General features: G+C 43.1%; 119 protein-coding genes and 1 other RNA gene (2 of these 120 cut by a window edge). 50 read left to right on the plus strand and 70 right to left on the minus strand.

Translation table 11 applies throughout. The annotated features are described in order from the left end of the window. The 3 genes from trmA to VXQ11_RS03420 all read left to right on the plus strand — a co-directional run. On the plus strand, positions 1 to 991 hold the 3' portion of the coding sequence (gene trmA, locus VXQ11_RS03410; RefSeq protein WP_064102057.1) for a tRNA (uridine(54)-C5)-methyltransferase TrmA. It extends 92 nt beyond the left edge of the window; only the last 991 of its 1,083 coding nucleotides appear in the window; the start codon falls outside the window, past its left edge; it ends in the stop codon at positions 989 to 991. A 243-nt stretch (positions 992 to 1,234) separates the two neighbouring features. Next, complete coding sequence (locus VXQ11_RS03415; protein ID WP_034436106.1) at positions 1,235 to 1,459, plus strand: hypothetical protein; 225 nt, start codon at positions 1,235 to 1,237, stop codon at positions 1,457 to 1,459. Between the two features lie 391 nt (positions 1,460 to 1,850). Beyond that, the gene (locus VXQ11_RS03420; RefSeq protein WP_064096068.1) at positions 1,851 to 2,411 is read left to right on the plus strand and encodes a lecithin retinol acyltransferase family protein; all 561 of its coding nucleotides are present in this window, start codon (positions 1,851 to 1,853) and stop codon (positions 2,409 to 2,411) included. A gap of 79 nt (positions 2,412 to 2,490) precedes the next feature. Here VXQ11_RS03420 and VXQ11_RS03425 read toward each other — a convergent pair whose 3' ends face one another. Together VXQ11_RS03425 and VXQ11_RS03430 are read right to left on the minus strand one after the other, a co-directional pair. Continuing rightward, complete coding sequence (locus VXQ11_RS03425) at positions 2,491 to 3,402, minus strand: bestrophin family protein (protein WP_144723968.1); 912 nt, start codon at positions 3,400 to 3,402, stop codon at positions 2,491 to 2,493. A 69-nt stretch (positions 3,403 to 3,471) separates the two neighbouring features. Further along, the gene (locus VXQ11_RS03430; protein WP_064096066.1) at positions 3,472 to 5,199 is read right to left on the minus strand and encodes a glutamine--tRNA ligase/YqeY domain fusion protein; all 1,728 of its coding nucleotides are present in this window, start codon (positions 5,197 to 5,199) and stop codon (positions 3,472 to 3,474) included. A gap of 423 nt (positions 5,200 to 5,622) precedes the next feature. Here VXQ11_RS03430 and VXQ11_RS03435 point away from each other — a divergent pair, with 423 nt between their 5' ends. Together VXQ11_RS03435 and VXQ11_RS03440 are read left to right on the plus strand one after the other, a co-directional pair. Continuing rightward, entirely contained in the window at positions 5,623 to 6,132 is a 510-nt protein-coding gene (locus VXQ11_RS03435; RefSeq protein WP_064096065.1) for a peptidylprolyl isomerase, read from the plus strand. 135 nt (positions 6,133 to 6,267) lie between these two features. Further along, positions 6,268 to 6,987, plus strand: a complete 720-nt coding sequence (locus VXQ11_RS03440) for a UDP-2,3-diacylglucosamine diphosphatase (protein ID WP_416681086.1) — start codon at positions 6,268 to 6,270, stop codon at positions 6,985 to 6,987. A gap of 30 nt (positions 6,988 to 7,017) precedes the next feature. On the opposite strand, the gene VXQ11_RS03445 is transcribed toward VXQ11_RS03440, so the two are convergent. Both VXQ11_RS03445 and hpaI read right to left on the minus strand, forming a co-directional pair. Further along, positions 7,018 to 7,239: a transposase gene (locus tag VXQ11_RS03445; protein WP_171254949.1), complete on the minus strand. Its 222-nt coding sequence runs from the start codon at positions 7,237 to 7,239 to the stop codon at positions 7,018 to 7,020. A 673-nt stretch (positions 7,240 to 7,912) separates the two neighbouring features. Beyond that, entirely contained in the window at positions 7,913 to 8,707 is a 795-nt protein-coding gene (hpaI, locus tag VXQ11_RS03450; protein WP_416681085.1) for a 4-hydroxy-2-oxoheptanedioate aldolase, read from the minus strand. 243 nt (positions 8,708 to 8,950) lie between these two features. Between hpaI and nfsB the strand changes: the two genes are divergently transcribed. Then, a complete protein-coding gene (gene nfsB / locus VXQ11_RS03455; protein WP_416705423.1) occupies positions 8,951 to 9,604 on the plus strand; it encodes an oxygen-insensitive NAD(P)H nitroreductase in 654 nt (217 codons plus the stop codon). Between the two features lie 107 nt (positions 9,605 to 9,711). Next, positions 9,712 to 9,939 (plus strand): hypothetical protein, encoded by a 228-nt coding sequence (locus VXQ11_RS03460; RefSeq protein ID WP_081406359.1) that lies wholly within the window; start codon positions 9,712 to 9,714, stop codon positions 9,937 to 9,939. Here VXQ11_RS03460 and VXQ11_RS03465 read toward each other — a convergent pair. From VXQ11_RS03465 to VXQ11_RS03480, 4 genes are all read right to left on the minus strand, one after another. Further along, the gene (locus VXQ11_RS03465) at positions 9,902 to 10,756 is read right to left on the minus strand and encodes an EamA family transporter (RefSeq protein ID WP_416705424.1); all 855 of its coding nucleotides are present in this window, start codon (positions 10,754 to 10,756) and stop codon (positions 9,902 to 9,904) included. The genes VXQ11_RS03460 and VXQ11_RS03465 overlap by 38 nt on opposite strands. An 86-nt stretch (positions 10,757 to 10,842) precedes the next feature. After that, positions 10,843 to 11,880, minus strand: a complete 1,038-nt coding sequence (gene fba, locus VXQ11_RS03470) for a class II fructose-bisphosphate aldolase (RefSeq protein WP_064096059.1) — start codon at positions 11,878 to 11,880, stop codon at positions 10,843 to 10,845. A gap of 120 nt (positions 11,881 to 12,000) precedes the next feature. After that, on the minus strand, positions 12,001 to 12,279 hold the full coding sequence (locus tag VXQ11_RS03475) for a hypothetical protein (RefSeq protein ID WP_064102052.1): 279 nt from the start codon (positions 12,277 to 12,279) through the stop codon (positions 12,001 to 12,003). Positions 12,280 to 12,430: 151 nt separating this feature from the next. Then, positions 12,431 to 13,618: a phosphoglycerate kinase gene (locus VXQ11_RS03480; RefSeq protein WP_064102051.1), complete on the minus strand. Its 1,188-nt coding sequence runs from the start codon at positions 13,616 to 13,618 to the stop codon at positions 12,431 to 12,433. 139 nt (positions 13,619 to 13,757) lie between these two features. Between VXQ11_RS03480 and VXQ11_RS03485 the strand changes: the two genes are divergently transcribed. Genes VXQ11_RS03485 through VXQ11_RS03495 form a run of 3 tightly spaced genes read left to right on the plus strand, consistent with a single transcriptional unit; the run spans position 13,758 to position 15,933 of the window. Next, positions 13,758 to 14,141 (plus strand): DUF2237 family protein, encoded by a 384-nt coding sequence (locus VXQ11_RS03485; RefSeq protein ID WP_004279857.1) that lies wholly within the window; start codon positions 13,758 to 13,760, stop codon positions 14,139 to 14,141. Further along, a complete protein-coding gene (locus tag VXQ11_RS03490; RefSeq protein WP_416681081.1) occupies positions 14,141 to 14,734 on the plus strand; it encodes a Maf family protein in 594 nt (197 codons plus the stop codon). Before VXQ11_RS03485 ends, VXQ11_RS03490 begins: the two co-directional genes overlap by 1 nt. Before the next feature lie 29 nt (positions 14,735 to 14,763). Then, positions 14,764 to 15,933 (plus strand): JmjC domain-containing protein, encoded by a 1,170-nt coding sequence (locus VXQ11_RS03495; RefSeq protein WP_416705425.1) that lies wholly within the window; start codon positions 14,764 to 14,766, stop codon positions 15,931 to 15,933. A gap of 78 nt (positions 15,934 to 16,011) precedes the next feature. On the opposite strand, the gene VXQ11_RS03500 is transcribed toward VXQ11_RS03495, so the two are convergent. The 3 genes from VXQ11_RS03500 to VXQ11_RS03510 all read right to left on the minus strand — a co-directional run bounded on the left by VXQ11_RS03500 (position 16,012) and on the right by VXQ11_RS03510 (position 18,080). Continuing rightward, positions 16,012 to 16,791, minus strand: a complete 780-nt coding sequence (locus VXQ11_RS03500) for a glutathione S-transferase N-terminal domain-containing protein (protein ID WP_416705426.1) — start codon at positions 16,789 to 16,791, stop codon at positions 16,012 to 16,014. 101 nt (positions 16,792 to 16,892) lie between these two features. Continuing rightward, a complete protein-coding gene (rraA, locus tag VXQ11_RS03505) occupies positions 16,893 to 17,402 on the minus strand; it encodes a ribonuclease E activity regulator RraA (protein WP_416705427.1) in 510 nt (169 codons plus the stop codon). Positions 17,403 to 17,414: 12 nt separating this feature from the next. After that, positions 17,415 to 18,080 (minus strand): NAD(P)H-binding protein, encoded by a 666-nt coding sequence (locus VXQ11_RS03510; protein WP_064096052.1) that lies wholly within the window; start codon positions 18,078 to 18,080, stop codon positions 17,415 to 17,417. A gap of 214 nt (positions 18,081 to 18,294) precedes the next feature. Between VXQ11_RS03510 and rpsT the strand changes: the two genes are divergently transcribed. Continuing rightward, positions 18,295 to 18,564 carry a 30S ribosomal protein S20 gene (gene rpsT / locus VXQ11_RS03515; RefSeq protein ID WP_005096723.1) on the plus strand — a complete coding sequence of 90 codons (270 nt, stop codon included), beginning with the start codon at positions 18,295 to 18,297 and terminating at the stop codon, positions 18,562 to 18,564. A gap of 191 nt (positions 18,565 to 18,755) precedes the next feature. Here rpsT and VXQ11_RS03520 read toward each other — a convergent pair whose 3' ends face one another. The 7 genes from VXQ11_RS03520 to VXQ11_RS03550 all read right to left on the minus strand — a co-directional run bounded on the left by VXQ11_RS03520 (position 18,756) and on the right by VXQ11_RS03550 (position 23,495). Then, positions 18,756 to 18,881, minus strand: a complete 126-nt coding sequence (locus VXQ11_RS03520; RefSeq protein ID WP_257220449.1) for a hypothetical protein — start codon at positions 18,879 to 18,881, stop codon at positions 18,756 to 18,758. 237 nt (positions 18,882 to 19,118) lie between these two features. Next, positions 19,119 to 19,859 (minus strand): histidine phosphatase family protein, encoded by a 741-nt coding sequence (locus VXQ11_RS03525; RefSeq protein ID WP_064096051.1) that lies wholly within the window; start codon positions 19,857 to 19,859, stop codon positions 19,119 to 19,121. Positions 19,860 to 19,919: 60 nt separating this feature from the next. After that, a complete protein-coding gene (locus VXQ11_RS03530) occupies positions 19,920 to 20,771 on the minus strand; it encodes a 3'(2'),5'-bisphosphate nucleotidase CysQ family protein (RefSeq protein WP_416705428.1) in 852 nt (283 codons plus the stop codon). 334 nt (positions 20,772 to 21,105) lie between these two features. Continuing rightward, positions 21,106 to 21,345 (minus strand): hypothetical protein, encoded by a 240-nt coding sequence (locus VXQ11_RS03535; protein ID WP_064096049.1) that lies wholly within the window; start codon positions 21,343 to 21,345, stop codon positions 21,106 to 21,108. Positions 21,346 to 22,331: 986 nt separating this feature from the next. Then, positions 22,332 to 22,706 (minus strand): hypothetical protein, encoded by a 375-nt coding sequence (locus tag VXQ11_RS03540; protein WP_416705429.1) that lies wholly within the window; start codon positions 22,704 to 22,706, stop codon positions 22,332 to 22,334. Further along, entirely contained in the window at positions 22,706 to 23,248 is a 543-nt protein-coding gene (locus VXQ11_RS03545; RefSeq protein WP_416705430.1) for a glycoside hydrolase family protein, read from the minus strand. Before VXQ11_RS03545 ends, VXQ11_RS03540 begins: the two co-directional genes overlap by 1 nt. After that, the gene (locus tag VXQ11_RS03550; protein ID WP_416705432.1) at positions 23,232 to 23,495 is read right to left on the minus strand and encodes a holin; all 264 of its coding nucleotides are present in this window, start codon (positions 23,493 to 23,495) and stop codon (positions 23,232 to 23,234) included. The genes VXQ11_RS03545 and VXQ11_RS03550 overlap by 17 nt, the downstream gene beginning before the upstream one ends. Before the next feature lie 148 nt (positions 23,496 to 23,643). Here VXQ11_RS03550 and VXQ11_RS03555 point away from each other — a divergent pair, with 148 nt between their 5' ends. After that, the gene (locus tag VXQ11_RS03555) at positions 23,644 to 24,579 is read left to right on the plus strand and encodes an acyltransferase family protein (RefSeq protein ID WP_416705433.1); all 936 of its coding nucleotides are present in this window, start codon (positions 23,644 to 23,646) and stop codon (positions 24,577 to 24,579) included. A gap of 43 nt (positions 24,580 to 24,622) precedes the next feature. Here the strand turns inward: VXQ11_RS03555 and VXQ11_RS03560 are convergent, their stop codons facing one another. The 27 genes from VXQ11_RS03560 to VXQ11_RS03690 form a co-directional block, all read right to left on the minus strand. Continuing rightward, positions 24,623 to 26,764 carry a hypothetical protein gene (locus tag VXQ11_RS03560; protein ID WP_416705434.1) on the minus strand — a complete coding sequence of 714 codons (2,142 nt, stop codon included), beginning with the start codon at positions 26,762 to 26,764 and terminating at the stop codon, positions 24,623 to 24,625. 9 nt (positions 26,765 to 26,773) lie between these two features. Beyond that, positions 26,774 to 28,462, minus strand: coding sequence for a phage terminase large subunit (gene terL / locus VXQ11_RS03565; protein ID WP_416705435.1), 1,689 nt, complete (start codon positions 28,460 to 28,462; stop codon positions 26,774 to 26,776). After that, positions 28,462 to 28,770 carry a hypothetical protein gene (locus VXQ11_RS03570; RefSeq protein WP_416705436.1) on the minus strand — a complete coding sequence of 103 codons (309 nt, stop codon included), beginning with the start codon at positions 28,768 to 28,770 and terminating at the stop codon, positions 28,462 to 28,464. The genes terL and VXQ11_RS03570 overlap by 1 nt, the downstream gene beginning before the upstream one ends. Positions 28,771 to 28,835: 65 nt before the next feature. Next, the gene (locus tag VXQ11_RS03575; protein ID WP_416705437.1) at positions 28,836 to 31,361 is read right to left on the minus strand and encodes a hypothetical protein; all 2,526 of its coding nucleotides are present in this window, start codon (positions 31,359 to 31,361) and stop codon (positions 28,836 to 28,838) included. Between the two features lie 82 nt (positions 31,362 to 31,443). Continuing rightward, positions 31,444 to 31,848 (minus strand): hypothetical protein, encoded by a 405-nt coding sequence (locus VXQ11_RS03580; RefSeq protein ID WP_416705438.1) that lies wholly within the window; start codon positions 31,846 to 31,848, stop codon positions 31,444 to 31,446. A 61-nt stretch (positions 31,849 to 31,909) separates the two neighbouring features. After that, positions 31,910 to 34,735 carry a lytic transglycosylase domain-containing protein gene (locus VXQ11_RS03585; RefSeq protein WP_416705439.1) on the minus strand — a complete coding sequence of 942 codons (2,826 nt, stop codon included), beginning with the start codon at positions 34,733 to 34,735 and terminating at the stop codon, positions 31,910 to 31,912. Further along, positions 34,735 to 36,765 carry a methyl-coenzyme M reductase gene (locus VXQ11_RS03590; protein WP_416705440.1) on the minus strand — a complete coding sequence of 677 codons (2,031 nt, stop codon included), beginning with the start codon at positions 36,763 to 36,765 and terminating at the stop codon, positions 34,735 to 34,737. The genes VXQ11_RS03585 and VXQ11_RS03590 overlap by 1 nt, the downstream gene beginning before the upstream one ends. Beyond that, complete coding sequence (locus VXQ11_RS03595) at positions 36,765 to 37,163, minus strand: hypothetical protein (RefSeq protein ID WP_416705441.1); 399 nt, start codon at positions 37,161 to 37,163, stop codon at positions 36,765 to 36,767. The genes VXQ11_RS03590 and VXQ11_RS03595 overlap by 1 nt, the downstream gene beginning before the upstream one ends. 2 nt (positions 37,164 to 37,165) lie before the next feature. Continuing rightward, on the minus strand, positions 37,166 to 37,618 hold the full coding sequence (locus VXQ11_RS03600) for a GNAT family N-acetyltransferase (RefSeq protein WP_416705442.1): 453 nt from the start codon (positions 37,616 to 37,618) through the stop codon (positions 37,166 to 37,168). A gap of 2 nt (positions 37,619 to 37,620) precedes the next feature. Beyond that, positions 37,621 to 39,645: a carbohydrate-binding protein gene (locus VXQ11_RS03605; RefSeq protein ID WP_416705443.1), complete on the minus strand. Its 2,025-nt coding sequence runs from the start codon at positions 39,643 to 39,645 to the stop codon at positions 37,621 to 37,623. Continuing rightward, a complete protein-coding gene (locus VXQ11_RS03610) occupies positions 39,645 to 40,208 on the minus strand; it encodes a hypothetical protein (RefSeq protein ID WP_416705444.1) in 564 nt (187 codons plus the stop codon). Before VXQ11_RS03610 ends, VXQ11_RS03605 begins: the two co-directional genes overlap by 1 nt. Positions 40,209 to 40,273: 65 nt before the next feature. Beyond that, positions 40,274 to 40,744, minus strand: a complete 471-nt coding sequence (locus VXQ11_RS03615; RefSeq protein WP_416705445.1) for a crAss001_48 related protein — start codon at positions 40,742 to 40,744, stop codon at positions 40,274 to 40,276. Positions 40,745 to 40,917: 173 nt separating this feature from the next. After that, a complete protein-coding gene (locus VXQ11_RS03620; RefSeq protein ID WP_005266543.1) occupies positions 40,918 to 41,817 on the minus strand; it encodes a phage capsid protein in 900 nt (299 codons plus the stop codon). Positions 41,818 to 41,831: 14 nt separating this feature from the next. After that, positions 41,832 to 42,470, minus strand: a complete 639-nt coding sequence (locus VXQ11_RS03625; RefSeq protein ID WP_416705446.1) for a hypothetical protein — start codon at positions 42,468 to 42,470, stop codon at positions 41,832 to 41,834. Then, positions 42,463 to 42,933, minus strand: a complete 471-nt coding sequence (locus tag VXQ11_RS03630; protein ID WP_416705447.1) for a hypothetical protein — start codon at positions 42,931 to 42,933, stop codon at positions 42,463 to 42,465. Before VXQ11_RS03630 ends, VXQ11_RS03625 begins: the two co-directional genes overlap by 8 nt. 71 nt (positions 42,934 to 43,004) lie before the next feature. After that, a complete protein-coding gene (locus VXQ11_RS03635; RefSeq protein ID WP_416705448.1) occupies positions 43,005 to 44,675 on the minus strand; it encodes a portal protein in 1,671 nt (556 codons plus the stop codon). Positions 44,676 to 44,678: 3 nt separating this feature from the next. Beyond that, positions 44,679 to 44,891, minus strand: coding sequence for a hypothetical protein (locus VXQ11_RS03640; RefSeq protein ID WP_416705449.1), 213 nt, complete (start codon positions 44,889 to 44,891; stop codon positions 44,679 to 44,681). Between the two features lies 1 nt (position 44,892). Continuing rightward, positions 44,893 to 45,126: a hypothetical protein gene (locus VXQ11_RS03645; RefSeq protein WP_159515833.1), complete on the minus strand. Its 234-nt coding sequence runs from the start codon at positions 45,124 to 45,126 to the stop codon at positions 44,893 to 44,895. Positions 45,127 to 45,128: 2 nt separating this feature from the next. After that, entirely contained in the window at positions 45,129 to 45,479 is a 351-nt protein-coding gene (locus VXQ11_RS03650; RefSeq protein WP_416705450.1) for a hypothetical protein, read from the minus strand. Positions 45,480 to 45,561: 82 nt separating this feature from the next. Further along, positions 45,562 to 46,065: a hypothetical protein gene (locus VXQ11_RS03655; protein WP_416705451.1), complete on the minus strand. Its 504-nt coding sequence runs from the start codon at positions 46,063 to 46,065 to the stop codon at positions 45,562 to 45,564. Positions 46,066 to 46,343: 278 nt separating this feature from the next. Further along, positions 46,344 to 46,796: a hypothetical protein gene (locus tag VXQ11_RS03660; RefSeq protein ID WP_416705452.1), complete on the minus strand. Its 453-nt coding sequence runs from the start codon at positions 46,794 to 46,796 to the stop codon at positions 46,344 to 46,346. A gap of 19 nt (positions 46,797 to 46,815) precedes the next feature. After that, positions 46,816 to 47,328: a RusA family crossover junction endodeoxyribonuclease gene (locus tag VXQ11_RS03665; protein ID WP_416705453.1), complete on the minus strand. Its 513-nt coding sequence runs from the start codon at positions 47,326 to 47,328 to the stop codon at positions 46,816 to 46,818. Then, complete coding sequence (locus VXQ11_RS03670; RefSeq protein ID WP_416705454.1) at positions 47,325 to 48,164, minus strand: DNA adenine methylase; 840 nt, start codon at positions 48,162 to 48,164, stop codon at positions 47,325 to 47,327. Before VXQ11_RS03670 ends, VXQ11_RS03665 begins: the two co-directional genes overlap by 4 nt. Beyond that, positions 48,161 to 48,766 (minus strand): restriction endonuclease, encoded by a 606-nt coding sequence (locus VXQ11_RS03675; protein WP_416705455.1) that lies wholly within the window; start codon positions 48,764 to 48,766, stop codon positions 48,161 to 48,163. The genes VXQ11_RS03670 and VXQ11_RS03675 overlap by 4 nt, the downstream gene beginning before the upstream one ends. Beyond that, positions 48,763 to 49,656, minus strand: a complete 894-nt coding sequence (locus tag VXQ11_RS03680; RefSeq protein WP_416705456.1) for a hypothetical protein — start codon at positions 49,654 to 49,656, stop codon at positions 48,763 to 48,765. Before VXQ11_RS03680 ends, VXQ11_RS03675 begins: the two co-directional genes overlap by 4 nt. 50 nt (positions 49,657 to 49,706) lie before the next feature. Beyond that, positions 49,707 to 50,015, minus strand: a complete 309-nt coding sequence (locus tag VXQ11_RS03685) for a hypothetical protein (RefSeq protein ID WP_409665397.1) — start codon at positions 50,013 to 50,015, stop codon at positions 49,707 to 49,709. 11 nt (positions 50,016 to 50,026) lie between these two features. Beyond that, positions 50,027 to 50,275: a hypothetical protein gene (locus VXQ11_RS03690; protein ID WP_416705457.1), complete on the minus strand. Its 249-nt coding sequence runs from the start codon at positions 50,273 to 50,275 to the stop codon at positions 50,027 to 50,029. 116 nt (positions 50,276 to 50,391) lie between these two features. Here VXQ11_RS03690 and VXQ11_RS03695 point away from each other — a divergent pair, with 116 nt between their 5' ends. From VXQ11_RS03695 to VXQ11_RS03730, 8 genes are all read left to right on the plus strand, one after another. After that, on the plus strand, positions 50,392 to 51,144 hold the full coding sequence (locus tag VXQ11_RS03695; protein WP_416705458.1) for a S24 family peptidase: 753 nt from the start codon (positions 50,392 to 50,394) through the stop codon (positions 51,142 to 51,144). Next, positions 51,144 to 51,602 (plus strand): hypothetical protein, encoded by a 459-nt coding sequence (locus VXQ11_RS03700; RefSeq protein WP_416705459.1) that lies wholly within the window; start codon positions 51,144 to 51,146, stop codon positions 51,600 to 51,602. The genes VXQ11_RS03695 and VXQ11_RS03700 overlap by 1 nt, the downstream gene beginning before the upstream one ends. Before the next feature lie 210 nt (positions 51,603 to 51,812). Then, a complete protein-coding gene (locus tag VXQ11_RS03705; RefSeq protein ID WP_416705460.1) occupies positions 51,813 to 52,031 on the plus strand; it encodes a hypothetical protein in 219 nt (72 codons plus the stop codon). Between the two features lie 4 nt (positions 52,032 to 52,035). Next, a complete protein-coding gene (locus VXQ11_RS03710) occupies positions 52,036 to 52,854 on the plus strand; it encodes a PD-(D/E)XK nuclease family protein (protein WP_416705461.1) in 819 nt (272 codons plus the stop codon). 29 nt (positions 52,855 to 52,883) lie between these two features. Further along, positions 52,884 to 54,419, plus strand: coding sequence for a recombinase RecT (locus VXQ11_RS03715; protein WP_416705462.1), 1,536 nt, complete (start codon positions 52,884 to 52,886; stop codon positions 54,417 to 54,419). Between the two features lie 46 nt (positions 54,420 to 54,465). Further along, positions 54,466 to 54,690, plus strand: coding sequence for a hypothetical protein (locus VXQ11_RS03720; protein WP_416705463.1), 225 nt, complete (start codon positions 54,466 to 54,468; stop codon positions 54,688 to 54,690). Next, positions 54,690 to 55,109 carry a DUF551 domain-containing protein gene (locus VXQ11_RS03725; protein ID WP_416705464.1) on the plus strand — a complete coding sequence of 140 codons (420 nt, stop codon included), beginning with the start codon at positions 54,690 to 54,692 and terminating at the stop codon, positions 55,107 to 55,109. Before VXQ11_RS03720 ends, VXQ11_RS03725 begins: the two co-directional genes overlap by 1 nt. A 120-nt stretch (positions 55,110 to 55,229) precedes the next feature. After that, positions 55,230 to 55,451 carry a hypothetical protein gene (locus tag VXQ11_RS03730; RefSeq protein WP_005251506.1) on the plus strand — a complete coding sequence of 74 codons (222 nt, stop codon included), beginning with the start codon at positions 55,230 to 55,232 and terminating at the stop codon, positions 55,449 to 55,451. On the opposite strand, the gene VXQ11_RS03735 is transcribed toward VXQ11_RS03730, so the two are convergent. Next, positions 55,361 to 56,662 carry a tyrosine-type recombinase/integrase gene (locus VXQ11_RS03735; protein ID WP_416705465.1) on the minus strand — a complete coding sequence of 434 codons (1,302 nt, stop codon included), beginning with the start codon at positions 56,660 to 56,662 and terminating at the stop codon, positions 55,361 to 55,363. The genes VXQ11_RS03730 and VXQ11_RS03735 overlap by 91 nt on opposite strands. A 221-nt stretch (positions 56,663 to 56,883) precedes the next feature. Between VXQ11_RS03735 and VXQ11_RS03740 the strand changes: the two genes are divergently transcribed. From VXQ11_RS03740 to VXQ11_RS03755, 4 genes are all read left to right on the plus strand, one after another. Then, positions 56,884 to 57,558 (plus strand): HAD-IA family hydrolase, encoded by a 675-nt coding sequence (locus VXQ11_RS03740; RefSeq protein ID WP_416705466.1) that lies wholly within the window; start codon positions 56,884 to 56,886, stop codon positions 57,556 to 57,558. Continuing rightward, entirely contained in the window at positions 57,551 to 57,991 is a 441-nt protein-coding gene (locus tag VXQ11_RS03745) for an RNA-binding S4 domain-containing protein (protein ID WP_144723958.1), read from the plus strand. Before VXQ11_RS03740 ends, VXQ11_RS03745 begins: the two co-directional genes overlap by 8 nt. 145 nt (positions 57,992 to 58,136) lie before the next feature. After that, positions 58,137 to 59,180: a recombinase RecA gene (gene recA, locus VXQ11_RS03750; protein ID WP_416681074.1), complete on the plus strand. Its 1,044-nt coding sequence runs from the start codon at positions 58,137 to 58,139 to the stop codon at positions 59,178 to 59,180. 91 nt (positions 59,181 to 59,271) lie between these two features. After that, positions 59,272 to 59,889, plus strand: coding sequence for a regulatory protein RecX (locus tag VXQ11_RS03755; protein WP_416705467.1), 618 nt, complete (start codon positions 59,272 to 59,274; stop codon positions 59,887 to 59,889). 207 nt (positions 59,890 to 60,096) lie between these two features. Here the strand turns inward: VXQ11_RS03755 and ffs are convergent. Then, an RNA gene (ffs, locus tag VXQ11_RS03760) (signal recognition particle sRNA small type) lies at positions 60,097 to 60,193 on the minus strand. Positions 60,194 to 60,487: 294 nt separating this feature from the next. Between ffs and VXQ11_RS03765 the strand changes: the two genes are divergently transcribed. After that, entirely contained in the window at positions 60,488 to 61,285 is a 798-nt protein-coding gene (locus tag VXQ11_RS03765) for a YbgF trimerization domain-containing protein (RefSeq protein ID WP_064096009.1), read from the plus strand. A 59-nt stretch (positions 61,286 to 61,344) separates the two neighbouring features. Here VXQ11_RS03765 and lpxA read toward each other — a convergent pair whose 3' ends face one another. From lpxA to rimO, 12 genes are all read right to left on the minus strand, one after another. Beyond that, positions 61,345 to 62,133, minus strand: a complete 789-nt coding sequence (gene lpxA / locus VXQ11_RS03770) for an acyl-ACP--UDP-N-acetylglucosamine O-acyltransferase (protein ID WP_064096008.1) — start codon at positions 62,131 to 62,133, stop codon at positions 61,345 to 61,347. Beyond that, positions 62,130 to 62,615: a 3-hydroxyacyl-ACP dehydratase FabZ gene (gene fabZ, locus VXQ11_RS03775; protein WP_171254947.1), complete on the minus strand. Its 486-nt coding sequence runs from the start codon at positions 62,613 to 62,615 to the stop codon at positions 62,130 to 62,132. The genes lpxA and fabZ overlap by 4 nt, the downstream gene beginning before the upstream one ends. A gap of 5 nt (positions 62,616 to 62,620) precedes the next feature. Continuing rightward, positions 62,621 to 63,691 carry a UDP-3-O-(3-hydroxymyristoyl)glucosamine N-acyltransferase gene (gene lpxD / locus VXQ11_RS03780; RefSeq protein ID WP_416705468.1) on the minus strand — a complete coding sequence of 357 codons (1,071 nt, stop codon included), beginning with the start codon at positions 63,689 to 63,691 and terminating at the stop codon, positions 62,621 to 62,623. 3 nt (positions 63,692 to 63,694) lie between these two features. Beyond that, complete coding sequence (locus VXQ11_RS03785) at positions 63,695 to 64,192, minus strand: OmpH family outer membrane protein (protein WP_416705469.1); 498 nt, start codon at positions 64,190 to 64,192, stop codon at positions 63,695 to 63,697. Between the two features lie 82 nt (positions 64,193 to 64,274). Continuing rightward, positions 64,275 to 66,851 (minus strand): outer membrane protein assembly factor BamA, encoded by a 2,577-nt coding sequence (bamA, locus tag VXQ11_RS03790; protein WP_416705470.1) that lies wholly within the window; start codon positions 66,849 to 66,851, stop codon positions 64,275 to 64,277. A 39-nt stretch (positions 66,852 to 66,890) separates the two neighbouring features. Next, the gene (rseP, locus tag VXQ11_RS03795; protein WP_064096003.1) at positions 66,891 to 68,246 is read right to left on the minus strand and encodes an RIP metalloprotease RseP; all 1,356 of its coding nucleotides are present in this window, start codon (positions 68,244 to 68,246) and stop codon (positions 66,891 to 66,893) included. Between the two features lie 3 nt (positions 68,247 to 68,249). Continuing rightward, positions 68,250 to 69,446 carry a 1-deoxy-D-xylulose-5-phosphate reductoisomerase gene (gene ispC, locus VXQ11_RS03800; RefSeq protein WP_416705471.1) on the minus strand — a complete coding sequence of 399 codons (1,197 nt, stop codon included), beginning with the start codon at positions 69,444 to 69,446 and terminating at the stop codon, positions 68,250 to 68,252. After that, positions 69,447 to 70,271, minus strand: coding sequence for a phosphatidate cytidylyltransferase (locus tag VXQ11_RS03805; protein WP_064096001.1), 825 nt, complete (start codon positions 70,269 to 70,271; stop codon positions 69,447 to 69,449). Between the two features lie 3 nt (positions 70,272 to 70,274). Beyond that, the gene (uppS, locus tag VXQ11_RS03810; RefSeq protein WP_064096000.1) at positions 70,275 to 71,027 is read right to left on the minus strand and encodes a polyprenyl diphosphate synthase; all 753 of its coding nucleotides are present in this window, start codon (positions 71,025 to 71,027) and stop codon (positions 70,275 to 70,277) included. Between the two features lie 7 nt (positions 71,028 to 71,034). Then, the gene (frr, locus tag VXQ11_RS03815) at positions 71,035 to 71,589 is read right to left on the minus strand and encodes a ribosome recycling factor (RefSeq protein WP_064102041.1); all 555 of its coding nucleotides are present in this window, start codon (positions 71,587 to 71,589) and stop codon (positions 71,035 to 71,037) included. 80 nt (positions 71,590 to 71,669) lie between these two features. Beyond that, positions 71,670 to 72,398, minus strand: coding sequence for a UMP kinase (gene pyrH / locus VXQ11_RS03820; protein ID WP_004786170.1), 729 nt, complete (start codon positions 72,396 to 72,398; stop codon positions 71,670 to 71,672). A gap of 46 nt (positions 72,399 to 72,444) precedes the next feature. Further along, positions 72,445 to 73,788 (minus strand): 30S ribosomal protein S12 methylthiotransferase RimO, encoded by a 1,344-nt coding sequence (gene rimO / locus VXQ11_RS03825; RefSeq protein WP_064095998.1) that lies wholly within the window; start codon positions 73,786 to 73,788, stop codon positions 72,445 to 72,447. A 341-nt stretch (positions 73,789 to 74,129) separates the two neighbouring features. Between rimO and glnL the strand changes: the two genes are divergently transcribed. Both glnL and glnG read left to right on the plus strand, forming a co-directional pair. Next, the gene (gene glnL, locus VXQ11_RS03830; RefSeq protein WP_416705472.1) at positions 74,130 to 75,239 is read left to right on the plus strand and encodes a nitrogen regulation protein NR(II); all 1,110 of its coding nucleotides are present in this window, start codon (positions 74,130 to 74,132) and stop codon (positions 75,237 to 75,239) included. After that, on the plus strand, positions 75,226 to 76,707 hold the full coding sequence (gene glnG / locus VXQ11_RS03835; protein WP_064095996.1) for a nitrogen regulation protein NR(I): 1,482 nt from the start codon (positions 75,226 to 75,228) through the stop codon (positions 76,705 to 76,707). Before glnL ends, glnG begins: the two co-directional genes overlap by 14 nt. 48 nt (positions 76,708 to 76,755) lie before the next feature. Here glnG and VXQ11_RS03840 read toward each other — a convergent pair whose 3' ends face one another. From VXQ11_RS03840 to mnmG, 3 genes are all read right to left on the minus strand, one after another. Then, complete coding sequence (locus VXQ11_RS03840) at positions 76,756 to 77,082, minus strand: hypothetical protein (protein WP_064095995.1); 327 nt, start codon at positions 77,080 to 77,082, stop codon at positions 76,756 to 76,758. A gap of 140 nt (positions 77,083 to 77,222) precedes the next feature. Continuing rightward, positions 77,223 to 78,428: a 3-(3-hydroxy-phenyl)propionate transporter MhpT gene (mhpT, locus tag VXQ11_RS03845; RefSeq protein ID WP_416705473.1), complete on the minus strand. Its 1,206-nt coding sequence runs from the start codon at positions 78,426 to 78,428 to the stop codon at positions 77,223 to 77,225. 315 nt (positions 78,429 to 78,743) lie between these two features. Then, positions 78,744 to 80,624, minus strand: a complete 1,881-nt coding sequence (mnmG, locus tag VXQ11_RS03850; RefSeq protein ID WP_416705474.1) for a tRNA uridine-5-carboxymethylaminomethyl(34) synthesis enzyme MnmG — start codon at positions 80,622 to 80,624, stop codon at positions 78,744 to 78,746. A 253-nt stretch (positions 80,625 to 80,877) separates the two neighbouring features. Between mnmG and VXQ11_RS03855 the strand changes: the two genes are divergently transcribed. From VXQ11_RS03855 to VXQ11_RS03960, 22 genes are all read left to right on the plus strand, one after another. Beyond that, positions 80,878 to 81,333: a hypothetical protein gene (locus VXQ11_RS03855; protein WP_416705475.1), complete on the plus strand. Its 456-nt coding sequence runs from the start codon at positions 80,878 to 80,880 to the stop codon at positions 81,331 to 81,333. Between the two features lie 151 nt (positions 81,334 to 81,484). Continuing rightward, entirely contained in the window at positions 81,485 to 82,372 is an 888-nt protein-coding gene (locus tag VXQ11_RS03860; RefSeq protein ID WP_144723948.1) for a bile acid:sodium symporter family protein, read from the plus strand. Between the two features lie 84 nt (positions 82,373 to 82,456). Next, positions 82,457 to 83,344 carry a bile acid:sodium symporter family protein gene (locus VXQ11_RS03865; protein ID WP_144723947.1) on the plus strand — a complete coding sequence of 296 codons (888 nt, stop codon included), beginning with the start codon at positions 82,457 to 82,459 and terminating at the stop codon, positions 83,342 to 83,344. Between the two features lie 133 nt (positions 83,345 to 83,477). Next, entirely contained in the window at positions 83,478 to 84,383 is a 906-nt protein-coding gene (gene prmA / locus VXQ11_RS03870) for a 50S ribosomal protein L11 methyltransferase (protein ID WP_144723946.1), read from the plus strand. A gap of 15 nt (positions 84,384 to 84,398) precedes the next feature. Beyond that, positions 84,399 to 85,277, plus strand: a complete 879-nt coding sequence (locus VXQ11_RS03875; protein ID WP_416705476.1) for a DUF3426 domain-containing protein — start codon at positions 84,399 to 84,401, stop codon at positions 85,275 to 85,277. A 397-nt stretch (positions 85,278 to 85,674) separates the two neighbouring features. Beyond that, positions 85,675 to 85,944 carry a DNA-binding transcriptional regulator Fis gene (gene fis / locus VXQ11_RS03880; RefSeq protein ID WP_001086304.1) on the plus strand — a complete coding sequence of 90 codons (270 nt, stop codon included), beginning with the start codon at positions 85,675 to 85,677 and terminating at the stop codon, positions 85,942 to 85,944. Positions 85,945 to 86,038: 94 nt separating this feature from the next. After that, positions 86,039 to 87,613: a bifunctional phosphoribosylaminoimidazolecarboxamide formyltransferase/IMP cyclohydrolase gene (gene purH, locus VXQ11_RS03885; RefSeq protein WP_416705477.1), complete on the plus strand. Its 1,575-nt coding sequence runs from the start codon at positions 86,039 to 86,041 to the stop codon at positions 87,611 to 87,613. Positions 87,614 to 87,755: 142 nt separating this feature from the next. Further along, the gene (gene purD / locus VXQ11_RS03890) at positions 87,756 to 89,039 is read left to right on the plus strand and encodes a phosphoribosylamine--glycine ligase (protein WP_416705478.1); all 1,284 of its coding nucleotides are present in this window, start codon (positions 87,756 to 87,758) and stop codon (positions 89,037 to 89,039) included. A gap of 131 nt (positions 89,040 to 89,170) precedes the next feature. Beyond that, complete coding sequence (locus VXQ11_RS03895; RefSeq protein ID WP_171486356.1) at positions 89,171 to 89,962, plus strand: TIGR02391 family protein; 792 nt, start codon at positions 89,171 to 89,173, stop codon at positions 89,960 to 89,962. A 1-nt stretch (position 89,963) separates the two neighbouring features. Further along, on the plus strand, positions 89,964 to 90,521 hold the full coding sequence (locus tag VXQ11_RS03900; protein ID WP_144723942.1) for a GNAT family N-acetyltransferase: 558 nt from the start codon (positions 89,964 to 89,966) through the stop codon (positions 90,519 to 90,521). 580 nt (positions 90,522 to 91,101) lie between these two features. Next, a complete protein-coding gene (locus VXQ11_RS03905) occupies positions 91,102 to 91,977 on the plus strand; it encodes a MetQ/NlpA family ABC transporter substrate-binding protein (RefSeq protein ID WP_064095983.1) in 876 nt (291 codons plus the stop codon). A gap of 73 nt (positions 91,978 to 92,050) precedes the next feature. Next, on the plus strand, positions 92,051 to 93,076 hold the full coding sequence (locus tag VXQ11_RS03910; RefSeq protein ID WP_064095982.1) for a methionine ABC transporter ATP-binding protein: 1,026 nt from the start codon (positions 92,051 to 92,053) through the stop codon (positions 93,074 to 93,076). Next, complete coding sequence (locus tag VXQ11_RS03915; RefSeq protein ID WP_064095981.1) at positions 93,073 to 93,768, plus strand: methionine ABC transporter permease; 696 nt, start codon at positions 93,073 to 93,075, stop codon at positions 93,766 to 93,768. The genes VXQ11_RS03910 and VXQ11_RS03915 overlap by 4 nt, the downstream gene beginning before the upstream one ends. A gap of 346 nt (positions 93,769 to 94,114) precedes the next feature. Next, positions 94,115 to 97,687, plus strand: a complete 3,573-nt coding sequence (dnaE, locus tag VXQ11_RS03920; protein WP_416705479.1) for a DNA polymerase III subunit alpha — start codon at positions 94,115 to 94,117, stop codon at positions 97,685 to 97,687. Positions 97,688 to 97,724: 37 nt separating this feature from the next. Beyond that, complete coding sequence (locus tag VXQ11_RS03925) at positions 97,725 to 98,573, plus strand: RNA methyltransferase (RefSeq protein ID WP_064102026.1); 849 nt, start codon at positions 97,725 to 97,727, stop codon at positions 98,571 to 98,573. Beyond that, on the plus strand, positions 98,573 to 99,382 hold the full coding sequence (gene cysE, locus VXQ11_RS03930) for a serine O-acetyltransferase (protein WP_064102025.1): 810 nt from the start codon (positions 98,573 to 98,575) through the stop codon (positions 99,380 to 99,382). Before VXQ11_RS03925 ends, cysE begins: the two co-directional genes overlap by 1 nt. A gap of 120 nt (positions 99,383 to 99,502) precedes the next feature. Then, the gene (locus tag VXQ11_RS03935; RefSeq protein ID WP_416705480.1) at positions 99,503 to 100,459 is read left to right on the plus strand and encodes an ABUW_2363 family tetratricopeptide repeat lipoprotein; all 957 of its coding nucleotides are present in this window, start codon (positions 99,503 to 99,505) and stop codon (positions 100,457 to 100,459) included. 119 nt (positions 100,460 to 100,578) lie between these two features. Further along, positions 100,579 to 102,585 (plus strand): esterase/lipase family protein, encoded by a 2,007-nt coding sequence (locus tag VXQ11_RS03940; RefSeq protein ID WP_416705481.1) that lies wholly within the window; start codon positions 100,579 to 100,581, stop codon positions 102,583 to 102,585. A gap of 336 nt (positions 102,586 to 102,921) precedes the next feature. Continuing rightward, positions 102,922 to 105,555: a DNA mismatch repair protein MutS gene (gene mutS, locus VXQ11_RS03945; RefSeq protein ID WP_416705482.1), complete on the plus strand. Its 2,634-nt coding sequence runs from the start codon at positions 102,922 to 102,924 to the stop codon at positions 105,553 to 105,555. A 204-nt stretch (positions 105,556 to 105,759) separates the two neighbouring features. After that, positions 105,760 to 106,083 (plus strand): ferredoxin FdxA, encoded by a 324-nt coding sequence (gene fdxA, locus VXQ11_RS03950; RefSeq protein ID WP_000144889.1) that lies wholly within the window; start codon positions 105,760 to 105,762, stop codon positions 106,081 to 106,083. Positions 106,084 to 106,217: 134 nt separating this feature from the next. Beyond that, positions 106,218 to 106,928, plus strand: coding sequence for a D-Ala-D-Ala carboxypeptidase family metallohydrolase (locus tag VXQ11_RS03955; RefSeq protein ID WP_064095974.1), 711 nt, complete (start codon positions 106,218 to 106,220; stop codon positions 106,926 to 106,928). Positions 106,929 to 107,060: 132 nt separating this feature from the next. After that, positions 107,061 to 107,726 carry an O-methyltransferase gene (locus tag VXQ11_RS03960; RefSeq protein ID WP_064095973.1) on the plus strand — a complete coding sequence of 222 codons (666 nt, stop codon included), beginning with the start codon at positions 107,061 to 107,063 and terminating at the stop codon, positions 107,724 to 107,726. 168 nt (positions 107,727 to 107,894) lie between these two features. Here VXQ11_RS03960 and VXQ11_RS03965 read toward each other — a convergent pair whose 3' ends face one another. From VXQ11_RS03965 to VXQ11_RS04000, 8 genes are all read right to left on the minus strand, one after another. Next, entirely contained in the window at positions 107,895 to 108,737 is an 843-nt protein-coding gene (locus VXQ11_RS03965) for a universal stress protein (RefSeq protein WP_064095972.1), read from the minus strand. Positions 108,738 to 108,927: 190 nt separating this feature from the next. Continuing rightward, entirely contained in the window at positions 108,928 to 109,545 is a 618-nt protein-coding gene (locus VXQ11_RS03970) for an acyltransferase (protein WP_064095971.1), read from the minus strand. Then, positions 109,538 to 110,137, minus strand: a complete 600-nt coding sequence (locus VXQ11_RS03975; RefSeq protein WP_064095970.1) for an IMPACT family protein — start codon at positions 110,135 to 110,137, stop codon at positions 109,538 to 109,540. The genes VXQ11_RS03970 and VXQ11_RS03975 overlap by 8 nt, the downstream gene beginning before the upstream one ends. Before the next feature lie 268 nt (positions 110,138 to 110,405). Then, entirely contained in the window at positions 110,406 to 111,149 is a 744-nt protein-coding gene (gene lptB / locus VXQ11_RS03980) for an LPS export ABC transporter ATP-binding protein (RefSeq protein ID WP_064095969.1), read from the minus strand. Next, the gene (lptA, locus tag VXQ11_RS03985) at positions 111,149 to 111,715 is read right to left on the minus strand and encodes a lipopolysaccharide transport periplasmic protein LptA (RefSeq protein WP_064095968.1); all 567 of its coding nucleotides are present in this window, start codon (positions 111,713 to 111,715) and stop codon (positions 111,149 to 111,151) included. Before lptA ends, lptB begins: the two co-directional genes overlap by 1 nt. Continuing rightward, the gene (lptC, locus tag VXQ11_RS03990; RefSeq protein WP_064102018.1) at positions 111,699 to 112,247 is read right to left on the minus strand and encodes an LPS export ABC transporter periplasmic protein LptC; all 549 of its coding nucleotides are present in this window, start codon (positions 112,245 to 112,247) and stop codon (positions 111,699 to 111,701) included. The genes lptA and lptC overlap by 17 nt, the downstream gene beginning before the upstream one ends. Positions 112,248 to 112,280: 33 nt before the next feature. Beyond that, positions 112,281 to 112,820, minus strand: coding sequence for a KdsC family phosphatase (locus VXQ11_RS03995; protein WP_416705483.1), 540 nt, complete (start codon positions 112,818 to 112,820; stop codon positions 112,281 to 112,283). 3 nt (positions 112,821 to 112,823) lie between these two features. After that, the gene (locus VXQ11_RS04000) at positions 112,824 to 113,867 is read right to left on the minus strand and encodes a KpsF/GutQ family sugar-phosphate isomerase (protein WP_225215729.1); all 1,044 of its coding nucleotides are present in this window, start codon (positions 113,865 to 113,867) and stop codon (positions 112,824 to 112,826) included. A gap of 432 nt (positions 113,868 to 114,299) precedes the next feature. Between VXQ11_RS04000 and cysS the strand changes: the two genes are divergently transcribed. Next, positions 114,300 to 115,343, plus strand: the 5' portion of a protein-coding gene (cysS, locus tag VXQ11_RS04005; protein WP_416705484.1) for a cysteine--tRNA ligase. 378 nt of this gene lie beyond the right edge of the window; 1,044 of the gene's 1,422 nt are visible here — the first part of the coding sequence; it begins with the start codon at positions 114,300 to 114,302; its stop codon lies beyond the right edge, outside the window.

Raw genomic sequence — 115,343 nt, forward strand, 5'->3', positions numbered from 1 at the left:
CCAGTCTCCTGAAAAATATTTCCGCATGCGTGCTGAATTCCGGATCTGGCATACTGAAGATGATCTGTTTTATGCCATGTTTGAACGTGACGAGAACAACAATAAAAAAGTGATTCGGATTGATGAGTTTCCAATTGCAGACCGCAGTATTAATGACTTGATGCCGCAACTACTGGCAGCATTCAAGGCAGATGCCAATCTGGGTCATCGCCTGTTTGAAGTACATTTTCTGGCGACTTTAAGTGGTCAGGTTCTGGTATCCCTAATTTATCACCGTAAACTGGATGAAAGCTGGGAACCAGCAGCAAAAGCGCTGGCGGAAAAACTCAACATCAAACTGATTGGTCGCAGCCGTGGCCAGAAATTTGTCCTGACTGATGAATATGTGGTGGAAGAACTGTCTGTTTTTGATCGTCGCTATAAATATAAGCAGATCGAAAGCAGCTTCACCCAGCCCAATGCACAAGTTTGTCAAAAAATGCTGGAATGGGCATGTGATGCAGCGGAACAATCAGATAAAGATTTGCTGGAACTCTACTGTGGTAATGGCAACTTCACTCTGCCGCTTTCAACCAAGTTCCGCCGTGTATTGGCCACTGAATTAGCCAAATCTTCAGTTTATGCAGCTGAGTGGAATATTGAGCAGAACCAGATTGAAAATATTCAGGTTGCGCGTCTGTCTGCCGAAGAATTCACTCAAGCTTATAATGGCGAACGTGTTTTCCGCCGCTTGCAGGAAGCACAAATCGATATTTCGACTTATGATTTTGATACGGTATTTGTCGATCCACCGCGTGCTGGGATTGATACTGAAACACTGAAGTTGTTACAACGTTTCCAGCGTATTATTTACATTTCATGTAATCCAGATACTTTATATGACAATCTGAAACAATTGTCTCACACCCACAAAATCAGCAAATTCGCCATGTTCGACCAGTTTCCTTATACTCACCATGTAGAGACAGGTGTTTTACTGGAAAAAGTATAAAGAATTTGTTTCAATTTATTATATTGTTACAATAATGGAGCTTTTTGAAGCTCCATTTTTTGTATTAATAATCATAAACTTAATAATAAATATTGACTTGTACAGCAAGAAATATCGTTAGAAATGTTGGCTTCAATCGGAAATTTTCAAGTCTGACTGCTGCTTTTATCACATAGGTCCTATTGCTTTATTTATTTAATTGGCTATATTTCACTCTATGTTAGGTTGTTGTATGAAGGCTCTATGAGTTTTTGGCAAAAGTTGTTTTCTAATGAACAACACAATGAACACAAGAATCAAATCGCTTGTGTTGAAAATGATTGCTCTTGCAAGACAAATGAACAGCTTCTTGAAGCACTTTCTAAAGCCACTGATGAAGAAATCATCATCGGAATTAAAAAGGTTCTCGTATCTCGAGGCTATAGCCGCAAAGAGCTGAATGAACTTCAGCACTTGCCATTGCAATAATCGGCCAACGTTACAGCCGTAAAAAAAAGCACCTGTTTCATCAGGTGCTTTTTTTATTTGGAGAAGTGGGATTGTATAATTTAATCCCCTCTTCCTTTACTCAGGTTATAAGGCTAAAAATGACTTTAGAGTCTCTGTCATTAGGCAGAGAAATTCTGCATGATACCTTCGATTCCAAGTTTTGATTTTAGACAAGAGCTGATTTTCTTAGGCTATTTAGATCTTTTTATCACCTCTATATTTCTTCGATTCTAGCTTCTTTGAATTATTTAAAAAATGATGATCAAGTCTCCAATTTTATTCTGAAATGCAGACAAGACATCGATTAATTTTGTAAAACACAGTACACTTCCTATTAAACGACAATGCTTTTAAATGGCTTAATTCTGATATGCAGCGGACTAAACGGTTTCCCATAGGGGCACATCTTATGGTCAAACATTTCGGCTATACCCATCACGGGATTTATGCCGGACGTGGTCGTGTCATTCATTATTCCGGTTTTGCGCATTTATTCAAAAAACGCCCTATTGAAATCACCTCGATTGAAAATTTCAGTCAGGGTAAACCAATTCACATACAGCATTATGATTCGGCAAAATATAAAGGTCGTAAAGTGGTACGTCGCATGCGTTCCAGAATGCATGAAAATAACTATCATCTGATTATTAATAATTGCGAGCATTTGTGCACTTGGGCCATTACCGGCGTGGAAAGTAGTCCGCAAGTAATTTACATGATGAATCGCCTGACGACGATTGGCTATATCAGCTCAATGATGAGTTTTATGAACAGCATGTTCCTGACCCTGACCACCACCAGTTTCGCATTGGCACTGTACATCAAGAAGAAACTCAGAGATAAAGCCAAGCAGCGTTTGCAACAATATCGTGAATTGCAAGATCAGGCTAAAACCAAGGTGTCAGACCTGACTAATTTTAAACATCGTTAATTCAACACCTAGTCTACCGATAAATAATGAGCAGGAAAGGTTGAAGCCGTGTTTACATTTTGAAGATATAGATAGCAAATCAGGTTAAATAGCCTTTTCTGGCTTGAATCGCCTCAGGTAGTGCTTTACCTAAAGAGCTTAGGGTTTCCCGCTCTACCAGTCGTACAATTGAATCTAGCGGCAGATCGTTGTCCTGCAAGCCAAAGGGTTCTTCCAGCTCCGCACTGAGCTCATCCAGCCCGAGCAACATATAAGCAATCAATCCGACCAGAATCGGCGTCCACAGGCCTAAATTCGCCTGCAAACTGAAAGGCAAGATAAAGCAAAAAGAATAAACCGCACGATGCAACAACACCGAATAAGAAAATGGCAATGGGGTTGACAAAATCCGGTCACAACCGGCCTGAATATCTCCCAAGGCCACAGTATGCTGATTCAGGTTGTTATAAATAATATCGCTGATCTTGCCCTGCTGATACTGTTGTACCAGCTGTTTTTGCATCTGCTCCAGCACCCATTGTGAGGGATTGATTTGCATGGGCAATTGCTCGAATGATTCGGGTTCAAAGCTGGCAGTGGCCTGATAAGCCTGAATGCTGGACATTTGCTGTCTCAATCGGTCCCGTAATAGATGGGTAAACAGCATCATGCGGTACAATAAGATTTCACGGGTTTGATCGTCCAGAACATGGCTGTCACGGCATAAATGGCGCGTGGTTGCAATCAACGCACCCCACAGCTTGCGTCCTTCCCACCATCGATCATAGCAGGCCGTATTTCTAAAACTTAAAAAAATCGAGAGAATGACACCAAAAATCGTAAAGCCAATTGCCGGGACAGCAGGAAGGCTGACGAAATGCGCCTGACTCAAATACACCAGCAAGGCAGAAATAAAGACCACCAAAACCAATGCGGGCAGCACCTTGGGCAGAATCGTTCCCTGCCAGGCAAACAGTAAACCTAAACTATTATTCTTATCACGCACAATCATGGAATGTTCCCTGCTGTATTAAAAAAGCCCAACCAGAGTTGGGCTTTTTACATTTTGACTTAAACCAGCTTATTTGCCCGGTTTAAAGCTGTCCTTAAGATCAAGGATACGGTTAAATACCGGTTTTTCGCTGGAATGATCATATTGATCCGCCACAAAATAGCCTTCACGCTCAAACTGGAAACGATCTTCCGGCTGAGCTTGCGACAAAGCAGGCTCAATCACGGCTTGAACCACCTTCAATGATTCAGGGTTGAGGTTTTCCAGAAAGTCATCGCCCACTTCAGGATCAGACTCCGTAAACAGACGATCGTAAATACGCACTTCGGCAGGAATACCCTTAGTCGCAGATACCCAGTGAATCACGCCTTTCACCTTACGACCTTCAGGATTTTTACCTAAAGTTTCAGGATCAATCGAACATTTCAGCTCAACCACTTCACCATTTTCATCTTTAATGACTTCATCGCATTTGATGACATAGGCATGACGTAAACGGACTTCACCGCCTGGAATCAGACGTTTAAAGCCTTTTGGTGGCTCTTCTTCAAAGTCTTTACGGTCAATAAACAGCTCGGTCGTCAGTGGAATAACACGCTCACCCATATCGACATTCGGATGACGTGAATGGGTCAGGTCCATGTCAGCTGGCAAATTGGTTAAAGTCACTTTGAGTGGATTTAACACGGCCATACCACGCGCGGCGGTATTTTCCAGAGACTGGCGAATACAGTATTCCAGCATGGCTACATCGACGATACTGCCATCAACCTTCGATACACCGACGCGCTGACAGAAATCACGCAGACCTTCAGGGGTGAAACCACGACGACGCATACCGACTACAGTTGGCATACGTGGGTCATCCCACCCCTGAACAAAGCCACCTTCAACCAGTTTACGCAGTTTACGCTTTGAGGTGATGGTGTAATCCACGTTCAAACGGCTAGATTCGTACTGACGTGGCACTGACGGTGATTTAACTTTTGCTATCACCCAATCATAGAACGGACGATGATCTTGGAATTCCAAGGTGCACAGTGAATGCGTAACGCCTTCAATCGCATCAGATAATGGATGCGCATAGTCATACATTGGATAAATTTTCCATTTATCGCCAGTCTGATGATGTTCAGAATGCAAAATACGATACAGAATCGGATCACGCATATGTACGTTTGGTGACGTCATATCGATCTTGGCACGTAGAACCGCCTGACCTTCCGCGTATTCACCGCAACGCATTTTTTCAAAACGTTCTAGGTTTTCCGCAACAGTTGCATCACGTTGTGGCGAGTTTTTACCCGGCTCAACAAAGTTACCACGGTTTAAACGGATCTCTTCTGGACTTTGCAAATCAACATAGGCATCACCCTGCTCAATCAGCTGAACTGCCCAGGTATAAAGTTGATCAAAATAGCTTGATGCATAACGCGGCTCACCTTCCCACTGGAAGCCTAGCCATTTCACGTCATTGGCAATACCATCAACATATTCCTGTTCTTCGGCATCCGGATTGGTATCATCAAAACGCAGGTTACAAACACCTTTAAATTCTTCAGCAATTCCGAAGTTCAAGCAAATTGCTTTCACATGGCCAATATGTAAATAGCCATTCGGCTCAGGCGGAAAACGCGTCACTACCTGTTGAACGCGACCAGCAGCTAAATCATCGGTAATGACCTGACGTACAAAATCCAAGCCTGGTTGTTGCTCTTGCTGCTGCACTGAATCGACTGCACTGTTATTTTGGGTCGGGTTCTCGGGCAGAGATGTCACAACATCATTTGGCTTCATGATCAATCATTCACTTCTAAAGTTAAAAAGGGATTAACAAATATTTAATCGTACAATTTGTACGTATATTCATTAACAAAGTTCCTTAGTTTAACTATAGGTGATTAATCTCTCAACCGCTAACTCGGGTATTTGATTTCAATTCACTCATTTTAAAAAGTGAAAATACGGCAACCTGTCTATAACCAAACTATCCAGGCGTTAAAAGATTAGAAAATGTTTTAATCCATGCTTGTCAGAAATATTACGCCATGTCTGTCAGTATTTGAAATGCCTTGATAAATCAACGTATAAATAAGGTATTATTTTTATGCTTTTAACAAAGAAAATAATGTTTTTACTTGCCTTGTCGAACGCAGTTTGCTTATGCTTCACTCATTCAGAAAAAACCATGGCACTTGTCCATGATCAGGAGATTACACAATGAGTTTTCCTCAAGTCGAATTAAACACCAATAAAGGTCGTATTGTTCTAGAACTCAATACTGAAAAAGCACCTAAAACCGTAGCTAACTTTTTAGAATACGTACGTGACGGTTTTTATGACGGCGTAATTTTCCACCGTGTTATTGATGGTTTCATGATCCAGGGTGGCGGCATGGATGAAAACTTCAAGGAAAAAGCAACACGTGATGCAATCGAAAACGAAGCAGACAATGGCTTGACCAATGACGAAGGTACGATTGCAATGGCGCGTACTCAGGCTCCGCATTCTGCTTCTGCCCAGTTCTTCATTAACGTGAAAAACAACTCATTCCTGAACCACACTGGCAAAACTGCTCAAGGTTGGGGCTATGCCGTATTTGGTAAAGTTGTTGAAGGTATGGATGTTGTAAATGAAATCAAAAACGTGCGTACTGGTAACCGTGGCTATCACGCTGACGTTCCTCTAGAAAATGTCGTGATCGAATCTGCAAAAATCATTTCTGAATAAGTTTAAATCCTCCCTGAGTAGCACTGCTACGCAAGTCCTTTAATAAAGGAGGGAATCACCTTTTATCAAAATAAGGTTTTCCTCCCTTTTTCAAAGGGAGATCAGGAGGGGTTAAATTAAAGAAGGAAAAGATTCGTGACCTATCTGTTTATCTCAGATTTACATTTGTCACCTGATCACCCTCGACTTGTTCGGGGGTTTTTAGATTTATTAACTGAATATCAAGATCGAAACACCCACCTGTATATTCTGGGTGACTGGTTCAATGCTTGGATTGGCGATGACTATACCTCTCCATGGCTGGACGAGATTGTCATTGCATTAAAACAGTTTACTCAAGCAGGCAATCAGGTTTATTTTCTGGTAGGTAATCGGGACTTTGCCTTAGGTCAGGATTTTTTGGATCAATTTTCTGGACAACTTTTGCCAGAGATTGCCCATTTTAATATTGGCTCGACCCGATATCGCATTGAACATGGCGATGCTCTGTGTACCGACGATGTGTCCTATCAACGGTTTAGAAAAATAATTCGTCATCCTTGGGTTTTAGGCGTATTACGCAAAATGCCGCTCAGCTTTCGTGCCAGACTGGCCAGTGGCTTTCGTAAAAAAAGCCATGAAGCGCAGCAATTAAAAAGCTATGCCGTGATGGATGTGAATGCATCTGCCGTAGAAACTGCCTTCAAACAAGCTGATGTGCTGATTCACGGTCATACACATCGGGCTGCCATTCATCAAGCAGCTAATAAAAAGCGCATTGTACTGGGTGACTGGAAACAGGAATATGCTGAAATTCTGGAAATCCAGCCAGACCAAAATTTTGATATGCTGAAACTAAAAAAGTGGCGATATTAATCAGCCACTTTTTTTAAGATATAGATTAGCTTAACACAAACGATAAAGCTGGTTCACACCGGTATAAAAGCTTTTACCATCAAGATTAAAAAGGATTTCCTCACCAGTTTGCAGCTGGATCATTTTTCCAACTTCTACCCAGATAAAACCATCCAGAGTGCTCTGTTTACGCTTTAAAGGAACTAATTTAACGTTAATTTCACCACCATTTACGGCAGTGGCGACATGCCATTCATTTAATATATTCAAAATATTTACTCATAATATGAGCTTTTTGTGACAGTACAAAGAGATTAATAAAACCAAATTTGTATAATAATTCTGTAGTTACTAGATGTTATTCAAGCTTAAATGCTTGAACCAAAAGTGAATCACAATCAGCTAAAAATAATAAAAGCGAGAACTATACTCGCTCGAAGTTTTGCCACTATACCCTTTATTCCCGAGGAAAGCAAACATACATTGTCATTACAATAGAATGGGATTTTTAAGAACTTTTCTCATGCTTTGTTAATTATTAGGCTTTTAACTTTCATTATCTAAAATTCATTTTAACGTTATTTCATTTCCGTTGATAAACAAAACCTGTCTTTAAATACCTTAAAATCAATATTAGAGACATGAAACTCAGCCCGAGGTACAGCAAGTTCCACTCTCCTGTCTTTTGATAATTTAGGATCAAGAGAATAGCATTTAAGGCTGCAAACAGTACGTGAATCATAAAAAAAGCTTGTTGCGCTCGTCTAGTTCTTTGCTGACGTTTATTCTTTAAGGTGTTCTGCTGTTCTTGTAAAAACTGTTCCGCTTCCTGAAGATTCCTTGGGATTTTCTTCTTATAGCTGAATGAATAGCTCATCCTAAAAAATTTCTGATTAAAAGTAAACCAAAAATCTAAGCAAGCTATTCATTCAGAAGTTCTTATTGATTAATAGCCGCCAGTCGGGTGAATTACATTGATATCCTTTCTATATTTTCCTAGCAGATCACGTAAAGAATTTATCAAAACGCTGGTATCCACGCCCACAGCGACAAACTCAGTGCCAAGCTCCAGATATTTCTGAGTCACTTCATGCTGGGTCGACAAAATCCCTGCGGCCTTGCCGGCAGCACGAATACGTTGAATGGCATCTACTACTGCTTTTTGCACTTCAGGATGATTTGGATCACCTTGATAGCCCATGGTCGCAGACAAGTCGACAGCACCAATAAATACCCCATCAATCCCGTCAAGCTGAAGAATAGCATCCAGATTTTCCAGCCCTGTTACTGATTCAATCTGAATTAATAGACAGATTTCCTCATGAGCCCTTTGATAATAATCCGGAATACTGTTCCAGCGGGTAGCACGTGCCAGCGCAGCGCCTACACCACGAATCCCTTCAGGCGGATAACGAACTGCCTTTACCATAAGCTCGGCCTGTTCCACAGTTTCCACCATCGGAATCAACAGCGTTTGTGCTCCGATATCAAGGAGCTGCTTAATCAGTTGTACGCTGCCAATGGGCGGCCGTACTACGGCTTGCGAGGGATAAGCAGCAATACTTTGCAGTTGTGACAAGGTCGTTCTCAGATCACTGGGTGCATGCTCACCATCAATCAACAACCAGTCGTAGCCTGCATTGGCTGCAATCTCGGTACCATAGGCATCGGCCAGTCCAATCCATAAGCCGATTTGCTGCTGGGTTTTAAGTTTGTGTTTAAAATAATTGGTCACTTGCATCCGCTAACCTATTTGCATGTTGCTGCCGATGCCTCTTATTAAACGCTTCTTGCTTAAAAGTGCCAATAGACAAAAAATAGTTTTTAATCTGATTTAGCTCTAAGTTTGGCTGATACACAGTTCAAGATCATTTTAGAATTGGCTTTGCTAGATGCTGTTTTATTGTAATAATCTGGGGAATAGGAAAGTGTATATAGTTAAAATCCCTACCCGCTGCTTATTTGAAAAGATTGGAGTCCATTGATGGATTTACTCAAGATCGCGCAAAATCGCTACACCACTAAAGCCTATGATCCTAGCAAAAAAATCCCCCCAGCCCAGTTTGATCGCCTGTTAGAAATTTTGCGTCTTACCCCCTCTTCGATCAATATTCAGCCGTGGCATTTTTTTATTGCGGATCATGATGCTGCCAAAAAGCGCATTGCAAAAGCCTTGGTCGGCACTTATGCCTACAATGCACCCAAAGTTCTGGATTCTTCACATACCATTTTATTCTGCACCAAAGCAGATATTAATGAGCAACATTTAGACAACTTATTAAACCGTGATGATCTTAGCGGCCGTTTTAAAGATGAATCTGCCAAGGAAGGCCAGAAAAATACACGCGCAGGCTATATACATTACTATCGTAATGAAAAAGGAGATATTCAGCGCTGGGCGGAAAACCAGACCTTTATTGCACTAGGCCAGTTGCTTCTGGCTGCCGGAATTGAAGGTATCGATGCCACACCGATTGGCGGTTTTGATGAAGAGATTATCAGTGAAGAACTACAACTTGCAGAACAGGGTTTGACCCCTTCCGTATTGTTGACTTTAGGCTATCGCAGTGAAAATGACTTCAATGCCAAGCTACCTAAATCACGCCTACCTGCCGAAGATATTTTCACCAAACTGTAATTAAATTATGTTATAAAAGGGGCCAAGTGCCCCTTTGCATATCAATTCGGGCCTATTTTTTGCTTTATTCTCCAAATATCTAACTAGAATAACAATTAGAGGTATCCATGTCTGTTATAGCTTCCCGCTCCTTAAAATTCGAATGCAAACATTGCGATAAAATCTATTTACACCATTATGCGCATTCCCAGTATCGTTATCCGCATTGTCCCGACTGTAAACAGGCCGGCTTGCTGCTGGGACGGGCAGAAAAACAAGACCTGCTGCGTTATCCGCTTGAATTTGCCTCTTCCTATGTTAGACAGACATTGCATAAGCTAGGCAAATCACACTGATCACACCTAGGATTAATCCTATCGTGCTTGCAGGTTTGAGGCGCTCCTTAAAGATCAGCAACCCTGCAATTACACCAAAAATGACTACCAGAATATTCATGCCGGCAAACACGATTGCCGGTGTATCTTTAAGCAGCATATGTGCCTTGACATAAAAGGCGATGTTGGCGAAGTTCAGTACGCCCAGTAGCAGGCCTAAGCCGATGTCCTTGCCGGACCCCAGATGATGATATTTGAGTAGTAGATACAGCATCGATAGAATCATGGCGCATACAAACATCAGATTAAGCGCTACGGCAAATTGCAAACCCAGACTGGTCGTATATTTCAACAATACATCAATCAGTGCATAACCCATCCAGACCAAACCCAGATATAACATTCCCTGACTGCCCTGCCCGCTACTTTGGCGATGTGAAAGCAGAATGCACAGTACTGCACTGATCCCCAAGGCAATACCCAGTATTTTTAGCTGGTTGAACTGTTCCTGAAAAATAAAATAGGCTGCCGCCAGAGATAAAACCACCGAGAGACGCTGGGCAATTTCTGTTTTTAAAATTCCCGCTGTCTGTAAGGCCTGAGCCAGAAACAGGAATACGCTAGGAAGCAAAATACCCAAAGCTAAAATGAGTAACCACGGTGTCTGGGACATTGAAATATGCTGAATATCAGGCTTGAACCAGACAAAACATAAGAGACTAGCTGAGGCATAGTTCCAGCTAATCATGTGAATCGGGCTCAAGCCTTTGTTCCTGGCGACTTTTAATAATATTGAGACTACAACACTACATAATGCTGCAATAAAAATCAGTTCCATACGCTGCTCTTATTTTTTCATCTTTATTTATCCATAAAAAAGCCCACATTTGCTGTGGGCCCTTCTTATAAATCATTCAACAGGAATTATTTATAACGCTCGACCATTTTCTCTAGAGAAATCGGGCGAATCTTGTCTGCATTACCTGCAGTACCAAAAGCTTCATAACGATCAATACAGATTTGCTTCATTGCATCTACAGTTGCACTGAAGAATTTACGTGGATCGAATTCGCTTGGTTTTTCAGCCATCATACGACGCATTGCACCTGTAGACGCCAAACGCAAGTCAGTGTCGATATTAATTTTACGCACACCGTGCTTGATCGCTTCAACCAGTTGCTCAACAGGTACACCATACGTTTCTTTGATGTCACCGCCATACTGGTTAATCACTGCCAGCCATTCTTGTGGCACAGAGCTTGAACCGTGCATAACAAGATGAGTATTTGGCAGAGCTGCATGAATTTCTTTGATGCGGTCAATCGCAAGAATATCGCCTGTAGGTGGACGAGTAAACTTGTAGGCACCATGAGAAGTACCGACTGCAATTGCTAATGCATCAACATTGGTATCTGCAACGAATTGACGCGCTTCTTCAACAGAAGTCAGAAGCTGAGAATGGTCAAGTACGCCTTCAGCGCCTACGCCATCTTCTTCGCCTGCCATTCCTGTTTCCAGGCTACCCAGACAGCCGATTTCACCTTCTACTGAAACGCCACATGCATGTGCCATTTGTACAGTACGGCGAGTAACGTCGACGTTGTATTCGTATGAAGTTGGCGTTTTACCATCCTCACCCAGTGAGCCGTCCATCATGACCGAAGTAAAGCCCAACTGGATAGAACGCTGACAAATGTCAGGGCTAGTACCATGATCCTGATGCATTACCACTGGAATATGTGGCCATTCTTCAATTGCAGCCAAAATCAGGTGACGCAAGAATGGTGCACCTGCATATTTGCGAGCACCCGCAGACGCCTGTACGATTACAGGTGAATTGGTTGCATCTGCTGCGAGCATGATTGCACGCATTTGTTCTAAGTTGTTTACGTTAAACGCTGGTACGCCGTATGCATGTTCGCCGGCGTGGTCCAAGAGCTGGCGCATCGAAATAAGAGCCATAATATCCTCCCAGGTAATGGGCCATATTCTACATGTTCAACTATTTCAATACAGCCAAAAAATACAATATTTTATAAAAAATCCCTGCTTTTGCAGGGATTTTTACTTGCGTACTCTCACTTAGTGTGTAACAGGCTCAGAAGCTGCGGCTCCAGATTCATCTGGTGTAGCTGCATCTGCCGACGCATTGGCAATTTCAGGCGGGACATCCATATTTTTTTCATCCAGAACCGGCTTATCAATGGCATTAATTGCTGCCTGCTGTTCTGGGCTTACGGTTTCTGCAGCAACAGGTGCTGAACCTTCTACTTCAGATTCTGGGGCACTTTCCTGTTTCGCACATGCGGTTAAGGCCAAAGATGCTGCCAGTAATGCAGCTAAAGTGAGTTGCTGTTTCATCAGGAGATCTCGTTTTGTTGACTCATGGTCTGCATCATATGACAGGTTTATTGCATTTTAATGACCAAATGATGAACAGATTCAGAATCTCTGATCTATAAAAATAAAAAAAAGCTGGCATCGTGCCAGCTTTTTAAATCAGAACCTACACTTAAGCGCGTTCCAATAGCACTGCAACAGCAGGAAGTGTTTTACCTTCAACAAACTCAAGGAATGCACCACCACCCGTCGAGATATAACCAATTTTGTCAGCCACTTCGTATTTATCAATCGCAGCAAGTGTGTCCCCACCACCCGCGATCGAGAAACCTTCCGATTCAGCAATCGCTAAAGATAAAGTTTTAGTCCCTTCACCGAATTGATCTACTTCAAATACGCCGACCGGGCCATTCCAAAGAATCGTCTTAGATGTTTTCAGGATTTCTGCAAATGCTTTCGCAGTTTCCGGACCAACGTCTAGAATCATGTCATTATCAGCAACATCTGCAACGTTTTTCACCGTTGCTTTCGCTGCAGCCAATGAACCCAGGAAATCTTCAAAGTTGATTTCAGAGGCATCTGCAACCACAACGTCAGTAGGAAGCGGAACTGATACTTTTGCAGCAATGGCTTTTGCTGTATCGATTAGGTCTTTTTCACACAATGATTTACCTACGTTATAACCCGCTGCAGCAAGGAATGTATTGGCAATACCACCACCCACAATCAATTGATCACAGATATCAGAGAGTGAAGTTAATACGTCTAGTTTAGTAGATACCTTAGAACCCGCAACAATCGCCACCATTGGCTTTTCTGGAGTTTTTAACGCACGACCCAGCGCATCAAGTTCAGCAGCCAGTAAAGGACCTGCAGCGGCGACTTTCGCTAAACGTGCCACACCTTCAGTAGATGCTTCTGCACGGTGTGCTGTACCAAAGGCATCCATTACAAATACGTCGCAAAGTGCTGCATATTTTGCTGCAAGCTCAGGGTTGTTTTTCTTTTCACCCACATTAAAACGACAGTTCTCAAGCAGAACGACCTGACCTGGCTGAACATCAACGCCATCTAAATAGTCAGTGAACAGTTTCACTTCCTGACCCAACGCTTCAGTCAGGTAAGCCGCTACAGGGGCAAGTGACTGTTCAGCCTTAGGCTCACCTTCAACCGGACGACCCAGATGAGAATACACCATTACTGCAGCGCCTTTTTCTAGTGCTGCTTTAATCGTTGGCAATGCTGCACGAAGACGCGCATCGCTGGTGATCACACCATTTTTAACAGGAACGTTTAAATCTTCACGGATCAGAACACGTTTACCTGCTAAATCGAGGTCAGTCATACGCTGAAAGTTCATGTAAAGCTCACTTTATAGATATTAAAACCAGCCGATTTTAAATGATTATGCAGAAAAAGGTTAGCATCTTTTGCAGAAATCATTATGAATGCCAAAGTTTTGTTATGATAGAAAAAAGCCTCTTTTAGATTCAGTCCTTATGTCGATACATCCTGATCCAAATCTTAACCGTTTGAACGTGTTAGGTGAGCCTTTGTCCAGCTGTTGCTTCGATCCGATTACCGGGTATTTCCGCAATGGCTTTTGCCATACTGCAACCACTGATCTGGGGCAACATACGGTATGTGCGCAAATGACTTCAGAGTTTCTGAATTTTTCCCAAAAAGTCGGTAATGATCTGATTACACCTTTACCGGAACTGGACTTTCCTGGCCTGCAGCCTGGCGATTTCTGGTGTATCTGCGTGACGCGCTGGGTAGAAGCCTATGAAGCCGGTCAGGCACCACCGATCAAGCTGCAAGCCTGTCACAAAGCTGTTCTTGCTTACGTACCGTTAAATATTCTTGAGGAATATGCTGTCTAATGAATTCTGTACAGATTATCTTGGCATCATCCAGTCAAACCCGCAAAGCGCTGATGGATCGTTTGCATATTGATTATATTTCCGTAGTTCCGGATATTGATGAGTCTCCTCGCGGGGAAAATCATGCAGATGATCTGGCACAACGACTGGCTTTCGAGAAAGCCAGATATATTGCTGAACAGAATCCAGAAGCGATTGTGATCGGCTCGGATCAGGTGGCATGGCGTGAAGGTGCACCGGATATTTTTATCGGTAAACCGTTAACGACTGAAAAAGCTATTCGCCAGCTACAAGCCAACTCGGACAAAATTGTATATTTCAGTACGGCGCTCAGTGTGCAGCAGCGATCGACCGGTTTTGAACAAAGTCTGGTTGAACACTATAAAGTCAAGTTTCGTAAACTGTCTCAGGCCGAAATCGAGCGCTATATCGAAATTGAACAACCCTTGCAATGTGCAGGCAGCTTTAAGTGCGAAAGCCTCGGCATCAGCTTGTTTGAAGAAATGATCGGACAAGACCAGACTACACTGATGGGCATGCCGATGATCAAGCTCTGTCATATTCTTCGTGAATTAAAAATTCTGGTTCCTTAATCTCTCCCTTTAAATTCAGGCTGTACTCTATGTCTCAACCTTTAGACGTATTAGGCGGTATGACCGCTGAACAATTCCTTAGTGAATACTGGCAAAAGAAACCTTTACTGGTGCGTAATGCGATGCCTGAAATCGTCAGTTTGCTTGAACCCAACGATGTGATGGAACTTGCGCTTGAAGAACATGTCACTGCCCGTCTCATCAAGCAGAAAGACCGTGATCCGAATCAGTGGAGCGTGAAATCTTCGCCTTTACTCAAAGCAGATTTCCAGAAGATGCCCAAATTCTGGACGCTTTTGGTTCAGGCTGTAGATCACTATTCATTTGACCTGTCGGCACTTTGGAAAAAATTCCCGTTTATTCCACAATGGCGTCGCGATGACATTATGGTGTCTTATGCACCGCAAGGCGGTTCAGTCGGCAAACATTTCGACTTCTATGATGTATTTCTGGTACAAGGCTATGGCCACCGTCGCTGGCAGCTTGGGCAAATGTGTGATGCCGAAACTGCATTCGTTCCAGGTCAACCACTCAAACTGTTACCAGAAATGGAAGTTAATTTTGATGAAGTCCTGGCACCTGGCGACTTGCTCTATGTGCCGCCTGGTCTGGCTCACTACGGCGTCGCTGAAGATGACTGCCTGACTTATTCTTTCGGTTTCCGTATGCCGAATGTCAGTGACATGATGGATCGTGTCGGCGACAAGTTTGCCGAAAATGAAGCTTTACGCAATCCTCTGACTGACATCATTCGTGATCAAATCAGTGCTGCCGGTGAAGTCACAGGCAATGAGCTTGAATATCTGAAAGACAAAATCATGGAGCAGCTGCATAACTCCAATGTACTTGAAGATGCCATTATGAGCCTGATGTCTGAACCCAAATACCCAGAAAACCTTCCGGAAGCTGAGGAAATTGGTACGGGCGACCTGGAAGAGGCATTGGATCAGGGTTATAGCATTATGCTCGAGCCTGCATCACGCCTGCTTTATACTGAAGAAGATGGTGAAGTACTGTTCTGGGGCAATGGCGAAGGTTTATGTGTCTCGGAAGCTTTTGCAGAAAAACTCAAGCTGATTGCCAATGGTGAGTCTGTGATGCTGGATCTGGACTTTGCTGATGAAGATATGCTGGAAGATCTGGCAGATCTGCTCAATGAATCAATTCTCATGCTGGTTCCACCTGCTGAAGAAGAATAAGAAATATAAAAAAGAGGATCAAATGATCCTCTTTTTTTTCTGGCTTAGGAATTCTTTTATTTAAAACAGTTACAGGAATCAAGATCCATACTGACGTTTTAGATAATCCACAATATCTTTCGATTCGAACATTTTCACATTGGTATTCGGGTCGACCAGATAAGGTACCTGAATATTATTTCCCATCACTTCTAAGACATGTTCACGCTTACCGCCCGGCAATGGTTCATATTTACCCGGTTTTAGTCGCAGTTTTGCCAGACCCTGATCCTGCCAGCGCTCTTTCGCTACATTATGGTAGATATAGGGAATTTCTAGCTCAGACAATACACCACGGACAATACGGGTATATGGGCTGGCTTCAAAGCCCCACAGTTCAAGAAGCTGTGCAGGTACAGGTTTATCTTTCTTTAAGGGTTTCGCCATACCACCACGCAGGCCGTTCACCATCGTACCGGCAATGGCGGCAACTGGCACCTTTGGATAATTTGCATATTTGGCTGGGGTTTTACCAATTTTGCCATAATGCTTAAACAGGTGGTGAATAATATCCTGAGATTCGTAGAGCTTATCTCCCGTGTTTTCATCCACTAAAAATGGGAACTGAAGTTTACCGCCCTGCTGTTTTACTTCGGGACGAAAGCGTTTACCACCTCGTGGACATGGATACACTTCGTAATCGAGGTTCAGTAAAGTCATCACTTCACGTACACGGCGACAGAATGGTGAGCCTTCGTATTCATAAAGCTTTAGCGGCTTTTCAGGCTGGTTTGGAAACGGGGTTCCAGTCGTTCCTCGACCGCCTTCCAGAAATGCAGATGCCAATGCCTGTGCTACTTTAATCTGATGACCTAACATATCATCTATCCTCTTTATTATTTTCAAGCCGTGAAAGCTGCAATCTAAACTGCCGAACTTTCACGTTATAGCTGATTTTTGTATGTTTTCAATAAACAGGCTTAGTCCACCAGTTTTTCTTTAGACAAAACGATACCATTATTGTCTGCATAGACGTATTCACCTGATTGAAAGGTAACACCACCGAAGTACAGTGGTATATCAACTTCACCAATGCCTTTACGATTGCTCTTTTGCGGAATCGCAGCTAAGGCATGCACACCAAGATCAAGTTCAGCGATTGCATCGACATCACGCACACAACCATAAATAATTACACCATTCCAATGATTTTTTACAGCTGACTCTGCAATCAGGTCACCCATCAAGGCGCAGCGCATTGATGCACCACCATCTACCACCAGTACCTTGCCGGTTCCATCTGTGGCCAACAACTCTTTCACCCGCGAGTTATCTTCAAAACATTTTACTGTCACAATCTGACCGCCAAAAGTTTTTCGAGCTCCATAACTCTTAAAAAATTTACCGTCCAGACAAGGTGTAACTACTTGAAGCTCTAGCTCAGGATGATCATCTAACAAGTCACAGGTAACAAATGCTGCTGTAGACACGGTGTTTTCCCCTCATTTCATTTTTTGTATACGTAAATTATCATAAATTTCAAATTTTACCGTCTGGGTCAGCGCAGCCTCGACCATAGTATGAGCGACCTGTTCAGCTGTCACTGGCTTGTAAACAAAATTGTCAGGAATAAAACGCGATACTTTATGGTAAACCTGCTGCGCGATATCTTCTAGAAAACGCTGTTCTGGACGTTCACCAATAAGCAATGAAGGCCGAATCAGACTGATTTTATCCAGGGTCAATGTTTGCACATAATCCTCCAGTTCGCCTTTAACCCGGTTATAGTAAAAATGTGATTGCGAATTGGCGCCCATCGCACTCAGCAGCAGGTAATGCGCTGAAGTCTGTTGCAATAGCTCTGCAAAGTGTGCGTTTATCGTATAGTCAATACTATAAAATGCCTGTTTAGATCCGGCTTTTTTCATGGTGCTGCCCAGACAGCTAAAGCCATGGCTATGCTGGCTGACATCCTGATCATTCAGCATCAGGAAATCCTCTAATACCAGTTGTTGAACTTTATCCAGAGCATCCAGATCTTTTTGATATTTTCTGACCACTGCAGTAATCTGCTGGCAAGTGGGTTCTTCCTGCAAACGTTTTATTAGTTGTTTCCCTACCAATCCGGTGGCACCTATAACAACGGGATGAGTCAGTGATTTAGTCATTTTTTATACGATCTCCTAGGTGGAATACTAATCTAACGTTTTCTTTAGAATTTTTCTGCATCTAAAATGTTGTCAAAGCATGTCAAGACTTGACTTCGGTGCTTAGTTTAATCAGAATATGGCACTTGTTTACGGGCTGGTGATAATTCCTCTGATGTTGGTTTTCAGTTGAGTTTCAGCCCGCCCAGACCAATCAATTTCAAGGAGTGCACGAGTGGCAAACTCTGCTCAAGCTAAAAAACGTGCTCGTCAAAACGTTAAAGCACGCAAACACAACGCAAGCTTGCGTTCTATGGTTCGTACCTATCTTAAACGTACATTAGCTGCTATCAGCACTAATGACTATGCTGTTGCTACTGAAGCGTACAAAACGCTTGTTCCAGTAATCGACCGCATGGCTGACAAAGGCATCATCCATAAAAACAAAGCAGCTCGTCACAAGAGCCGCTTGAACGCGCAAGTTAAAGCACTAGCTTCTAACTAATCGCAAATAAGAAAAGCCCTTTTTAGGGCTTTTTTTGTATCTGAAATTTAGAAAATTTAAAGAAAAAATATCAATCTTCATATTCATGCCACCTGGCTGATGTATTTAACCGGCCAATACCGTACTGAGATTGGATAATCTATTTAATAAATTCACAACCAAGTCCTATTTCTACTTTCAAGTTTTTTAACTTATCGATCTTTATCCATCGAGGATGGCGAAGTCGTTTTGTCCTGTTTCGAATTGTCAGTGTCCCGTTTTTGACATGCGGTTAAACCCAAAATCGCGATCAGGCTTAAAACTGTAATAATTTTCATAATTTTTTCTCAAGAAGATTTCCATATCTATCAAGCATAGATAATTTTCAGCGTTACATTATTGAACTTTTATCTTATAAATGTAAAAAATGCTATTTTAGAATTTACTCTTTAACGTTTTAGACCGACGTATAGTTAATGATCAATACAGAAGTTCAGCATCTTTATAAATTTTCCAGCTAAAAATAAAAAACTCAATTGCTGCGAACAATTGAGTCTTGGATAAAATAATTTTATTTAAGAAGTCTGTGAGCGCTTAAAATCAGCAATATCCAGTTCATGTACCTGACCACGCCAGATCCATTTTAGTTTGGACTCTAAAAATATATCTCCCTCGAACCAGACAAATAACCCTTCCATCATTTTTGGCCAGTCTTCCCGACTAACATCCTGACGTCCCGACATCACCGCAATCATTGCTGCCAAAATGGTGTCGTGGCTGACGGCCAGACTCAATCCATATTTATTTTGCGGATGAGTGTTGTAAATCAGTTCCAGCACATCCACCACACCATGAATCGGCTGTTTCATCCCCGGCAAGGCATTATTGACAAAACTGTTAATGAAGCCGAGCGCACCCTGCTTAGCGAAATAAGGTCCGGCTTTTTGAATGTCCAGCACAAAACTGCCAGGCTCAACCAGAAGTCCCTGCTCTATAATTTCAATGTTATGGGTATTTTGCTCAGGAGTGACTGCATCTGCTCCTTCAATCATCAGGGCAGCGGTATCGATACAGCGCTGGATCGGACTTGAAATACAGTGATGGATCATGCGATCCGTCTGATCAGCCAGATAAGCGCCCCATTCTTGCGCCAGATCCCGCCCCTGACTGGTCAGTTGCAGGTCATAACCCGCTAAACCCTGCCCCCGCACATCCTCACGAATCGAATGTCGTGTGAATAAGGTGACAGGCGTCTGTACATCGGGCAATAAATCAATTGCACTCAACATACTCGGAGGAAGCAGTTTCAGGGACACGTTACAGCCTAGTGGATTTGTAATAGCTTAATTACCACTATAACACGCTCAGGATTTTGCTCAATGCTCAGTCTGCATGTCATACACTGCCTGCAATGCAATATTTTTCATCTCATTATTTTTAAAGGCAATGAATCCGCCATTCAGCAAGGTATCCCGATGATTATAGGTAAATGGACGGCCTTTAAAATCGACCAGGCCACCGCCAATCCGTTCGAGCATACATTGACCAGCACTGGTATCCCATTCCGAGGTCGGATGAAAACGTGGATAGATATCCACCTGATCTTCTAACATCAGGCAAAATTTATAGGCACTGCCCGCTTTAAATTCCGTATAGTCAGTGAGCTTGGCCAGACTTTGCAAATACTCGGTATATTTCGGTTTCTGCTGGCTGCTTTGGCTCAACCCTACAGCAAGTATTTTGGTTGTCAAAGACGTTTCATACTCGAACCAGGCCATAGTTCGAATATCATATTTATAAGGCAGTCCCTGCTCTGGACAGAAATAAATCAGTTGCCGCTCAGGAACCGCTAATATGGCAAAAGTGGTTAAACTGCCTCTGACCAGACTTAAATTAATGGTGAATTCAGGCCGTTGGTGCAAAAACTCTTTGGTCCCATCTAGCGGATCAAGCAACCAGAATTCTGCCCATGAGCGGCGTTCATGCTCTTGTCCTTCTTCAGACAATAAAGGTAAGTCTGAAATCTCCGCCAAAGCCCGAGTCAGATAAGTATTAACCCGAAAATCTGCCTGAGTCACCGGCGAATTATCATCCTTTTTAAGGATATCAAAAGCTGCACCAGAACAATAACGCTGATATTCTTCTCGCAAAATTTCACAAGCTTGGATCAAAATGGGCACAAGCTGTAAAACCATCGGGTCTTGTGGCACTGCTATTGCTCTAAACATAGAAAACCTGAATCTCTCAAATGCTCTGAAAAACCTAACATATTTTTCAATAGGCAGGGGTAGACTTTCAAAATATTAATTTAGATATATTTTACTTTACTATTTAATTTTATAAAAATATTCAAAAACATACCTACATTCATAATAAATAGAAGCTCTTAACTGGAGGACTTTGCTACGATTTCAATTCTAGCTGCATACCCGTATTACCCACCAGATGGACTGCTGACGCCCATCGACTATGGCAACCTTGTATTATTTTTCAATATAAAAATGCCCGGATAAGTACCATCATCCGAGCTTTAGTAAAAATATAATTTGTTGGCTAAGAAAATTAATGCATTCCTAAATCAGTAATAGCGATAATCTTAATATCCTCTTTTAAATCAAGATAACTCATGACTTCTTTAGAAATCTGCTCTAGATCAGTTCCACCATGTTCTGCCAGTCCGACAGAAGCATTTTTGAGTTCGACTGTCTTAATTTCACCGTTCTGCATGTAAGCAATTAAATGTGTGGGTTGAGGACCTGATGGCACTCCTAGATTAACGACACTTTGAAAATCAGCATCCATTTTTATTCCTTACAATTTAATTAATGTGTTTCTTATTTAAGCGAAGAAAATAGAGCAAAACAATTGAATGACCTTTATGGATTATTATCCAATTTGTAAAGCGCGACCAGTTGGGTTCTGTGCTGCCAAAGTACATTTTTTTTGCACCTGATGCGTTTCAACCTCATTGCTCGCGTCTACTTATTGCAGATAAACCAGCAACTCAAAGGCCCGATAATTCTACTTATAAAAAACTTTATGAAACGCATTCGTATCCCACCAAAGATCGCAAATGTCTTTAACTGTGAGCTGTTTCAGATATTCATCCCCCTCCTTTCAACACAATAGCGGTATTGCCACACGATATTAAGGTTAGGTATTAGTCGAATCGACGGACCACCCCGATCTGTCACCACCCCCACCTTTTCATGTAGTTGTGCTTTATTGAATTTAAGCCCACCATCACTTCAACCCATATAAATTTTCCTGCCCAAATGCTCTATACTTTGCATATATTCAAGCAGAGCGAAATGATGTATACCCCGATGTACATAATTTTTTCTTGAAAGGTAAATGATTTTGTTGAACTTTGAAATTATTTGATCACCGTTAAAGAACGCGAAAGACAGCTAATTTCATTGAATCTAAAGCTTTTCTACATGCTTTGTTGAACTTTGAAAAACTTTGGAGAATCCTGAATGCAAAGACCGACTATCATTTTCGATATGGACGGCTGGTTTCATAAGCTACTAATTTAAATAATATTTATTTTAAAAATCATTTAAATCATATTTTTATGTACACATTCCTGTACACACTCAAATATATGCCTTATTTCAGTATAAGCAAAAAGCCCTCACTTGGAGGACTTTTCTACAATACTGATTATAGCTGCATGACGTTGCTTACAATCTACATACTTTCGTCGATCATCGACCATCACCTGAATAATTTCTTTTCCTTGACCAGATTCCAATTTCATCAGATCCGGACATTCAGTTTTCAAATTAGCCGGTATTACCAGCTTCGTTGATGAGACGCACCCCGTCATCATCAATACAAGTGTTGATATAAACAGGACGCTCTTTGACCGTTTGCACTTCACGTGTAATAACTTCGGTTTTAACGCGCTCAACTTCTTTTGATTCTTCATACTGCTCACCCGCTTGATTGGCTTTTTCCTGAGCTTCTTTTTCAGCATCAAGATACGGTTTTAGTTTTTTGTTGATTTTGTCCTGACACGTGATTTCAGCATTCAGTACCTTGTTCTGAGCTTTTGCCAGGCGAAAGGTTTGCATCCCACCAATGGCCACGGCGCTCAACAATAGAAATAGGAGAATGCAGATAATCACCTGGTAGAACTTTGCCAAGAATGCTGACATCAGTTCACCTCCATGCATTTGTTGTAGCGTTCCAGCTGGCGAGTCCACACCCCATAGCAGTTATTTGAACGAATGGAACAGTCACGCTTTGCGACATACTTCCACTTCAAAAGTGACTTGCATGCCTGGACATAATCACGTGCCTTCAGGTTTCGCAGCATGGAAGATCCAGACCAAGCACCTGTGCCGTACTGATAAGTAAAATCAAGATAGAGATCATATTCAGGTTGAGAAATTGGAATATTCAGAACAGTTTTATTAAACCGCTGTGCATCCTTGTCCATGTGCAATTTGAGATACTCAAACGCCTGTTTGCGGTCAATCGCCGGATCTGACATTTTGACTCGCACGCCATCTGGATAGACCGTTGTGCCGTGGCCAATGGTCGGCACATCCCCCTTAACTGGAATAACCGGCTTGGATGTATAGCCTTCTTTTACTGCAGTGGCTTTTACCTGCTCTTCACTTGGACCGGTGATCCACATCCCTGCAGCAAGCACCAAAGAAGAACCAAGCACATAGTATTTAGTCTTGTTTGACATCGTAATATTTCTCCCATTGCTCTACTTTTAGTTTGTGGATCTCATCGGCTCGTTTATTTTCAAGTCGCTTGTAATACCAGTTCACTGCGAAGCCACCAAAGGCAAAAAGTATCCCTAGCCAAGCGAGTACATCGACTGAAGCAAGGTACGCTAAGAAACCAGAAGCCGCCCCTGCATAAGTTGTTTTTGAAGCAGCGGAAGAAACAGTCGCCGCCATTTCCATTACTGCTGATTTCTGATCGGACATGCCGCCACCATTATTTTTGACATTAAAAAACCCTGATCTAATTAAAGATCAGGGCTGGTGGTGATTTGTTGAGTAATTAACTTTAGTTAGAAATAAAATTAGACTAAACTTCATCTAAATAGTTAGTTTTTTTTGGATAAATTTTTCAATGGAAAGAAATCTCTCTCTAGATATTTTAAAAATATTTTTAGCTTTTTTTGTTGTTTTCCTTCATACAAAAATATTTTTAGATATTTCACAGCAAACTAGTTTCATCTTAGTTCAAGGATTATTTCGTATAGCAGTCCCACTTTTTCTCATTATTACCGGATATTATTTCTTTCTGATAAATAGCAGGAAACAATTCATTAGGTGGTTATCTAAAGTTTTAATTCTTTATATAATATGGAGCTTGTTTTACTCACCTTTCTGGATTTCTTCAAACATATATAGCTTTATTTTCAATATTCTAAATGGGTATTATGTTTTATGGTACCTTTCCGGAACTGCTATATCAGGTTGCCTGCTTTATGCTCTACGAAATATAAAAAGCTTTTACCTTATTTCTCTTACAGTTTTATTATTTTTCTTTGGTTGTATACTTCAAACCTTAGGTAATATGCATATATTATCTCCATTTTTTGATAAATTATTAAACTTCAACCCGGTACACCGAAACTTTTTATTTGTCTGTTTTCCATTTTTGACCATGGGATATTTGATAAATAAACACAATCATTTCATAAAAGATAATATTAAAATTAAGGCATGGATGATTCCATTTCTTATATTATTAATCATTACTGAGTCCTTAATAAATTTTAATTTTATAAGCAACACGGAAGGGCTAGATCAACTATTTTCCTTATTATTGGTCGCCCCCTTAATATTTTTATTTTTCTTAAATCTAAACATTAAAGGAAAGAGTAAAAATATTGCAACTCTGTCAACAGCAATCTACCTAATTCACCCTTTTTTCATATTATTATTAGATGAATATTTCCAAAATCAAAACACTCTATTGTCTTTGATTGTACTGATGCTTTCTATTGTTTCTGGATTTTTCTTAGTATTCATAAATAAAAAACTTAAATACATTTTATAACCTAAAAAAACCATCCCCTACGGTCTGGGGATGGTTTCAGGGATTAGGTAGCTGTAGCAATAATAACGCCTGCCGTATTAGTACTAGGATTTGAATCTTGAGCTGTTTTAGCAAATCTTAGATTACCAGCTTCATCAATCCAAAGGTGATAATCATATCCGTTGGCGCGTTGAACTAGATGACCTTTGTCGAAATTACCTCCCATCACTAGACCACCCATTCCTAATGTTCCGCCCGTAGCCCCCAAAGTCAATGCAACATTATCAGTACGTCCACGCAAAGAAATTGAAGGGTCAACATTACCGTGGCCAAATTGAATTCGCCCAAGCTCTGAATCCAACCACACGGACGGGTGGTTTCGTAACCCAACTTCCTTCTTCCAGACACCAATACCTTTTTGCCCCATGGCAGTTGCTAGGTAGCGTATATCTGACTTATGCATGGAGCCAAAAACGGAATAGCGACCAATCCCTCCATTTTCTGCCGGTGTATTATTAGCCCCCATAAATACTCCATAGGAGCTATATGCATTCTGGAAAATTGTACCAATCCCGCTAAAGTTATTAATACCTTCGTCGAGAACTTTGGAGCTAGATTTACCACCATCAATACCAAAACATTGATCAAGACGGTTGTTTAAGGACCCACTCATGAAATGAATAGATTGGTTTTTAATTCCTTCTAATCGACAATTTTGGATAATATTTAACTGACCATTGGTCTGGAATACTTTTGCAGAAGTGTGATCTTCCATATTCACGCTGATGAATTGATTGTTGTCACATAGAAACTCACTCTCGTCAGTGTTAAGTGAGATACTCACTACAGTGTTAGCAGCAGGCAACGGTGTTGAATTTGCGTTTGTGATTAACCCACAAATCCATTTATTTTCTGTAACGTAGCCCTGACCATCAACCAAAGCAAATACATTGTTACGCCCATTTGTGCATATGCAATCAAAGTTTTTATTTGCTGCATATCCAGTAGCCCCACTAGACTCCCAGACGCGGTTTTGATTAAACCCATCGACTGATAATCCACTAAAAGTACAGCTATGCAGTGAATGCTCTAATATGCCGATACTTGTTGTGTCTGTATCATCCCACCAAAGTGGTTGACCCAATGCGTTTCTTATTTTGCGAATATCTAGCTTACCGTCTAACTTCAAGCGATTAGGACTGCCACTTGTGCTGAACTGAACACCTGCTGTTCCAATCTCTAAAGCAACATTATTACTTGAGTTGTCGCAATATATTTCAGCGTTTGAAAAGATTCGCACTGGCTTATCAATCTTCATCCCGCCTTTAGAGTAGAATTTACCGATGATTTGAGCTGTTGCGCCTGTGCGCTCACAGAATGACATTAAACGGTTGAATGCAGTATCGATCGGGGTTCCTGTTTTTGTGGTGTCATTGTAGTCAGAAACGCCACCAAAGACAGTAATCGGAATCATTCCGCCGCTAAAAACAGACGGAATTTTCAATCCGACACCATTATGATCAAAATCACCGGTGCCAAAAGGAATAACATCCCAAGCCCCTGAATTATCTCGGGTAGAAACTCGACTCCCTAGATACTGACTTAAATTTGATGTTGAAAAGAAGTCTGTAAATGTACTTATGTACTGATTATTAATCTGATATTGCGTTTTCCCCTTATGAACTACAAAAGAAGAATCCCATCCCTTATCGACAGCAATTTGTGCTAATCGCTCCATTAAGTAGTTGTAGTATTCATCAAGCTGATCTAAAGCTACACCCTGCTTACGGATCTCTTCCATCAGATAAGCTTTTAGCTCATCGTCTTTGCGGTCTACATAGTTTTTTAATGCATCAATACGCGCACCGAGAATCCAGTCAGCTACACCCAACTCCTGAAGCTTCCACCAGATCCAATCAAAGTCTTTATTCACAGCTGGTGGACGGAATGAATTATTGTAAGATTGGTAGTCAGTGGTTCGGCTAAATGGTGTATTTCGCTGCAAGGTAATCTTTTTGCCGGCTACTGGTGCAGTGGTGAATACCACATTCCCACCGACTAAGCTCCAAGATGCAACCGGTGGTTCAATTCCATCCACCAATACAATCAAATGATCTTTTGAATCACACTGAAATTTCAGCGCAAAGCTGGTTGTAGCACCATTTCCAGTGTGCTCGATATACGGCGTTTGTTCTGGAACTGCCATGATCTTCCCCTAATTTTCAAAGTCTAAAGTGGCTTCAACTACGCCACTACTCCCCCTCCAATTAGGGCTTTCATTGACCTCATTATTTCTGTGTATTTTGCCTACGCGTTCCGGCTGGTCTACGATTGCGCCTGCTGCTGAGTCCATGTAATCATCTGGTTGATTGGCCACGGCTGGATTCCATTCGCGCATCTGTTTAGCGGCTGGTGCATCTTCTTCACTGCCGTCTGGATTAGCAACCGCAAGTACAGAAATATGCGCCCAAAGTAGACCGGACATAAGCGGCCCTTCAAGGCTTTCTAAAATACGTTTATTTTTATTCTGTGACGCATGGCGTTCTTCCACGCCACAGCGAAGTTTACGCTTCTTCAGCGCTGCCTTAAGTGAGGAACCTGCAAAGCCGCCAATACCATTGGTCTCAATCACAATTTTGGGAATATGGAATTCTTCAATCAGATCGCATAACTGCCATACCTGACCGCCAATAATTTCACCATTTTCATTGGTAATAATATCGGGACCAGTTAAGGCAATAGATCTATGCCAGTACTTGTTGCCTAGGTCGTCATGCAGTATTAGAGCAACGGTTGAAAGATCTGATTTCAGTTTGCCTGATGATGGGTCCCACTTAGCGGACATACCGACAATACGGCGCTCACCCAGCACCATGAAGTATTCACCATTGGCGCGTTTAAGCACCGGCTCACAGTCATAGGCCAGAATCTTGTCTGGATCAAGACGCACATCACCAATAGGTTTGGCATGCATCTGATACTGTGAATCCCATTCATTCAGGGTTTTACATTCTTCGCGCCGGAACTCCATTTCTTCCGGTGTGAATCGTTCTTCCCAAAGCCCTTCGGAGTAGAAATCCACGATATAGTTTGATTCAAGGAATGTAATTTCCCAGACATTTTTTAGCTTTCGGCATTCATAGTGCTCACCTTTATGCAGATACTTTGCACCAACGCCAATGCCTGAGAATCCATGAACCGGCTCAAAATCAAGTAAAACCTTCTGGCCTTTCTGCGTATCCTCAAAACGCTTTTCGTGCTCAAACATTTTGAGAATTAATTTATCTACCTTTCGTTGTTTTTTAATTTTTTCATACAGTGAATCGTGGGTGTGCGGTGTACCGATCCAAAGCTTTTTTGCACCTGGTATGGCAATGTGTGTTTGTTCAGATAATTTTTTCGGCAGCTTTTCCCGTTGTTCCGGATTGGCCGTGGTCTGTGGTGTCTCAACGTCATCATTCTGGATAAAGTGCGCACGGTGGCCTGTTACACCAGAAAGAATCCCTTTGGCCAGCATGGTGCCGTATCGAACATCTAGCGTGCCATTTACAAACCAGCGTTCAATTTCACCCTGACGGATGCTGATATTGTGATTATCAATACACAGCGGATGCTTTTCGAGTACATCACGTGTGCCTTTTGAACACTTATATGCATCTGAATCAGTTGTTCCCTGGTGCAAAATCTGTGTGTGTGGCCAGCAGTAAATTACCCAGGCGTTAAACACATCCAGAATACTCGACTTGGAATGCCCACGCGGAAGCATAAGCAAGCCTGTACGCCCTTTAAGATAAAATCCTTCAAGGAAAATACAGACCTGAACATGGAATAGCGGAACCTTCCAGCCTTGTAGCTCAGCCCAAAGCAGAAAGAACGCTAAGAATGAAATCTTTGGTTTGGTCATTAGCTAAGGCGTTGTTTAAGTTTTGCAGCTGCTTCTTCGGCTTTTTTAATCAGTTGCTGTTCGTATTTCTCCTGTGTTGCTGCTGTTGCGCTAATTGGTGGGATCTTGCCGGATTTAACATCTAAAACACGTTGCAGGGTCGCCATAACGCCAGCTTGGTTTTTTACGATGCCATACAAAAAGGCTTTATCCCCACGCCCTACTTTTGTTTTGATATCAGTATCAATAGCAGCTTCCGCAGTACTTACCATGTCGTCTGCAATTTCTTCAGAAAGTAATTTGATTCGTTCTACCTGGTCATCACGCATAAAAAATCCCCCGTATATAAGCCATATATACGAGGGTTTAGGCTGGGCTTTATTGGGTGTCCTACTTACTGCACGACACGTTCAAAATCAGGCATCTGAATATCACCTACATCATCACCCCAGAAGCGTGTCCGGTCGTGCTGACGTTCAGCTTTACGCAATAATTTTTCACGGTATCCAGGTGCAATCATGTCCTGCATTTCATCAAAGATCAGGCGATTAGTCGCAGCCTTGGTGTACCAAAGGTTTTGCGCAGGGATCTTGTTCTTGAGCAAACGGAATGCTTCATTAGATGCGTTGGTGTCCTTGTCATCGTAGTACTGCGTCAGGTTGCCTACAGTCAAACCGAGCACAGCTTTAGCATCTGAACCCAATGGACCCACCATAAAATCAGAAGCACTACGCCCTGAAGTGTCTGTACCTGCAACCAGAATATCACCCAGAATGGATAGACCACCACCCTGAACCGCTGAACGTGTCCAGAAGTTCATAGCCTTTTGCGGATCGTCACTATCCCACATGGTCGAAGGGTCATTGCCGTTGGCCAGTTCTTTAAGCTGTACCGCCAGTGCACCCAGTATGGTGGTCATAGCAAACAATGAAACCCCATAAGCCGCCTTGCCTTTCACACCATCCTGTGCCATTGCACGTGAGCCATGACGCATAAGAAATGATGCTGGGAATGACTTAAACTGAAGCATGGATTTCACCAGCTCACCCATGCCTGTGCCTTTTCGCTGCCCTGCGCTCATCCATGTACGTTCACGCAATCCGGCCTCAACTACCGCCATTCCCTGTTCATCCAGCAAGTGTGCCTGAAATTGTGTTGCGACTTCATCACGCACCTTTTGTGGGTCGCCAAACCTAGTCAAATCATTATCTGGAATTTCATAGATTGAACGTGCCGACATCAACTGATTGCCCTTACGATCCACCACCGGATTAGCCAGGCGCATGACTTCCCATGCCCGTTCATTCAGTCCGGTTTTTTCCATGAGCTCACGATCCATTGCATCCAGATCAGCCCATGCTTTATCACGGGTCAAAGTGCCGTATTTATGCATAAGCATCTTGGTAAAGCCGACTTTTGACGCTGCTGTGAGTGCATTCAGGCCAGATATGCGCATAACTTGTGAAGCAATCCCACTAGATACCCGAGCCAGTTTCTGTGACTTGCCATATACTGAAGTCAATCCGTCATCAGACCAACGTGCAATAGAGCCGAGCATTTCTTCTGTGGCCAAACCTAAGCTGTGCGCTAGCTCCCGATCTTCTTTATTTTTTGGATTTAACTGTGTGAGCAACTCACCGAAGGTTTTGCGGAAGGCAATGCCATGGATCGATGCAGTCTTAGCAATCATGGCCTGATCGGTGACGGATGAAATTGTGGTACCACCCAGCATAGATGCCACGTTCATTGATCGGTACGCTAAACCCATATTGGCCAGAACTTCGGATTGCGGTGTATTCTGCCCTGAGAACTCATCAAACATGGTCTGTGCACGTTTACGTGACTTGCCTGTATCGTTTGCATCAATGCCTTTTTGCCAGTCCTTTTGCTCTGCTGCGTCCATCAGGATGCGCATGGCATTTTTAGGACTACTGCCAAGATTTTCCACCAGTGCAATGTCTTTAGATAATCCATTGACGTGCGCTTCGATTAGATCCACAAACGGCATGCCGCCAAATTCAGCCTGATACTCCATCCAAGATTCAGCATCCTTAAAATGCAATACACGGCTTTCAGAATGGCGGCTGGTCACTTTGGAATTACCACCAAAGGACTGCCGACCAATTTCGGTTTTATTAGCACCGTTGCTGCTCAGTGTATCGAATGAGTATTCAAGCAGTTCACGGATCTCTTGCTGTGAATAATACGATCCGTCCTCATGCACGTATTTTGAAGTGTCGATTAAGCCTTCTGCTTTTTGCACCCATGCCTGTTTGCCCGCTAATACAATCTTTTCAAGGCTATGCGTCTGCGGTAATCCCCAATCATCCAGCTTTCCAATATCACCGCCGGCACGGTTAAAGCGTTCACGCATGCCTTCAAAGACTTCGCCCATTTTGTCGCTGATCTTCTTGGCCAACGGATCGCCGGTACTGTCATTGAAGCGTTCACGGACAATTTTTTGCACCAGTTCTGCATCAGTAAATACACCTAAACCGCCTTTGATGTTGGTATAGAAGTCCACTAGATCACCACGGTAAACGGATGCAATCGCACGTGCTTTGGAGTCAATAGACTGAATGCCAGACATATCACCGTGTGCTGCAACCATACGGTCTACAACTTCACTGGCGGTTAAGGTCGGATGATCAAGCTGTGCAAGGTTTTTGTTCTGGGTCAGAATGTCACGTGCGGCAATAGCATGCTTTCGTTTTAATTGTGCCTGAATATCCTGTGCCACAAATTCACCGGCTTTCACCAGTTTTTCAGCATCGGATAAATTGCGCCAGTTCTGAATATCCTGCTTGGCCAAAGATTTCATCGCGTCCTTGATCCGGTTTTCAATATCGGTTGCTTCTTGCTGGTTTAGTGTTGCCTTGCCGAGCGCCTTCGCTACGGCGGCCTTGCATTGGTCTTTCATAATAAAAATGCCCAGATAATTTTCATCATCTGAGCATCTTTTGAAAAACTATTTGCTGTGTATTAATAGGAGCAACTATTTTTTATAGTGTTTTGAAATGATACAGAACCTGAACTGGAATCTTCAATAACACTTTTTTTTCAATTTGGTTTCCAATTGGATGCCCATTCATCGTCATGCGTGATTTTGGAATAGTTATTTCAATTTCAAAATCGTCACTAATATCGTAAAGAGTGCTTTTTTTATCAAATTCCTCTAACGCAGATTTTAAGTGTTTGCGATTAAACCACATGAAATCTTCTTGCATATTTACAGCATAAATTTCTTTAGAGAAATAAAATCCGACGCAATCACCAGTTTTCAAAGTTTCAGGAATTTCTTGATTCAATAAGGTTCTTGCCGAGTTACTAAGGTAAAGAATATCAGGATCTTTATCGAACTCCCTCCTTACCTCTGAATACCCATCACTGATTTTTTTACTAATCATAATATTCCCTTTGATCTAATTTTTAAAAAATATCGCATAAATATAATGTTTTTCCAATATTTTATTCCCCAAACTGTAAAGCACAACTAATGGCTGTTTGTGCGGCCAAAGTATCCTCTTGTGCCTGACGCGCTTCAGCTTCCAGTTCATCCAGTCGTTCACGTAAAGACATGGTGATTTCTTCCATTTCTCCATCTGGTCGCATACGGCTAACTGAAATCTGCTGATCCGGATTCTGCATGATGATGTCTAAAGCGGCTGATTCTTCTGGTCCATCACCAAACAATGAACCTTGTCGCGGATCGCCCATGGAATCGATTTCATCAATCTTGGATTGAATATTCTCACCAATGGCTTTTGTACTGCGCTTGTTCTGGTCAAAGACATTCAGGAAATCACGCGCACCAGGTGACAGTCCATCATCAATAAGCTGACCTTGATTTAAATAATCCGGTACGGTCTGGCCATTGGCTTTCAGATCACTGAGCTTTTGCGCTGCCTGTGCCAAGTCTTTTGCCAAAGTGTTTTGATGACGACCACCCTGCTTCACTAAGCTATCAAGCTGTGCCAATTGTGGTGCAGCACGGAGCAAGGCATTCAATACTGTCTTGCTGTCATCATCCAGATTTTCAGCCATACGGCCAATCAAAGACGAATCCTCATAGGTGCGTTGCATAATGGCCGATTCAATACGGCGTTTCCCTTCCTGGCTTAATCGTCCGTCACCGGTAATCACTGTGCCCTGTTCTGACTTTGGCAACGACCCCACAAAACCGCGTACAAAGTCCATAGAGCCATCTAAATTAATTGAGCCATCATTGTTGATCTTGAGCAAGGAGGCATCAGGCAGACGATCTGAATCGCTTACAGCACGTTCTGTTGCAGAGTACTGCGCAACATCGGATTCATTGGCCAGTTTTGCAAATTGCGTACGGTCGGTATCAGTTAAACGTGTCCGGACTAAAACAGGATTATTAATACCAGCAATATCAATACCGCGCTCTGCTGCATATTGTTCCAGGAATGCCCGATATTCTTCAGCACGGCCCGACTCATAAGCTTTTGCAATGGCCAGTGTACGACCGTTACCAGACTCAACCACATTATCCATGCCGATAATCGGTGCACCATCAGACAGCTTTGGAGATTCGCCAAGCAACTCAGGTCGCAGATCCTCTGCCATACGTTCAATCTGTTGACGTGATGCTTCCCGGGTACGGTCACGTGGTTGTAGTTCAGATGGATAAAGCGGATTCACACCATAAGCCAGATCATTCGATGCAATCAGTTCATCCAGTGATTTGACCTCATAAGCCATGTCATAGCTGCTGCCATCCATGCCAATTGCAGTACTGGTACCATTGCCACCATATCGAGCGCTTAGACTGTTCCACTTGTTACGCCATTTGCCAATAGCCTGCCCGACCGTCATACCCTCCATGGCATTGTTTTTCACAATAGCATTGGCATTCTTTGGATCGTATTTACGAACCACATCGATCAAAGGAGTATTAGGATCTGCCTTTAATACTGCAGACGCTCCACCTGGTCCAAGTAAATGCCCTAAATAATGCTCATGCGGTTGCAGTTCACGGCCAATACTTTTCTTAATATGGCTTTCTGCCTGCTTCATGTGCTTGAAGCCAATGCGAATCTGCTCATCAATATTAGATCTATCACCACCGCCCAAGTTACTCCACGACTTATCCAGCACCTGAAACAGACCATGTGCGGATGATGTTGGATTTTTGGCTGTATGGCTGAATGAACCGCCCGTTTCAATATGGGCAATGGTTAAAGCTACATTTGGAGGAATCCCGGCCTGTTGTGCTTTACGTGCAATCGTTTTGGCATTGGTTGGTAAGGCCATAGTGTCGTAATTGACTGGCTTCTGTTTATCCTCACCCTTCACCGGATGCACCACGTTCACCGGTCGACCCATGCGCAGGGCTTCAGTTGCTGTATCCAAGTTTTTAATATGGTTATTGGCCTGAACCGGATTGGCTGGCTTCACTGGTGCCAGTGTTTGCTCAAACTCCAATTCATTTAAAACCAGTGCCGCCTGCTGTTGTTCTGGTGTGACATCGGAATTGTTAAAATACTTACCGGCACCGCGTGCTGCACCAAAAAACAGGGTATTCAGCAAGATATCTGTAGTGACTGATTCGGCTGTGACTTCGTATTTTTTGGCCTGTTTGTCGTAGCCTTCAGACTCAAGAATTGCACCGGATGCAGCTTGACCACCAATGGATAGACCAGATGCACCACCGACGGAAAGCAGGCCATCTTTAATCACGCCACCTGTGCCTTTAAAACCATAGGACATAGGCAATGCAGTTGATACCGCAGCCACAGCACCATCAGTCAAAGCAACTTTTAAGGCGGTTTCTTCGTCCACGCCGTCACGGGTTAAATCTCCATAGACATAGTTGGTTTCTGATCCACCAGTAACAGCAGCAGCACCGGCAATACCACCAACGGCGCTACCAACCACAGCACGTGTTGCATAGTCGCCTAAACTGAATGCAATATTGCCCACTGTGCCGGTATTTTCTTTGTCTTGCAGATAATCAATCGATTCATACACCAGATCATCACGTGCCTTCTGCTTGCGTTCCTTGTATGCAGAATACGGCTCGCTAAATTCCTCTTTACTAACATCCTCAAGGGAATATGAAACACGGTCTACAACCGCATCGATTGGCGCAGCAATTGCATCACCCACTTTGGCAAAGCCAGCTGCCGCACCACGAAACGGTGCAGCCACTTTAAACAGTGCGCTAGATTCTTCTTTCTGCTCAATGGGTGCATAACTCACACCTGGTGCATTAAGTTGATCAACCTGCTTTTGATCACTGCTTGAGTATTCAGATAGCCAGTTACTCATTACTTGGTTGCTCCCTGCATATTGATCCGCCACATCACGCCACCCACTTGCAACGGCGTACCACGTTCATTGATCAGGTCATATTGGATCTCGCCTTTCTTGGATCGCTTATCTGACCGGCGCAGGCGTAAATCTTGCAGTTCGGCTGTGCTGATACCAGTGGCCTGAGAAATCGCGGCATAACCTTTGCTGACTTCACTTTCAAAGCGATCATCATCCATGCCGTATGGCTTCGATACCTTCCATGTCTTTTGGTTGCCGTACTTCACGCCTTGTTCATATACGCCACCAGTCGCCATGCTTAATGCAGTCTTGGTTAGATCCTTGCTCATATCGTCTTTGTCTTTGTGCTGGTAGCCATTGCGCTCAGATAGATGCACATAGATCGACTTGAATGCCGAATAAGACATATTCGCCGTTTCTCCGGAGACAGAATTACCCACGTACTTATTGAACTCAGAACGCAGTAAATCATCCTTTGGAACAACTAGGGCTTTGTTCTTCAATGCCTGAGTACCTGAAATAATCGCTGCTGCTACATCTTCACCATCACGTGAACGATAATTATTGGCACGTGCCACACCGGCCATAAGGTATGACAGATCACCACCGCCAAGCTGACCCATGGTTGCTGACCAGATCTTGCTGCCATTCGGTACGCCTTTAGACTGATTGATTAGTTCACCAATAAAATCCAGTTTGTCATTCACAGACTTTGCTTCGAATGCCTGCTTAGCCTCTGCCAGATCTTCTGCAGCAATAGGTTTCACCACAATGTTTGGATCTTTAAGCGCCAATTGACTCACGCCGTTATCAATCGCTTTGGCAGCAAATGATTTTGGATTGGCTTTCAGCTCGCCAGCATTCAGGCTATGTGTTTCCAAGCCTGCTTCACGAACTGCCTGGTTCGGATTATTTTTTAATGTTTCTGTCTTTTCCTTATGAATAGATTCATATACGCCTAATATCTTTTCTTCATTCACAGCATCAGTGGTCTTACTATTCTTGGCACGTACCTTCTGCTCATTGATACGCTTTAGTTGCTCAGTTGTAGACAGATTGGAAAAGCTCTGGAAGTTATTCGACTGTGATTTGTAGAAGTTATATTCGGCCTCATGTTCAGTACCGACTACTGCACCACCTACGCGTGCCAGATAACTATCATCCAACGCACGACCAGTCAGCACCTGAGATTTAAAATCATTCAGAACTTTGCCGGCTAATTGCAGACGTTTATTTTCTTCTACCTCAACCTGCTTATTAATTGCATCAATCCGGCTGAGGGCCTGCGCTTTTTTCTGCTGTACTTGTGGACCATCGATATAGCCATATTTACCGCTGTCCATATCCTTGATAAGTGTTTGAAGATCCCCAGTATTCTTACTCTCAACAGCTGAAGTAATACGCCCATCGATATCCAGAACGTCACGTGTGGATTCATAGCCATAGATTCGTGCCTGTTTTTCAGCCTCAGATAGATTCAACGTGGCCAGATTCGATTCAAGATATTCACGCCCAGCCTGTCGATCCATACGTGTACCAATCTCTGTCATACGGTCAGCCAGTACAACACCTTTTTTAGTATCTGCGCTTAATTGCAAAGGTAGGAATCCAGTCGCATTACGGCTTATATTGCTGGACCAGTGATTTTTTAATGACTGTTGCGCATGTCCTGGCATTTCACCTTCAAGCTGCTTGAAACGATTTTCCGACCATTGTTGTAATGTTTTATTGGCTACGTCTGCGTTCATTGCACCGTTGGCCACATCGTTTTTAAGCAATGTAACCTGCTCTGATAATTCTGTAGTCAGTACATCATCAAGCTTAACTTTGGCTTCTTTTTCTGCCAGATCGTTGTGATACAGCTCTGCACGTTTTGCAGATACTTCTGCTTCTTCCTGCTTGCGATTACGCTCATCAAGAACGTCACCAATAGCATTGCCAATACTTCCGAGTCCGGTCATTGGCGTATGCTGCTGCATAACTGGTCGAGACGTATCCCGACCTTGAGATTTTGGAATTAACGCCATTATTTCCACCCCATCGCTTTAGCACCAACGCTTACAAAATCAGAAGCTGCATTCATGCCATAGTTGTTGCGCTGCATTTTTCCCTGCATACGAATCTGCTTTGCCTGATAATCAGCATCAGAGATATTGAGCGAGGCGTTATAAGCCGCATCAGAAATATGCTCATCCTGAAGCATCGCTGCTGCACCGGTATCTACATTTACACCATTTTCCGCAGCTACGGCACGCGCCGTTGAAGCATTGCTTTTACCCTGTCGCTTCATTTTCTCAGCTTCGGCCAGTGCAACGGATCTCACTGTTTTAGCATTGCCTTTAGCTGTCGCATCTGCCATCTGGCCATTTGCTAAATTCTGGACACCACTAAGAGCATCACTAATAATATTCTTACCCCCGCACATGATTAGACCTCCATTTCCAGTACATAGCCGATCATTTCAAAACCCAAGGATTCATACAGACTTACAGTACGTTCAGCATGAATGCCGGTGATAGTGCCGATCTGGATGCGGTCAGCCTTATTCATAGCCGCCCATACTTTGAAGGTTTCAAGCAAGTCACTGGCTGCACCTGATTTACGGTATTCCGGCAGGACATAAAGACCTTGCTCATAAGCCAGTTTCTGACCTGTTCGCCAGTCGGTATCTAATGCGCCAATTAATGTGCCGACCGGGTTCTGGTACTCATCTATCACGATCAGGATAGACTCAAGCTCATTAATTAAATGCGTAAATACATTACGCGCCCGCTTTTCATCAAAGCCCTGTTTTTTAAACCGTGGTGATTCACTGGTCAAACGCTTGCCCCAGTCAACAAGCGTGTCTAAATCTTTTAGTGTTGCTGCACGTACAAGCATCTTTATCTCTCATTCATTGATACCAACATAGCTACACTCTGGACGTGGAAAGGTAGCGGTTTGTTGTGTGTTATTTTTAATTCCATTTCGTGCAAGGTTGACCAGCCATTCATGCTGACACTGACCGGCCCTGTATAGGTCAGGTTCTGGAATGCAGACTGGTTAAATGACTTATGCTCAAGTTCGTACTGGTTGCAATAGCCACCAATTGAATTACGCACATACAAAACCGTTTCATGTGCCTGAATCTTATGAAGCATTGCAGTACTTGGCACTTGGCTGTGATCCGGTGGTAAAAACTCAACTTCCATATTGAACGGCTGACCGGCAAACCACGTGCCGGATGCTGGTTGGTTATCATCATAGAAATAGCCATCTGCATTCTGGAATCGGTACTGTGTGCTGTTATGCAGGTTTCTGTTTGCCAATGCGCCGTTATGTGCAATCTCACAATCCATGAATGATGCTTCGTCCAGCTGCTCAAGTACCACGGATGCTTTACGCTGAATCAGCATGAAACACAGGTCATTGCCGGCAGCCTGAGGCAAAGCACAGATTGAGCGTACAGCTCCACCAAAGTCATGCTGTGCCCAAGCATTCATCTCCTGATCACGGTTTAAAGTAATACTGGCCACCTTGCCATCATTGAGCACCATCCAGACCAGGCTGTACGGCGTTTGCTGATAAGTCAGTTCCTTGATACCGCCATGATCTTCTGCAATGTGTGGTGCAATCGCTGACAGCTCCGGACTGACCAGACCGTCTACTTCATAACGATAAGACAAAGCACGTAGACGATTACCACCACGCTGGACAAATAGCAGTTCATTACCCACCAGACACGGACGAACATTGGACTGTGCGCCGTAAGTTGTATGCTGTTCGATCTGGGCAGATGCAGGTGTAAATGCACCGGTTGAACTAATCAGAAACTCAGATCCACCAGTAAGCGCCACCACACCACCACGCTGTGCCAGGTGCAGAATGTTGTCTGCCTGTGCAGAAGATGAAGCCATGCTGAATGCGCTGGCATCGTCCGTTGCTTCCAAGAAGTCACCATCATTCCCGATTGCACTAACCCATAACTGGTTCGGGTTGTTCTTTGTGTTGGCAAAGACCAGGCGCTGCTTAAAGAATGTCACCGTGGATGGGTAGCCAGTCGCTGCTGTAAACGCTGCAGTATTTAAGGTCCATGATTTAGCAATTGCCTGGACTGCTGCATTAAGCTTAACAATGACCTCACCCAACACACCAGTTGGAGAAACATAAGAAGTAATTTTGACTTGACCACCATTAATCGAAATGATTGCCCCCACATGCGCAGGAATGAATACAGATGCATCACCTGCAGTCACAGATTCCCAATCGGTACTATCGACTGCTGGCACCTTACCAGTGCTATCTGCTATTGCACGCCATGTCTGGCCAAGATAAATAACACGCTCACCAATGATGTAGTTTTCTGTTGAACTCCAGTTCGGAAAAGCAGCTGCATTCAATGCAATGGTTTTACCCACCTCAACACCAGTCGGCGTTAATGCCACGTTAGGTGTGGTATTGATTTCATCCACCGGTGCTGTGACAAAGGTAAACGGGGCAAAATCCCAATTATCAAAGTCTTTACTACAGACCAGACGATGCACCGGATGATCGCTCTGGACAAAGAACATGCGATAGCGTGAGTGTGCCACTTGGATCTGTGCAACTTTGGACGCTGTGTTATACGGCGTACTTCCTGTATGGACTACAGATTGCGTTAAAGGGTCATACACCTGCAGGGTATTAATGCCCAAGATCAATAGAAATGGATTGTCTGAGTTCGGTACAAAAGGGATCAGACGCAATGCACCAGCGAAAATACCGCGAAACTTAGTACCTGGTCGTTTCTTTGCTCCACCCTCGACCAATGGAATTGCATTCAATAGTTTTTTAGCGCCGTTGGCATATTGCTGCACATCAGTTCGAGTATGCAGTAACGGTGACAGCTCACCACTGGACAGGTTATTTTTGAGTAGCCATTGCTTCATTAGTAGCGACTCCCGATATAGCGTGATTCCTCATACACGATGTCTTCAGAAGGTCGTTCTTGCGCATTGATCGTACGTGCACGCTTGATCAGATCACGATATTGCGCTTCTGCCGATTGCCCTGCTGCATCACTACCGGTATTTGGTTTGCATAGCTTGGCAGCCATCTTGAGTGACATGGCTTCAACCAGCATTGAATCCCAAGAATCTTCGTTATCGTTGTCAAAAATATATTCAAGATTGATCCGATTGGTATTGGCCAGAATGTAGCGATTCTCGACCTCATATTTTTCTGTATTGGCACTGATGATCCGGATGAAGTCACGTGGCAATGGGAAAGAATGGGTATAGCCAAAGGCCGGATAAGTTGTCACCGGTGCAAGAATGGTACGTTTTTTTGCACACGACCACGGATGATCACGCAGGATAGATTTACGCACTTGGTCATAGATACTGCGGCAGCGTTCAGCACGTGCCGTGTTCTCGTCAAATGATGCAATATTCTGATCACCGATCAGGCTTAAAGCATGGTTGACGATGGATGTTCTGGTTGTAATAGACATAAAAAAAGCCCTCAAGTTTTAATGATCTTGAAGGCTTCTTTGATTAGGTTTGTTGGGTGTTAGGATCAGTCACCCATTGCTTTAAATAGATCCGCGTCATATTCAATACGAACACCTAAAACGTCCGAATAGTTTTGCATGGCTTCTTTTTGTTCTTCTAGAAAGTCCACCTGCTCATCTGTCAGCAACGGCGCTTCATCCGTACCAAGCTTGGCCAGAAATGCTTTTAGAGCATTCAGCTTGGTGTCTAGTTCATGTTTTTCAGATTGCATGCGCTCAATGTGGTTTTTAGGTGCTGGCTTAAATTTGCGTAGAAACTCATCTTCAGGCAACCATTGAACAAAGCCTTCCAGCTCATCTGTATTTTTTTTACCAGCGCGATCTTCAATGATGTAGCCAATATCTTCACCATTCTCACCTTCTGGCAGTTGCCAACCGCGATAATCGTTATATTCCTGTCGAGTCATAGTTGCTGCGTGTACTAGGCTTGTACCAGCGAATGCAACCATGGTTAAGGCTAATAATTTTTTACTCATATTCTTATTCCAATTCTTTCAAGCAATTGCGGCACTCTGGCTTGGCATCAGTTCCAATCTCAGTCGCACCATGAAAACCAAAAAGACACATCAGAAGTTGAATCATTTTGGCTGCTCCTTATAAAAAAGACCCGACACCCCATGCCCAAGATGCCGAGCCAAAGCCCCTTTAATTAAGCCGGTGTGTAGTCAATCGCTACGACTTTCTTCTCATTGGCACGACCAGCACCAAATGAATGAACACCACCAACCTGTTTTACGTTCTTCTTATCCGGACGAGTCGAGATATCGAAGCTAGTAATATCTGCATCACCGAAATGAACGGCAGACTTACAGTACATTGCTAAACGCTTGGTTCCAGCTGTAGCGCCTTGACCTACTTTTTCATAAGCAACCCAAGTCACACCTAACCACTTGTGACCTACTGCACCGTTCTGCAACATCTGAACGTTGACGTGATCCGAGTTGGTCAAAACGGTGTCGTTCAAGAATGCGTTCAGCACGTCTGAGGTGTACGTGATAAAGATTTCTTCACCGTTCTGCTCATCACATTCGTTCGCACGGAATAGTGATTTTGCTTTGGTGATTTGCTGCTTCAGCGTACCGAAAGCCGGTGCGATGATTTGACCTGCTGGCAGATTTACCGTCGAAACAGTTGCTGTACCGGCATCGTCTACTACTTTGCGAGTCACTGGACCAACAAGCGCTGTATAAATAATGTCGTCAATCTTGCGTTCACGTGCGCTGATCAATAACTTCATGTATTTGTCTTGTGGCATTGCCTTCAGCTTAGGCAGGTCACGCGGTTCAATTGGAATGAATAGATCCCAATCAGACATTAATGCGGTACGTACACCTACATCTGGATGAGTCCACTGAGTGTCACCATAGCGAGCACCAGAAGCCTGCATTTCCACAGATCCCATGTCATTGATGGTGAATGACTCACCTTCAATTTTTCCACGGTTCACAACGGTTTTAAGCAGTCGTGATTCGTTTTGCTGTGCCGCAACGTCGTATGTGTCATGGAACTGTTGAACAAACGCCGCTGTGATTTTGTTTTGGTTAGCCATTGGCTAAATCCCCCTTATTGATATTGCTTCGCATAAGCCTGTTCAACCTGTGCATAGACACGTTTATGGTCTGGATGCTTGTCGTTCAAGTAGGCTTCCGACATCATTAATTGTTGAACTGATTCACCAACGTTTTGCTGTGTGTTAGAAGGTGGTAAATCTTCCTGAATATGCTTACCAATAGCGGCCGCTAGCTTTAACGCACCGATTGGCGAGTCTAGATCCGAAGCCTGAAAACCTAATGCTTCAATGGCCTGTTTGGCCAAGTTCACATTTGCGCCAAAGTCATTGCCCCATTCTTCCTGTAAGGCTTCCATTTGAACGGATTGATGCTGTTCATAGGCTTTAACGACTGCTTCAACCTGCTTATTGGTCATGCCTTCATCATGGAATGATTGCAGTACTTCAGCGTTATCCGCTTTAAAAGCATCAAAATCGAAGCCATCAATTTCAACTGAATAAGCATCGGCAGACTCTGGTACCGCTTTTGCTGGATCTGTTTCAGTTGTTTGCGTTTCTTGTTCAGCAGGGTTCTGCTGTGTTGTCTCAGTACCCGGCACCGTTTGCGTTTCTGTTCCTGCAGGTGGTGTTGTAGTGTGAGTTTGTTCAGTTGTTTGAACGTCTGGTGTGTCTGTTGTCTGTTGTTCATTCATTGTTTTGCTCCATGTGTGCTAGTTCTAGGCTCTCGTCATAGCGAGGGTCATTTGCTGTGTTAATTCGGTTGATAATGAAGTCCACGACTTCGGCACGGCCCAAACGGCGGCATGTCTCACGTTCGTTATCCGTGAAAGCATTGCGTTTAAATCGCACGGTGAGTTCTTCTAAAATTCGTTGGCCATTAACGTCCATATCGAAATGCATCTGATAGGTCAGCGCCGTTGGTTTTCGATGTGAACGCCATTTAACGTGGTGGCCAAAGCCTAATTCGTCCTCTTGCTCCTGAATCAGTTCTTTAAATTCCTGATCAGGCTGGGCCTTAAGATCGGCAATATCCTGCTTCAATGCGAAAACCTGCCCTTGTAGTACTTCCGCACGCTCCCATTCATGGTGCTTTTCATTGCGTAAAGTGCTGGATAAGGCTCTTTCCTTAAACAGCTCATTACCTAAGTCTTTCACCTTCTTTTCAGCCGCATAAAGCAAAGCGCAGGCAATCAGCGCAAGAATGGCCATTACTGCAAAACCTAAAATCATTGCATCACCTCACTGACCATTTGTGCTTCCAAGCCTTTACCCATGCCTTGAGTAATGGCACCTGTCATCTGCTGCGCCATAGCTGCCTGTTGCTCCTGTGCTGCTGCCTGCTGTTGTGCCTGTGCTTTCTGCTCACGGTATGATTGAACTTCATCAGTAGTACGCATGATTGAAGTTGGTGCACCTAGACCAGCTGCTAATACTTGCGGCAAGGCATCTGTGTTGATGTTGTCCATAGCCTCTTGGAATTTTTCAGGATCTAAGCTAGCCAACCCGTCCATTGCAGCCATCAGACGCTCAATACTGGCCACTTCCTCAAGCTTCTGAGCACGTGCCAGTGGTGAAATAAACTTGAATGAAAGATTACGGCCCTGTAGATCCTCTGGTGCTTCGCCTAATGCTTCTGCCCGATATGCCAAACCAAAAGCACGATCAAGGATAGGAACAAGTAATTCAGCCTGTGCACGGCCATACAATGGGCCAAGCTGCTGCCGGATCATATCGACACGTGCATAAATCTCTGCGGCCGTAGGTGGTGTGTTGTAGTGCTGCGACATCCCATCAGCCATAAGCTTTCTGCGGATGCTGGACTGAATACGATCTAGCAATGGATCTGCGACCTGAAAGCCCCGACCACTATCCAGACGTTTCATTGCATCTACTTTTCCTGCAGTAACGATTTTTCCGCCACCGATACGTACAGTACGTGGGTTTAAAACGCCGTCATCCTCAGCAATCCAGAAACCGAGTACATCGATCTCAGCACTGCGTAAGGTGTCACGCATCAAAGCATTGGCTGATTTAGCATCTGGTAACGCCGTAGACATAATGCCGATTCCGTACACGCTGCCCGGGATCTTTCTAAAACGTGGTACCGCACATGGGAACTCGTTATAACCAGATTCCTTTAGGATATTTTTTCCATCCACTTCCACGTGATATGAAGCAAACGGCATATTCTTTGGCAGCAATACACGGTTGGTCATTGATGCTTTGACCTTGCGTGGTTCGATCACATGCACAACCTTGAAACGATCATCTGGACGTGTCAGGTAAGTGTTACGTACTGCATCACTTACTTTGTGTTCACCAAACTCACTGACCAGCTGTGCAGCGGTTTTGGTGTACTCGCGATAAATCGTATCTACTTGCCCATCTGGACGTGTAGAAGCAATAAAGCACTCCCCAATTGGCCAACACTGATAAGTGAAGCCACCGCCTTTTTCACGGTCAATGTCTTGATAGACCACACCCCAACCAGCAACGGCGAAATCAATGATCATGTCGTAGATTTCACTGTCAAAGTTTGCGCCGTGGATATTGCGAAATAAGAATTGTGCGACCTGTTCAAGCCAGTGTTCACCTGGTGTGAGTTCGGCTTGATCGTCCATACCATCAGGCACAGCTTTAAACCAGATCGCGTTTGCAGGTGTGGTACCTGCAATCAGGTTAGATACAAAGATCAGGATTGATTCGGCAGCAGTAGAATCCAGCAAATCAGCACGCTGTTTCTCTCTGGTGCCCTCGGAACCTGAACTACCACTAAAACACTGTTGGCGCTCAGGTGCTCCGTACTTATAGCATTCAGTCCAGTGCGCTTCATATTTGGCACGTTCTGCCCGAAGTTCACCTAACCGTTTGCAAATTTGACTTGCTCGATCACTCATGCCTTACCCGCCTAGTGTTGATTTCTTATTGCTATCACCAGCACTCAGAACTTCCGATGCTCGACGCTTTTTCATCGCAGCCTGTGCATTGTCCTGTTTTGATTGCTTAGCCTCTGGTGAGTTTTCAGCAGCTTGATCTTTGGAGTAGTTCTGAAGGTTTTTACCAAAGTCCTTGATGCCACCGCCAAATAAGCCTCTTAACTTTCCGCCACACATATCAGCCCCCTAAGGTATTTTTCTTCTCGTCCTGAGAAGACCCAGAAGAAAGCACTTCAGATGCCTTACGCTTTTTGCGCTGTGCCACCTGCTCGTTTTCTGCTGTCTGTGCCTCTGCTCGGGCTTTGGCTTCCGCTGCCTGAGCGTCATAACCCTTAGATGCAGCCTTGGTATCAGTCAGGCCAATGGCATCCGTTACGGTGCTAATGGCCTTACCTACGAATCCACCGCACATAGTTAGTACTCCTCGGTGATCCAACCGTTAGGGCCTACAACTTGGCGCGTGCGCTTTGCTGTTGGGTCGGTAGATGCATTGGATGTAGGTGCATGATGTGTAGCTGGTTGAGCTGCTTCACCTTTGGTTTTTCGCCATTGAAGGAATTCTTCATATTCCTTTTTGGCTGCCAGTTCTTCCGCAGTTGGTTCAACTGGTGTACCTAGTGAACTGGTTTCATTAGTAGACTGGTCTTGTGATTCAGCGCCTTGACCTGTGATGTGCTCTAACGCTGCATCGGCCTGTTCTGCTGTGCTGACTGGTTCAGGTGCCTTCTCTGGTGCACCTGGTGTATTTACTTTGCGAGCTGCCATAAAAAAACCCTATTCAGTGGTTGATTGAATAGGGTTACTGTGTGGGTATGGGTGTTGGGATTTGTTGTGTATCGAAGCTATATTATTTTTTTCTAAACTTGAATTTTTTTTGATAGATAGAATAGGGAATCAAAGTATTAACGATATTAACGCCTTTTATTTGAATTACATTAATTTCACCGTCCACATGCTCTACAAACTTACTTTCATGTGCATGATGCCGATACAGATTCTCAAACCGCTTAAACTTAAGACAACAATCAAAAAATTCATCAATTGATTTTTTAAAGTCCTTAATCTCAACACAATCATCAATGTATAAACTACTTCTGACTACAGACTCATAAAGTCTATTAAAATCGCCAAAGTTTTTGGATCTTTCTGAATCAAAACTTTTTTTTCGTATTAAGCTAATCACTTTGATAATTTCTAAAATATCCTGAATATTCTGTTTCGCTTCATTCGCAATAACTTCAGCACCTTTCTGATTTTTCCATTGAAAATAAACATAAATAGCTGTAAATGATGCTATTAGTGCGGCCGCAATAGTTGCTACTGCCCCCCAATCAACAACACATAAATCCATATAAACAACCCTCTAATGTTCTAATTAATCAGTCATTGTACTAACTTAACCTAAACTTATTAAAAAAATTACTATTCTTCGGCCCGACATACTGAACCCATCCCCATACATCACGCCAGTAAAACCAATCGCCGTTGGATTCCTTCCACGGCGTGCCGTCATTCTCAATGTGGGTGTAGTCAGGTGGCATGATCAACCACCTATAAACTTGCTGATTGGCTCTTTGAACCAATACGCCAAAATTAAAATCGTTCCACAGATATAAAAAACCGTATCACTCACAACCCTAACTCCCGATCCAACTCATCAATGACCTGATCACACAGGCCGCCGTCTTCAAAAATATCCATCTGGCCAATCTTATATTTGTATGTCATCCATTCACCTTCCAGTGGGTAGCGCACAATGCCTGTCTCTGTTTGCCATAGCAAAATGAATGCATGGCCGTTGTCATAATTTGGAACGCCACCACGCGCCCATTCTGAAACTGTAGAAGCACCAGACACCGGCAGAACGTCTGCAATCTTTTCGTGTGTCCAGCCGCATTTGCCTAAGTCCAGGATCATGCGGTTGAAGTCTGGACGCTTGTAATTTCGAAGTTTTAACTTGAACTCTTTGACCTTCTTTCTGGTATGCAGATTGATAAAACGCGCGCGCGCGCGAGGAGAGTTCGTATATACCCCCTCTCCACACTCTCCACCGACCAGTTGCAGCCCCATAGAACTTCCCATAGCAACCCCTATATTCACTTTAAATTTCCATCACTTTTATTTTGAGTAATCCGCCTTTTACAACATTGCCCCGGCGTACTATCAGCTCATCAAACTGTTCGTCATCTACACAAAACTCACACTTCACCAGGCTATCAATCGTTGCTTTCAAGTAATTATCGATATCCCGTCTTAACCGATTCGGAAAATGAAACGTCACCTCCAGTTTTAACCGTGCTGCTGTTCTGGTTGGCGGTACCAACATGCTGACCAGATCATGAAAATCTCTTGCCTCATCACTCAACTTGAAACCGCGTCCAGATTTCTTCCAGTAGTGGTTTACCGATGGAGGGATAGCCGGCAAATTAAAATCTAAAATGACTTTTTCACCCCCTACGCTATTTCGCTCTAGTTTCTCGTCTACGGCGTTTTGTTCTGCTTCATGTGTCTTTGCTTCAATTTTGTTTTTAAATTGCACTGACGCGCATTCCTTGCGAAATTTGTGCTTGTTCAAGTGAACTTCTAACTGTTTTTCGCTCATGCGTATCGTCATGCAGTTGCCCCAAATAAATCAGGTTGAGCAGCAGCTGGATTCATCCATAAGCATTCAATTCGGGTATCTGTACCGCGACCAGATGAAATACGAGCTTTAATTTCTACCTTTTTCCAACCCTTCAGCAGATCTTCATACAAATCGGATTGATATCCAGAAAGCATGACCATTCCTTCCAGATTGATCAGTGTGTTTAAAAGCTCTAGGTGATCTTTATCATCCATCTCGTGACGATAAACGCGGCCAGTCTTAGCACCTTCATAGCGAGTATCGTGAACATACGGCGGATCTACATAATGCAAAGTGGTAGGAGCATCATGATCTTTAAGCACCTGGATTGCTGGACGGTTCTCGATCAAAACTCCACTTAATCTCTGGCCAATCTGGCTTAGATGTTCTGGATATGTGGTCCATAGTGATTGAGCTGTGCCGTACTGGCGCTTGGTATCAATACGAAATCCTGTAATACCCTTGGTTGCACCAGCCGATCCAAAGCCCATCTGAGCACGGATGATCGTACGGCGTGCACGTTCTACTGAATCCTCAGTACCAAACCAAGAGTTTTCAAATTCTTCACGGCTGTAAGGCGTTAAGATTAATTGCTCAATGAGCTGTTCTCTCGAGCTAGAATTTCGAAGTATCTTAAAAAGATTTACGATGTCACCATCAAGGTCGTTATAGACCTCAGCGTATGCTCGTGGCTTCTGCAGAAGAACTCCAGCTGCTCCCCCGAACACTTCTGTGTAGCAAGTGTGATTTGGCATTTGAGAAATAATCCAATGAGCAATACGGAACTTTCCGCCGTGATACCGGATTAACGGGTGGTTTAGTTTCACGCTACTCTCCCCGTACGCTTAATCGTTCCTTTGACCATGGCTGCCAATTCAGGTGGGCATGGCACGCCTTTACGATTCTTTTCGTCATGCTCAATCGCTACTGGCTTCACTGGTGGTACATACATCACTTGAACGCGTCCGGATTTCTTGGCTTTGTCCAGGTAATCGCTGTAAATATCTCTGAATGCAAAGTGAGCTGCTTTCTGCCCTTCGGTTTTGAGTATGTGGCGTACTTCATCCAGTGCACGTTTGGCCAAGGTCGTAATCTTATTGGTCGGATCTGCTTCAAAATTTAAAGCTTTGGCCCATGCCTGTTCAGCTGTCCACCAGTCGCCGTCATGCACACACCAAGAACGAAACTCTGGAAGTGATGGACACCATTTTTCAGAATTCATACGCTCTAAACCACGGCGTAACTCTGCAGGTTTCAAACCGTTCAAAACTGTGCAAACAGTGAATTGCAGCTCTGCTGGATTGATATTTCCGTATTTCTTATCGAACATTTCACCGTACAGCGCTTGCATACGACCTAAGACCTGATCTGCAATCTCAGGTGGGAAATCAACAACGAATGCGTCCTGGAATAACTGAATATTGCTCATGATTCACCTCGTGGAATTACACCTTGGCCATAGCGATGGCGTTTTGGTTGTTCAGCCTTAGGTTGTTTTGCTGCCTGTGGTTTGTCAGATCCGATCTTGTTCAACCAATCTAACCAAGTAACCATCCAAGCCTGTGAACGACGTGCAGGTTTACCACCTGACCAACGAGCAAGTCGGTTGATTTCATGAAGAAGGGTTTTTTCTTCCAGTTTTGGAAAGCTGACTTTTGCTTGAGAAATAAAATCATTCTTAATGTGATATTTCCCTGCCAGTTCTTCGAGGGTGTACAGCTTTAGATCGTCAGAGTGGTAATCAATAAAATTTAAAGCACCGCGATCCTGAGGAACAAAATCAGCCGGCGCTTTATTCTTATTATTTTCTAAAGATTCTATAGGAGTATCTATTGTGTGTTTACTAGGTACACTAGTTACTGGTGTACTAGGTGAACCAGTCTGGTTTCCTAAGTGAACTGGTGTACTAGGTAAACTAGTTTCGTTAGTAAACCGATCTTTCAGAGAAATCTCATTCAATCGATAGGACTTCATGCCCTGTTTCCCGTCAGCTAAAACAGTGATAACGCCTAGCTTTATAAGCTCCTTTAAGCCAGTCGATACAGTTCTTCTACTCAATTGGCGCGCACCAGGAAGATCTCCACCCTGTAACTGCGAGTAGCTAACAAAATCAGACTCCTTGTTATGTCCGTTAATACGGTTTTCCAGCTCCGCATAAACGTTACGTGCAGCATCACTAATGAATGGCCACACTTCTTTTCGATACAAGCGGCTAGACATCACATAGCCTTGATCAAACTTATCGCTATACATGTTTTTCCCAGCCCCTTGTGCTGGTTGTGAAGGCTTCTTAAACGGAATTACTTGTGCAGTATTCATGGCTTCACAACCTCCCCGATACGTGTTAAATTCAACATTTGTTGCATGCCTCATTTACTTTCTGAGTGAATGGCAAAGATGCTCATCTGTTCCCGCAGATGGGCATTTTTTGTGCCGGTAGGTTTTATCAATGGTTCAGGTGTTAATTCAAAAATAGGCGTGTCTACGGTATCTGTGGTCAGACGCATAAGAGATGCGAGATTATTTAAACGTTCCCGAACTTCAGAAATATTCGATATGCCCAAACTTCTTATATGCTCAGACAGAGTTTTGTTTTCAGATCTAGCAATTGCTTCCAAGTCACGTTTTTCTTCATACGTGCATTTGAAAGTGATGCTTTCAGTAAGTTTCTCAGACATAGAAAACTACCTCACGCAAAAATGTCAGGGCGTAATTCTTCTAAAAGAACTTTTTGTTCACTTTTTTCATGAATTGTTTTTGCCAGTTTTGCGGAAACACTACCTCCGTATGCGATCTGGCTTAAGTTGCCAAGTGTTGTGCCGCATTTTTTGGCGAAATCTTTACGATCTTTGTCAGAGGAATAGTCTTTTAAGTGGACCAGTAAGCTGTGAACTTTCTCTTTTTGTGGCTTTTGATTCGATATGGATTTAGTACGCATTGCTTTATCTCTAAATTAAAACATCTTTAATTTAGTATTTTACTAAACTATTTGCAAGCCAAAGTTTAGTTTTTCACACATTCCCTTTTTTAGTTTTTTACTAGATCATCAAATTTATGGATATTTCAGAAATCAGAAAGACTAACCTTTTAAAGCTAATTCAAGAAAAAGCTTCAGGTTCGCAAAAAGACTTTGCTCATACTGTAGGTACAGCACCTGCATATTTAAGTCAGATCATTAATGGAACAGTCGGCAAAAATGGTAAGCCTGCTACTGTAGGTACTGCTTTAGCTCGAAAAATTGAAAAGGCTTATGATCTAGAACATGGTTGGATGGATAGAATTCATTGTAATGATGAGCATAAAAAAGCAGTCAATGCGCATTTAAATGATCTTTTTATTACAAAAAATATTCTTGAAGGAAGGAGAACAAAGAATATTGATTTAACTAAAAATCCATTTTCAGAAACCCTTTTGGTTCCCACCATATCTTGGGGTCTAGCCAGAGAATGGGTTAATCAAAACACCTCGCTCAAAGATGAATACATTTATGAATGGCTTCCAGCAAATCGAAAGTGTGGTGACAATGGGTATGTCTTATATGTTCAAGGTCCTTCAATGGCTCCAAAATTCGAGCCAGGTGACAGGATATATGTGAACCCTGATTTCAAAAATGAAGATTTAAAAACTAACGATCTGGTAATCGTTGTATGTGCTAACGATTTAGACGCATCTTTTAAAAAACTAATCATTGAAGGAAAAGATCGCTATCTTCAAGTTATAAATCCAAACTGGCCGGATCAAATAACTAAACTCACCGATGACTGTAAAATTGTAGGAAAAGTAGTAGCCTTATACAGGGAAATATAATGAAAAAATTATTCTTGTTAGTAGCTTTGTTGATTAGTGCTTTTTCTCATGCAGAAACTGAATTTGACCGCGCCCTTATTAAGGAAGGCATTGTTGATGCGCAATACCGCGTAATTAACGACAAAGCTTTAGATGAAGTTCTTCGTGGAGTAACAAATAAAGTTGCACATATGTTTCCTTCTAGAATAGATGCTTACACCACTATCTTTTCTGTGAATATAAATAGATTCGGGATTTATACAAACTATCAACTTGATGAAGTTGAAACTAAAAAAGATGCTGAATATATTTTATATAATTTTGGCCTAGCTCAAGATTATAAGAATTATTTGTGTTCATCGGAGTTTGCAGGTAGTGAAACTTTTAGGAAATTAAATGCAAAATTCCATCTCAACTTCCTAAATAGTGAAAGAAGCGTAATCTATACTTTAAAAATACCAATGTCATCCTGCAAATAAGAATATATTTTTCATGAGCCTGCTGTAAAAAGCAGGTTTTTTTATGTCTTTAAAAAACAATTATTTAGTATAAAACTAAAGTTTTTTTCTATTTCTATTTTAAATTAGTATTGTACTAAATTTAGTATTTTGCTAAATTGTTTCTCGTACCCAATAAAAAGCCCGCGATGGACTGGAAATCTAGCGGGCTTGCATTAAAGCGAGATAAGTATGAATCAATATCCATCCCATAGCAATATGCCGACTTTCGTGAAAAACGAAAGCAATACAAAGCCTGTGCTGTATCAGCACCCTACCGCTAAAGAAATGCGCACCTCACGCTGGGCAAAAATTAAAGCCGACATTCGTGACTTCCTTATTTTCATTGTTATCGCTATCGCATGCTGGATGCTTATTAGTGTCCTGCTTACTGCGGCGTTTGGAGGGTAATCAAGTGAATGCCTTCATTAATCCTACCCGGATTATTCCGATCCGCGCTTCATCGTTAGGTGATCTGTTTGATTGCCCTGCACGTTGGGAAGCAAAGAATCTTTTAAACAAACGCAATCCAGCTGGTGCACGCACTCGCTTGGGTACCGCAATTCACGAAGCTGTAACTCAGTGGGATCACCTAAACCTGATTGGTGAAGAAGTTAGCCTGGAAGAATGCGAAGAAATTTTGCATCACCAGATCTGGCAACCCAATGAAGAAGTCGACTGGTCGGATCTGGATCAAAACTCTGCTGAGTCAATTGGCCAGTCATTGATGCACAAGTACATCACCCACATTGCACCTACTCAGAAATTTATCGGTGTGGAAGTACGTTGTGAATCATTAATCCTTGCAGATCTAGGCATTGAACTTACTGGCACCATCGACCGCATTTATGAAAATGAAGATGGTGAATTAGGTATCTCTGATATCAAAACCGGTAAGGCTGCTGTAGCTAATGACGGCGTAGTAAAAACCGTTGGCCATGCACCACAAATGGGAATTTATACCGTACTTGCTGCACATGCTCTACAGGAACCAGTAACTGCCCCTGCCCGTATTTATGGCCTGACTACTGGCAAAACAGATAAAGGTCAGCACGTGGGTATCGGTGAAATTGAATCACCTGCAGAAGTACTGCTGGGTACTGAAGAAGATCCAGGACTACTGCACCATGCGGCCAAAATTATTAAACACGGTACGTTTTACGGCAACTCTAAATCAATGCTCTGCAATGAAAAGTTCTGCCCTGCGTACGCTACCTGCAAATTTCGTAAGTAATTAATTTTTAAAATATAAGGAATAACACAATGACTTCTCAAGTAATGACAACTGAACAACTTCGCGCTCAACGTAAACCTGAAAATGTTGAAGCAAACTTTAATACATATCGTGGCTTCCAGGCTATGCATCACATGGCTGAAAGCTTGGCCAATAGTACGATCATTCCTGAAGCGTTCCGCAACACAATCATGGTTAAAGATCGCTACGACCAGCAGGCTAAAAAATGGTTATTCCGTCCTGAAGCAAACCCAAACGGCGTATCTAACTGCATTATTGCCTTGAATATGGCTCAGCGCTTAGGTGCAGATCCAATGATGATCATGCAAAACCTTTACCTGGTAGACGGTCGTCCAAGCTGGTCAAGCCAATTTATTATTGCTGCAATCAATAGTAGTGGTCGTTATAGCCCTTTACGCTTTGATATCACTGGCGGTGATGAAGAAGTAGAAATTCCATATGCTGTGACTGAATGGGTTTATAACCAGGCTACTAAGAAAAAAGAACCAGTCGAATCAAATCAAACTGCTCGCGTTAAGAATTATAAGTGTGTGGCTTGGGTTGTAGAAAAAGCGACTGGTGAACGTCTGGAATCAACTCCTATCACCATGGAAATGGCTGTAAAAGAAGGTTGGTATCAAAAGAACGGTAGTAAATGGCAATCAATGCCTGAACAGATGCTTCGCTATCGTGCTGCTTCATTCTTTGGCCGTATCTATGCACCAGATCTGCTTATGGGTCTACGTACTCAAGAAGAAGAAATTGAGTCGATCATCGATATTACACCTGAGCCAACACAACAAGAAACGCCACAAACTTTGGACAGCATTAAGCAAAACGTTGTGAAAGAGGTTGCTGCAGAAGAAAAGCCAGCTGTGAATGAAAAAAAGTCTAAAGAAGTAAAGGCCCACTATCTAGCAACTTTTAAATGTGCATCAGCTGTAAAAGGTATCGAACATGCTCTTAAAAAAGCGCTATTAGATCCTGAATTAACTGATGCTCATAAAAAGGAATTGGAGTTAGGGGCGCAAAAAGAAATTACTGCTATTGAAAAGCATCTTGCTGATAGTGCCATGGCTAAAGAACAGGCTGAAAATGACGGCATAAGCGTAGATGAATTAAAGCGCTTACAGCAAGAAGCTGAAGCACTGGTACAGCAAAAGAAACAACCTGGATCTAGTGAGCTTAGACGTGCTTATGCCAAAGCTTTAAATACGGCGAAGTCACTGGCTGATGTACTGGATATCGAAGAACAGATCGAAAATGACGGTGCATTAAATCAGGGTGATGCAAAGTATTTAACAGACAACATTGAAGAAGTGCGCGCCAAGTTTGAAACGTCACGAGTGCCCGCTGTAGACCCGATCAAAAGTGGATCAGTTAAAAACGGTCTTACCCTCCTGATCTCTGATGCCAAGAACGGTGAAGACATTCGACAAGTTGCACAGCAAATGAATGCAGCTAAGCCGAATTTGACCAATGAGCATCAACAGGAATTACTGCAAGCCTACGCGCAGAAAAAGAAATTGATCGAAGATCAGTTCGATATGTTCCAAAGCAACTAACACGGATCTGGCCACACCTTCGGGTGTGGTCTGAAAGGAAATAAATATGAAAGTAATTCCATTCAGTTTAGTGACACCGTTTAAAAACTGGTTGGTTAGAAATGGATACCGTGGCGTTAGCAAAGGCGACCATTTAACAGCCTGGAAGATGAAGCACAAACAGATTGAGATCATCGGCCTGAAGATGAATAAACCATGTCAGCCGGTATTTAAAGCGTTCCTGACTCAGTATCTGGAACACGGAAAAGAATTTTTAGAGGAATTGGCGTGATGGATATTAAAAATACAATTATTAGTGCAGAAGTTGTTATCGAATCACTAATCACTTTACTCAAAAATGAAGGTGTAGATATATCTTCCATCCAGTTCAGTATTGGTAGCAAAGAAAAAGGCACTGAAAGCGACGATATGAGCTTTGAAAGCTTAATCCACCTAACTTTAAGCTGGCTGAATGAAGCCAAAAATCAAGCGGTGCCGAAATGGATTTCTGTTGAGGATAGCTTGCCGCCAGTAGATGAAACTGTTTTGGTTTGCTGGGATTACGCTGCCGATATAGATCCAGAAAAAGAATATTTAACACTTGATGAGGATTACAACGAATATTGGCCTAACTGCCAAGACGAACCGCCTACTCATTGGCTGCCACTTCCGAAAGTGATCAAAGCACAGGAGTCAGCCAATGAACTTTGATGATGCTCAATTCCTCTGGTGCACCAACTGGTGCAAAGCACAAGGTTTAAGTCCATACGATGCAGCGAATTGGGCGAATGCAAAAGCGGAATACTTGAAGGTTTTAAAGGAGGTGTCTTGATGGTTTTATATATCTCAACGCCTGAGTTACTGAAGCGTTATGGGGTAACAAAAGGCACTTTGATCAACTGGCGCAATAAAAAGGATTTTCCTGAACCAGTGATCAAAGCACATGGGCGCTCAAGCAGCCGCTATGGCATTAAAGCCGTGGATGCCTGGGAAAGAGACAACGGATTGCTTGAATCACTTGAAATACAGCCTTTGATATCAAAGCGCTCGTAATTGTCCAATATGGCGCAGAGCTTGAAAAACCACTTTTCATACGCCTGCGCCTGATCATCTAAATACTCGTGTAAATCATAAGTTCCCCACACCGCAGGTAAACCATGGCCAAGCATAATTTCACAAATATGCGGTGGTGCCAGTTCTGATATATGCGTTCTCATGGTTCTGCGTAAATCATGCGTGGTCCAGTGCTGGATCTCCCCCCCAAAACGTTTACGCACATTCTCATTCACATATATAGGTATAGTGGTCTGAAAGCTTTTGGCCAGCATGGTATAGGCTTTACCCTTCAAGTTCGGGAAAGCATATTCACAGCTATCTGGTGAGAGTGAAAAGACATACTTAATAAATGGCACAATTTGCGGAATGATTGGCCGGATAATCGGCTTATGGGTGCGATCCCCCATCTTGTGATTCTCTGGTGGTACATGCCAGATCATTTCCTGAAAATCAAAATCAGACTTCTTGGCCAACCTTAATTCTGAAACACGACAACCAAAGAACAGCAGCATGATAATAATGGCTTTGTTTTTTGGTGATATGGCATTCGATCGCAGTGAAGCATGCACCACCCAGAATATTTCCTGTTCTGAAAGATAACGCGACCGTTTGACTTTCTTTACGTTTAGATCTGCTGCTCTCAAGTGCTGAATAGGCTGATGCTGTAGTTTTCCGTGAATGCATCCCCAGCGCATGATCATTCTTAAATTGCCCAGCACCTTGATCGATACGGTTCTAGCATCTGCAGCAATATCAAAAAGCAATTGTGACCATTCTTGCAGCGACACATCATCACAGATCCTTCTACCTATACGTGGGTAAACGTGCAACTCAAAGGCTCGATAATCATCCTTATATGAGACTTTATGAATGGCCACCGTATTAAACCAAAGATCACAAATGTCTTTGACTGTGAGCTGTTTCAGATAGTCGCTTTCCCCTTTCAGTTTGAGCTGCATCGGATCCTTGCCCTGGTCTAACTCAGCTTTATATTTATGCACCTGTATCCGGGCATCTTTTAAACTGAGTAAGGGATAAGTACCTAAGTCCAGTCTTTTCGCCTTACCGCCAAAACGATAGCGATATTGAAAGACGATTTTGCCTTTAGGTGTAATTCGAACTGACAGGCCATCACGATCCGTCACCACCTCAACTTTTTCACGCGGTTTCCCATTGTTGGATTTGAGCCAACTATCACTTAAAGCCATTTAAATTTTCCAGTCCAAATGTTCTATACTCTGTACATATTCAGGCAGAGCGAAATTATGTACACACATATGTACATATTTTTTCTTGAAAGGTAAATGACTTTGTTGAACTTTGAAATTATTTGATTGTCGTTAAAGAACGCGAAAATTGAGTAATTCTATTGAATCTAAAGCTTTTCTATATGCTTTGTTGAACTTTGAAAAACTTTGGAGAATCTTGAATGCAAAAGCCGACTATAATTTTCGATATGGATGGTACTTTACTTGACCTTGCCTACGATGATTTTATCTGGAACGAGTTATTGCCTGTACGTTATGCAGCAACTCATGGCTGTAGCCTGGAACAAAGCCAAGCGATACTCTTTGCATTTTATCAGCAACATAATCACACTTTAAACTGGTACTCCTCGCGCTTCTGGACGGCGAAAGTCGGAGTTGATGTTTTGGCCATGCAAATTGAACATAAAGATAAAGTCGCTTTACGCCCTCACTGTCTTGAATTACTGGATTATCTCAAAAATAACGGCTATCCCATCTGGCTGGCCACCAACGCTGACTGTGCCGGTCTAGCTTTCAAACTGGATCACTTGAATTTAAGAGATTATTTTGATGTGATTGTCAGCTCAGAAACGATTGGGCATGCCAAAGAATTTGTCGAATTCTGGCAAGGCCTGAATGCACTGCATCCATTTGATCCTACACATGCTTATTTTATTGATGATACTGAAAAAGTCCTGAATGGCGCCAAAACCTATGGCATTCAAAATCTGTTGAGCATCCAGCAACCCTCTTCAGCCAAAGTCGCACGCGAGACTTGCAATTACCCGATGCTGCACCAATTAACAGATTTAATCACATATTTAAATCAGGCTGAGGTAGAAATAAAATATGCGTAAATCGTCTTTACCCGAAGATGCGGTAGGCATGCGTATAGACAAATGGCTATGGGCAGCACGGTTTTTCAAAACCCGTTCGATTGCCAAACATGCGATTGAAGGCGGTAAAGTTCATCACAATGGTGAACGTGTCAAGGTATCACGCGAAGTCCGCGTCGGTATGGAACTGACGATTCAGCAAGGTATCGACAAAAAAACCGTGCTGGTTAAGGAACTTTCTGATGTTCGTGGCCCTGCACCGGTGGCACAAAAACTGTATGAAGAAACCGAAGTCAGTATTGCACGTCGGGAATTGATTACATCACAAAGAAAGTTGCATAATCTAGCTCGTCCCGACCATCGTCCAAGCAAGAAAGATCGTCGTGACATCAGTAAATTTAAAAATGAAAATAGTCAGAATTTTGATGAGTCATGGTCCTATAATGACGATTAAATTTAAGCGTCAGAATATGTCGTACATGCGCTGACTTTTATAGAACACTAGGGAAAATTCTGTCACTATACACCTGTGGAACAAAGCTCTAATTTAAGACATCCACTTGAGTACTAACTTAGTGACATCGTATTGAGGTTGTAAGATGGATGAGAATAAAAACAAGGCGCTCAATGCTGCCTTAAGCCAGATTGAAAAACAGTTTGGTAAAAATACAGTTATGCGTCTTGGTGACAATACCGTTCAGGCAGTTGAAGCTGTGTCTACAGGTTCTTTAACGCTGGATATCGCGCTCGGTATTGGTGGTTTACCTAAAGGTCGTATCGTCGAGATCTATGGTCCTGAATCTTCAGGTAAAACCACAATGACTCTGCAAGCAATTGCAGAGTGTCAAAAAGCAGGCGGTACATGTGCATTCATCGATGCAGAACACGCACTTGATCCTCAATATGCACGCAAACTGGGTGTAGATATCGACAACCTGCTGGTATCGCAACCCGATCACGGTGAACAGGCACTTGAAATCGCAGACATGCTGGTGCGTTCTGGCGCGATCGACATGATCGTTGTCGATTCCGTGGCTGCCTTGACTCCGCGCGCTGAAATTGAAGGTGAAATGGGTGACTCGCATATGGGTCTGCAAGCCCGCTTGATGAGCCAGGCACTGCGTAAAATTACCGGTAATGCCAAACGCTCAAACTGCATGGTGATCTTCATTAACCAGATTCGTATGAAGATTGGTGTCATGTTCGGTAGCCCTGAAACCACAACTGGTGGTAACGCACTGAAGTTCTATGCATCTGTACGTCTGGATATTCGTCGTATTGGACAAGTGAAAGAAGGTGACGAGATTGTTGGGTCTGAAACCAAAGTCAAAGTCGTGAAAAACAAAATGGCGCCTCCGTTCAAGGAAGCACTATTCCAGATTCTTTACGGTAAAGGTGTTAACCATCTAGGTGAATTGATCGACCTTGCTGTACAGCAAGAAATCGTGCAGAAAGCCGGTGCGTGGTATTCATATCAAGGCGAAAAAATTGGCCAAGGTAAGAACAACACCATCCGTTATCTGGAAGAGCATAAAGAAATGGCTCAGACGATTGAAAAACTGATTCGCGACCAGCTTCTGACTAAAGCAGTGGTTGTTGAAGAAGACAATAGCAAGGAAGAGCCCGACTTTTTAGATGCGTGATATTATTAGATGCATCATCTATAAACGTCAAGACACAGCGCCCTACGGGGCGTTTTGTTATTATATATGGAATGTAAAATCCGAGAGAATCATGTCAGACGCGAAATTTAGCAAACTGCTCGATTATGAAACTTTAAAACAGCAGTTTGGCGATACTGAAGATCATACTCGACCTGCAAAAACAGCGCTGCAAGACACTCCTGAATTTGATCCCGAGGAACGCCTGTTTTCTTCATCATCAGCCAAAGATGAAAAAAAACCAGGACTGACTGGCTCACGTTTACGTTCTTATGCTTTTGCGGTACTGACGCGCAAGGAATATTCCAAAGCTGAACTGATAGAGAAACTCGCCCTCTATGCAGAGCATCGTGATGAAGTTATTAATCTGGTTGAAGAGCTGTCCCGTGAGAACTATCAAAGTGATCAGCGCGTAGCGGAAACCATGTTGTCGAGTCAAAAGCGTAAAGGCAAAGGCCCCAATCAAATTAAAATGAAACTCAAGAGTAAAAAGATTGATGCCGCGCTTATTTCGGAAGAACTCAAGGAAACCGACTGGGTACAGCAGGCCTACGAGCTAAAAGTAAAAAAATATGGAATAGAAGTCACTAAAGATCCTAAGCTCAAAGCCAAACAGATCCGTTTCCTGATGTATCGTGGTTTTGAAATGGATGCGATTATCAAGGCAATTAACCGTAAAGCAGAAGATTAACTCTTATCTTTTTTTTGAAAGCCTTAATGAATTAAATATTTAATCCCATATAGTTGAGAAAATAAAGTAAAGCACAATATAAACTAATAATGATTTAATCATTAAACTAATAAGATAATGCTGTGTGAGGATATTGAAAAAGGAATGATATGTGAAAATATAAAACTGCGAAGTTGCATTGTTATTATAATAAGAATATGGTGGCAACCCTACCAGCAAAGCTCCGGCACATCATAGTTCTACTACCGTTGCTACCTTCCGGTCCTGGCGGGGTTCATAGAGTACAATTGCGAAGTAACCAGCAGGGCTACCATTACAAAAACAGAGTATAGAGATTTTTAATCAAGTTGCAAGCCTTGTTTCTTAAAATACCCCTTTCAGCTATCCGTTTGATTATTTTAAAAACAATATCGATATTTCTGCAGCTTTGGGAGCAATCTTCACAATCAATCCATCAATACTCAGATTCACATGATCTTTGTAAAACCTTGTTGCATTTTCTAAAAATGCCGTTTTTAATGTGTGCAACGTATATCAATGATCTATCTTGAAAAGATGAGTAGCGGATCCGCATCTCACAAAGAATTATGGAAATTTTATGATGCTTAAAAAGACCGTATTGTGTGCAGTGACAGCACTCTTTACCATTCCTCTATTTGCCAATATTCCTATTGAATCGCGTGGCTTGAGTCAAACCAGCAACCAGACTGCAGTCAATACCCCAGCCGCAATCCCTGCTGGCGCAGCTCCAGCCGTTCAAACCAATACCAGCTGGCAAATCATGCAAAAGAACCAGCAGCTCGAGAATGATCTGCGGATTTTGCGCGGTAAAATAGAGGAACAGGAAAATGAGATTGCGCAGCTTAAAAATGAACTGAACAATCGTTATGCCGATCTCGATCAGCGCCTAGAACTGTTACAGCAAAAAATTGAACCTGCTGAAGACAATCCAACGGAGGAAAACCCACAGGATACTGCACCCAGCCTAAGCGCAAATAAGGTCAATACAGCAAGCAGCGGACAGCAACCTGCTGAGCTGGAAAAAGCAGCTTATACCGTGGCTTTAGATGCTTATAAAAATGGCGGTGCAGCCAAAGCCATTGCACCCATGCAAAACTTTATTAAAAACAATCCGAATAGCGTTTATATCAGCAATGCTTATTTCTGGTTAGCAGAATTCAATCTGGCGATCGACCCGCCAAAATTTGCTGAAGCGAAACGAAATTATCTGATTGTAGTGGACCGCTATCCAAATTCGGCAAAAGCCTCTACTGCCCTGTATCAGCTTTATAACATCAGCAAAGATGTCGAAAAGAATGCTACGCTTGCATCGCAATATAAAACAAAGTTATTGAAGAATTATCCGAAAGCAGAGGAAATAAAATTTCTTAAGTAAAATAGAAAGTTCTAAAACAAAAAAGACACCATGAAGGTGTCTTTTTTTAATTCTGTCATTTAGCGCACGATGCCACGCTTAGACTGCTCAAGTGAATCAATCAGACGTTGTGCTTCAGGAACTTCTGGAAGAATTTCGCCACGGATTTTCTCAACCGCTTCCTGAGTGGTTAATCCCGATTTATAAATCAGCTTAAAGGATTCACGCAAACCGTTAATGGTATCTTTCGACCAGCCTTTACGACGCATACCTTCGACATTCATGGCAAATGCATGCGCCGGATTGCCTGAAACCATGACATAAGCCGGGACATCTTTTAGAATTAATGATGCACCCCCAATCATGCTATAAGAGTCAATCTTGCAGAACTGATGGATTCCAGAGTTACCGCCAATGACGACGTAATCACCTATATGCACATGACCAGCCACACCGACATTGTTGGCGAAAATATTATAATCACCGACCATACAGTCATGAGCAATATGCGTATTCACCATGAGCAGATTATGACTGCCAATCTTGGTTATACCTTGATCCTGGACCGTACCACGATGCAGACTGCAATGCTCGCGAATCTTGTTATGATCACCAATTTCCAGCCAGGTTTCTTCACCTGCGTATTTTAGATCCTGACAAACTTCGCCCACACTGGCAAACTGGAAAATTTCGTTATATTCACCTATACGCGTATAGCCTCCCACCACGACATGTGAATGAAGTTTGCTACCCGCCCCAATAGTGACATTTGGCCCAACAATACAATAAGGACCAATTTCTACACCGGCAGCAATGACTGCTGATGAATCAATAATGGCAGTTGGATGAATCAGGGGATTATTGCTCATGCCTGCTCGACTTTCTGATGCGAAACCATAATTTCCGCGGTTGTTGCGACGACGCCATCTACTGTGGCAGTACAATTATATTTGTAAATGCCGCGTTTATGCATCACTAATTCAGATTTTAAAACCAATTGGTCACCTGCAACCACCTGTTTTTTAAATCTAACCCTCTCCGCACCCGCAAACAGGAACAATGAACCCTCGCTTGGAACTTCATTATTCATCACAAAGCCCAAGATTCCAGAAATTTGAGCCAATGCCTCTACAATCAGCACACCCGGCATGATGGGATAATTCGGGAAATGGCCTTGCAGAAACTCTTCATTAATTGAGACATTCTTATAACCAACAATGCCATTTTCGGTAATCTCAACAACGCGATCAACCAGTAAAAATGGATAACGATGGGGCAAATATTCACGAATCTTTTGAATATTCATTGGCAATTCAGGCTTCGTGAATGTAGGCAAATTCGACTCTATCATCATAATTATTTACGCAACTTAAATGTTGATTCAATGGACTCAATTTGAGATTGCATATGATCTAATCGTTTTACCAATTGGGTCAATGGCACATCTGCTAATTGTCTTAAACGAACCACCGTGCGTTTCCATTGCTGATTTGGCAGCAATCCCATACCTGAAGAATATGTACCAGCTTCAGTAATGTTATTTGTCACCATTGACATTCCAGTTAATGTCACATTATCGACTATATCTAGATGTCCTGATACACCACAAGCACCTGCCAGAATACAGTTTTTGCCAATTGTGGTACTACCTGCAATACCGCATTTAGCCGCAATAGCGGTATTAGCACCAATCTTGACGTTATGGGCGATTTGCACAAGATTATCAATAATGACACCTTGTTCCAAAATCGTGTCATCCAAGGCACCGCGATCGATACTACAGTTTGAACCAATCCGGACATCATCGGCAATGCGCACCGAACCCAACTGGGCAATACGATGCCATTTACCTTGATAAGGAGCAAAACCAAAACCTTCACTGCCAATCACGCTATTGGCATGAATGCGAACACGATTTCCGATTTTGGTTTCACCGGTCAATGTGACATGTGCATCAATAAAACAGTCATTACCAATTTCAACCTGATTATCTATTTGGACATGCGACTGAATAATCGTGTTTTCACCCACTACGCAGTTCTCGCCAATTACTACATAATGTCCAATATAGGCACTGTCAGCAATGATGGCAGATGGATGAATTTGTGCAGTACTCTCAATGCCCCGATTCGTATTCTTTTTCTCAAAAACGTGAGTCAGAATAGCAAAAGCCAGGTAAGGATTGGCCACTATAATAAAGTTGTGCTGGGACCTTAGCTGCTCTTTTAATTCAGCAGTTACAATCAAAGCGCCCGCCTGACTCTGAGCAGCCTGTTCCAGATATTTATCTGCATTAACAAATGCCAGGTCTTGAGAAGTTGCCTTTTCAAGACTTGCCAGACCTCTCAAACACAAATCTGCCTGACCTACGTACTCGCCTTGTACAAGACGAGCGAGATCAGCTAACTGAAGTTTTTGATGATTCATTGATTACTTAATTGCATTAACCTTTTGAATCATTTTATCAGTTAAATCATATTTAGCGTCATAAGCAAGTGCTGAATTTTTATTTAAAATCCCATCCAGGTTATTTTCTTTGCGCAGTTGCTCAGCAACTAACTTGACACGTGCATCAAATATGGTGCGAATCTGTTTAATTGAACCCTGAACACTACTCTGCACAGATTGCTGGAGCTGGTTTAATTCCTGAAACTTGGTTTGATACTGGGCAGACATTTGCTGTTTTTCTGCATCAGTCAATTTGGTATTTGACTGAGCACGTTGCTGTAAAGCTTCTAGTTCTTTACTGAGCTGCTCAATCTTGGTCGTTTGCGGTTGAATTTTTTGCTGGAATATCGAATTTTGTTGTTTCAGGTATGTACTCCCCTCAACCACTCGTTCCAGATCAATTACCCCAATACTGGCCGCATTAGTTATAGGAGCAATATTCGCTAAAGCCAGGCTCATCGCCATAATCATTTTTTTCATATTCTTACTCATTCAAAAAAATTTGCTCACAAAGTTTTTAAACCTCATGAGCAAAATCTACCTTCAGGATTTCCTGAGACTCTTAGAAAGTACGTCCAATTTCAAACTGGATATTTTTGGTTTCATCGCCGTCTTTTTTATTCAATGGATAAGCATAGCTCAATGATAATGGCCCAATCATGGTAATCCAGGTAAAGCCAGCACCTACGCTATAACGCATATTATCCACATCAAAACCGAAGTTGTCCTTACAATACTGTTTGGCATCTACCCGGCCAACCTGACTATTAACATATATCTCACCACGTGGTACATCACATTGTGTATCAAATACTTGTGCACCTTCAGCAAACAGGACTGGACGAACCTGACGTGCCCAATCTCCCTTGAACGGAATAGGAAGCACCAGTTCAGTACCAAACTGCACTAAAGCATTACCACCGACTTCTTCAGGATCCCAATCTCTTTGATTGGTTTCATTAAAAGTTACGCCTGGATATCTAGGACCCAGTGTACTGTTATCATAGCCACGAACCGAGCCGAAACCACCTGCAAAGAAATTCTTATAGAATGGCAGATCATTACCATAACCCAACTTGCCATAACCGCGCAGGATAAAATCTTTTCCAAGCGGGAAGAATGCCTGCGCATCATAAGTCAGTTTTTGGTATTCCACATCACTGCCTGGCAATGCGACTTCACCATTGATTCGATGTGACATACCACTTGTCGGGAACATCGGGCGGTTTAAGGTATTATAAGACCATCCCAAATTCAAATTGTAGGTTAAGAAGTCACCTTTGAACTGGTCATCAAAATCAACCAAGTTCGCTGTCTGACGATCGGCATCCAGACACTTGTCTTTGATGTCATAACCTTCAGGTGGATTTGTTGGTCTCGGCTTTTTATCCAACACATCTAAATCTGCCTGAGAATACAGATAGGCTGTACACACATCAGTCCGGCGATTAGTGGCCTTGCCACCTTTCGATAACAAATAGTCACGTACATAAGTAGATACATACGGACCAGTTGTTACTTCGGTCTGGTCAATATTCAGCCCCATACTCACACTCTGGTTCTCATCAATTGGATAACCAAAGTTGATCCCACCACCAAAACTGTCTGTTACATAGTTGTTGACGTTATAGTCATCATCCAGCTTGGTTTTACGATAATAAAGATTATAACCGCGACGCACACCATCAATCGTAAAGTACGGGTCCATCACACTCAGGTTATAGTAATCTTGCGTTTCAGAACGTGATAAATCGATCGATACACTATTACCGGTACCCAAGAAATTGGTCTGGCTTAAACCAGCTTGGAATGTAACACCCCCACTTTGCGAGAAACCAACCGCCAAGGTACTGGTTCCTGAATGCTGCTCTTCGACTGCAACATTCAGATCTACCTGATCCGGCGAACCAGGAATACGTGCCGGTTTAATATCTACGGTTTTAAAGAAGCCGGTACGCTCCAGACGCACTTTAGAAAGGTCAATCTTCTCATTACTTGCCAATGCACCTTCCATCTGGCGCATTTCACGGCGTAATACTTCATCGGCTGTTTTATTGTTACCGGTAAAATTAATACGTCGTACCGTAACCTGCTGACCCGGATTAATATAGTAATTCAGATCAACCATTTTGGTGTCATTGTTAATTTGAGGAACAACGTTGACTTCGGCATAGTAATAACCCGCATTACCATATTTGCGTAACAATAACTGCTTAACCGCGTTGACCTTTTCCTGAGAATAAATTTCGCCTTCTTTAAAGATTTGCAAGGCTTGCAATTCTTCAGTCTTATAAAGCGCATCGCCTAAATATTTGGTTTGACCAAATTTAAACTGCTCACCTTCATCCACAGAAACTTCGATAAAGACATTCTTTTTATCTTCACTCAAATTAAGACTAGAATTGGTAATATTAAAGTTGATATAACCGCGATTCAGGTACATGGCACGCAAAGCTTCAAGGCTTGCCGCCATTTTTTCACGTGCATAACGGTCATTTCGGGAAATGACAGAACTCCAGCCACTTTCTTTTACTGCAAAAGCCTGCTTGATATCGGATTCTTTAAATACAGTATTACCAATAATATTGATATCGAAAACTTTGGCTGCTTTGCCTTCAACAAAATCAATTAGCAATTCAACCCGGTTATTTGGTCGAGGAGTTGTCTTAACTGTAATATCCGCATCATAACGACCTTGCTGCATGTACTGCTGTTCAAGTTCAGTTTCAATGGTTTGTAATGCTGACTTCTTCAGTACCTCACCTTCAGCCAGACCCATTTTCTTCAGGCCATCTTCAAGTGCTTCCTTAGGAATCAGCTTATTGCCTTTCAATTCAATTTTTGAAATGACTGGGCGTTCAACCACCTGGAAAACCAAAGTATTGCCTTGCTGAACAGCTTTAATGTCATCAAACAGGCCTGATGCATACAAGCTACGAATTGCATTAGAGATGATAGGATCATTGACCCGATCACCACTGTTAATCGGCACTAGGCCATACACATTGTCAGGAGTTAAACGTACTAATCCATCAAATTTTATATCTTGTACAATGAATTCATCTGCTGCATATACTTGTTGTGCTACTGCCATTGCACTAACGAGTGCCAGAGGCATAAATAAATGTGTGTGCTGCATGCCAGTCTTTTCCGCTGTTAATTTATTCCATCTACGTTGTTATAAACGCATAAAATCATTAAATAATGCCAGAAGCATCATACTGCCGAGCAGTACCATACCAATTTTTAGTCCAACCAATTGTATTTGTTCGGAAACAGGTTTACCACGAATTAATTCAACAAAATAGTAAACCAGATGTCCACCATCAAGCATTGGAATAGGCAATAGGTTTAATATTCCTAAACTTACACTCATTAGGGCCATAAAGGAAATAAAAGTTTCCCAACCCATTTCTGCGCTCTGCCCGGCCACTTTGGCAATGGTAATTGGTCCTGATAAATTATCCAGACCAATCAGGCCACGCACCATTTTGACAATCGAGTTCAGAATCATTGAAGATAAATGTGCTGTTTTATCAAATGCCATGACCAGCGCTTCACCTGGCGTATAATGGATGGTCTGCTTATATTCTGCAGGAATGTTAATTTTACCCGGGTCACTTTGCACGCCCAGCATACCGGTCACATTCCCCATATTGTCACGTTTGCCTTGCGGCATGACCTCAAGCTGAACCACCTGATTTCCACGTAGTACATCAATTTTAAGCAACTTTTCTGGAGATGCCTGCACCACCTGTACGACATCAAACCAGTCTTTCATCTGCACACCATCAATGGCCAGAATCTTGTCACCCTCTTTCAAGCCTTGACGTATGGCTGCTCCATCATCGCTGAGTTTGGAGATGACTGCCGGAATCTGTGGACGATATGGCAAGAAGCCCAGACTATCGAGTGGTGACTGGCTTTGATCTTTGAGGAATTCCTGAATCGGCAACTGGAACTGTTTGTTCTCACCCGCACGGTCCACCTGTATAGAAACCACGCCAGTTTCACCAACACGATCTACCAAGGCATAATTGAGTTTTTCCCAGGTTTCTACCTGAGTGCCATCCACAGCTACAATCTTGTCACCTGGCTGCATCTGTACGGTCGCAGCAGGAGTATTTGGAAGAACTTTGCCTACCCGGGTATTGAGTTGTTCTTGTGCCGGTAAAAACAGCACCCAAAACAGAAGGACTGCAAAAATCAGGTTGATCAACGGACCCGCGGCCACAATGGCAATCCGCTTCCACGGATGCTGCCGATTGAAGGCTTTCGGTAAATCTTCTTCAGCGACATTGCCTTCTCGCTCATCCAGCATTTTGACGTACCCGCCCAAAGGCAAGGCAGACAATTGGTACTGAATTCCAGATTTTTTCGAGGTCCATTTTAATAAGGTCGGTCCAAAACCAATGGAATAGACCAGAACTTTAACGCCCAGTTTACGCGCTACAATATAGTGACCAAACTCATGAATCGCAATTAAGGGACCGAGTAACAGGATTGCGGCTGCAATAATAAACAAGGCGCTCATGTTTTAACTTCCTTTATTCACAACATACTGCTGTGATAAACCTCGTGCCATTTGATCTGCTTGCAAGATAGCCTCCAGATCATGTGCGGGCTGATTGTCCATCTGATTCAGAACATGCTCAACCACTTGAGGAATTTGAGTAAATCTGATCTGTTGATTTAAAAATGCAGCAACTGCAATTTCATTGGCCGCATTTAAAATCGTAGGTGCAATTCCGCCACTCTGCATGGCCTGACGTGCCAGTTTTAATGCAGGGAAACGGACTACATCCGGTTCTTGAAAATTGAGTTGTGAATGCATAAACAGATCCAGCGGTGCCACATGCGTACTGATACGCTCAGGCCATGCCAAAGCATGTGCAATAGGCGTGCCCATATCCGGATTACCCATTTGTGCCAAAGTCGAACCATCTACATATTGAACCATTGAGTGAATAATACTCTGTGGATGCACAACAACTGTAACAAATTGTTCTTGAACTGCAAACAAATGGCAGGCTTCGATCAATTCCAAACCTTTATTCATCAAGGTAGCAGAATCGACTGAAATTTTTTGACCCATAGACCAGTTGGGATGCTTGCAGGCTTGGGCAGGTGTAACTACCTCAAGTTGCTGCATGCTGTGGTTTAGAAATGGACCACCTGATGCGGTCAGCAAAATCTGGGATACACCCAGTTTTGGTTTACCGTGACGCTCTGCTTCAAAATAATGCTGGGGCAGACACTGAAAAATTGCATTGTGTTCAGAATCAACAGGAAGCAATAAAGCACCATGATCGCGCACCGCCTGCATCATGATGTCACCCGACATGACCAAGGCTTCTTTATTGGCCAGCAGTACGCGCTTACCTGCTTTCACCGCAGCCAAGGTTGGTAACAAGCCTGCTGCACCAACAATGGCTGCCATCACAATATCGACATCAGTATGTTCAGCCACTGCAATTAAACCGGCTTCATCATGCAGAATTTCAATATCGGATAAATGGTGTTGCTGGAGTCGTTTTGAGAGTTCATCTACTTTATCAGCTGGCACCACCACCACTTTAGGATGGTATTGACGGCAAATTTCGACCAGCTCATTAATACGACTTTGCGCGGTCACAGCAAAAACCGAGTATGCTTCAGGGTGTCGCTGTAAGATTTTTAAAGTACTTTGACCGATGGAACCTGTAGCACCCAGTATACAAACTGCTTGTGACATTTATAAATCTACACCAATAAGTTTTAAAACAGCCATACCTGCTGCAAAGATTGGAGCTGCAGCAAGCAAAGAATCAATACGATCCAGTACTCCGCCATGCCCTGGCAAAATTCGACCTGAATCCTTAATACCGGCACGACGTTTGATCATGGATTCAAACAGGTCTCCCAGCACCGAACTAAATACTGTAACCACTGACAAAATAAGGAATAAAATCAGTTCTGGCCAAGTCATATCCAGATAAAGCAAAGCAACTGCAGTCACGATCAGCATTGAAGTAACAATACCGCCATAAAGTCCTTCTATAGACTTGTTAGGACTGACATCTGGCGCCAGTTTTTTCTTGCCGAATTTACGACCTACAAAATACGCACCGCTGTCTGCGCCCCATACCAGTAAAAACAGGTACATCAACCACCAAGGTGAACTTTGCCAGACCGAGAAAATTGCAGTAACCGCAGCGGAAATTAACACCACCCCGATGCCATGCAGACTGTTATTGTACCAGCCATCATATTCAGGGTAGGTTTTTACCCAGTAAATACTGAGTAACCAGGTAACAATAGAAGCTACCCATAACAATAAGGCGACCTCGGCAAAATACAATGCCAAAGCGGAGAGTGCTGCAGTGAGCACTCCATATCCCCAAGCAACAGGTTTGACGACATGTTTAAATTTTCGAGGCATGAGTTTAAACCACTCATAGCCTGCCACCCCGGCAGCCACAACCATCAATGCGAACATTGGATAATGTGATTCGGTAGCAAACATGCAACTAAGTACAACTGCTACCAGTACCAATGCGGTTATAATCCGCTCAAACATTTATTAATTCTCAAGTCTTTCTTGATGAATCTGCTCTGATGTTTTACCAAAACGACGTTCGCGACCACCAAACACAGCAAGTGCATCGTCAAACTCTTCTATGGTAAATTCTGGCCATAAGGTCTCAGTAAAATACAGCTCTGCATATGCTGCCTGCCAGAGCAGGAAATTGGACAAGCGGAAATCTCCACCAGTACGAATCAGCAGATCAACAGGCGGCAAGTCACTCAGACTGACATATTGACCAAACATATCAGTATCAATTGCTTCAAGATCTAATTTATTTGTTAAAACATCCGCAGCAATCTGCTTCGCAGCTTGTGCCATGTCCCACATTCCACCATAGCTGATTGCAATGGTGAGCGTCATACTATCGAAATTAGCAGTCCTTTGTTCTGCTTGCAACATCAGTGCCCGCAGTTCAGGAGATAAACGCGACCGATCACCAATAAATCGCAAGGAAATGTTAAATTTTTCCATACGTGGCAACTGTTCATGAATGGTGTCTTCCAACAGCTTCATGAGCAGGTCTACTTCATATTGGGGACGGTTCCAGTTTTCACTGGAAAATGCAAAGACAGTTAAAGCCTGGATATTTCTTTTTCTGCAATGTTCGACGATAGGATCCAGAACCGTTTTTCCTTCACGGTGCCCGTCACCTTTTTGCATCTGATTTTTTTTGGCAAAACGATTGTTGCCATCCATAATGATGGCAACATGTTTTGGAAGACAGGAATTTTCTTCAGCAGCGGTCATCGATGAATTAGACCTTCATCAATTCAGCTTCTTTCGCAGCCAAGCGTTTGTCTACTTCAGCAACAAATTTGTCTGTAATTTTCTGAATGTCGTCAGAAGCACGGCGTTCATCATCTTCAGAAATTTCTTTTTCTTTCAACAATGCTTTGATATCGCCTAATACATCACGACGGATGTTACGGATGGCAACTTTGGCATTTTCAGCCTCGTTTCGTGCAACTTTCTGCATGTCACGACGGGTTTCTTCAGTCAGAGCTGCCATTGGCACACGGATCGCGTCCGCAGTAATCGGGTTCAGACCCAGATCAGATTCACGGATCGCCTTATCAATTGCCGCCACCATTGAACGTTCAAATGGCTGAACCAGCAAAGTACGTGAATCTTCAACACCTACGTTTGCAACCTGGTTCAATGGCACATCAGAGCCATAGTAAGGAACCATGACACCGTTTAGAATCGAGGGATGCGCACGTCCGGTACGAACTTTAGCAAAACCGTGTTCCAACGATTCAAGTGACTTGTTCATACGCTCTTCTGCGTCTTTTTTAAGATCGTTAATCATATGATCTTCCTTACTTAATTCTTTAAAAGAGGTTATTACTAAATTAGCGTGTAGTATAAAGTGCTTTGGTGCTCACGTCATTAATTGGTAACGTGAGTTCCTTCTTTTTCGCCCATAACGACGGAAAGCAATGCACCAGATTTATTCATATCAAATACTTGTAGTGGTACATTGTGGTCGCGACACAAGCAGATCGCTGTTAAATCCATCACACCCAGCTTTTCGTCCAGAACCTGGTCAAAAGTCAAAGTGTCATATTTCACTGCATCTTCGTACTTGCTTGGATCTTTGTTATATACGCCATCTACCTTGGTTGCTTTCAAGATCAAATCTGATTCGATTTCGATACCGCGTAAACAGGCAGCAGTGTCTGTCGTAAAGAACGGATTACCTGTACCTGCCACAAATACACATACTTCACCCTGAGTCAGGTGACGGATTGCATCACGGCTTGAGTAAGACTCAACTACAGCACCAATTGGCAAAGCAGACATTAAACGGGTTTTAATATTACGGCGCACCAAAGCATCACGCAGTGCCAAACCGTTCATGACTGTAGCCAGCATACCCATCTGGTCGCCAGTTACACGACCCACCAGGCCATCTTTTTGTAGCTGGCTACCGCGATACAGGTTACCACCACCAACAACAATACCTACTTGTACGCCTAAACCCACAAGGTGCGCAATAGAAAGTGACATCTGATCGAGCACCTGTGCGTCGATCCCCATGTCTTTATTGCCTGCCAGCGCTTCACCAGAAAGCTTTAACAGGATGCGACCAAAGCGTGGCTTTTTAGAATCCAACATCATCAAACTCCAAAGTATTCAATTTAAATTTTTTTAATTCAAAATCTTAAGCTGACTTGACTGAAATGAGTTTTGCATACAGATCGTATTCATCTGCATCCGTAATCTCAACTTCAAGCAAATCCCCTGCCTTAATGACACTTTTATCGATATCTTCAACAAAAACATTGCCATCAATTTCAGGTGCATCTGCATACGAACGTGCAACCGCTACCGGGAACTCATCTTCCAGGTCATCTACCAGCACAGTCATGATCTGACCGATACGTTGTTGGAGTTTGGCTGCCGAGATTTCCTGCTGAACTTGCATGAAACGCTCATAGCGTTCTTGTTTAATTTCTTCAGGAACGTGATCTGGCAAATCATTTGCTGTCGCACCTTCAACTGGCGAATAGGTGAAACATCCCACACGGTCCAGCTGAGCTTCTTTCAGCCAGTCCAGTAACATCTGGAAGTCTTCTTCGGTTTCACCCGGGAAACCCACCACAAATGTTGAACGGAGCACCAGATCAGGACATTTCTCGCGCCAGATTTTCAAACGCTCCAGGGTATTTTCACTGTGCGCAGGCCGTTTCATCAGTTTGAGAATTTTTGGACTTGCATGCTGGAATGGGATATCCAGATAAGGTAGGATTTTGCCTTGTGCCATCAGGTCAATTACAGCATCCACATGCGGATATGGGTAAACATAGTGCAAACGCACCCAGATTCCCAACTGCCCTAATGCTTCACACATATCGTAGAATTTGGTTTTAACTGGCTGACCATTCCAGAAATCCAGCTTGTATTTGGTGTCTAGGCCATAAGCAGAAGTATCCTGGGAGATGACAAGTACTTCTTTTACACCGGCACGTTTCAGCGCTGCAGCTTCTTCAAGCACAGAACCGACTGGACGTGAGACTAAATCGCCACGCATGCTTGGAATAATACAGAAGGTACAACGGTGGTTACAGCCTTCAGATATTTTCAGATAAGCATAGTGTTTTGGGGTCAGGCGGATGCCTTGCTCTGGAACCAGATCAATAAATGGATTGTGTTTTGGCGGCTCAGGCACGTATTGATGAACCGCATCCATAACTTCTTTATATGCCGCTGCACCTGTCACTTTCAGGACATTCGGATGCATCTGGCGAATCTTGTCTTCGTCTTTACCTAGACAACCTGTTACGATCACGCGACCATTCGCGCTCATCGCCTCACCAATCGCATCTAGCGATTCTTGCACTGCAGATTCAATGAAACCACAGGTATTTACTACAACTAAATCAGCACCGTCATAATCCGAAGCGACGTCATAACCTTCAGTCTTTAACTGGGTTAAAATACGTTCAGAATCTACCAATGCCTTAGGACAACCTAAAGATACAAAACCGACTTTGGGGGACTTCATGAATTTTCGCTCTACTAGAATGCGCGTATTGTATGTCTTTTCGCATCATAAAAATAGTTGAAAACCCGACTCTTTGCATCACGCACTAAAATATAGCCATAAAATATTCAAGATACCCAGCAATGCACCAAAATGAATCATTTTAGATTTACAGCCTCAAATTAATCCGTTATATCTAAGATGAACCATGTTGCTCTGCCACATTTCTGCGTTTTCCAGCAAAAAATAAACTCTATTCATAAAAGTTGGCGTGCATCTTGCATCAAATCAGAACTTAAAATTGATTAAATTGCTTTATGAAGATGCCATTGCGCCATTTTAATACAGGAACAAACCCGCGAATGGATCAACTTATTCCGATCGACTATCGTGTTTTAGTGGACAATATGACCACATGTATCTTATTGATAGACCGCGATCTAAATATTTATTATCTGAACTCTGCCTGCGAAGCCCTATTTGATGTGAGCTTATTTCGGGCGAGTGGCACATCTGTGCTGAATATTTTGCAAAACCCCACAGATGAGTTTAATACCGAAGAAGCCCTGAATAATACCTTAAGTACGGGACAGCCCTATACGCGTCGTGAAGCCACTATTCTGGTCAACTTTAAAGACATTCATGTCGATTACACTGTTTCTCAGCTAAACCTTGGCAAACCTTATCATCCGCTGTTACTCATCGAACTCAATCCTCGCGATCGCATGCTCAAAATCTCGCGTGAAGAAAATCTGGTACAACAGCACCAGGTCGCGCGCCAGCTGATTCGCGGTGTCGCGCATGAAATCAAGAATCCACTCGGTGGCATTCGCGGGGCGACCCAATTGCTGGCACGCAGCCTGAATGATCCACAATATAAAGAATTTACCGACATTATCATTAGTGAAGTGGATCGACTCAGAAATCTGGCCGACACCATGCTTGGTTCACGCCAGCTTCCAAGCTATGAACTGGTCAATATACATGAACCACTGGAACGGGTACGCTCCCTGATTGCCAACCAGACCAAAAAGAAAATCAAAATTACCCGGGATTACGACCTGTCATTACCTGAAGTTCTGGCAGACCGAGACCAACTGATTCAAGTCATTTTGAATATTTGTGCCAATGCTGTACAGGCCATGACCGAAAACAAGGAATTCTTTATCGAACATCAACCGGAACTGATTTTAAGAACCCGGATTCAGCGTCTATTTACCATTAACGGGGTGATTCACCGTTCTGTGGTACGGATTGATATTGAAGACAATGGCCCGGGAGTTCCGGAAGATATTATCGAATCGGTGTTTTATCCACTGGTCACCAGCCGGGCCAAAGGAACCGGTCTGGGCCTCAGTATTGCTCAAAATATTATTCATCAGCACAACGGCATGATCGAGTGTCAGTCTGTGGCTGGAAAAACTGTCTTTAGCTTATATTTACCTTGGGAGTCAAATCATGTCGCGAAATAAAATATGGGTGATTGATGATGATCGCGCCATGCGCTGGGTACTGGAAAAGACCTTTAAAGAAGAAGGTCTGGATGTGACCAGTTTTGAAGAAGCACAATCTGCTCTGGATCAATTGAGTATTGAAGCACCCGATGTAATTCTGACCGATATCCGCATGCCGGGTATTGATGGACTCACCTTCCTGGGCAAGGTTAAACACAGTTATCCGGACCTGCCTGTCATTATTATGACAGCACATTCAGACCTGGAATCTGCTGTATCAAGTTATCAAACCGGTGCATTTGAATATTTACCTAAGCCTTTTGATATTGATGAAGCGCTGGCGCTGGTAAATCGTGCAATTTTACATATTACCAAGCTGCAGCAGCAAGAGTCAGCAAAGACTGCCCCGCCAATTCAATCTACAGAGATTATTGGTGAGTCACCTGCCATGCAGGAAGTATTCCGAGCCATTGGCCGTTTGTCTCAATCGCACATTACCGTATTGATTAATGGTGAGTCGGGTACAGGTAAAGAGCTGGTGGCGCATGCCCTGCATCGTCATTCACCACGCAGTTCAAAACCTTTTATTGCGCTCAATATGGCAGCCATTCCAAAAGACCTGATCGAGACAGAATTATTCGGCCATGAGAAAGGTGCCTTTACCGGTGCCAATACCCAACGTCAAGGTCGTTTTGAACAGGCCAACGGCGGTACATTGTTCTTAGATGAAATTGGCGATATGCCATTTGAGACCCAGACCCGTTTACTACGTGTACTCGCAGATGGTGAGTTCTACCGTGTTGGCGGTCATATTCCGGTTAAGGTCGATGTGCGTATCGTGGCAGCGACACATCAGGATCTGGAAAAACTGGTCCATGATGGCCGTTTCCGGGAGGACTTGTATCACCGCCTGAATGTGATCCGGATTCATATCCCCAAATTGGCACATCGCAGTGAAGATATTCCGATGCTGGCACAGCACTTCCTTGCACGTGCCGGGAAGGAACTCGGTGTAAATCCCAAGATATTGCGTCCTGAAACTCAGGAATACATGCAAAAGCTGCCTTGGCAAGGTAATGTTCGTCAGCTGGAAAATACCTGTCGCTGGCTAACCGTAATGATTACAGGTCGTGAAGTTTATCCTGAAGACCTGCCACCTGAACTGAAACAGATTCCGATCCAGCAACAGGATCCTGGTGCTCCGATCCCAAACCTGAACCAGATTGCACCGCATCACTGGGATGAATTACTAGGTCAATGGGCAATCCAGAAGCTGAAAAATGGCGAGATGAAATTACTGGATGCAGCGACACCCATGTTTGAGCGCACTCTAATTAATGCAGCCCTGCAACAAACACGCGGCCGTAAGCGTCATGCTGCTGAACTTCTGGGCTGGGGGCGTAACACCTTGACCCGCAAACTTAAAGAACTGGGCATGGACAGTGCTGATGATGACGAAGTAGAAGAAATCGAAAGCCAGGCCTGAAAATAAAAAAGCACCCGCGGGTGCTTTTTTATTACGACCAGTAAAAAGTTAGACAGTTAAACCAATATAACGTGAATAGCCTGCTGCGCCCAAATCAGATTTTAATATTAAATAGTTTGGATATGTACTTAGGCTAATTTCCTCAAACATATTTACCACGTCGTCATTGGCATGCAATTCATCCACTGTTTTTTGCATGGTTTGCTCGAATTCATCAGTGATATATTCAAAGCCAATATCCATGGCAATAAATAAGGTATGTTCACAAGGTTGGATATATTGCTCTTCCTGCCAGTTAATGATGTCTTGGTGGCAATGTGGGCAGGCAATATTATCGGTGGCCTGAATCGAAAGCGGAATAATTTGATATGCCATATGAAAGTCAATCTGTTTGCTATTTGTCTATTTTAGCAAATTTTATGGCTTGTCTTTACTCAATTAAAAATCCAGTTGATAAAAAAGGGAATCTTCAGACTCCCTTTTTTAATATTGATAGCTCTGCTCTCAAGGCCCAATTAGGTATGCGCAGCCTTATAACGTGATAATGCTGTGACTGCGACTGCCGAGACCACCACTGCCGGTAAACTTGCCATAAGAATACCTGTAGTTCCCAAACCCAATGCCAGAATTTTTCCGGTTAACAACGGTCCGGTCATCGCCCCTAAACGTCCTAGCGAGATTGCACTCCCTACACCAGTCACCTTACCCAAGTCCGAATAAAAAATCGGTGAGATCCCATAGAGAATAGATTGGCCACCTGTAGAGAAAATACCTCCCATAATTCCCGCAAAAATCAAAAGTGGAATAGAAGTAGTGGTAAAAAGTAATACCAGCGCCACAAACAAACCACTATAAATAATGACTGCCATTTGCCAAAGCTTTAAACGGTCCAGTAAATAACCCAGACTTAAGGTTCCAATCACTGCCCCTATCTGGAACATTAACATTACCAAAAATGCCTGCTGCTTCTGTAAGCCTTGTTCCATAAGTAAATTAGGCAACCAGCTGATCAAAATATAATTAATCATGAGAGTAAAAAAGAAACCAACCCAAAGAGGTAATGTATTTCTATACTGTCGCTGCTTGAACAAAACTTCAGCCATTCCCGGTACAGCTTCGCCAGAAACCGGCACTTCCACATTCATTTTAGGCTTATCTTTAAGAATAAACGCCATCAATGGAATTAATACCAAAGGCGTTAATCCCCCAATCAGGAATAAGGTTTGCCATTGAATATCCGGAAGCAGCATGGCCAGACCGGCAACAAAGATCGCACCTACCGGCAAACCACAATACATCAAACTATTTAACTTGCCACGGTTGGCTTCCGTTGCTTCATCACCGACGACTGAAATCATGGTCGGCATTGCAGCACCTAAACCCAGCCCGGTAAAGAAACGCGCTGCATATAAAACTTCGATACTTGGCGCAATCGCAGTCAGCGACATGAACAGACCAAAAATAGTCACAGAGAGCATCAGGACTTTCTTTTGCCCTAAATAATCTGCGATACGTCCACCAAAGAATGCGCCGAACAGCATTCCAAAGACGCCCAGGCTAAACACATAACCCATTTGAACCTGACCTAAACCAAAGCTTGCTGCAATTCCTTTCGCTGCAACCCCGGGAGCTTGAAGGTCAAAACCTTCAAAAAATGCGACCCAAAAACATAAGAATATGGTTAAGATTTTTTGGGTTTTTCCGCTGTATGGCTGTGCCATGATTGATCTCCATCAATAATCTACAAATCGCTTCATCACCTGGCGATCCATTGCCCTATTCTCAACTTAATGCTGATTGAGAAATAGCACGACAATAGTCGGGTTTAAGTACTCTCATCGGCAATAAATAGTGTCAAAATTAGACCTAAAAGATTAAGTATCCAGACTTATTACATCTTAATAATTTCAATTGAATATATTTTTCAATAACTTGACTTCATAGTAGGTATTTCTAATCTCACGATAGTCAAAACTTATACAAAACCACCAGCCAATAAAAAACCCGCGAGATGCGGGCTTTTCTAGCTCAAAATCTTAAGCAGATTTTTTCGCTTGGACATTCTTACGAATCGTGATCATCACCAGTTGTACTGCTGCTGGGGTTACACCTGGAATACGGCTTGCTTGCGCTAAAGTCTCAGGACGAACATCTTTCAGCTTCAGAGTAATTTCACGAGACAAACCCGACACGATGTCATAGTTAAAATCAGCAGGAATACGGGTTTCTTCCAGACGTTTCATTTGTGCCACGTCTTCATGCTGACGGTTAATATAACCCGCATATTTCACTGCAATTTCAATTTGTTCACCGACAAATGGTGAGACTTCAGAATTGGTCAATTCTGCAATTTGAGCAAATGAAATATTAGGACGTTTCAACAAATCAATTGCCGAACATTCTTTAGACAGATCTGCACTGGTCATCTCAACGAATTTTTTACCCATTGGATTGTTTGGTGCTGCCCACAGATGCTGCAAACGACCTGTTTCTTTTTCTACTGCTTCCATTTTCTCGCAGTATGCAGCCCAACGCTCGTCATCCACCAGTCCCATTTCACGACCGATTGGTGTTAAACGCTGGTCTGCGTTGTCTTCACGAAGCATTAAACGGTATTCGGCACGCGAGGTAAACATACGGTACGGTTCTTTGGTACCTAATGTGATCAAGTCATCCACAAGTACACCCATATACGCTTCATCACGTTTTGGTGTCCATTGCTCTTGATCCCATGCACGACGTGCAGCATTCAAACCTGCCAGCAAACCTTGTGCACCTGCTTCTTCATAACCGGTAGTACCGTTGATTTGGCCAGCAAAATACAGGTTATTGATCGCTTTGGTTTCAAGCGTGAACTTCAACGCTTGCGGGTTGAAATAATCGTACTCAATCGCATAACCCGGACGAAGAATATGCGCATTCTCCATACCACGGATAGAACGTACCAGTTCAAACTGAACGTCAAATGGTAATGATGTTGAAATACCGTTCGGATAAAGCTCGTGTGTATCCAGACCTTCAGGCTCTAGGAAAACCTGATGCGAGTCTTTATCGGCGAAACGGTGAATCTTATCTTCAATCGACGGACAGTAACGTGGCCCCACCCCTTCAATCACCCCGGTATACATCGGTGAACGGTCTAAACCGCCACGAATGATTTCATGCGTGCGCTCATTGGTATGCGTAATATAGCAATTTACCTGCTCAGGGTGCATTGATGCATCCCCCATGAATGACATGGTCGGAGACGGGAAATCACCCGGCTGTGGCGTCATCACAGAGAAATCAACCGAACGCGCATCAATCCGTGGTGGTGTACCTGTTTTTAAACGACCTACCGGCAGTTGCAGCTCACGTAAACGATGGGCAAGTGAAATAGACGGTGGATCACCGGCACGACCACCACTGGATTTTTCCAACCCCACGTGAATTACGCCGCCCAAAAAGGTCCCTGCGGTGAGCACAACGGTTTTCGCATCAAAGCGAATACCCATTTGGGTTACAACACCTTTAACAGTATCGCCTTCAAGAATCAGGTCATCTGCTGCTTGCTGGAAAATATCTAAGTTCGCTTGGTTTTCTAATGTTTCGCGAATAGCGGCTTTATATCGCACACGGTCAGCCTGCGCGCGAGTGGCACGAACCGCTGCACCTTTACGTGAATTTAAAATACGGAATTGAATACCGCCTTTATCGGCAGCCAGCGCCATAGCGCCGCCCAAGGCATCAATTTCACGTACTAAATGCGATTTACCAATACCTCCGATGGCCGGGTTACAGCTCATCTGCCCTAAAGTCTCAATGTTGTGAGTTAAGAGTAAAGTCTGTCGGCCCATACGCGCCGCAGCTAAGGCCGCTTCCGTACCGGCGTGACCGCCACCGATAACAATAACATCGTATACTTTAGGATAGTGCATAGTGGTAAATTGAGAGATAAAAAGAATAGCTGGGCATTATAGCAAATTTCATTCTAAAGTAGACGAATTCAATCGATTTTATCTTGATATAACAACCTTTATATAGCAATTGGATAATGCAATGTAATTTAACTTTGCAGAGTAACTATATAAATTAAACATATAAGCCAAAAAATTTACTCGATTTACATTGTTTAATTTCGCATATTTTTTAATCTATACATTGATGACATTACAAACAAAGGTATAGAAGATGAATAAGAATATTTTGCTCTCAACTGTTTTATGTGGCTTATGTCTTGCTCCATTTGCTGCTATCGCAAATGATAAAATTGCGACCAGTTATAATGCTCAAAAGTACCAACAGGTTTGTAAAGGCAAAACCCAAGGTGCTCAAGTCAGTTACAGTACACGCGGGGTTCTCTTTAATGGCACCTGTGAACCACGTTTCTTCCCTGCCGGTAATCCTAGTTCTATCATAGGTGACGAGCCTGAACTTTATACTGCATGTGCAAGCACAAGTGGCACAGCCACAGCGACCATTAATGGTACACAAATGAGCGGTAAGTGTGCTTTAGGCTTTACTCCACCGCACCCTCCTGTATCACAAATGATGCAGAATCAGTCACAAATGCAAAATCAGCGTATGCAACAACAAAACAATACTCAACCAATGCAACAGGGTTCTCAAACACAGCCCGGCATGTAATATGTAAGCAGTCCTATCCATAAACTGGCTGCATTACAAGAAAAAGTTATGACGGGCAAAGTGACTGCATTTTGCTCGTTTTTATTGCTTATTTATTCATCTAAGCTAAACTCGAAATATATCTATAAATGTATAATAAAAAGGCAAATACATGGATTCGGGGTTTTTTAGCATTTTTTTGCCAATTACATTGGCAATCATGATGATGGGACTAGGGCTAGAGCTAACCCTCAAAGATTTTTTGCGATTAAGCCGCTATCCTAAAGTTATTTTTATTACTTTATTTGCGCAGTTAATACTAATACCCAGCCTTACTTTTTTTATTTGTCTGATTCTGGATTTACCGCCTTTACTTGCGGTAGGCCTGATGATTCTGGCTGGCTCACCTGGTGGACCGACAGCGAACTTGTTCAGCTATCTATATAAAGGTGATGTTGCACTTAATATTACCCTTACAGCTATTAATACCCTCATTTCTATTTTTACTTTACCTTTTATTATCAACCTGTCATTACATTATTTCTTGAGTCATGATTCCAATGTGGCTTTTCCAGTCGAAAAGATTGTTCTGGTTTTTTTAATTACCTTAATTCCGGTCATTATCGGAATGCTACTCCGAGACAAATTTCCGAATCTATCCATTACCGTCAGCAAGCGCATGCGCCTAGTCTCCATCAGTTTTTTAGCAATACTGGTAATCTTCGCCATTTTCAGAGAACGTTTTAATTTGGTGGAATACTTTGCCAATATTGGGGCGGCAGCTGCAATTCTATGTTTTTCCAGCCTGTTTATAGGATATTGCATTCCTTTATTGATGGGCATTCCAGATAAAATGGCGCGCGCCTGTACCTTTGAAATCGGTATTCATAATACAGCCATTGCCCTGACGATTGCGATTTCGGTGCTCAATAATATCACTATGGCCATTCCGGCAGGGATCTATACGATTTTCATGTATAGTTTCGCAGCTATTTTCGGTGTGCTGTTGAGCCGCCAACAAGTGGTTTATAACAGAAAAACTCGTTTATCAGATTTATAAGCTTATTGATTAATATTCAGTTAGCACGGTATTATTTTCCAAAGAAAATCAACAATATTAAAAAAATTGACAAGGAGCATACAGATGGATTCTGGCCTTATAACTATATTACTACCGCTGGCACTTGCAATCATCATGATGGGGCTTGGCCTTGAACTGACGCCTCGGGACTTTAGTCGTGTAACGCGTCATCCCAAAGCGGTATTTATCGCTCTTTTCTGCCAACTGATTGTTCTGGTAGGAATTGCGTTTTTGCTCTGCAAGTTGTTCGCTTTACCGCCGTTGCTTTCGGTTGGACTCATGCTATTGGCAGCTTCTCCTGGAGGTGCGACCGCTAACCTGTTTAGTTACCTGTTTAAAGGTGACTTAGCTCTTAATATTACTCTGACTGCTATCAATTCGGTCATTGCAGCCATTACCCTGCCTCTAATTATTAATTTTTCGATCATGCATTTCCTGCAGGATAGTCAGCAGGTTGGCCTACAATTCGGCAAGATTCTGCAAGTCTTTGCGATCATCCTGATTCCAGTTGGAATTGGCATGCTGATTCGACATTATGCCCCAGGCGTGACCGCAAAACTAAACCGCCCACTGCGCATATTTTCCATCGGCTTTTTGGTCTTGATTATTATTGCCACACTCATTAAAGAGCGCAGTAATATCGGTGAATACCTGGCCCAAGTTGGCTTGGCAACTGCGTTGTTCTGCATACTGAGCCTTGGAATTGGTTATCTCATCCCGCGACTGCTCAATATTAACAGTGCACAAGCCCGTGCCAGTGCCTTTGAAATTGGTATCCATAACAGCACCCTTGCAATGACGATTGCCCTGACAGTGATTGGTAGTGCCGCTGTGGCAATGCCGGCTGCGGTTTATTCTATTTTTATGTATATCTTCGCTGCAATTTTTGGCAGCTTGTTAAATCGGCTTGCCCCACTTCCTGCACAAAAACCAGTTACCACCCTGGATTAAAGCAGGTATGGAACCTTTAAAAGGATGCGTCAGGCATCCTTTTTTATTTTAGGTCACGAGCAAGAAGATAGCAGCGTTGATTCCGAACTTCCGCTACAATAGCTTTTTTAAAAAATGTATAAAGGTTATTTCTGTGAAGTGGTTACAAATTCATATTACGGTTGAACAGGCTCAGGTTGATTTTACTGAGACATTACTCAGCTCCCTGGGTGCAGTGAGTGTAACGTTGGATGATGCTGAAAACCAGGATTTGCTGGAACCCCTTCCAGGTGAAACACCACTTTGGAATAAAGTGATTGTAACCGGTATTTATGCACAGGAAGACGGCGAAGAAATTGATGTTGCTGCACTGGAAACTTTTATCCGCACACAATTGCCAGATGCACCGATCCATCATGAGTTAATTGAAGATCAGGCATGGGAACGCACCTGGATGGATGCTTATGAACCCATTCAGATTGCTGAAAAATACTGGATCGTGCCAGAGTGGATGGAGGCACCTGAAGCGGATGCGGTAAACATCAAGCTTGATCCGGGTCTGGCTTTCGGAACAGGTAACCATGCGTCAACTTTTTTATGCTTACAATGGTTAGGCAAAATTGATCTAAAAGATAAAATCGTCATCGATTACGGTTGTGGCTCAGGTATTCTCGCGGTAGCTGCACTGCTATTAGGTGCAAAAAAAGCATATGCTACTGATATCGACCCACAAGCAGTACTGGCCACCCAGCAAAATGCTGAGCTGAATGGCGTTCTGGATAAACTTTATGTCGGCTTGCCAGAAGAATTTAGAGAAGAACTCGGTACTACCAAAGCTGACGTATTTGTTGCCAATATTCTGGCAGCACCACTAATGATGTTGGCTCCTGAGTTCGCAACTTTAATCAAATCTGAGGGACAGTTCGCACTTGCAGGAGTGATTGAAGAGCAAGTGGCTGATGTTACTAGCATTTACTCAAATTATTTTGATATATTAGAGGTAGAAAAACGAGACGAGCACTGGTGCCGCATCTCGGGTAAACGCCATAAGAATGAATGAGCCTATAAATAATCCATGAGTGACAAAAGAACCTATTGCCCTACCTGTTCCACTATTTACAAGGTCACAGTTGCTCAACTTACCGTTGCGCAGGGTATGGTTTGCTGTCCAAAATGTACAACTTCCTTTAATGCCTTATCGCATTTGGTGACCGAAGCCCGAAATTCGGTCACTACCCCAACTGCTCAATCTCAACCAAACTCGAACGAAGCTGGCAAAACTGACATTGAAAACAGCTCAGGTGATTACCATCCTGAGCAGCAACATCATCGTCATAGCCTGCTACAGATCTTTGATCAGAAAGTTGAACATTCCAATATTGACCTGCAAACTTATTTAAATAATCTGAATTATTTTAGTACCGAGCCGATTTCGGCACTGCCAAGTATGATCTGGGAAGATCAGCCAAACAAACAAACCAAGCACGGGCCTCTGTACTATATAAGTTGGAGCTTGATCAATCTTTTACTATTTAGCCTGCTACTGTTTCAATTTTTCTGGTTCAATCCGCAATATATTAAAAACAGCCATGTTATGAGTCTGGTTTTTAACAGTACATGTGACGTGTTTAATTGTTCCAATCTGGAAAAATACTACACGCTGATTCAGGCCAATAAAGTCAAACTTAAAGCTACTGCTAAAAATCAAACTGAACTGAGCGGTGAGCTGATCAATTTCCATGACCGTAGCCTGGCCTTACCGATTTTAAGAATAAATCTGGAACGCCGCGGTGAAGTTATCGCAACTTACAATTTATCTTCAGAAGAGTATCTGGTTGAAAGTCTGGTTAATATCAAACGCATCCCGAAAAATAGTCCGTTTAAATTCAAATTTCAGCTTCCAGTCGATCGCAAAAGCTTTGATCGTTATACTTTGGAAATAATTCGCCCTTAATCTGCCGAGAAAGTATTAAAAAGTTAAAAAAAATTAAAAAAAATGCAGTTTTCTTGCTCACTTTTGCTTAGACAATGGTATGATACGCGCCACGAAAGCTATGTGCTGCAACTCCTCGCGACTTTTTCACAACAAATACAGTCTTGCCTAATGCGCTATAAAATTTATTGCGTATCGTGCAGATTTTTTTGTTTTGATTTTGGTCTGTAACAAAACTTTAACTATTGTTACGCTTATTTTTCGACCAAAACGTTGAGATGTGTCAAGCTATTGGCTCAATGCAATGATTAAGTTTTAGAACTCCGGTTTTAGGATCTAAAGCGGAGTTCATTTCAATTTCTAGACCACTTTTTATATCACTTTACCCAAGTGATATTTGTTTTTCGGATTAATTCGCATGAATAGCAAATCTCCTATTTTTACTGCACAATCTGATGTTGCTTTACGTATCCACGTAGATCGCGCAGTTCGCCATTATTTTGCGCAACTACAAGGCGAGCAACCATCTCAGGTATACGACATGGTGCTGGCAGAAATGGAGAAACCTCTTCTATCTGTAGTTCTAGAATATACACGTGGTAACCAAACACGTGCTGCCGAGATTCTCGGACTCAACCGTGGTACTTTACGTAAAAAGTTAAAAGCTCACGGTTTAATGAGTGAATAAATGATAAAATGCTTGCGGCTTCCGCAGGCATTTTTTTTGACTGTAAATTAGCTATTTAGATTTAATCTGTTCCTTGAAAACTGTGACGAAGATCATGACTATTAAACGCGCTTTAATCTCTGTGTCTGACAAGACTGGTATTGTTGAATTTGCACAAGAACTTGCTGCTCTAGGGGTAGAAATTTTATCTACAGGTGGTACCTACAAATTGTTGAAAGACAATAAGGTCGCTGTAGTTGAAGTTTCAGAGCACACTGGTTTCCCAGAGATGATGGACGGCCGTGTTAAAACGCTACATCCGAAAATTCATGGTGGCATCCTGGCTCGTCGTGGTCTAGACGAAGCTGTGATGGCTGAACACAATATCGATGCGATCGATCTTGTTGTTGTTAATCTCTATCCATTTGCTGCAACGGTAGCAAAACCGAACTGTTCACTTGCTGATGCAATTGAAAACATCGACATCGGTGGTCCTACCATGGTTCGCGCTGCTGCGAAAAACCATGCTTCTGTAGGTATCGTGGTAAATGCATCTGACTATGCAACAGTTGTCGCTGAACTTAAAGCGGAAGGTGCTTTATCTTATGCAACCCGTTTTGACCTGGCAGTGAAAGCATTTGAACATACTGCACAATATGACGGCATGATTGCATCTTACTTAGGCGCTCGCGTAGGTAAAGAAGAAGGTCAAGCGGATAAATTCCCGCGTACCTTCAACACACAGTTAAATAAAGCTCAAGATTTACGTTACGGTGAAAACCCGCATCAATCTGCTGCTTTCTATGTAGATCCAGCCGCAACTGAAGCATCTGTATCAACTGCAAAACAGTTACAAGGTAAAGAATTATCTTATAACAACATTGCGGACACTGATGCAGCACTTGAATGTGTTAAATCATTTGCAAAACCTGCTTGTGTGATCGTTAAACACGCTAACCCATGTGGCGTTGCAGTGTCTCTAGACGGTATCAAAGCAGCGTATGACCTTGCTTATGCAACTGATCCTGAATCTGCGTTCGGCGGCATCATTGCATTCAACCGTGAATTAGACGTTGCAACTGCACAAGCGATTGTTGACCGTCAATTCGTTGAAGTAATCATTGCGCCAAGCATTGCTGAAGGCGTTCTTGAAGTCACTGGCGCGAAGAAAAACGTTCGTGTCCTGGTATGTGGTGAACTTCCGAAGATTGATGAACGTGCTACACAACTTGACTACAAGCGCGTAAACGGCGGTTTGTTAGTTCAAGATCAAGACTTGGGTATGATCACTAAAGATGACCTTAAAGTTGTGACAAAACGCGCACCGACTGAGCAAGAAATTGACGACATGATCTTCGCTTGGAAAGTGGCGAAATACGTGAAATCTAATGCGATTGTTTATGCGAAAAACCGCCAAACGATTGGTGTGGGCGCAGGTCAAATGAGCCGTGTTAACTCTGCTCGTATTGCTGCGATCAAAGCTGAGCATGCAGGCTTAGTGGTTGAAGGTGCAGTAATGGCATCTGATGCATTCTTCCCATTCCGTGATGGTATTGATAACGCTGCAAAAGCAGGTATCAAGTGCATTATCCAACCGGGTGGTTCTATGCGTGACGAAGAAACGATTGCTGCAGCTGACGAGGCTGGTATTGCAATGGTGTTCACTGGCATGCGTCATTTCCGCCACTAAGTTGTAAAATTTTAAAATAAGCCCTCCTTTCTATAAGGGGGGTTTATTATGTCTGTATTGATTTGCATCTTGCGTTAAGATGTTAATGATTTTTAAGCCGAATTAGGCTTTGGGAATTTCATTTTCGAGGATTATTCTAAAGATGAACATTTTAGTTTTGGGTAGTGGCGGTCGTGAGCATGCATTGGCGTGGAAAATCGCACAAGACGATCAAGTTACAAAAGTTTTTGTAGCGCCAGGTAATGCAGGTACTGCAACTGAAAATAAATGTGAAAATGTCGCTTTAGACATTCTCGACAACCCTGCGATTATTGATTTTGCCAAAAACAATGCAGTTGAACTGATTATTGTCGGCCCTGAAGCACCGCTTGTAAATGGTGTGGTTGATGCTTGCCGTGAAGCGGATGTAAAAATTTGGGGTCCAACGCAGTTTGCTGCACAGCTTGAAGGCTCTAAGGCTTTTGCCAAGCACTTCCTTAAACGCCACAACATTCCAACAGCTTTCTATGACGTATTTACTGAAGTAGACGCAGCGAAAGCATTTGTTGAGAAAAATGGTGCGCCAATTGTGATCAAGGCTGATGGTCTTGCTGCGGGTAAAGGTGTAATCGTTGCAATGACCAATCAAGAAGCATTCGATGCCATTGATGACATGCTTGCAGGCAACAAGTTTGGTGATGCAGGTTCTCGTGTTGTGATCGAAGAATTCCTTGCAGGTGAAGAAGCATCTTTCATTTGTATGATCGATGGCGACAACATCTTGCCAATGGCGACTTCGCAAGACCATAAGCGTATTTTTGAAGGCGACCAAGGTCCTAACACTGGTGGTATGGGTGCTTACTCACCTGCGCCTGTCGTAACAGCTGAAGTCTTTGAAAAAACCATGAATGAAGTGATGCGTCCTACCGTTGAAGGTATGAAAAAAGACGGTCACGTTTATACTGGTTTCTTATATGCTGGCTTGATGATTGACGACAAAGGTCAACCAAAAGTAATCGAGTTCAACTGTCGTTTTGGCGACCCTGAAACCCAACCGATCATGATGCGTTTAAAATCATCTTTGGTTGATTTGGTTCAAGCAGGTATTGAAGGTAAACTTCCTGCCGAAGCTGAATGGGATGAGCGCAAAACTGTCGGTATCGTTTTAGCGTCTAAAGGCTACCCTGAAACTTCAAGCAATGGCGATGTAATTTCAGGTTTAGACACTGAAATGGCAGATGCGAAAGTCTTCCATGCAGGTACAAAAGCCAATGAAAATGGCGACATCGTAACTGCTGGTGGTCGTGTGCTTTGTGTGACTGCGCTTGGCAATACCATTGGTGAAGCTCAAGTAAAAGCTTTAGAGCTTTGTGAAAAAGTAACATTCGATGGCGTTCAATATCGTAAAGATATTGGTTACCGCGCGATTGCTCGTGAAAATGCTTAATCTGTATTTAGCTTAAATAAAAACCCCGATTCGTTCGGGGTTTTTTGATATATTCGATTAGATATAAAACACATACTTCCTGAAAAATGATAACTAATTTATTTAATCGACCATCTGAAGAAATACAATATATGGGTACGCTATATACGCAAGATTGTTTAGAAGCAATTGGTTTTATTTTGCAAACTCAAAAAGAAATCGAGAAAGCATTACTCCTCTCTTGTGATCAAAAACATGCTTTTTTAATAAAATCCAATAGGAATATTTATATTATTCGTTCAGGTTTTACTTCTGGATATCAAGGTGAAGGACCAAAAGGCTTAGCATCATCCCTACAACTTCTTTTAAAGCATAATATAGAAATCGATGAAATCATCATTTCCGAAAAAATAATGACAAAAGTTAATCATAGTTCATTATCGGACGCTAATATTAAAATGTTTCTAACAACCAAAGTTGTACGACCAACTAACCTATACGAATATATCTATGCAATTTATAAGACTACTGAATACCAAATAAAAAATGATCGATACTACCCAACTCAACTACCTTTTCATTTAATTGATGAACGCATTTTAGATCTTGCTCTTAAATTCAATGATGATCCTAATCGCTCGATTTTTAATGCTTTTATCAGATTAGAAAATATAGTTCAAAAGCGTGTTAATAGTGATAAACATTCATCAGCATTATTTGAATATGCTTTCTGTTCTGAAAATTCTCCATTAATTTGTAAGAGTGAAGATAAAAAAGCATCTCAAGCAACAGCAAGACTCTTCCCTAATATTTATAAGGCTTTCAGAAACGAACATGCTCATAATGAGGTATCAAAATCTCCCCAAACATCGATACGTGAATTTTTACTTATTAATGAGCTTTATTTATTAGAAAGAGAAGCCATCAAAAATGACTTAGGATAGTATGAAAATATACCTCCAAACCCCTCGCCTGATCCTCCGCCAATGGCAAGACTCTGACACTGCACCCTTTATCCAAATGTGTGCAGATGACGAGGTTATGCGCTACTTCCCTAAAAATCTCGATGCGGCGGAGGCAACCGCTTTTCTAGAACGTATCCGCACAGATATCGAAAAACGCGGTTGGGGACTCTTTGCCGTAGAACTGAAAGAAACAGGCGAATTTATCGGGTTTATTGGTCTGAATGTTCATCCACCTGAATTGAAAATTGCCGATGCCCCTGAAATTGGCTGGCGCTTGTTACCGCAATATTGGCATCAAGACTATGCGACTGAAGGCGCCAAAGCAGTACTGAAATATGCCTTTAGAACCCTGCGCCTAGAGAAAGTCATTTCTTTTACTGCCTGCATCAACACGCCATCAGAACGTATCATGCAAAATATTGGCTTAGAAAAAGTGGGAGAATTTGATCATCCGCTTGTACCTGCCGAGCATATCTTGTGTAGACATGTACTTTATGAAAAACAGCGTTCGGATTATCTGCATATTCCCTTCTGTTAAGCTTGCAGGCAGTATGATGAGCTGAGAAAGCCAAGATCAGATTCTGCCTCGCCTAGTGAGCATGAAGGAAAATTTTATCCCGTTAGAGTTTTCTTGATTTCCCAAAAAATCAGATATTTTTCTTATATTTATCTATATGCATTTTTATGCTTAATATCGGCAAAAATATTATAAAGATCATCTTTTCATCGAAATGAATATTTAATTCATTTAAAGTAAAAATAATATATTGTAATTACTAATGTTTTTATAAAACAACTATTCACTTAATTAGATAAACAATCATTTTTTATTCACTATATTGAATAAACAATAATTGCTATGATTGCGCGCATTCAGAGCACCAATTGCGATTATGTCTTTTAAAAATATCTATTTACTCTCTAAATAGCAAAAGTATATGGCATTTGGTGAACTCTAAGCATATCAAACCAATCTGAACTGTTGCAGTACATTTGTATTTTTCTTGTCGGAGTCAAATGCGATCTTGATCTGGTCTGATAAAGAGGTAATAAAACTCCACTTTAACATGACCTTAAAATGCATATACTTTAGGCAACTCGAGAATTAGGATATCTTTATGAAGAAGCTACTTGGCGTTTTACTCAGTGCATCTGTATTGACTTTAACTGCATGCGGAAAACAAGAAGCCCCTGCAACGGATGCAGCACAAAACAAAGACTCAGGTGAACTGCAAACCGTGACCATGGCATCGACTGGTTCAGACGCTGACGTATGGCGTTATATTGCGACCCTACCTGAAACCAAGCAAGCTGGCATCAAGCTGGATGTGAAAAACTTCACTGACTATGTTGCAATGAACAATGCTGTTGCCAATAAAGAAATTGATGTCAACGCATTCCAGTCTTATGCCTATCTGGTGGCTTATAACGATGCCAATACACAAAAGATCGCGCCACTCTCTACGACTTATCTTGAGCCAATGGGGATTTACTCAAGCAAAGTGAAAAAAGTAGAAGACTTTAAAACTGGCGCTACAATTGCCATTCCGAATGACGGCGCAAATGAATCACGCGCACTGTTACTATTGCAATCTGCAGGTCTGGTAAAACTTAAACCAAACTTTGATCTGGTTAAAGGTACGCCTGCTGATATTACTGAAAATGCGAAACAGATCGTGATCAAGCCAATTCAAATGGCAACAGCAGTACGTGTAAAAGACGAAGTCGATGCGATTGTTCTGGGTAATACTCTGGCAATGGAAGGTGGGCTGAACGTATTGAAAGATGCGATTTACTATGAAGCCATTGATCAAAGCACCAAAATGAACGTGAACGTTTTAGCCGTTGCAGCCGATCGTCAAAATGATCCTGTACTTCAAAAAGTTGGCCAGTTGTATCATACTCCTGCTGTGAAAGCCTATGTTGATGAACACTTTGGCGGTACAAAAGTTGCGGTAAACAAACCGGTAACTTATTTGACCGAAGCAAAGTAATACAATAATCAATACTCAAAACAGGCAAGGATAACTTGCCTGTTTTTTTATACGTGATGCAGTATTTGACACTATGATTGAATTTAAAGACATCTCCAAACAGTATGAGCTGAAGGGCCAGACCTTACATGCCCTGAACCGGGTCAACCTGCAGATTCCGACTGGCAGTATCTTTGGCATTATTGGCTATAGTGGTGCGGGTAAAAGCACCCTGATTCGCCTGATTAACCTGCTGGAACGACCAACTTCAGGCCGGGTGATGATTAATGGCACAGATTTTACTGCTTTGGATGCCAAATCATTGCGTCAGGAACGTACCCAGATCGGCATGATTTTCCAGCACTTTAATCTGATGCAGACCAAAACGGTCGCTGCCAATATTGAAATGCCAATGAAGCTGCTCGGGTGGAAAAAATCTGAACGGGAAAAGCGTCTTGAGGAACTACTGGAATTCATTGACCTGAAACATAAACGCAATGCTTTTCCAGACGAACTCTCTGGCGGTCAGAAGCAGCGTGTCGGGATTGCCCGCGCCTTAGCGAATCATCCAAAGATCCTATTATGTGATGAAGCAACCTCAGCACTCGATCCGCAAACGACTAAATCCGTACTGCAACTACTCAAGCGCATTAATCAGGAACAAGGCATTACCATTGTCATGGTCACCCATGAAATGGATGTAATTGAAACTGTGTGTGATTATGTCGCAGTCATGGAAAAAGGTGACGTGATTGAAACAGGCTCTACCCTGCAGATCTTCAGTCAGCCGCAGCATCCAACCACGAAAAACTTTATCCAGACGGTGCTCCAGCAAAACCTGCCCGTAAATATTCTGAATAATCTGGAAAATCAGAATCATCACAGTATTTACTGTTTAAAGTTCTTGGGCAGCTCAGCTCAGGAAACCGTGATTCAAGGCGTCATCAAACAGTTTGATATCAGTTTGAATATCCTGTTTGCCAATATGACTGAAATTAATGGGACTGTAATTGGTCAGATGTTTATTCAGCTTCTCGGTAATTCCACAGAAATTAATGCTGCATTGCAATATCTCAGAGATCACGGTGTACAGGTAGATCAGGCAGGAGTACAGGAATGAGAGAGTTAATTGTACAGTGGCTGACCACGATTACTTCACCTTTCTGGAAAAGCTCGCTGTCGATGGACCAGTTCGTGACCGCACTGCAAGAAACCTTCCATATGGTGTTTTTTGCGATGCTGTTTGGCTGTATCTGGGGTTTTATTCAGGCGATTACTCTATTAGTTACTCGTCCCAACGGAATTCTGCCAAACCGTGTGATTTATCATGGTCTAAATCCGATTGTGAATGCACTGCGCTCCCTGCCGTTCATTATTTTGCTGATTGCAGTCATTCCATTGACAAAATTTCTGGTTGGAACGTCTATTGGCACATGGGCTGCAATTGTGCCACTCACTATTTATGTCGGCCCTTATATTGGCCGTCTGGTAGAAAACTCTCTGCTTGAAGTCAACGAAGGTATTATCGAATCTGCACAAGCCATGGGTGCAACACCGATGCAGATTATTTTTAGATTTATTCTACCGGAAGCGCGTAGCTCGCTAATTCTAAACCTGACCACTGCCACCATTAGCCTGATTGGAGCTACGGCGATGGCGGGTGCTGTCGGTGCTGGCGGTATTGGCGACTTGGCAATCTCCTATGGTTATCAGCGTTTTGATACCTCAGTGGTGATCATGACTGTCATTGTATTATTGATCTTGGTGCAGATTGTACAGAGTGTGGGTGACTGGTTATCCCGACTTCGTTAAGTTAATTCTCTGAGTAAATAAAGCCCTCTTTTTGAGGGTTTTATTTTTTAGGATGTAAAATATTTTCGATATTTAGAATAGAAAAATACTTTGACTCACGTGACGGCGACAAGAAGTCACCTGTTGGTCTGTGGTACAGGGATGTACCATCAGATCCACAACGGGTTTTTGTTACTTTTGATGGGTCAAAAGTAAAAGAAAATATCTACTACCAACTAACTAAATAATCAGCTTAAAAAAATTCAAATTCAAACTCGACCTAAAAGTTAGCCATTTCCCCTCAATTTCAAACTGAAATAATAAATCCCGTGCTAAACTATCGAGTGGTTTTTGCAGGGACTTATTTATGCACTTTGTTCATCTTGGTATTCATACAGAATTTTCGATTACAGAATCCATCGTACGGATACCAGACCTGGTCAAAGCTGCTGCTAATGACGAGATGCCAGCACTCGCGCTAACCGATTTGTCTAATCTGCATGCCGCAGTCAAATTCTATAAAAAATGCCTGGATAAAGGCATTAAACCGATTCTGGGTTCTGAAATCCGCCTGAATGATGCCGAACATCGTGTCACCCTGCTTTCCATGACCAACAAAGGCTGGCGCAACCTGACTGAACTGGTCTCTGAAGGTTATATTAGCGGCCAGCAGCTTGATATTCCTTGTGTACAGAAAGATTGGATCTTAAAGCAGCACGATGACATGATTGTATTGCTGGGTATGCAATCTGATGTTGGCAAAATGCTGATTACCTCAAACCCCGATAAAGCTGAACCTTTACTCCAGGAATGGGTAGAAAAATTTGGTAATCGCGTATATTTAGCGCTTACCCGTACAAGTCGTCCTAATGAAGACCTTTTCATTGAAGAAGCGGTCAAACTCGCCAAAAAATATAATATCGGTGTAGTCGCACATAATGATGTGCACTTTATTGCACGCGAAGATTATGAAGCGCACGAAGCACGTGTCTGTATTGCAGATGGTTATGTGCTGGGTGACAATCGCCGTCCTAAAACCTATAGCCCTGAACAATATTTTAAAAGCTCAACAGAAATGGTAGAGCTTTTTTCGGATATTCCAACCGCGATTGAAAATACCTACCATATTGCAAGACGTTGTAATGTTACCCTACGACTGGGCTTTAATGACCTGCCAGACTATCCGATTCCGGAAGGTCATACCATTGGCAGTTATTTCACCCATTTGTGTGAAGTCGGTCTGGAAGAACGCCTAGACTTTCTGTATCCACCTGAACAACGTGGTGAGGACTGGCCGGAAATCCGTCAACCTTATGATGAACGTCTGGCCTTTGAAATCAAGATTATTCTGGACATGGGATTCCCGGGTTACTTCCTGATCGTAATGGACTTCATTCAATGGTCCAAAGGTAATGGTGTACCAGTGGGTCCGGGCCGTGGTTCAGGTGCCGGTTCTCTTGTAGCTTATAGTTTAAAAATTACTGACCTTGATCCACTCCGTTATGACTTGCTATTCGAACGTTTCTTAAACCCGGAACGTGTTTCGATGCCCGACTTCGACGTCGATTTCTGTATCGCCGGTCGTGACCGCGTGATTGACTATGTAGCACGGACTTATGGCCGCGATGCGGTGTCTCAGATTGCCACCTTCGGTACCATGGCAGCGAAAGGTGCGATTCGAGACGTTGCACGTGTCCTGGGTAAATCCTACGGCCTGGCCGATCGTATTTCCAAAATGATTCCGACCAAGCCTTTAGGCTTAAGCCTGGAAGAATCCTTAGAAGCAGAACCGCAACTGAAAGATGTGGTCACCAATCCATCCAACCCGGATTATGAAGATGCTTCTGAAATCTGGGAAATGGCGCTGAAGCTTGAAGGTATTACCCGGAATACCGGTAAACATGCCGGCGGTGTGGTAATTGCACCGACCAAACTGACTGACTACTCAGCCGTAATGTGTGATGCCGATGGTACTGCACGTGTTGCCCAGTTCGATAAGGACGATGTCGAAGCTGCCGGTTTGGTGAAGTTCGACTTCCTGGGTCTGCGTAATCTGACCGTAATTGAAGACGCGGTTAAAAATATCAATAAACGCATCCAGAGCGATAAACCGCTGGATATTGCTTATATCCCGTTAGATGACAAAGATGCTTATCTGGTCTTTGCTGAAGCCAATACTACGGCGGTCTTCCAGTTTGAATCCGTGGGCATGAAAAAGATGCTGAAAGAAGCACGCCCAAGTAAATTTGAAGAGATTATTGCTTTCGTATCATTATACCGTCCGGGTCCAATGGATCTGATTCCTGACTTTATTCACCGTATGCACGGCGGTGATTTTGAATATCTGCATCCCCTGCTAGAAGGCGTATTAGAGCCGACTTACGGGATTATGGTCTATCAGGAACAGGTCATGCAGGCTGCACAGTTTTGTGCCGGCTATACCCTCGGTGGCGCGGACTTGCTGCGTCGTGCCATGGGTAAGAAAAAGCCTGAGGAAATGGTCAAGCAGCGTAAGATCTTCATTGAAGGTGCTGCGAAAAAAGATATTGATGAAGCTACTGCTAACCATATCTTCGACTATATGGAAAAATTCGCCGGCTATGGTTTTAACAAATCGCATGCGGCAGCTTATGCACTTGTTGCTTACCAGACGGCATGGCTGAAAGCGCATTATCCCGCTGAGTTCCTGGCAGCGGTGATGTCTTCGGAAATGCAGAATACCGATAACGTCGTGTTCCTGATTGATGACTGCCGCAAGAATAATCTGGAAGTATTACCACCATCCGTCAATATGTCGATCTATCAGTTCCATGCTCCCGATGAGAAAACCATTGTCTATGGTCTAGGAGCGATTAAAGGCGTCGGTGAAGCGGCCATGCAGTCAGTGATTGAATCACGTCAAAAAGATGGTCCATATAAAGACCTGTTTGACTTCTGTCACCGTATTGACCTGAAAAAAATCAATAAACGGACTTTAGAAGCCTTGATTCGCGCCGGTGCGTTAGACTGTTTGGGCATCGAGCGTGCCGACCTGATGGCACAGCTCCCTGAAGCAGTGCAGGCTGCAGATCAGGCTCGCCAGAACCGTGAAACCGGTATCATGGACCTGTTTGGTGAAGTTGAGGAAGTTCAGCGTAAACCTGCCAAACCGGTTAAGCCGTGGGCAGATGAAGTTCGCCTCAAAGGTGAAAAAGATACACTTGGTCTGTATCTGACTGGACATCCGATTGATGTCTATCGTAATGAGCTGAAAGCTTTTGTACCGTGTCAGATCAATGAACTGACACCTACCCGTCGTGGTGTCACCACCGTGTTTGCAGGACTAGTCGTGGATATTGCCAACTTCCCGAACCGCATGATGATGACCCTGGATGATGGTACGGCACGGATTGAGATTTCAGCCAATCACGAACGCTTTAACCGCTTTAAAGAAGTCATCCAGCTCGATAAAGTCGTGGTAATCGAAGGTGAAATCTATGAGCGTGAAGGCTTTGACCGTCCGATGGGACGTCTGACCAAAGCCTTTAGCCTGAACGAAATCCGCCAGAAACGTGCCAATAGTATCAAGATTACCCTGCAGGTGGCACATTACAGCAAAACGCTTAGCCGCGACCTGCAACACATTCTGATGCCTTATACCAATGTGGATATGAGCACTCATATTCCCGTGATTTTATATCTGGATTATGACTATGCAAGCACTGAACTGCATCTGGGGTTAAGCTGGAAGGTCGCGCCACTGGATGAACTCTTAGCCAAATTGCGTGACTATTTTGGTAAAGAAGCATTGCACATTGAATATCAGGTCAAGTCCAAAGCTGCCAAAGCCGTGTCTTATGAACAGGCCAAGCCGATAAATGTTCCTGCGCCACCAACTGGCATGAGTATGGACGATGCTCTGGCACAATATGAAGCTGAGTCTCACCCCCAATATTCATAAATCCTGATCTTTAAAAAACCTTAAAATTGGAATCCTCATGAGTCAAATTGACAATGCTGCTGTTTCAGCACATCTCTCCCATGTGCGTATTGTCATGGTTAATACTACCCTGCCTGCCAATATCGGCAGTGCCTTACGTGCCATGAAAACCATGGGCCTATGCAAACTGGTACTGGTCGCTCCAAAAACCTATCCACATCCGGATATTGATGCGCTGGCTGCAGGTGCGACTGATCTGATTGAACAGATTGAAATCGTCGACACACTCGAAGAAGCGATCAAGGATTGCCAGATCGTTTTCGGTACCAGCGCACGTAGCCGTACAATTCCTTGGCCACTTCTGGATGTTCGTCCTGCTGCTGAAAAAGCACTTTCAGCTGTGGTTCAAGAGCAACAGGAAATAGCAATTCTGTTTGGCCGTGAAGACCGTGGTTTGACCAATGAAGAGCTGGCGATGGCCAATTATCACCTCACTATTCCGGTGAATACCGACTACGGCGTATTGAATGTCGCGCAGGCAATACAGGTGATCTGCTATGAACTGCGCATGGCTGCACTGGATCAGGTGGAACATCCGCGTGATCCCAAAGCTACCATGCAGGTCATTGATGGCATTGAAATGGAATGGGATGAGCCGCTGGTAACCCATAAAGAGATGGAGCAGTTTTATCCACATCTGGAAAAAATGCTGGCAGAAATTGAATTTATGGACCCAAAAAATCCAAGATTATTGCCTTTACGCTTGCGTCGTCTCTTTGGACGTATACAATTAGATCGTATGGAATATCATTTACTTCGTGGTATTTTCAGCCGTGTTCAGGCCTTGAATAACGGCACCTGGAAAAAATCTTCAAAAACATCATCACAGGACGAGGATCAAATCTAATGCTGAAACAGCTCAAAGAAGATATACAAGCTGTCTTTGCGCGCGATCCTGCAGCACGCAATACTTTAGAAGTCTTAACGACTTACCCAGGCATACATGCACTGATCATGCATCGCATGGCACATGAGCTATGGAATAAAGACTATAAAGGAACTGCACGTGCGTTGTCTTCGTTCAGCCGTTTTGCTACGGGTATTGAAATCCACCCGGGTGCAAAAATTGGCCGTCGTTTCTTTATTGATCACGGCATGGGTGTCGTGATTGGAGAAACTGCAGAGATTGGCAACGATGTCACCCTGTATCATGGCGTGACTTTGGGTGGAACCACCTGGAATAAAGGCAAACGTCATCCGACTTTAGAAGATGGCGTGGTGGTCGGTGCCGGTGCCAAGATTCTCGGACCATTTACTGTGGGTAAAAATGCCAAGGTTGGTTCTAATGCAGTAGTTACCAAAGCCGTACCTGAAAATGCTACCGCGGTAGGTAACCCGGCACGTTTGATTATCAAAGATAAACCCAAAGATGATGCTGAAGCACGTCGCCGCGACTATGCAGAAAGTATTGGTTTCCAGCCTTATGCAGCCACTGAAGACCAGTCTGACCCAATTCTGGAAGGTATGCGAATTTTGCTGGATCGTATTCAACAAAATGAAAAGCGCATGAACAACTTGTGCAATCGCCTTTCTTTGTTAGATCCGACCTTTAACAAGCAGCAGCAAGATAACCAGCCTTTGAGCAAAAAAGAGTTGGAGATTCTGGAAGAAGCGCGTCGTGAATGTGAAGCGCAGACCAGCCAATCCAAAGCCTGAATCTAGCTTTAGTTCTGTAACACAGGTTTACTTGCATGACCGTTATAGTTTTCATAGACTGACAGTCATGCTATTTATGTACTTGGCTGTTTTTAAAAAATAACAGAATGGACGAATATTATGACCTTTAAGCCCTTGGCACTTGCTTGCTTAACACTCAGCATTGCGGCGTGTTCAACTATGCCCCAAAAACAGTCTGCATCAAAACAATCGGAAGAATTTGTTTTTGTTGAACCGGCTATTACTCCTCCATTTTATGCATTAAATCCTTTTAATTATAATGAACCGCCTCTCTTTGAAGTGCATTTGCAAAAAGCTGCAGCCCAACCTGTAACCAAGATGGTGGTGACAGACCCGAATGATCCATCCAAGCAGTTGACGCTAGATGTCAATAAACTGATTATTCCGACGGTGGACAGCAATACCCGGACTATGCGTTATGCTGCGCTGGCAAATGACAATGAAATCGATATCACTGAAATCGATGATTTCCTGCAAATGGTCGAAGGCAAGGCACGCCATTATCCACCACGTTTCAGTGATCGTCAGGAACGCCGTGGTTTTGAAGCCAAACTGCGTGACGTCAGCCAGCAGCTGGATACTCTAGCCGCCCGTCCAAATGCTTCTTTTGATATTTTGTTACGTGCTTTTAAAGCCAGCGTGATGGGACGCAATCTGGATCTGGGTTCAATTTATACAACCAAGTCCCTGACCTACGCACAACGCATTCTGCGAGTGAATCCAGATGATCCTGAAGTCAACTTCTGGTTCGGATTTGGCCTGTCTGAAGGTGGCGGTCAACGTGAAGCGATTCCATATCTGGATAAAGCCATGAAAGCAGGCGTTCAGGAAGCCTATCTTTCTGCAACCAATAACTATATTGCCTTAGAGCATAAGAAAAATGCCATTCAGACCTTAAGCAACTATAAGACCAAATATCCACAAGAAGCTGAAGTAGCCGACCGTTTGATTCAGGAAATTGAAAATAATGGTCGCTGGAATGTATGGCAAGTCATGCAGACCTCCGCAGCAGCGCCGGCAAATCCTGGTTCAACACCAGCCCCTGCTACACCTTAATCAACACTTCTGTTTTCTGATTACAAATAGACTGCTACGGCGGTCTATTTTTATGAGAAAAAATTAGTAAAATACAAAACATTACTCCGCTTTACAGCCTGATTTAGTGAAAAGTTTTTATGCCTCAGAAAATTAATAAAAGATTAATACTTTGCACTTTACTCATCACCAGCGTACTCAGCGGCTGTCAGGTGGTCAGTGTTAAGGAACAGGCCGTTAATGTCACACTCAACAATGAACGTGACAGTATATTGACCCGTGACAAGCTCAGCGAAGCCAGCCTGAATGTATTGTCCATGACTGGACGTGAAGCACAGATCTGTGTTGAACAGCCTGAAGAATGTGTGAATGACCTTAAAGATATTCCTCAGATTTTAGATGAACAATTACTTTCTACAGCAAGTGAACTATATCTGGCGAATGCCTTGCAAAATGCCAAGTCAGCCGAGTGTAATACCAGTGTTCTGAGCAAAACCCGGTCACAGGAAAAACAGCAGCTGCAAAAACAGAATATCCAGAAATGTCTGGATCAGCAGCTAACCATGCTGGATAAAAGCATTCGTTATAGCTATGCCTATCTGTTCAAAACTGAGCGCGCACCACAAGACCGTATTTTTGATAACCGCCAGGTCCAGATCCGTGATTTTTATAACCTGGCAATTGCCCATCTGATTCAGCGCTATGCTGAACGTTATGAAACCAAACGTTCCGGCCAAAGAATTCAAGTCGGCGACAGTATCTACACCCTTGATCTGGAAAATTTTCCGCAGCTGAAAAACCAGACTATTGAACAGCTCATGTCTACCTATAACATGAACTTTTCAGGCTTGCGTTCCATTACCCGTCGTGATGGTTTTGGTTCAGAATTTTTAGTGGTTTTACCAGAAGAACAGCAGTCTGAGCAGGATAAAAAATATATTGCCGATCCGCTCAAGCACAAATACCCTAATGGCATAAATCCCAATATTCATTCAGCGCGATATCTGGCCACGACTATCACTGCGGTACCCAAATCAGCAAATTCGACTGAACAGATTTTATCTACCTCGGAATTTTACCTGAAACTACATGATCCTTATAAACATGAAAAGATAAAGGTTGCTTCAAAAGAATATGCGCTGGCTGCCAACTTTTCAGCGCCCTACGGTTTATGGCTAGCCGAAAACAATCTGGGGCGTTTAGCCTATCTGACCCTGATTAATCGCGAAGACAGTCTGAGCATGCCACACCTGTACATGCTGGAACCGTATAATCCGAACAAGAAAGTGCTGGTATTGATTCATGGCCTGGCCAGCAGTCCTGAAGCCTGGATTCGTCTGACCAATGATATTATGGGTGATCCGGTATTAAGGGAAAATTTCCAGGTCTGGCAGGTATTTTATTCAACCAATATGCCGATTCTGGAAAGCCGTTTTCAAATTAATGCACTGGTTCAGCAAAGCTTTGCCCAGGTCGCGAACAATGCTCCAGCCAAAAAAGATGCGGTACTGGTCGGACATAGCATGGGAGGTGTGATTGCCCGTTTAATGGTCAGTCAGGCCGATATTACCCAAGATGCATTTAAGCTGGTACAAAATACCCGCATTGCACAGTTTAAGGATAATCCGTTATTTAAAGCCCGCCTGCAAATGCAGCCTATTCCGAACTTTAGTCGGGCCATTTTCCTGGCAACCCCACATCGTGGAACGGAATATGCCGATCGCTGGCATACCAAACTGGCCCGTAAAATTATCCGGATACCGGGTGCATTTTTGGGTGCCTTTGCCGATACCCTGCAAGGTGAGATCGGGTTAAAGGAGTTTGTTAAAGAACTGGGGCATGACCTGATTCAAAATGGTCCGAGCGATCTCAGTGAAAATTCAAAATTTACTGCATTAACTGAGGATATTCAGCCTTCTAAAAATATCAAATTTCATTCTATTATCGGCAATACCGTAGATACGCAAGATACCAAGCTCATGAGCGATGATATTGTTTCATATGAGAGTGCTTATCTAAATGGTGCTGTATCCAACAAGGTCATTAAGGGCGGCCACTCGATTCAGGAAACGCCTGAAGCCGTGCTGGAATTGCGCCGGATTCTCAGATTACATCTCTCAGACCTCGGTCTTTATGATCCAGAATAAATTATCCTCTTGATTTATCTTAACCACCGCATGTTCGCATCCGGTGGTTAATTTTTTAAAAAAATACAGATGGGATATATAAAAACTCATCGCGACAGATCGGGGGCGCTAACTGCAACATTCCCTTAGAATTTCCTTTCTTTCTAAAAATTAAATTTGATAGACTTGCTACAATATAACTTGAAGCTGAATTGAATCAGCAGATTCATTTCACATTTTCGGTCTCTTGCACTCCACCATATGAGACGGGTCTGACTGAAAATCTGCTTTAAATTTTCCTGCATAGCCTATTGCACAGTATTTGCATTTATCTCTTGTTGAAAGGATTTATTTTTAATGACCAGTTCAGAAATTATGGCTGATCTTTCTACCTTAACGCCCATGATGCAGCAATACATGTCAGTAAAAATGCAGCATCCGCACTCATTGATGTTCTATCGTATGGGTGATTTTTATGAACTGTTCTTTGAAGATGCACACAAGGCAGCCAAGATTTTAGGCATCACCCTGACCCATCGCGGTAAAGCCAATGGTCAGCCGATTCCTATGGCGGGTGTGCCTTATCATGCAGCCGAGGGCTATCTGGCACGTCTGGTCAAAAAAGGCGAAACCGTGGTGATCTGCGAGCAGATCGGCGAGGTTACTGGGAAAGGACCGGTTGAGCGTGGTGTAGTTCGGATTATTACGCCTGGCACTCTGACTGATGATGCCATGCTCAGTGCACATCAGAGCTCGAATCTGGTGGCTTTATGTATTCAGCAGAATCAGATTGGTATTGCACTTCTCGATCTCAGCGCTGGCTTATTTAAAGTCCAGCAGCAAGATTATGATATTAATCAGCTCATGATTGAACTGGCGCGTTTGATGCCAAGCGAAATTCTGCTGGATGAAAATATCGCTGATCCGACATTGACCGAACAACTCAAACAACAACTGGATATCTCGGTCACCAAACGTCCCGATGTCGACTTCAACCTGAACAATGCGCAAAAAACCTTATGCGACCAGTTTGCCGTCAGCACGCTTTCAGGTTTCGGGATTGATCATTTACCTTTGGCCAAAGCAGCCGCTGCAGCTTTAATACATTATGCCAAAGAAACCCAGAAAACGGCATTACCGCATATCCGCACGATTCAGCTAGAACAGAGTTCAGATTTTATTGCGCTGGATCCAGTGACACGCCGCAATCTGGAGCTGATTGAACCTTTATTTGAACATGGTACTTCGCTATTCCAACTGATCAATGATTGCCAGACTGCCATGGGTGGACGCCTGCTTAGTCGCACCCTGATGCAACCTTTACGCGATACCGCACTGCTGGATGAGCGCCTGGATGCCATTCAAGCCTTACTTCAAGGTTTCCACGAAGTGCCTGTACGTTTGGTCCTTAAAGAGATTAGCGATATTGAACGTGTGCTGAGCCGTATTGCACTTGGCAGTGCCCGTCCACGTGATCTGGTACAACTGCGTCAAGCCTGTGCGCAAATTCCATTTTTACGCCATGCCCTGCAGCCGATTGTCAGTCAGCAGCAATCTGGGCTATTAGAACAGCTCAATGAAGAACTCGGCGACTTCCATGGTCTACATCAACGCCTGATGTCAGCTATTGTTGAAAATCCACCCGTCCTGCTGCGTGACGGGAATGTGATTGCAGAAGGTTTTGACAGTGAACTGGATGAATTGCGACAGATTCGCGATCATGCCAGTCAGTTCCTGATTGATCTGGAAATCAAGGAACGTGAACAGAGCGGCATTCCCACCCTAAAAATCGGCTATAACCGCGTTAGTGGCTATTATATTGAGTTAACCCGCGCGCAGGCTGCACAAGCACCCGAGCATTATATCCGCCGGCAAACCCTGAAAAATGCAGAACGTTATATCACGCCTGAACTGAAAGCCTTTGAAGATAAAGTCTTATCCAGTGAATCACGTGCTTTGGCCCGTGAAAAAATGCTGTTTGAAATGCTGCTGGATGAGTTACGACAGGATATTGGCAATCTACAGATGATGAGCAGCGCCATTGCTCAGATTGATCTGATTGCGAATTTTGCCCATCAGGCACGTTTACGCAACTGGTCGCGTCCAAAATTCAGTCCTGAAGTTGGTGTAAGTATCACTGCCGGACGACATCCGGTGGTAGAGTCCCTGAGTAAAACAGCCTTTACCCCAAACGATACCCGACTGGATTTTGCCCATCGGATGGCCATCATTACCGGTCCCAATATGGGGGGTAAATCCACATTTATGCGCCAAACTGCATTAATCGTACTACTGGCTTATTGTGGTGCCTATGTTCCAGCGCAAGCTGCAACTTTAGGTCCGGTTGACCGTGTCTTCACCCGGATTGGTTCTGCCGATGATTTATCGACAGGCAAATCCACCTTTATGGTGGAAATGACCGAAACTTCGCAAATCCTGCATCATGCTACCAGTCAGTCTTTGGTACTGATGGATGAGGTTGGTCGTGGAACCAGTACCTATGATGGTTTGTCACTGGCCTGGGCCTGTGTGCTGGATCTGACCAAACGCATTCAATGTCTATGTCTGTTCGCAACGCATTATTTCGAACTGACCGAACTGGGCAAGGAACCGGGAATTGATAACTACCATGTCACCGCCAAAGAGTTGAATGGTAACCTGATTCTGCTGCATAAGGTACAGCCTGGACCAGCCAGCCAGAGTCATGGCTTGCAGGTCGCCAAACTGGCAGGTATTCCAGCTGCAGTGATTAAAGAAGCACAAAACCGCTTGAAGATTCTGGAAAAGCAGCATCAGGTCAAACCTCGGAGTCCACAGCATGACCTGTTTGCGATGCCCGACATCATTGAGCCTGTAGAACGAATCATCGAAATTGAGAAAGAGTCGCCTGCACTGGACTTGCTTGAAGATATTGATGTGGATAGCTTGAGTCCGCGTGAAGCTTTGCAGCAGTTATATGCACTCAAAGATCTGCTCAAACAGCCAAGTTAATTCTTGACCCTAGACCTCATCTGGCATGGGGTGAATGTGCTAAGAATACCGATGAGAGACACAATTCATCGGTATTCTCCCTTTTTTCAAATTTAACAGCCCTATATATAACAAATATCAATAAAAGGAATTGTTAGTTCCCCCTGTTTTTGCCTAAAATACAGTATTCGTAATTAGAACCATATTGTTTAGGTAGCTGTCGCCATGACCTTCGTTGTCACTGAAAATTGTATTAAATGTAAATATCAAGACTGTGTAGAAGTTTGCCCTGTAGACTGTTTCTATGAAGGTCCTAACTTCCTCGTAATTAACCCGGACGAATGTATCGACTGTGCGTTATGCGAACCTGAATGTCCGGCAAATGCAATTTTCTCTGAAGATGAATTACCTGAAGGTCAGGAAGTCTTTATTGAACTAAATGCTGAACTGTCGCAAAAGTGGCCAAACATTACACAAATTGGTGAGCAACCAGCCGACCGTGAAGAATGGAATGGCAAACCAGATAAATTGCAATATCTTGAAAAGTAATTATTTTAAATTTAAAAGATCAGCATATGCTGATCTTTTTTATACGCTTTGCACACATTTCATTGCAATATTCTCCAAATTTCTCCTTACATTTAGTCTAAAATAGCGCTATTTATAAATATCTGATTGTATAAATGATGAATTTTGCAAAGGGATTATTGAGTCTTTGTATAATCCCTCTGGTTTTTGTGGGCTGTACTACTGCCACAAAACACCCTGCACAGCCCGCGGGAAAACGGATTTATATTCCCCAAGAACGTGTGCAGTTTGACCGTAAAGCCTACCCTAAAACTATTCCTTATGTTTATACCCAGTGGGTTTCATCTCTGGATAATCTGGCGCGCGTACGTGAGTATGAAGTCTTTCTTGAACGTCATGGCGTTGGTAATATTATTCCAAGTTTTGAGTTGATGCGTACTGCACGTGACTGGGCCAAGTGTGGCCGTTCCCAATACATGATCCCAAGTCGGGAATTATGGGCCAATCAGATACCGACTTTAAAAGTGTTTAAATATCTGATTGCAGCCAATGTGTTGACTGATTTTGAAGTGACTTCAGTCTATCGCGATCTGCCTTTGAACCAGTGTGCCGGTGGTGCCAATTCTTCACGTCATCTATATAACTCTGCCATTGATTTCCGGATTGGACCAGAATATCCGCAGGCAGAAGACTATGCCTATATTGAAAATACCAAGTTCAAATTGTGTCAGTTCTGGGCTCAGCATGGCCAAAGTCTGAATATGGGACTCGGCATGTATGCTTCAGGTCAGATCCATATCGATACCCAAGGTTACCGTACCTGGGGGCCGAGTTTGGGGCGGAATTCCTCAATGTGTAATTACTAAGTCATGACACCTGCTACACAAAACCCCTCGTGAGTTTTGTGTAGTTTAAAAAATCATCACCTACAGAACAATAAATTGCGCTCTGCCGCGAAAAGTTTAAAATGCAGGCATCACAATCAAGGTGCCAAGACTATGCAACAAATGTGGACAGACATTGATCACTATATTGATTCACATTTAATTCCTGAAGACCCTATTCTGAATCAAACTCTGGAAAACACTGCCGCGCACGGTTTTCCTGATCATCTGGCTGTAGCACCGAATCAAGGCATGTTGTTGCAGATGCTGATCCAGATGAACCAGTGTAAACGTGTACTGGAACTCGGCACATTTGCAGCATATAGCACCATGTGGCTGGCGCGTGCCTTGCCGGATGACGGTTATATCCTGACCATTGAAGGACGTGACACCCATGCGGCAATGGGTCAGGAAAATATTGACCGTGCCCAGCTCAAACAGACCGTTGAACTTAAATGTGGCCGTGCAGCAGACGTGCTTAAAGCCCTGCCTGAAGACACTGAAGCTTTTGATTTTATCTTCATTGATGCAGATAAACAGAGTTATCCGGAATATCTGGAACTCAGTTTAAACCTGTCGCATTCAGGTACGCTTATTTTTCTGGACAATGTGATTCGTGCTGGCGAGATCATTAATCCGGACAATAAAAAGCCAAGTATTGAAGGCATTCGCGATATGTTTAAAGCCCTGCAAAATCATCCACGTATCTTGTCCTGTACTGCTTTACAGACGGTTGGTAGCAAAGGACATGATGGTTTCGCACTCGCGATTGTTAAATAAAAGCAGAAGAGCAAAAATCACCCAATACGATATTTCTTATAAATAATATATACTTATAAAAATTAACCACAGAGTTATCCACAATATATGAGGATAACTCTGGTCATTTTTAACTCAAGCTGTAACAATTTACGATTAGACTCCGCACCTGGCAATCTTTTGCAATTCTCACTTGGCAACCAGCAAAGGAACTTTGGAATTACGGAAAATTGTGGTTGCAATACTTCCTAAGAAGAACTGGTGGATTTTACTGTGACTGAATGCGCCAAGCACAATCAGTTGAATCCCCTGTTCCTGCTGATAGGACAAAATATTTTCTGCAACATCACCATAGCGATATTGTGGTACCACCTCTAAGCCAGCCTGAGTTAAATATTGCAAAGGTTCATTCAGAATTTCAGCATGATCACCGACATATAACAGATGACATTGCAATAAGCGTAGCAAATCGCTTTCTGCAATCCGTTTCATCATCTTGATGCAAGTGGGTGAATATTCATAGGCAAAAATAAAGCGTGTCGGTGGCTTAAACTGTTCTCCGACTGTCATGACGGTACAGTTAGCCCCACGAATAAAGTTTTCGACATTGGTGCCAATTGGTTTGTTTTTTTCAGCTGAACGTTCGCCGAGCAAGCCTATCACCGCAATATCATCAGGCTGCAGAATCTGGAAGCTTTGTTCCAGAAAATCGCCCTTTTCCTGAATGTGTGTGGTGTGAATACCATGTTCTGCCAGAATCCGTTCAGAAATGTGCTGCAGCAGATTATTGCTATAATCCAGCGCGATTTCACTTTGTTTTTGTTCAAGTTCAGCCAGCTCTTTCAGTAACATGGCGTTACTTTCAAAGCCAATCACTCCACTGATTTCCCCTAAATGATAACTGGCAGGGTAATAATCCAGAACCTGTAACAAGACCAGTTCACGGCCAGTCTGTTTGGCAATCCATGCAGCTGCGTCTGCCAGCGCGTTTATACATGGGGATGAGTCAATGCAGGCAATGACACGTTTCATGTTTAGCCTCTCTAGTTATGATAAAAATTTCTTAGTTATTTTTAACTTAGCATAAGCATTCAAAAATGTGCAGCAAAATCTGTAAGGCTTGAATTGAAATATGTTAACTTTTATGTGAATAAATATAGATCGCTAAACCTATTTTTCTACTCGTTCCAACTTTTATTTCAAACCGTTGACTTCAAAAAACTTATTCACGATAACGAATCAATCTAGCCGGATTTCCGGCGACAATTGCACGCGCTTCAACATCCTTGGTCACCATACTGTTCATTCCCACCACAGCCTGATCTGCGATTTTAATTCCGTCCTTGATACCCACGTGTGCACCTAGCCACACATCCCGGCCGATCTCGATGCCTTGTGAGCGCACCGGTTGCTGATAAATTGGCTGCTCGGGATCCATCCCGTGATCAAAGGCATAAAGATGACAATAAGCAGCGATACGTACCTGATCATGCAGTTTAATCCCTACCCGACCGCCATCCAGAATACAGTGATGATTAATCGCCACTTCATTCCCAATGTCCAGTGGACCATGCAAGGTGCAATCTGCGGCAATAAAGGTATTATCACCGATGATGATTTTGCGCCCCGGCTCGGCAAAGATATGTGCCAGTGGTGAAATAAAACAGTTTTCACCAATCTCGATGGTTTCCATCTCCATCAGATAAGCCTGATATTCCTTTTGCCATGCTTCTGCCCAACCGCGATTTTTTGGCTTTAAGGACCAGTACAGCCAAGGCATATAGTTCAGACGATGTTTATGCTGTTCACGATATTTCAGTAATGGATCTACGTCAGTCATCTGTCGCTTCTTCAATAATTTTTAACTGTTCCCGGCCACGCGTCACATCCTGAACTTTCAGGGCAAAGGGTTGAATTTGATGTAATTGAAATAAGGCGCTGACCTGCACACCTTCGGCTGTATATTCTTCCTGATAATCGATTTGCTGCTGATTCAATTCATACTGGAATATGGCCCACTCATTAAATTGACAGGAAAATTGCACCTTTTTCTTTTCAATCAGTTCAATTTTTTCTGCTAATAGCAAGCATTGTCCAGCGCAACCCCCATAGGCTCGCACCAAGCCTCCTGTTCCCAGCTTGATTCCGCCATACCAGCGATTGACCAGTACCAGCACATTGGTCAGTTCATTACCCTCAATAGTCGCCAGTATCGGACGTCCTGCAGTACCTGAAGGTTCACCATCATCATTAAAGCGTACCTGATGACCAATTTTCCAGGCCCAGCATTGATGTGTGGTGCTTGGATCACGACAAGCCTCCAGAAAATCTTTCACCTCCTGCTCATTTTCAACAGGGGTAGCAAAGGCCTGAAAGCGGCTTTTTTTGATATCTTCCTCAAAACTGACTAGGCTGGCAATGGTAAATGGCATAACTTCAGGCTTTAAACTCTTACTGTTACAGTATACCCGCTTTGTACAGACAAATAAAAAGCCTCTCCAAGGAGAGGCTTGATTTTACTTTATTGTTTTGAAAGACTTTAAATGTCATCAGATCCGGGAAACCTGCATTATTGCCTGTTTTTTACTCATTTTTCTTCTTCGGCAAGGACATTGAATGCAATGGTTCTTTTCCGCTAATTAAAAAACCTGCATCTGACAATTGAAATCTGATGCAGGTTTTTTATAAAGTAAGAGACATTTAAACAGTGAAATCATCACCCAGATAAACTTTTCTCACGGTCTCATTCGCCAGAATTTCTTCCGGTGTACCTTCAGCAATCACTGCACCTTCACTGACAATATAAGCATGTTCACAAATCGCCAGTGTTTCACGGACATTGTGATCGGTAATCAGCACACCAATACCCCGATCTTTCAAGTTGGTAATAATATCTTTAATATCTCCAACCGAAATTGGGTCAACACCGGCAAAAGGCTCATCGAGTAGCATAAATTTAGGATCAGCGGCCAAGGCACGTGCAATTTCAGCACGACGTCGCTCACCACCGGATACACTCATTCCCAAGGAATCTTTAATATGGGTAATTTTAAAGTCCGCCAGTAGCTCTGCCAGACGTTGCTGACGTTGAGCCTTGGTCAGCTCTTTACGGGTTTCCAGAATCGCCATAATATTTTCTGAAATCGTCAGCTTCCGGAAGATTGAAGCTTCCTGCGGCAAATAGCCAATCCCTTTACGTGCCCGCTCATGCATGGCCAGGTCGGAAAGATCCAGATCATCCAGATAAATTTCGCCCTTATCCATCCGTACCAGCCCAACAACCATATAAAAACTGGTGGTTTTACCAGCCCCGTTTGGGCCCAGCAGTCCCACAATCTGGCCACTTTGCATACTGAACGATACATCTTTGACGACCCAGCGCTTATTATAATTTTTCGCCAGATGCTTAATGGTTAAGGTCTGAACCTGCTGCGATTGCTCCATTAATCACGCGCTCCCGGGAAGGATTTTGAAGTAGACGGTGGAATCACGATTTGTACACGGCCTGAAGAAGAACCAGTCTTGTTTGGAGTTCCTGTGGCTTCGATATCGCCTTTATTCATGCTGTACTTTAAAGTTGTACCGCGAATACTGGCACCATCCTGTTGCAGGAAAGCATTACCGGACAAGGTAATAATGCCTGTTTCGGCATTATAGACAATTTTTTGTGCCTGACCTTTCGCCAGACCTTTGTCCGGATCTACTTTTTGCTGAAACTGTGCCGGACTGCCTGTCGCCGTAATGAGGCTGATCTGGCGTTTACTGTTCAGATTAGCCACAATCGAATTGGCTTGCAGCTTCATGGTGCCCTGTTCAATGATGACATTACCAGAATAAGTCGTCACACCCGTCCGCTCATTAAAAGTCGCGCGGTCAGCCAGCAAGGTAATTGGCTGATTACGGTCAGATGGCAGCGCAAAAGCAGTGATTGAACCGAGTCCAACCACAGTCGCTAGCGTTATACGCTTTAGGAAAGTGTGCATCATTTTGGCTTTAGGAGTTTGGTTCATACTTTCCTCGAATATTAAAGAATTCGTATTGACCATCATTAAGATTGGCTTTAAGACCCTGGCTGACAAATTCAGCCTGTGGAGATTCCACAATCACTGTCTTGTCTGTTTCAATTTCGCGTGTTTTCGGAAAAGCGGTCAGTTCTTCAGTACGGAACTGCATTTTCCCATTTTGCATGATTTTGGTGGCGAGCACTTCTTGAGAGAGTACAACTTTTGTATTGTCATCATAACCATGCGCCATTTTGGCAAAGAAAGTGGCATCGATTTTACCATTGTCATAAGTCGATGCTCGCAGATTTTCCAGCTTTGAGGTTTCTAGCTGCAGATTCTGCTCAAGTCGATCCACTTGGGCACGAACCGACACCTGGCCTGATTCATCTGTCTGGGTTAAGTTAATATTTTGAGCGGAATAGGTCATGCTGCGTGCAGAGTCTGCCTGCAGCTTGTTACCTTTGCCGCTGTAATAGTAATAACCACCACTTATTGCGGCAATAATCACAGCCGTAATGTATAAAACTTTAGTATCCATAAGCGGTGTACTTAATCCAAAAGATAGGACTTATTAATAAGGTGCACGAATATATTTTTCAAGTAACTCTTGGTACATGCCTTTGGACATTAACAGCATGTCGCAGATTTCACGAACCGCACCGCGACCACCGTAGGCTTGAGTGACCAGATCGGCCCGACGGCGAACTTCGACATGACCATTAGGCACTGTCACTTTCATGCCCGCAATGGCAAAAGCAGACAGATCAGGCCAATCATCACCCATGTACAGGCAATCTTCAGGATCAATGTTAAGCTGTGCACATGCTTCACGAAGAGCTGTGCCTTTATCTTCACGGCCCTGATAGACCAGATCAACACCCAGATCTGACATACGCTTTTCAACAATATGACTTTGACGACCGGTGATAATAATCACCTTGATTCCCGCCTGCTGAACCAGTTTCATGCCCAGACCATCACGAATATCAAAGGATTTAATCTCGTCACCCGAATTAGTCAAGGTAACAAAACCGTCACTTAAAATACCATCGACATCAAGCACCATTGCTGCGATATGACGTGCCTGCTCTAACAATACATAAGATGCCATCTATTAATTTACCCCAGCCTGAATCAGGTCATGCATACTGATCACGCCAATGACTTTATTGGCATCATCAACAACTACAAATTGATTAATTTTATGCTCATTCATACGCTCCAGCGCGATCACTGCACGTTCTTCCTGAGAAATAGTCAACGGATTCTTGATCATTACGTCTTGCACTGCCAGATTGACATCAAAGCCTTGCTGTTTATCGATTAAGCGGCGTAAGTCCCCGTCTGTAAAAATACCGAGCAGGAGGTCATTTTGATCGACAATTGTGGTCAAACCTAGACGTTTATTTGAAATCTCGTATAAAACCTGGTTCATCGGCGTATCTGGCGAGACTTTCGGCAAATCGGCTCCAGTACGCATCAGATGTTTTACATGCAACAACAGGCGCTTACCCAACGCACCCGCAGGATGTGAACGTGCAAAATCATCTGAAGTAAAGCCGCGAGCATCCAGCAAAGCTACTGCCAGAGCATCACCCAAAGCCAGTGTGGCGGTAGTACTTGAAGTTGGCGCCAGACCGAGTGGACACGCTTCCTGGATATTACCGAGCGTCAAAGCTACATCAGCATTTTGTGGCATGGGACCTTGGTCATCACCACTGATGGTAATCAGGGGAATTTGCAGATGCTTGATCAGGGGCATCAGCATCATGATCTCATCACTCTTGCCCGAGTTTGAAATTGCAATCAGCACGTCACCTGACACCAGCATCCCTAAGTCACCATGACCTGCTTCACCAGGATGCATAAAGAACGATGGCGTTCCGGTCGAAGCAAAGGTCGCCGCCATTTTACGGCCAATATGACCCGACTTGCCCATTCCGGTAATCACCAGACGGCCGGTACACTGCAGAATAATCTCACATGCGCGGCTAAAACGGTCATCAATCTGTGTTGCTAAAATCTGTAACGCATTTTCTTCGATGCGCAGTGTTTCAAGTGCGACTTTTTGGAAATCTAGCTGATTCGCTGTTTTTTGTGGATTCAAAGCCTGTTTACCTACGCTAAGGACAGAGAAAAACTCTGGTTTGATGGGCATAATTTTCGCAATTTTAGCATAGCTATGCAATTGCAAGATTTCTAAATGTATAAGATTCGACGTATTTTTAATATATTTCGATTGTATTTGACTTGCGAAGCCAGGTATCTCCACCTCTACATTTGCTCCATTTTTGAAACTGTAGACTGTGCTTGTTTTTATTTTTTATCAGAATATCCTCACGCTTGTCTTAATGAATTATATTCATAAAAGAACATCCTCATTCCAATACTCCTTAATTCCCCTCGCAAACACTGCCCCTGAAAAGACCAATTCATTATTGTCATTTCAGTCCAGAAATCTTTTCTTTCTCAATCATTGTTACTACCTAACTAGGCTAAATAACTGAGGCTTTTTACGCTTTTATCTTTATGAATAATTATGCTTAGGTTAAGATGAATCATCCTTTTATTTGAAGTCCTTTGAACAGCTATGCAACCATTTGTTCTATATAACTCAGAGCAACGCAAAAAAGTAGAATTCGTACCTCGTGTTGAAGGTCAGATTGACCTGTATGTCTGTGGAATGACGGTCTATGATTATTGTCATATAGGACACGCACGTACAGTGGTTGCATTTGACTACATTATCCGTTTCTTGCGCAGCCAAGGCTGGAAGGTCAAATATGTGCGCAACATCACCGACATTGATGACAAGATTATTAAACGTGCCAATGAAAATGGTGAAAGTATCTCGGATTTGACCAGTCGCTTTATTGATGCGATGAATGAAGATTTTGCCAAACTGGGTTGCCTTGCACCTGATGTAGCACCTAAAGCAACAGATTACATCAATCAGATGCAGGATATGATCAGCAACCTGGTCGACAATGGTACGGCTTATCCATCCAATAATGGTGATGTCTACTTTGAGGTCGAGAAGTTTGCCAAATATGGTCGTCTTTCTGGCCGTAAACTGGAAGATATGCAAGCGGGTGCGTCTGAACGTGTCGATGTTGAAGTCGAAAAGAAACATCCATTTGACTTTGTACTGTGGAAACATGCCAAGGAAAATGAACCGTCATGGGCTTCCCCTTGGGGTAATGGCCGTCCGGGCTGGCACATCGAATGTTCAGCAATGTCGACCTGCTGCCTGGGTAATCATTTCGATATTCATGGCGGCGGTGCTGATCTGACCTTCCCGCACCATGAAAATGAAATTGCACAATCTGAAGCTTCTACTGGCGAACAGTATGTCAATTACTGGATGCATGCCGGATTTATTAATGTCGATGGCGAGAAAATGTCGAAGTCTTTAGGCAATTTCTTCACCATTCGCGACGTGATTGAAAAATTCCATCCGGAAGTGGTACGTTATTTCATTGTTTCTTCCCATTATCGTAGCCCGGTGAATTACTCGGATGTTGCCTTAAAAGAAGCAAAAAATACCTTATCTCGTTTCTATCACTCGTTTAAAACCTATCAAGCGGTTTATGGTGATCATCTGGTTGAAACTCTGGATGAGGCTTTTGTTGAA

The organism is Acinetobacter sp. 197 (assembly GCF_048148385.1).
GTDB classification, from domain to species: Bacteria; Pseudomonadota; Gammaproteobacteria; order Pseudomonadales; family Moraxellaceae; genus Acinetobacter; species Acinetobacter pecorum.

Excerpts from the sequence above, each read along its gene's own strand:
- hpaI (WP_416681085.1), bottom strand. The coding sequence starts at position 8,707 with ATGCAAGTGACCAATTATTTTAAACACAAACTTAAAACCCAGCAGCAA.
- VXQ11_RS03420 (WP_064096068.1), top strand. The coding sequence starts at position 1,851 with ATGCAGCGGACTAAACGGTTTCCCATAGGGGCACATCTTATGGTCAAA.
- fdxA (WP_000144889.1), top strand. The coding sequence starts at position 105,760 with ATGACCTTCGTTGTCACTGAAAATTGTATTAAATGTAAATATCAAGAC.
- VXQ11_RS03555 (WP_416705433.1), top strand. The coding sequence starts at position 23,644 with ATGGAAAGAAATCTCTCTCTAGATATTTTAAAAATATTTTTAGCTTTT.
- VXQ11_RS03615 (WP_416705445.1), bottom strand. The coding sequence starts at position 40,744 with ATGAGTAAAAAATTATTAGCCTTAACCATGGTTGCATTCGCTGGTACA.
- VXQ11_RS03560 (WP_416705434.1), bottom strand. The coding sequence starts at position 26,764 with ATGGCAGTTCCAGAACAAACGCCGTATATCGAGCACACTGGAAATGGT.
- VXQ11_RS03475 (WP_064102052.1), bottom strand. The coding sequence starts at position 12,279 with ATGAAACAGCAACTCACTTTAGCTGCATTACTGGCAGCATCTTTGGCC.
- VXQ11_RS03480 (WP_064102051.1), bottom strand. The coding sequence starts at position 13,618 with ATGAACTTTCAGCGTATGACTGACCTCGATTTAGCAGGTAAACGTGTT.
- VXQ11_RS03655 (WP_416705451.1), bottom strand. The coding sequence starts at position 46,065 with ATGGATTTATGTGTTGTTGATTGGGGGGCAGTAGCAACTATTGCGGCC.
- dnaE (WP_416705479.1), top strand. The coding sequence starts at position 94,115 with ATGCACTTTGTTCATCTTGGTATTCATACAGAATTTTCGATTACAGAA.
- mutS (WP_416705482.1), top strand. The coding sequence starts at position 102,922 with ATGACCAGTTCAGAAATTATGGCTGATCTTTCTACCTTAACGCCCATG.
- VXQ11_RS03910 (WP_064095982.1), top strand. The coding sequence starts at position 92,051 with ATGATTGAATTTAAAGACATCTCCAAACAGTATGAGCTGAAGGGCCAG.
- VXQ11_RS03865 (WP_144723947.1), top strand. The coding sequence starts at position 82,457 with ATGGATTCTGGCCTTATAACTATATTACTACCGCTGGCACTTGCAATC.
- VXQ11_RS03430 (WP_064096066.1), bottom strand. The coding sequence starts at position 5,199 with ATGAAGCCAAATGATGTTGTGACATCTCTGCCCGAGAACCCGACCCAA.
- VXQ11_RS03860 (WP_144723948.1), top strand. The coding sequence starts at position 81,485 with ATGGATTCGGGGTTTTTTAGCATTTTTTTGCCAATTACATTGGCAATC.
- VXQ11_RS03715 (WP_416705462.1), top strand. The coding sequence starts at position 52,884 with ATGACTTCTCAAGTAATGACAACTGAACAACTTCGCGCTCAACGTAAA.
- VXQ11_RS03685 (WP_409665397.1), bottom strand. The coding sequence starts at position 50,015 with ATGTCTGAGAAACTTACTGAAAGCATCACTTTCAAATGCACGTATGAA.
- VXQ11_RS03875 (WP_416705476.1), top strand. The coding sequence starts at position 84,399 with ATGAGTGACAAAAGAACCTATTGCCCTACCTGTTCCACTATTTACAAG.
- VXQ11_RS03675 (WP_416705455.1), bottom strand. The coding sequence starts at position 48,766 with ATGAGCAATATTCAGTTATTCCAGGACGCATTCGTTGTTGATTTCCCA.
- VXQ11_RS03620 (WP_005266543.1), bottom strand. The coding sequence starts at position 41,817 with ATGGCTAACCAAAACAAAATCACAGCGGCGTTTGTTCAACAGTTCCAT.
- VXQ11_RS03605 (WP_416705443.1), bottom strand. The coding sequence starts at position 39,645 with ATGAAGCAATGGCTACTCAAAAATAACCTGTCCAGTGGTGAGCTGTCA.
- VXQ11_RS03765 (WP_064096009.1), top strand. The coding sequence starts at position 60,488 with ATGATGCTTAAAAAGACCGTATTGTGTGCAGTGACAGCACTCTTTACC.
- purD (WP_416705478.1), top strand. The coding sequence starts at position 87,756 with ATGAACATTTTAGTTTTGGGTAGTGGCGGTCGTGAGCATGCATTGGCG.
- VXQ11_RS03580 (WP_416705438.1), bottom strand. The coding sequence starts at position 31,848 with ATGATTAGTAAAAAAATCAGTGATGGGTATTCAGAGGTAAGGAGGGAG.
- VXQ11_RS03435 (WP_064096065.1), top strand. The coding sequence starts at position 5,623 with ATGAGTTTTCCTCAAGTCGAATTAAACACCAATAAAGGTCGTATTGTT.
- VXQ11_RS03460 (WP_081406359.1), top strand. The coding sequence starts at position 9,712 with ATGTCTGTTATAGCTTCCCGCTCCTTAAAATTCGAATGCAAACATTGC.
- rseP (WP_064096003.1), bottom strand. The coding sequence starts at position 68,246 with ATGAGCGCCTTGTTTATTATTGCAGCCGCAATCCTGTTACTCGGTCCC.
- VXQ11_RS03595 (WP_416705441.1), bottom strand. The coding sequence starts at position 37,163 with ATGTGCGGGGGTAAGAATATTATTAGTGATGCTCTTAGTGGTGTCCAG.
- VXQ11_RS03695 (WP_416705458.1), top strand. The coding sequence starts at position 50,392 with ATGGATATTTCAGAAATCAGAAAGACTAACCTTTTAAAGCTAATTCAA.
- fis (WP_001086304.1), top strand. The coding sequence starts at position 85,675 with ATGAATAGCAAATCTCCTATTTTTACTGCACAATCTGATGTTGCTTTA.
- VXQ11_RS03740 (WP_416705466.1), top strand. The coding sequence starts at position 56,884 with ATGCAAAAGCCGACTATAATTTTCGATATGGATGGTACTTTACTTGAC.
- VXQ11_RS03855 (WP_416705475.1), top strand. The coding sequence starts at position 80,878 with ATGAATAAGAATATTTTGCTCTCAACTGTTTTATGTGGCTTATGTCTT.
- VXQ11_RS03955 (WP_064095974.1), top strand. The coding sequence starts at position 106,218 with ATGATGAATTTTGCAAAGGGATTATTGAGTCTTTGTATAATCCCTCTG.
- VXQ11_RS03530 (WP_416705428.1), bottom strand. The coding sequence starts at position 20,771 with ATGTTTAGAGCAATAGCAGTGCCACAAGACCCGATGGTTTTACAGCTT.
- VXQ11_RS03625 (WP_416705446.1), bottom strand. The coding sequence starts at position 42,470 with ATGAATGAACAACAGACAACAGACACACCAGACGTTCAAACAACTGAA.
- VXQ11_RS03545 (WP_416705430.1), bottom strand. The coding sequence starts at position 23,248 with ATGTCAAACAAGACTAAATACTATGTGCTTGGTTCTTCTTTGGTGCTT.
- VXQ11_RS03975 (WP_064095970.1), bottom strand. The coding sequence starts at position 110,137 with ATGCCATTTACCATTGCCAGCCTAGTCAGTTTTGAGGAAGATATCAAA.
- VXQ11_RS03925 (WP_064102026.1), top strand. The coding sequence starts at position 97,725 with ATGAGTCAAATTGACAATGCTGCTGTTTCAGCACATCTCTCCCATGTG.
- pyrH (WP_004786170.1), bottom strand. The coding sequence starts at position 72,398 with ATGTTGGATTCTAAAAAGCCACGCTTTGGTCGCATCCTGTTAAAGCTT.
- rimO (WP_064095998.1), bottom strand. The coding sequence starts at position 73,788 with ATGAAGTCCCCCAAAGTCGGTTTTGTATCTTTAGGTTGTCCTAAGGCA.
- fabZ (WP_171254947.1), bottom strand. The coding sequence starts at position 62,615 with ATGATAGAGTCGAATTTGCCTACATTCACGAAGCCTGAATTGCCAATG.
- nfsB (WP_416705423.1), top strand. The coding sequence starts at position 8,951 with ATGGATTTACTCAAGATCGCGCAAAATCGCTACACCACTAAAGCCTAT.
- ispC (WP_416705471.1), bottom strand. The coding sequence starts at position 69,446 with ATGTCACAAGCAGTTTGTATACTGGGTGCTACAGGTTCCATCGGTCAA.
- VXQ11_RS03700 (WP_416705459.1), top strand. The coding sequence starts at position 51,144 with ATGAAAAAATTATTCTTGTTAGTAGCTTTGTTGATTAGTGCTTTTTCT.
- VXQ11_RS03720 (WP_416705463.1), top strand. The coding sequence starts at position 54,466 with ATGAAAGTAATTCCATTCAGTTTAGTGACACCGTTTAAAAACTGGTTG.
- VXQ11_RS03635 (WP_416705448.1), bottom strand. The coding sequence starts at position 44,675 with ATGAGTGATCGAGCAAGTCAAATTTGCAAACGGTTAGGTGAACTTCGG.
- VXQ11_RS03425 (WP_144723968.1), bottom strand. The coding sequence starts at position 3,402 with ATGATTGTGCGTGATAAGAATAATAGTTTAGGTTTACTGTTTGCCTGG.
- mhpT (WP_416705473.1), bottom strand. The coding sequence starts at position 78,428 with ATGGCACAGCCATACAGCGGAAAAACCCAAAAAATCTTAACCATATTC.
- VXQ11_RS03755 (WP_416705467.1), top strand. The coding sequence starts at position 59,272 with ATGTCAGACGCGAAATTTAGCAAACTGCTCGATTATGAAACTTTAAAA.
- VXQ11_RS03590 (WP_416705440.1), bottom strand. The coding sequence starts at position 36,765 with ATGGCGTTAATTCCAAAATCTCAAGGTCGGGATACGTCTCGACCAGTT.
- VXQ11_RS03660 (WP_416705452.1), bottom strand. The coding sequence starts at position 46,796 with ATGGGAAGTTCTATGGGGCTGCAACTGGTCGGTGGAGAGTGTGGAGAG.
- VXQ11_RS03935 (WP_416705480.1), top strand. The coding sequence starts at position 99,503 with ATGACCTTTAAGCCCTTGGCACTTGCTTGCTTAACACTCAGCATTGCG.
- VXQ11_RS03970 (WP_064095971.1), bottom strand. The coding sequence starts at position 109,545 with ATGACTGACGTAGATCCATTACTGAAATATCGTGAACAGCATAAACAT.
- glnL (WP_416705472.1), top strand. The coding sequence starts at position 74,130 with ATGGATCAACTTATTCCGATCGACTATCGTGTTTTAGTGGACAATATG.
- VXQ11_RS03995 (WP_416705483.1), bottom strand. The coding sequence starts at position 112,820 with ATGGCATCTTATGTATTGTTAGAGCAGGCACGTCATATCGCAGCAATG.
- purH (WP_416705477.1), top strand. The coding sequence starts at position 86,039 with ATGACTATTAAACGCGCTTTAATCTCTGTGTCTGACAAGACTGGTATT.
- VXQ11_RS03805 (WP_064096001.1), bottom strand. The coding sequence starts at position 70,271 with ATGTTTGAGCGGATTATAACCGCATTGGTACTGGTAGCAGTTGTACTT.
- VXQ11_RS03495 (WP_416705425.1), top strand. The coding sequence starts at position 14,764 with ATGTCTCAACCTTTAGACGTATTAGGCGGTATGACCGCTGAACAATTC.
- VXQ11_RS03965 (WP_064095972.1), bottom strand. The coding sequence starts at position 108,737 with ATGAAACGTGTCATTGCCTGCATTGACTCATCCCCATGTATAAACGCG.
- recA (WP_416681074.1), top strand. The coding sequence starts at position 58,137 with ATGGATGAGAATAAAAACAAGGCGCTCAATGCTGCCTTAAGCCAGATT.
- VXQ11_RS03680 (WP_416705456.1), bottom strand. The coding sequence starts at position 49,656 with ATGAATACTGCACAAGTAATTCCGTTTAAGAAGCCTTCACAACCAGCA.
- VXQ11_RS03730 (WP_005251506.1), top strand. The coding sequence starts at position 55,230 with ATGGTTTTATATATCTCAACGCCTGAGTTACTGAAGCGTTATGGGGTA.
- VXQ11_RS04000 (WP_225215729.1), bottom strand. The coding sequence starts at position 113,867 with ATGCCCATCAAACCAGAGTTTTTCTCTGTCCTTAGCGTAGGTAAACAG.
- VXQ11_RS03540 (WP_416705429.1), bottom strand. The coding sequence starts at position 22,706 with ATGTCAGCATTCTTGGCAAAGTTCTACCAGGTGATTATCTGCATTCTC.
- lptC (WP_064102018.1), bottom strand. The coding sequence starts at position 112,247 with ATGGATACTAAAGTTTTATACATTACGGCTGTGATTATTGCCGCAATA.
- VXQ11_RS03915 (WP_064095981.1), top strand. The coding sequence starts at position 93,073 with ATGAGAGAGTTAATTGTACAGTGGCTGACCACGATTACTTCACCTTTC.
- lpxA (WP_064096008.1), bottom strand. The coding sequence starts at position 62,133 with ATGAGCAATAATCCCCTGATTCATCCAACTGCCATTATTGATTCATCA.
- frr (WP_064102041.1), bottom strand. The coding sequence starts at position 71,589 with ATGATTAACGATCTTAAAAAAGACGCAGAAGAGCGTATGAACAAGTCA.
- VXQ11_RS03485 (WP_004279857.1), top strand. The coding sequence starts at position 13,758 with ATGTCGATACATCCTGATCCAAATCTTAACCGTTTGAACGTGTTAGGT.
- VXQ11_RS03840 (WP_064095995.1), bottom strand. The coding sequence starts at position 77,082 with ATGGCATATCAAATTATTCCGCTTTCGATTCAGGCCACCGATAATATT.
- VXQ11_RS03550 (WP_416705432.1), bottom strand. The coding sequence starts at position 23,495 with ATGTCCGATCAGAAATCAGCAGTAATGGAAATGGCGGCGACTGTTTCT.
- cysE (WP_064102025.1), top strand. The coding sequence starts at position 98,573 with ATGCTGAAACAGCTCAAAGAAGATATACAAGCTGTCTTTGCGCGCGAT.
- VXQ11_RS03415 (WP_034436106.1), top strand. The coding sequence starts at position 1,235 with ATGAGTTTTTGGCAAAAGTTGTTTTCTAATGAACAACACAATGAACAC.
- VXQ11_RS03960 (WP_064095973.1), top strand. The coding sequence starts at position 107,061 with ATGCAACAAATGTGGACAGACATTGATCACTATATTGATTCACATTTA.
- VXQ11_RS03570 (WP_416705436.1), bottom strand. The coding sequence starts at position 28,770 with ATGCGTGATGACCAGGTAGAACGAATCAAATTACTTTCTGAAGAAATT.
- VXQ11_RS03725 (WP_416705464.1), top strand. The coding sequence starts at position 54,690 with ATGGATATTAAAAATACAATTATTAGTGCAGAAGTTGTTATCGAATCA.
- VXQ11_RS03735 (WP_416705465.1), bottom strand. The coding sequence starts at position 56,662 with ATGGCTTTAAGTGATAGTTGGCTCAAATCCAACAATGGGAAACCGCGT.
- glnG (WP_064095996.1), top strand. The coding sequence starts at position 75,226 with ATGTCGCGAAATAAAATATGGGTGATTGATGATGATCGCGCCATGCGC.
- terL (WP_416705435.1), bottom strand. The coding sequence starts at position 28,462 with ATGACCAAACCAAAGATTTCATTCTTAGCGTTCTTTCTGCTTTGGGCT.
- bamA (WP_416705470.1), bottom strand. The coding sequence starts at position 66,851 with ATGCAGCACACACATTTATTTATGCCTCTGGCACTCGTTAGTGCAATG.
- VXQ11_RS03520 (WP_257220449.1), bottom strand. The coding sequence starts at position 18,881 with ATGAAAATTATTACAGTTTTAAGCCTGATCGCGATTTTGGGTTTAACC.
- lptA (WP_064095968.1), bottom strand. The coding sequence starts at position 111,715 with ATGAACCAAACTCCTAAAGCCAAAATGATGCACACTTTCCTAAAGCGT.
- VXQ11_RS03600 (WP_416705442.1), bottom strand. The coding sequence starts at position 37,618 with ATGCTTGTACGTGCAGCAACACTAAAAGATTTAGACACGCTTGTTGAC.
- VXQ11_RS03535 (WP_064096049.1), bottom strand. The coding sequence starts at position 21,345 with ATGGATGCTGATTTTCAAAGTGTCGTTAATCTAGGAGTGCCATCAGGT.
- VXQ11_RS03610 (WP_416705444.1), bottom strand. The coding sequence starts at position 40,208 with ATGTCTATTACAACCAGAACATCCATCGTCAACCATGCTTTAAGCCTG.
- VXQ11_RS03665 (WP_416705453.1), bottom strand. The coding sequence starts at position 47,328 with ATGACGATACGCATGAGCGAAAAACAGTTAGAAGTTCACTTGAACAAG.
- lpxD (WP_416705468.1), bottom strand. The coding sequence starts at position 63,691 with ATGAATCATCAAAAACTTCAGTTAGCTGATCTCGCTCGTCTTGTACAA.
- VXQ11_RS03895 (WP_171486356.1), top strand. The coding sequence starts at position 89,171 with ATGGGTACGCTATATACGCAAGATTGTTTAGAAGCAATTGGTTTTATT.
- VXQ11_RS03900 (WP_144723942.1), top strand. The coding sequence starts at position 89,964 with ATGAAAATATACCTCCAAACCCCTCGCCTGATCCTCCGCCAATGGCAA.
- VXQ11_RS03500 (WP_416705426.1), bottom strand. The coding sequence starts at position 16,791 with ATGTTAGGTCATCAGATTAAAGTAGCACAGGCATTGGCATCTGCATTT.
- VXQ11_RS03705 (WP_416705460.1), top strand. The coding sequence starts at position 51,813 with ATGAATCAATATCCATCCCATAGCAATATGCCGACTTTCGTGAAAAAC.
- mnmG (WP_416705474.1), bottom strand. The coding sequence starts at position 80,624 with ATGCACTATCCTAAAGTATACGATGTTATTGTTATCGGTGGCGGTCAC.
- VXQ11_RS03575 (WP_416705437.1), bottom strand. The coding sequence starts at position 31,361 with ATGAAAGACCAATGCAAGGCCGCCGTAGCGAAGGCGCTCGGCAAGGCA.
- VXQ11_RS03785 (WP_416705469.1), bottom strand. The coding sequence starts at position 64,192 with ATGAAAAAAATGATTATGGCGATGAGCCTGGCTTTAGCGAATATTGCT.
- VXQ11_RS03745 (WP_144723958.1), top strand. The coding sequence starts at position 57,551 with ATGCGTAAATCGTCTTTACCCGAAGATGCGGTAGGCATGCGTATAGAC.
- VXQ11_RS03585 (WP_416705439.1), bottom strand. The coding sequence starts at position 34,735 with ATGAGTAACTGGCTATCTGAATACTCAAGCAGTGATCAAAAGCAGGTT.
- VXQ11_RS03650 (WP_416705450.1), bottom strand. The coding sequence starts at position 45,479 with ATGGCAGCTCGCAAAGTAAATACACCAGGTGCACCAGAGAAGGCACCT.
- VXQ11_RS03905 (WP_064095983.1), top strand. The coding sequence starts at position 91,102 with ATGAAGAAGCTACTTGGCGTTTTACTCAGTGCATCTGTATTGACTTTA.
- VXQ11_RS03640 (WP_416705449.1), bottom strand. The coding sequence starts at position 44,891 with ATGTGTGGCGGAAAGTTAAGAGGCTTATTTGGCGGTGGCATCAAGGAC.
- VXQ11_RS03490 (WP_416681081.1), top strand. The coding sequence starts at position 14,141 with ATGAATTCTGTACAGATTATCTTGGCATCATCCAGTCAAACCCGCAAA.
- lptB (WP_064095969.1), bottom strand. The coding sequence starts at position 111,149 with ATGGAGCAATCGCAGCAGGTTCAGACCTTAACCATTAAGCATCTGGCG.
- uppS (WP_064096000.1), bottom strand. The coding sequence starts at position 71,027 with ATGACCGCTGCTGAAGAAAATTCCTGTCTTCCAAAACATGTTGCCATC.
- VXQ11_RS03510 (WP_064096052.1), bottom strand. The coding sequence starts at position 18,080 with ATGACTAAATCACTGACTCATCCCGTTGTTATAGGTGCCACCGGATTG.
- VXQ11_RS03940 (WP_416705481.1), top strand. The coding sequence starts at position 100,579 with ATGCCTCAGAAAATTAATAAAAGATTAATACTTTGCACTTTACTCATC.
- VXQ11_RS03465 (WP_416705424.1), bottom strand. The coding sequence starts at position 10,756 with ATGGAACTGATTTTTATTGCAGCATTATGTAGTGTTGTAGTCTCAATA.
- VXQ11_RS03690 (WP_416705457.1), bottom strand. The coding sequence starts at position 50,275 with ATGCGTACTAAATCCATATCGAATCAAAAGCCACAAAAAGAGAAAGTT.
- VXQ11_RS03645 (WP_159515833.1), bottom strand. The coding sequence starts at position 45,126 with ATGTGCGGTGGATTCGTAGGTAAGGCCATTAGCACCGTAACGGATGCC.
- fba (WP_064096059.1), bottom strand. The coding sequence starts at position 11,880 with ATGGCTCTTATTTCGATGCGCCAGCTCTTGGACCACGCCGGCGAACAT.